At 73.3% G+C, this 107,435-nt stretch carries 102 protein-coding genes and 4 tRNA genes (1 of these 106 running past the window's edge); 56 read left to right on the forward strand and 50 right to left on the reverse strand.

Translation table 11 applies throughout. The annotated features are described in order from the left end of the window. Window positions 1-1,634: the 5' portion of an ABC transporter substrate-binding protein gene (locus tag AC2EAQ_RS12960; protein ID WP_484644557.1), read on the reverse strand. The gene continues 220 nt to the left of window position 1, outside the view; 1,634 of the gene's 1,854 nt are visible here — the first part of the coding sequence; it begins with the start codon at window positions 1,632-1,634; the stop codon falls past the left edge of the window. Then, window positions 1,631-3,457: an ABC transporter substrate-binding protein gene (locus AC2EAQ_RS12965; RefSeq protein ID WP_484644559.1), complete on the reverse strand. Its 1,827-nt coding sequence runs from the start codon at window positions 3,455-3,457 to the stop codon at window positions 1,631-1,633. Before AC2EAQ_RS12965 ends, AC2EAQ_RS12960 begins: the two co-directional genes overlap by 4 nt. Before the next feature lie 217 nt (window positions 3,458-3,674). Between AC2EAQ_RS12965 and AC2EAQ_RS12970 the strand changes: the two genes are divergently transcribed. The 7 genes from AC2EAQ_RS12970 to AC2EAQ_RS13000 all read left to right on the forward strand — a co-directional run bounded on the left by AC2EAQ_RS12970 (window position 3,675) and on the right by AC2EAQ_RS13000 (window position 12,453). Further along, the gene (locus AC2EAQ_RS12970; RefSeq protein WP_484644561.1) at window positions 3,675-4,613 is read left to right on the forward strand and encodes an ABC transporter permease; all 939 of its coding nucleotides are present in this window, start codon (window positions 3,675-3,677) and stop codon (window positions 4,611-4,613) included. Continuing rightward, on the forward strand, window positions 4,610-5,662 hold the full coding sequence (locus AC2EAQ_RS12975; RefSeq protein ID WP_484644563.1) for an ABC transporter permease: 1,053 nt from the start codon (window positions 4,610-4,612) through the stop codon (window positions 5,660-5,662). Before AC2EAQ_RS12970 ends, AC2EAQ_RS12975 begins: the two co-directional genes overlap by 4 nt. Window positions 5,663-5,795: 133 nt before the next feature. Beyond that, complete coding sequence (locus tag AC2EAQ_RS12980; protein ID WP_484644565.1) at window positions 5,796-7,478, forward strand: ABC transporter ATP-binding protein; 1,683 nt, start codon at window positions 5,796-5,798, stop codon at window positions 7,476-7,478. 188 nt (window positions 7,479-7,666) lie between these two features. Then, window positions 7,667-7,873, forward strand: coding sequence for a hypothetical protein (locus AC2EAQ_RS12985; protein WP_484644567.1), 207 nt, complete (start codon window positions 7,667-7,669; stop codon window positions 7,871-7,873). A 17-nt stretch (window positions 7,874-7,890) separates the two neighbouring features. Next, entirely contained in the window at window positions 7,891-8,070 is a 180-nt protein-coding gene (locus tag AC2EAQ_RS12990) for a hypothetical protein (protein ID WP_484644569.1), read from the forward strand. A gap of 220 nt (window positions 8,071-8,290) precedes the next feature. Further along, the gene (locus AC2EAQ_RS12995) at window positions 8,291-10,420 is read left to right on the forward strand and encodes a GGDEF domain-containing protein (protein ID WP_484644571.1); all 2,130 of its coding nucleotides are present in this window, start codon (window positions 8,291-8,293) and stop codon (window positions 10,418-10,420) included. Continuing rightward, on the forward strand, window positions 10,417-12,453 hold the full coding sequence (locus AC2EAQ_RS13000; RefSeq protein ID WP_484644573.1) for a diguanylate cyclase domain-containing protein: 2,037 nt from the start codon (window positions 10,417-10,419) through the stop codon (window positions 12,451-12,453). The genes AC2EAQ_RS12995 and AC2EAQ_RS13000 overlap by 4 nt, the downstream gene beginning before the upstream one ends. Before the next feature lie 30 nt (window positions 12,454-12,483). Here AC2EAQ_RS13000 and AC2EAQ_RS13005 read toward each other — a convergent pair whose 3' ends face one another. Beyond that, window positions 12,484-15,378 (reverse strand): PAS domain S-box protein, encoded by a 2,895-nt coding sequence (locus AC2EAQ_RS13005; RefSeq protein ID WP_484644575.1) that lies wholly within the window; start codon window positions 15,376-15,378, stop codon window positions 12,484-12,486. A 64-nt stretch (window positions 15,379-15,442) separates the two neighbouring features. Further along, window positions 15,443-16,525, reverse strand: a complete 1,083-nt coding sequence (gene rsgA, locus AC2EAQ_RS13010; protein ID WP_484644578.1) for a ribosome small subunit-dependent GTPase A — start codon at window positions 16,523-16,525, stop codon at window positions 15,443-15,445. A gap of 463 nt (window positions 16,526-16,988) precedes the next feature. Between rsgA and AC2EAQ_RS13015 the strand changes: the two genes are divergently transcribed. The 7 genes from AC2EAQ_RS13015 (at window position 16,989) to nagA (ending at window position 23,807) form a co-directional block, all read left to right on the forward strand. Further along, a complete protein-coding gene (locus AC2EAQ_RS13015; protein WP_484644582.1) occupies window positions 16,989-17,486 on the forward strand; it encodes a Cache 3/Cache 2 fusion domain-containing protein in 498 nt (165 codons plus the stop codon). Between the two features lie 61 nt (window positions 17,487-17,547). Continuing rightward, window positions 17,548-19,377, forward strand: coding sequence for a methyl-accepting chemotaxis protein (locus AC2EAQ_RS13020; protein WP_484644584.1), 1,830 nt, complete (start codon window positions 17,548-17,550; stop codon window positions 19,375-19,377). A 70-nt stretch (window positions 19,378-19,447) separates the two neighbouring features. Further along, on the forward strand, window positions 19,448-19,789 hold the full coding sequence (locus tag AC2EAQ_RS13025; protein ID WP_484644586.1) for a c-type cytochrome: 342 nt from the start codon (window positions 19,448-19,450) through the stop codon (window positions 19,787-19,789). Between the two features lie 58 nt (window positions 19,790-19,847). Beyond that, a complete protein-coding gene (murQ, locus tag AC2EAQ_RS13030) occupies window positions 19,848-20,753 on the forward strand; it encodes an N-acetylmuramic acid 6-phosphate etherase (RefSeq protein WP_484644588.1) in 906 nt (301 codons plus the stop codon). Further along, a complete protein-coding gene (locus AC2EAQ_RS13035; RefSeq protein WP_484644591.1) occupies window positions 20,750-21,670 on the forward strand; it encodes a S66 peptidase family protein in 921 nt (306 codons plus the stop codon). The genes murQ and AC2EAQ_RS13035 overlap by 4 nt, the downstream gene beginning before the upstream one ends. Next, a complete protein-coding gene (locus tag AC2EAQ_RS13040; RefSeq protein ID WP_484644593.1) occupies window positions 21,667-22,671 on the forward strand; it encodes a M14 family metallopeptidase in 1,005 nt (334 codons plus the stop codon). Before AC2EAQ_RS13035 ends, AC2EAQ_RS13040 begins: the two co-directional genes overlap by 4 nt. After that, on the forward strand, window positions 22,668-23,807 hold the full coding sequence (nagA, locus tag AC2EAQ_RS13045; RefSeq protein WP_484644595.1) for an N-acetylglucosamine-6-phosphate deacetylase: 1,140 nt from the start codon (window positions 22,668-22,670) through the stop codon (window positions 23,805-23,807). Before AC2EAQ_RS13040 ends, nagA begins: the two co-directional genes overlap by 4 nt. Here nagA and AC2EAQ_RS13050 read toward each other — a convergent pair. Then, window positions 23,804-24,079, reverse strand: a complete 276-nt coding sequence (locus AC2EAQ_RS13050) for a DUF167 domain-containing protein (protein ID WP_484644597.1) — start codon at window positions 24,077-24,079, stop codon at window positions 23,804-23,806. The genes nagA and AC2EAQ_RS13050 overlap by 4 nt on opposite strands. 81 nt (window positions 24,080-24,160) lie before the next feature. Here AC2EAQ_RS13050 and AC2EAQ_RS13055 point away from each other — a divergent pair, with 81 nt between their 5' ends. The 3 genes from AC2EAQ_RS13055 to AC2EAQ_RS13065 all read left to right on the forward strand — a co-directional run bounded on the left by AC2EAQ_RS13055 (window position 24,161) and on the right by AC2EAQ_RS13065 (window position 26,642). After that, window positions 24,161-24,916, forward strand: coding sequence for an oxygen-binding di-iron domain-containing protein (locus tag AC2EAQ_RS13055; RefSeq protein ID WP_484644601.1), 756 nt, complete (start codon window positions 24,161-24,163; stop codon window positions 24,914-24,916). 113 nt (window positions 24,917-25,029) lie between these two features. Further along, window positions 25,030-25,227 (forward strand): AtzG-like protein, encoded by a 198-nt coding sequence (locus tag AC2EAQ_RS13060; protein WP_484644605.1) that lies wholly within the window; start codon window positions 25,030-25,032, stop codon window positions 25,225-25,227. After that, on the forward strand, window positions 25,224-26,642 hold the full coding sequence (locus tag AC2EAQ_RS13065; protein ID WP_484644607.1) for an AtzE family amidohydrolase: 1,419 nt from the start codon (window positions 25,224-25,226) through the stop codon (window positions 26,640-26,642). The genes AC2EAQ_RS13060 and AC2EAQ_RS13065 overlap by 4 nt, the downstream gene beginning before the upstream one ends. A gap of 25 nt (window positions 26,643-26,667) precedes the next feature. On the opposite strand, the gene AC2EAQ_RS13070 is transcribed toward AC2EAQ_RS13065, so the two are convergent. Continuing rightward, window positions 26,668-26,743, reverse strand: a tRNA-Arg gene (locus tag AC2EAQ_RS13070). A gap of 132 nt (window positions 26,744-26,875) precedes the next feature. Between AC2EAQ_RS13070 and AC2EAQ_RS13075 the strand changes: the two genes are divergently transcribed. Further along, window positions 26,876-27,757 carry a c-type cytochrome gene (locus tag AC2EAQ_RS13075; RefSeq protein ID WP_484644609.1) on the forward strand — a complete coding sequence of 294 codons (882 nt, stop codon included), beginning with the start codon at window positions 26,876-26,878 and terminating at the stop codon, window positions 27,755-27,757. A gap of 43 nt (window positions 27,758-27,800) precedes the next feature. Here the strand turns inward: AC2EAQ_RS13075 and AC2EAQ_RS13080 are convergent, their stop codons facing one another. From AC2EAQ_RS13080 to AC2EAQ_RS13105, 6 genes are read right to left on the reverse strand one after another with little or no spacing between them, the layout of a single operon-like run. Beyond that, entirely contained in the window at window positions 27,801-28,346 is a 546-nt protein-coding gene (locus tag AC2EAQ_RS13080; protein ID WP_484644612.1) for a DUF2946 family protein, read from the reverse strand. Between the two features lie 15 nt (window positions 28,347-28,361). After that, window positions 28,362-29,351: a YheT family hydrolase gene (locus tag AC2EAQ_RS13085; RefSeq protein WP_484644614.1), complete on the reverse strand. Its 990-nt coding sequence runs from the start codon at window positions 29,349-29,351 to the stop codon at window positions 28,362-28,364. Further along, window positions 29,351-29,803: a YybH family protein gene (locus AC2EAQ_RS13090; protein WP_484644616.1), complete on the reverse strand. Its 453-nt coding sequence runs from the start codon at window positions 29,801-29,803 to the stop codon at window positions 29,351-29,353. Before AC2EAQ_RS13090 ends, AC2EAQ_RS13085 begins: the two co-directional genes overlap by 1 nt. A gap of 38 nt (window positions 29,804-29,841) precedes the next feature. Continuing rightward, window positions 29,842-31,743 (reverse strand): PAS domain-containing sensor histidine kinase, encoded by a 1,902-nt coding sequence (locus AC2EAQ_RS13095; RefSeq protein ID WP_484644619.1) that lies wholly within the window; start codon window positions 31,741-31,743, stop codon window positions 29,842-29,844. A 10-nt stretch (window positions 31,744-31,753) separates the two neighbouring features. Next, window positions 31,754-31,975 (reverse strand): zinc-finger domain-containing protein, encoded by a 222-nt coding sequence (locus AC2EAQ_RS13100; RefSeq protein ID WP_484644621.1) that lies wholly within the window; start codon window positions 31,973-31,975, stop codon window positions 31,754-31,756. Then, the gene (locus AC2EAQ_RS13105) at window positions 31,975-32,898 is read right to left on the reverse strand and encodes a branched-chain amino acid transaminase (protein ID WP_484644624.1); all 924 of its coding nucleotides are present in this window, start codon (window positions 32,896-32,898) and stop codon (window positions 31,975-31,977) included. Before AC2EAQ_RS13105 ends, AC2EAQ_RS13100 begins: the two co-directional genes overlap by 1 nt. Before the next feature lie 120 nt (window positions 32,899-33,018). On the opposite strand from AC2EAQ_RS13105, the gene AC2EAQ_RS13110 reads away from it, so the two are divergent. Then, window positions 33,019-33,423, forward strand: a complete 405-nt coding sequence (locus AC2EAQ_RS13110; RefSeq protein WP_484644628.1) for a PEP-CTERM sorting domain-containing protein — start codon at window positions 33,019-33,021, stop codon at window positions 33,421-33,423. Here the strand turns inward: AC2EAQ_RS13110 and AC2EAQ_RS13115 are convergent. The 5 genes from AC2EAQ_RS13115 to alr are packed head-to-tail and all read right to left on the reverse strand — an operon-like array spanning window position 33,398 to window position 37,509. Continuing rightward, entirely contained in the window at window positions 33,398-33,817 is a 420-nt protein-coding gene (locus AC2EAQ_RS13115; protein WP_484644630.1) for a hypothetical protein, read from the reverse strand. The genes AC2EAQ_RS13110 and AC2EAQ_RS13115 overlap by 26 nt on opposite strands. A gap of 3 nt (window positions 33,818-33,820) precedes the next feature. Next, window positions 33,821-35,182, reverse strand: coding sequence for a DNA repair protein RadA (gene radA / locus AC2EAQ_RS13120; protein ID WP_484644633.1), 1,362 nt, complete (start codon window positions 35,180-35,182; stop codon window positions 33,821-33,823). A gap of 37 nt (window positions 35,183-35,219) precedes the next feature. Continuing rightward, window positions 35,220-35,630, reverse strand: coding sequence for an alternative ribosome rescue aminoacyl-tRNA hydrolase ArfB (gene arfB / locus AC2EAQ_RS13125; protein WP_484644636.1), 411 nt, complete (start codon window positions 35,628-35,630; stop codon window positions 35,220-35,222). Continuing rightward, window positions 35,627-36,403, reverse strand: coding sequence for a hypothetical protein (locus tag AC2EAQ_RS13130; protein ID WP_484644638.1), 777 nt, complete (start codon window positions 36,401-36,403; stop codon window positions 35,627-35,629). The genes arfB and AC2EAQ_RS13130 overlap by 4 nt, the downstream gene beginning before the upstream one ends. Continuing rightward, the gene (gene alr, locus AC2EAQ_RS13135; RefSeq protein WP_484644640.1) at window positions 36,400-37,509 is read right to left on the reverse strand and encodes an alanine racemase; all 1,110 of its coding nucleotides are present in this window, start codon (window positions 37,507-37,509) and stop codon (window positions 36,400-36,402) included. The genes AC2EAQ_RS13130 and alr overlap by 4 nt, the downstream gene beginning before the upstream one ends. Before the next feature lie 107 nt (window positions 37,510-37,616). On the opposite strand from alr, the gene lplT reads away from it, so the two are divergent. Together lplT and AC2EAQ_RS13145 are read left to right on the forward strand one after the other, a co-directional pair. Next, on the forward strand, window positions 37,617-38,888 hold the full coding sequence (gene lplT, locus AC2EAQ_RS13140; RefSeq protein ID WP_484644642.1) for a lysophospholipid transporter LplT: 1,272 nt from the start codon (window positions 37,617-37,619) through the stop codon (window positions 38,886-38,888). Window positions 38,889-39,101: 213 nt separating this feature from the next. Beyond that, window positions 39,102-39,986: a DMT family transporter gene (locus AC2EAQ_RS13145; protein ID WP_484644645.1), complete on the forward strand. Its 885-nt coding sequence runs from the start codon at window positions 39,102-39,104 to the stop codon at window positions 39,984-39,986. 16 nt (window positions 39,987-40,002) lie between these two features. Here the strand turns inward: AC2EAQ_RS13145 and AC2EAQ_RS13150 are convergent, their stop codons facing one another. Next, complete coding sequence (locus AC2EAQ_RS13150; RefSeq protein WP_484644647.1) at window positions 40,003-40,905, reverse strand: response regulator; 903 nt, start codon at window positions 40,903-40,905, stop codon at window positions 40,003-40,005. 185 nt (window positions 40,906-41,090) lie between these two features. Here AC2EAQ_RS13150 and AC2EAQ_RS13155 point away from each other — a divergent pair, with 185 nt between their 5' ends. The 12 genes from AC2EAQ_RS13155 to AC2EAQ_RS13210 are packed head-to-tail and all read left to right on the forward strand — an operon-like array spanning window position 41,091 to window position 52,441. Then, complete coding sequence (locus AC2EAQ_RS13155; protein WP_484644648.1) at window positions 41,091-41,585, forward strand: glutathione peroxidase; 495 nt, start codon at window positions 41,091-41,093, stop codon at window positions 41,583-41,585. A 55-nt stretch (window positions 41,586-41,640) separates the two neighbouring features. Then, entirely contained in the window at window positions 41,641-42,831 is a 1,191-nt protein-coding gene (locus AC2EAQ_RS13160) for an amino acid aminotransferase (RefSeq protein ID WP_484644649.1), read from the forward strand. Window positions 42,832-42,880: 49 nt separating this feature from the next. Further along, window positions 42,881-43,855 (forward strand): ABC transporter permease, encoded by a 975-nt coding sequence (locus AC2EAQ_RS13165; RefSeq protein WP_484644651.1) that lies wholly within the window; start codon window positions 42,881-42,883, stop codon window positions 43,853-43,855. Beyond that, window positions 43,852-44,688, forward strand: coding sequence for an ABC transporter permease (locus AC2EAQ_RS13170; protein WP_484644653.1), 837 nt, complete (start codon window positions 43,852-43,854; stop codon window positions 44,686-44,688). Before AC2EAQ_RS13165 ends, AC2EAQ_RS13170 begins: the two co-directional genes overlap by 4 nt. Then, window positions 44,688-45,371, forward strand: a complete 684-nt coding sequence (locus AC2EAQ_RS13175; RefSeq protein ID WP_484644654.1) for a DsbA family oxidoreductase — start codon at window positions 44,688-44,690, stop codon at window positions 45,369-45,371. Before AC2EAQ_RS13170 ends, AC2EAQ_RS13175 begins: the two co-directional genes overlap by 1 nt. A 25-nt stretch (window positions 45,372-45,396) precedes the next feature. Further along, window positions 45,397-46,386, forward strand: a complete 990-nt coding sequence (locus tag AC2EAQ_RS13180; protein ID WP_484644655.1) for an ABC transporter ATP-binding protein — start codon at window positions 45,397-45,399, stop codon at window positions 46,384-46,386. Further along, complete coding sequence (locus AC2EAQ_RS13185; RefSeq protein ID WP_484644657.1) at window positions 46,383-47,192, forward strand: ATP-binding cassette domain-containing protein; 810 nt, start codon at window positions 46,383-46,385, stop codon at window positions 47,190-47,192. The genes AC2EAQ_RS13180 and AC2EAQ_RS13185 overlap by 4 nt, the downstream gene beginning before the upstream one ends. Before the next feature lie 36 nt (window positions 47,193-47,228). Next, on the forward strand, window positions 47,229-48,785 hold the full coding sequence (locus AC2EAQ_RS13190; RefSeq protein WP_484644659.1) for an ABC transporter substrate-binding protein: 1,557 nt from the start codon (window positions 47,229-47,231) through the stop codon (window positions 48,783-48,785). Between the two features lie 13 nt (window positions 48,786-48,798). Next, entirely contained in the window at window positions 48,799-49,284 is a 486-nt protein-coding gene (locus AC2EAQ_RS13195; RefSeq protein WP_484644662.1) for a nuclear transport factor 2 family protein, read from the forward strand. A gap of 16 nt (window positions 49,285-49,300) precedes the next feature. After that, window positions 49,301-50,683 (forward strand): amidase, encoded by a 1,383-nt coding sequence (locus tag AC2EAQ_RS13200; RefSeq protein ID WP_484644665.1) that lies wholly within the window; start codon window positions 49,301-49,303, stop codon window positions 50,681-50,683. Window positions 50,684-50,717: 34 nt separating this feature from the next. After that, the gene (locus AC2EAQ_RS13205) at window positions 50,718-52,082 is read left to right on the forward strand and encodes a tetratricopeptide repeat protein (protein WP_484644668.1); all 1,365 of its coding nucleotides are present in this window, start codon (window positions 50,718-50,720) and stop codon (window positions 52,080-52,082) included. Then, complete coding sequence (locus AC2EAQ_RS13210) at window positions 52,079-52,441, forward strand: DnaJ family domain-containing protein (protein ID WP_484644670.1); 363 nt, start codon at window positions 52,079-52,081, stop codon at window positions 52,439-52,441. Before AC2EAQ_RS13205 ends, AC2EAQ_RS13210 begins: the two co-directional genes overlap by 4 nt. A gap of 24 nt (window positions 52,442-52,465) precedes the next feature. Here AC2EAQ_RS13210 and AC2EAQ_RS13215 read toward each other — a convergent pair whose 3' ends face one another. Continuing rightward, on the reverse strand, window positions 52,466-53,113 hold the full coding sequence (locus AC2EAQ_RS13215) for a glutathione S-transferase family protein (RefSeq protein WP_484644675.1): 648 nt from the start codon (window positions 53,111-53,113) through the stop codon (window positions 52,466-52,468). Window positions 53,114-53,213: 100 nt separating this feature from the next. On the opposite strand from AC2EAQ_RS13215, the gene AC2EAQ_RS13220 reads away from it, so the two are divergent. After that, window positions 53,214-54,359, forward strand: coding sequence for a substrate-binding domain-containing protein (locus AC2EAQ_RS13220; protein ID WP_484644677.1), 1,146 nt, complete (start codon window positions 53,214-53,216; stop codon window positions 54,357-54,359). A gap of 15 nt (window positions 54,360-54,374) precedes the next feature. Here the strand turns inward: AC2EAQ_RS13220 and AC2EAQ_RS13225 are convergent, their stop codons facing one another. The 4 genes from AC2EAQ_RS13225 to glpK form a co-directional block, all read right to left on the reverse strand. Next, window positions 54,375-55,061 carry a helix-turn-helix transcriptional regulator gene (locus tag AC2EAQ_RS13225; protein WP_484644679.1) on the reverse strand — a complete coding sequence of 229 codons (687 nt, stop codon included), beginning with the start codon at window positions 55,059-55,061 and terminating at the stop codon, window positions 54,375-54,377. 68 nt (window positions 55,062-55,129) lie between these two features. Beyond that, window positions 55,130-55,636, reverse strand: coding sequence for a cupin domain-containing protein (locus tag AC2EAQ_RS13230; protein WP_484644682.1), 507 nt, complete (start codon window positions 55,634-55,636; stop codon window positions 55,130-55,132). A gap of 30 nt (window positions 55,637-55,666) precedes the next feature. Then, on the reverse strand, window positions 55,667-56,044 hold the full coding sequence (locus tag AC2EAQ_RS13235) for a VOC family protein (protein ID WP_484644686.1): 378 nt from the start codon (window positions 56,042-56,044) through the stop codon (window positions 55,667-55,669). Window positions 56,045-56,144: 100 nt separating this feature from the next. Next, the gene (gene glpK, locus AC2EAQ_RS13240) at window positions 56,145-57,629 is read right to left on the reverse strand and encodes a glycerol kinase GlpK (protein WP_484644689.1); all 1,485 of its coding nucleotides are present in this window, start codon (window positions 57,627-57,629) and stop codon (window positions 56,145-56,147) included. 93 nt (window positions 57,630-57,722) lie between these two features. Between glpK and AC2EAQ_RS13245 the strand changes: the two genes are divergently transcribed. Continuing rightward, window positions 57,723-58,697 (forward strand): DMT family transporter, encoded by a 975-nt coding sequence (locus AC2EAQ_RS13245; protein WP_484644693.1) that lies wholly within the window; start codon window positions 57,723-57,725, stop codon window positions 58,695-58,697. A 269-nt stretch (window positions 58,698-58,966) separates the two neighbouring features. Here the strand turns inward: AC2EAQ_RS13245 and glcF are convergent, their stop codons facing one another. From glcF to AC2EAQ_RS13275, 6 genes are all read right to left on the reverse strand, one after another. Continuing rightward, window positions 58,967-60,256: a glycolate oxidase subunit GlcF gene (gene glcF / locus AC2EAQ_RS13250; protein ID WP_484644696.1), complete on the reverse strand. Its 1,290-nt coding sequence runs from the start codon at window positions 60,254-60,256 to the stop codon at window positions 58,967-58,969. Window positions 60,257-60,268: 12 nt separating this feature from the next. After that, entirely contained in the window at window positions 60,269-61,387 is a 1,119-nt protein-coding gene (glcE, locus tag AC2EAQ_RS13255; RefSeq protein ID WP_484644700.1) for a glycolate oxidase subunit GlcE, read from the reverse strand. Window positions 61,388-61,391: 4 nt separating this feature from the next. Beyond that, entirely contained in the window at window positions 61,392-62,894 is a 1,503-nt protein-coding gene (locus AC2EAQ_RS13260; protein ID WP_484644705.1) for an FAD-linked oxidase C-terminal domain-containing protein, read from the reverse strand. Between the two features lie 115 nt (window positions 62,895-63,009). Next, entirely contained in the window at window positions 63,010-64,224 is a 1,215-nt protein-coding gene (locus AC2EAQ_RS13265; protein ID WP_484644709.1) for an FIST signal transduction protein, read from the reverse strand. A gap of 52 nt (window positions 64,225-64,276) precedes the next feature. After that, window positions 64,277-65,002 carry a PhaM family polyhydroxyalkanoate granule multifunctional regulatory protein gene (locus AC2EAQ_RS13270; protein ID WP_484644715.1) on the reverse strand — a complete coding sequence of 242 codons (726 nt, stop codon included), beginning with the start codon at window positions 65,000-65,002 and terminating at the stop codon, window positions 64,277-64,279. A 46-nt stretch (window positions 65,003-65,048) separates the two neighbouring features. Beyond that, on the reverse strand, window positions 65,049-66,038 hold the full coding sequence (locus tag AC2EAQ_RS13275) for a TraB/GumN family protein (RefSeq protein WP_484644718.1): 990 nt from the start codon (window positions 66,036-66,038) through the stop codon (window positions 65,049-65,051). A gap of 102 nt (window positions 66,039-66,140) precedes the next feature. Between AC2EAQ_RS13275 and AC2EAQ_RS13280 the strand changes: the two genes are divergently transcribed. Continuing rightward, complete coding sequence (locus AC2EAQ_RS13280) at window positions 66,141-66,554, forward strand: VOC family protein (RefSeq protein WP_484644721.1); 414 nt, start codon at window positions 66,141-66,143, stop codon at window positions 66,552-66,554. Window positions 66,555-66,559: 5 nt separating this feature from the next. On the opposite strand, the gene creC is transcribed toward AC2EAQ_RS13280, so the two are convergent. Both creC and creB read right to left on the reverse strand, forming a co-directional pair. After that, window positions 66,560-68,023, reverse strand: coding sequence for a two-component system sensor histidine kinase CreC (gene creC / locus AC2EAQ_RS13285; RefSeq protein ID WP_484644723.1), 1,464 nt, complete (start codon window positions 68,021-68,023; stop codon window positions 66,560-66,562). Further along, window positions 68,020-68,739, reverse strand: coding sequence for a two-component system response regulator CreB (gene creB, locus AC2EAQ_RS13290; protein WP_484644725.1), 720 nt, complete (start codon window positions 68,737-68,739; stop codon window positions 68,020-68,022). The genes creC and creB overlap by 4 nt, the downstream gene beginning before the upstream one ends. A gap of 21 nt (window positions 68,740-68,760) precedes the next feature. On the opposite strand from creB, the gene AC2EAQ_RS13295 reads away from it, so the two are divergent. The 3 genes from AC2EAQ_RS13295 to AC2EAQ_RS13305 all read left to right on the forward strand — a co-directional run bounded on the left by AC2EAQ_RS13295 (window position 68,761) and on the right by AC2EAQ_RS13305 (window position 73,007). Further along, the gene (locus AC2EAQ_RS13295) at window positions 68,761-69,549 is read left to right on the forward strand and encodes a hypothetical protein (protein WP_484644727.1); all 789 of its coding nucleotides are present in this window, start codon (window positions 68,761-68,763) and stop codon (window positions 69,547-69,549) included. A gap of 9 nt (window positions 69,550-69,558) precedes the next feature. Then, the gene (hemE, locus tag AC2EAQ_RS13300) at window positions 69,559-70,617 is read left to right on the forward strand and encodes a uroporphyrinogen decarboxylase (protein ID WP_484644729.1); all 1,059 of its coding nucleotides are present in this window, start codon (window positions 69,559-69,561) and stop codon (window positions 70,615-70,617) included. Window positions 70,618-70,946: 329 nt separating this feature from the next. Continuing rightward, complete coding sequence (locus tag AC2EAQ_RS13305) at window positions 70,947-73,007, forward strand: primosomal protein N' (protein ID WP_484644732.1); 2,061 nt, start codon at window positions 70,947-70,949, stop codon at window positions 73,005-73,007. Between the two features lie 27 nt (window positions 73,008-73,034). Here AC2EAQ_RS13305 and AC2EAQ_RS13310 read toward each other — a convergent pair whose 3' ends face one another. Continuing rightward, window positions 73,035-73,439: a hypothetical protein gene (locus AC2EAQ_RS13310; protein ID WP_484644734.1), complete on the reverse strand. Its 405-nt coding sequence runs from the start codon at window positions 73,437-73,439 to the stop codon at window positions 73,035-73,037. Window positions 73,440-73,557: 118 nt separating this feature from the next. After that, window positions 73,558-74,535 (reverse strand): AEC family transporter, encoded by a 978-nt coding sequence (locus AC2EAQ_RS13315; RefSeq protein ID WP_484644736.1) that lies wholly within the window; start codon window positions 74,533-74,535, stop codon window positions 73,558-73,560. Between the two features lie 86 nt (window positions 74,536-74,621). Here AC2EAQ_RS13315 and AC2EAQ_RS13320 point away from each other — a divergent pair, with 86 nt between their 5' ends. Next, on the forward strand, window positions 74,622-76,670 hold the full coding sequence (locus AC2EAQ_RS13320) for an ATP-dependent helicase (protein ID WP_484644738.1): 2,049 nt from the start codon (window positions 74,622-74,624) through the stop codon (window positions 76,668-76,670). Window positions 76,671-76,697: 27 nt separating this feature from the next. Here the strand turns inward: AC2EAQ_RS13320 and AC2EAQ_RS13325 are convergent, their stop codons facing one another. The 12 genes from AC2EAQ_RS13325 to AC2EAQ_RS13380 all read right to left on the reverse strand — a co-directional run bounded on the left by AC2EAQ_RS13325 (window position 76,698) and on the right by AC2EAQ_RS13380 (window position 91,578). After that, complete coding sequence (locus AC2EAQ_RS13325; RefSeq protein WP_484644740.1) at window positions 76,698-77,522, reverse strand: LytR/AlgR family response regulator transcription factor; 825 nt, start codon at window positions 77,520-77,522, stop codon at window positions 76,698-76,700. Continuing rightward, window positions 77,519-77,932, reverse strand: a complete 414-nt coding sequence (locus tag AC2EAQ_RS13330; RefSeq protein ID WP_484644742.1) for a hypothetical protein — start codon at window positions 77,930-77,932, stop codon at window positions 77,519-77,521. The genes AC2EAQ_RS13325 and AC2EAQ_RS13330 overlap by 4 nt, the downstream gene beginning before the upstream one ends. Further along, complete coding sequence (locus tag AC2EAQ_RS13335; RefSeq protein WP_484644744.1) at window positions 77,929-79,395, reverse strand: sensor histidine kinase; 1,467 nt, start codon at window positions 79,393-79,395, stop codon at window positions 77,929-77,931. The genes AC2EAQ_RS13330 and AC2EAQ_RS13335 overlap by 4 nt, the downstream gene beginning before the upstream one ends. A 224-nt stretch (window positions 79,396-79,619) precedes the next feature. Then, the gene (locus AC2EAQ_RS13340; protein WP_484644747.1) at window positions 79,620-79,811 is read right to left on the reverse strand and encodes a hypothetical protein; all 192 of its coding nucleotides are present in this window, start codon (window positions 79,809-79,811) and stop codon (window positions 79,620-79,622) included. 62 nt (window positions 79,812-79,873) lie between these two features. Next, window positions 79,874-80,803, reverse strand: a complete 930-nt coding sequence (locus AC2EAQ_RS13345; RefSeq protein WP_484644750.1) for an MBL fold metallo-hydrolase — start codon at window positions 80,801-80,803, stop codon at window positions 79,874-79,876. Beyond that, window positions 80,800-83,061, reverse strand: coding sequence for a TRAP transporter large permease (locus AC2EAQ_RS13350; RefSeq protein WP_484644754.1), 2,262 nt, complete (start codon window positions 83,059-83,061; stop codon window positions 80,800-80,802). Before AC2EAQ_RS13350 ends, AC2EAQ_RS13345 begins: the two co-directional genes overlap by 4 nt. After that, entirely contained in the window at window positions 83,058-83,648 is a 591-nt protein-coding gene (locus AC2EAQ_RS13355; protein WP_484644757.1) for a TRAP transporter small permease subunit, read from the reverse strand. The genes AC2EAQ_RS13350 and AC2EAQ_RS13355 overlap by 4 nt, the downstream gene beginning before the upstream one ends. Before the next feature lie 95 nt (window positions 83,649-83,743). Further along, window positions 83,744-84,871 carry a TRAP transporter substrate-binding protein gene (locus AC2EAQ_RS13360; protein WP_484644761.1) on the reverse strand — a complete coding sequence of 376 codons (1,128 nt, stop codon included), beginning with the start codon at window positions 84,869-84,871 and terminating at the stop codon, window positions 83,744-83,746. Window positions 84,872-85,008: 137 nt separating this feature from the next. Beyond that, window positions 85,009-85,635: a response regulator gene (locus tag AC2EAQ_RS13365; protein WP_484644766.1), complete on the reverse strand. Its 627-nt coding sequence runs from the start codon at window positions 85,633-85,635 to the stop codon at window positions 85,009-85,011. 11 nt (window positions 85,636-85,646) lie between these two features. Further along, a complete protein-coding gene (locus tag AC2EAQ_RS13370; protein WP_484644770.1) occupies window positions 85,647-87,005 on the reverse strand; it encodes a cache domain-containing protein in 1,359 nt (452 codons plus the stop codon). Further along, window positions 87,002-87,892 (reverse strand): NUDIX hydrolase, encoded by an 891-nt coding sequence (locus AC2EAQ_RS13375; RefSeq protein WP_484644774.1) that lies wholly within the window; start codon window positions 87,890-87,892, stop codon window positions 87,002-87,004. The genes AC2EAQ_RS13370 and AC2EAQ_RS13375 overlap by 4 nt, the downstream gene beginning before the upstream one ends. 113 nt (window positions 87,893-88,005) lie before the next feature. Next, on the reverse strand, window positions 88,006-91,578 hold the full coding sequence (locus AC2EAQ_RS13380; RefSeq protein WP_484644781.1) for an indolepyruvate ferredoxin oxidoreductase family protein: 3,573 nt from the start codon (window positions 91,576-91,578) through the stop codon (window positions 88,006-88,008). 129 nt (window positions 91,579-91,707) lie between these two features. Between AC2EAQ_RS13380 and AC2EAQ_RS13385 the strand changes: the two genes are divergently transcribed. Together AC2EAQ_RS13385 and AC2EAQ_RS13390 are read left to right on the forward strand one after the other, a co-directional pair. Further along, complete coding sequence (locus AC2EAQ_RS13385; protein ID WP_484644786.1) at window positions 91,708-92,265, forward strand: Lrp/AsnC family transcriptional regulator; 558 nt, start codon at window positions 91,708-91,710, stop codon at window positions 92,263-92,265. A gap of 82 nt (window positions 92,266-92,347) precedes the next feature. Next, window positions 92,348-93,211 carry an EamA family transporter gene (locus AC2EAQ_RS13390; protein ID WP_484644852.1) on the forward strand — a complete coding sequence of 288 codons (864 nt, stop codon included), beginning with the start codon at window positions 92,348-92,350 and terminating at the stop codon, window positions 93,209-93,211. A 35-nt stretch (window positions 93,212-93,246) separates the two neighbouring features. On the opposite strand, the gene mltA is transcribed toward AC2EAQ_RS13390, so the two are convergent. Further along, complete coding sequence (gene mltA, locus AC2EAQ_RS13395) at window positions 93,247-94,410, reverse strand: murein transglycosylase A (protein ID WP_484644789.1); 1,164 nt, start codon at window positions 94,408-94,410, stop codon at window positions 93,247-93,249. On the opposite strand from mltA, the gene AC2EAQ_RS13400 reads away from it, so the two are divergent. Beyond that, the gene (locus AC2EAQ_RS13400) at window positions 94,409-94,534 is read left to right on the forward strand and encodes a hypothetical protein (protein WP_484644792.1); all 126 of its coding nucleotides are present in this window, start codon (window positions 94,409-94,411) and stop codon (window positions 94,532-94,534) included. The genes mltA and AC2EAQ_RS13400 overlap by 2 nt on opposite strands. A gap of 15 nt (window positions 94,535-94,549) precedes the next feature. Here the strand turns inward: AC2EAQ_RS13400 and apaG are convergent, their stop codons facing one another. Further along, window positions 94,550-94,924 (reverse strand): Co2+/Mg2+ efflux facilitator ApaG/CorD, encoded by a 375-nt coding sequence (gene apaG / locus AC2EAQ_RS13405; RefSeq protein WP_484644795.1) that lies wholly within the window; start codon window positions 94,922-94,924, stop codon window positions 94,550-94,552. A 26-nt stretch (window positions 94,925-94,950) separates the two neighbouring features. On the opposite strand from apaG, the gene rpe reads away from it, so the two are divergent. Both rpe and gph read left to right on the forward strand, forming a co-directional pair. Then, on the forward strand, window positions 94,951-95,613 hold the full coding sequence (rpe, locus tag AC2EAQ_RS13410) for a ribulose-phosphate 3-epimerase (protein WP_484644799.1): 663 nt from the start codon (window positions 94,951-94,953) through the stop codon (window positions 95,611-95,613). 8 nt (window positions 95,614-95,621) lie between these two features. Continuing rightward, window positions 95,622-96,314 (forward strand): phosphoglycolate phosphatase, encoded by a 693-nt coding sequence (gph, locus tag AC2EAQ_RS13415; RefSeq protein ID WP_484644803.1) that lies wholly within the window; start codon window positions 95,622-95,624, stop codon window positions 96,312-96,314. 11 nt (window positions 96,315-96,325) lie between these two features. Here the strand turns inward: gph and AC2EAQ_RS13420 are convergent, their stop codons facing one another. Continuing rightward, entirely contained in the window at window positions 96,326-96,946 is a 621-nt protein-coding gene (locus AC2EAQ_RS13420; RefSeq protein WP_484644806.1) for a chalcone isomerase family protein, read from the reverse strand. A 356-nt stretch (window positions 96,947-97,302) separates the two neighbouring features. On the opposite strand from AC2EAQ_RS13420, the gene trpE reads away from it, so the two are divergent. Next, a complete protein-coding gene (trpE, locus tag AC2EAQ_RS13425; protein WP_484644811.1) occupies window positions 97,303-98,781 on the forward strand; it encodes an anthranilate synthase component I in 1,479 nt (492 codons plus the stop codon). Between the two features lie 14 nt (window positions 98,782-98,795). On the opposite strand, the gene AC2EAQ_RS13430 is transcribed toward trpE, so the two are convergent. Together AC2EAQ_RS13430 and AC2EAQ_RS13435 are read right to left on the reverse strand one after the other, a co-directional pair. Continuing rightward, window positions 98,796-99,518 carry a response regulator transcription factor gene (locus AC2EAQ_RS13430; RefSeq protein WP_484644814.1) on the reverse strand — a complete coding sequence of 241 codons (723 nt, stop codon included), beginning with the start codon at window positions 99,516-99,518 and terminating at the stop codon, window positions 98,796-98,798. Continuing rightward, entirely contained in the window at window positions 99,515-101,158 is a 1,644-nt protein-coding gene (locus tag AC2EAQ_RS13435) for a sensor histidine kinase (RefSeq protein WP_484644816.1), read from the reverse strand. The genes AC2EAQ_RS13430 and AC2EAQ_RS13435 overlap by 4 nt, the downstream gene beginning before the upstream one ends. Before the next feature lie 194 nt (window positions 101,159-101,352). Between AC2EAQ_RS13435 and AC2EAQ_RS13440 the strand changes: the two genes are divergently transcribed. From AC2EAQ_RS13440 to AC2EAQ_RS13485, 10 genes are all read left to right on the forward strand, one after another. Then, window positions 101,353-101,910: a metal-independent carbonic anhydrase family protein gene (locus tag AC2EAQ_RS13440; protein ID WP_484644818.1), complete on the forward strand. Its 558-nt coding sequence runs from the start codon at window positions 101,353-101,355 to the stop codon at window positions 101,908-101,910. 402 nt (window positions 101,911-102,312) lie between these two features. Continuing rightward, window positions 102,313-102,891 (forward strand): anthranilate synthase component II, encoded by a 579-nt coding sequence (locus AC2EAQ_RS13445; protein ID WP_484644823.1) that lies wholly within the window; start codon window positions 102,313-102,315, stop codon window positions 102,889-102,891. Beyond that, window positions 102,888-103,904, forward strand: a complete 1,017-nt coding sequence (ltaE, locus tag AC2EAQ_RS13450) for a low-specificity L-threonine aldolase (protein ID WP_484644827.1) — start codon at window positions 102,888-102,890, stop codon at window positions 103,902-103,904. Before AC2EAQ_RS13445 ends, ltaE begins: the two co-directional genes overlap by 4 nt. A 1-nt stretch (window position 103,905) precedes the next feature. After that, entirely contained in the window at window positions 103,906-104,940 is a 1,035-nt protein-coding gene (gene trpD, locus AC2EAQ_RS13455; RefSeq protein WP_484644831.1) for an anthranilate phosphoribosyltransferase, read from the forward strand. Continuing rightward, window positions 104,937-105,725 (forward strand): indole-3-glycerol phosphate synthase TrpC, encoded by a 789-nt coding sequence (trpC, locus tag AC2EAQ_RS13460; RefSeq protein ID WP_484644835.1) that lies wholly within the window; start codon window positions 104,937-104,939, stop codon window positions 105,723-105,725. Before trpD ends, trpC begins: the two co-directional genes overlap by 4 nt. Then, window positions 105,722-106,477, forward strand: coding sequence for a uracil-DNA glycosylase (locus AC2EAQ_RS13465; RefSeq protein WP_484644838.1), 756 nt, complete (start codon window positions 105,722-105,724; stop codon window positions 106,475-106,477). The genes trpC and AC2EAQ_RS13465 overlap by 4 nt, the downstream gene beginning before the upstream one ends. A gap of 15 nt (window positions 106,478-106,492) precedes the next feature. Then, a tRNA-Tyr gene (locus AC2EAQ_RS13470) sits at window positions 106,493-106,578 on the forward strand. A 41-nt stretch (window positions 106,579-106,619) separates the two neighbouring features. After that, window positions 106,620-106,693 (forward strand) — tRNA-Gly (locus AC2EAQ_RS13475). Between the two features lie 48 nt (window positions 106,694-106,741). Continuing rightward, window positions 106,742-106,816: transfer RNA gene (locus AC2EAQ_RS13480), tRNA-Thr, on the forward strand. A gap of 59 nt (window positions 106,817-106,875) precedes the next feature. Then, the coding region (locus tag AC2EAQ_RS13485; RefSeq protein WP_484644840.1) for a GTP-binding protein at window positions 106,876-107,435 on the forward strand (560 nt) is incomplete at its 3' end.

The following is a 107,435-nucleotide window of genomic DNA, read 5'->3' on the forward strand; positions in this document are numbered from 1 at the left end:
TACAGCGCGTCGAACTCGGGCAGCTTGAAGCGCGCGAGGTTCTGCCCGCCGACCTGCGGGCCGTGCATGCGCATGAACGCGCTGTGCCCGTCCAGGCCGGCGGCCGAGCTGGACAGCGACCACATCTGCAGCTTGCCGGCGCGGGCCGCCTTGAGCTGCTCGCCCCACTGGCCCACGTCGAACCGGGTCCGCAGGCCGACCGCGTCCATGTTCTTCTTCCACAGCGTGTCGAACTCGCGGCTGGTCTGGTCGGACTGCGTCGAGAAGGCGATCACCAGCGGCTTGCCGTCAGGCAGCTCGCGCCAGCCGTCGCCGTCGCGGTCGACGTAGCCGTACAGGTCGAGCAGCGCCTTGGCCCGGGCCGGGCTGTACTCGGAGCTCTCGCTCTTGAAGCGCGGGTCGTAGCCCGTGGTGCCGGGGCTCACGGGCGACTGCGCGGGAATCGCCAGGCCGCGCCGGAGGACACGGGTCTCGCGGTCGATGTCGTAGGCCAGCGAGATGGCACGGCGCAGCGCCACCTTCTCCGGCGTGTAGCCGCCGATCACCGGGTCTTCCATGTTGAACATGGTCAGGCCGGTGGCGGAGGTCACCACGCGCGCGGCCTGGATGCCGCGCTTGGCCAGGTTCGGCGCGAGCCTGCCGTTGGGCATCGCCTGCGGCACGAACTCGCCCGGCACCGCGCCGTTCAGGCCCGAGGTGCTGTCGATCTGCTCGCTGAGGAACGACAGCCAGTACGGCTGCGCCTCGGCGATGATCGACACGCGCACCTCGTCGACCATCGGCAGGCGCTGGCCCTTCAGGCGCGCGAGCAGGGCCTGCCCGGCGGCGTCGTCGGGCGCGGGCCGGGCGTCGTAGAGCACCTCGCGGTACTCGGGGTTGCGCTCCAGCACGATCAGCGAGCTGCGCCGCCACTGCTTCAGGCGGAACGGCCCGGTGCCCACCGGGTGCTCGTCGATCTTGTCGCCGTAGCGCTCGACCACCTCGCGCGCCTGCGCGCCCAGCAGGTCCGAGCTGGTGAGCGTCTCCACGAAGCGCGGGCGCGCCTGCTTGAGCGTGAAGCGGATCGTGTAGCGGTCGACTGCGCGCACGCCCTCGACCGGCGCGTCGTAGTCGAAGGGCTTCTTGCCGTCGAGCGCGGCCTGGCGCGCCTCGGCCAGGCCAACGATGCCCTGCGACTCGATCCAGCCCCACAGCGGGCTCTTGTTGGCCGGGTCGGCAATGCGCTGGAAGGGGTAGACGAAGTCCTGCGCCGTGACCTCGCGACGCACGCCCTTGAAGGCCGGATCGCTCTGGAAGTGGATGCCGGGGCGGATGCGGATGGTCCAGGTGCGGAAGTCGGGCGACGACTCGGGCAGGGCGGCGGCGATCAGCGGCCGGATCAGCGCCGGCCGCGCGAGGTGGTCGTAGTGGTACAGGCCCTCGAAGATGTGCGGCGTGACGGTGCGCGAATAGATGTCGCTGATCTTGACCGGGTCGAAGCCCGACTCGGCGCTGCGGAAGGCCACGTGCAGCACCTTGCGCGGCGCGTCGTTGGCCACCGCCCCCGGGGCGGTCAGCGCCAGCGCGAGCGCGAGTGCCGCACCGGCGGCCGCCGCCACGCGGGTCGCGAAGTTGCCGGCCTGGGTCGGTCTCATCGCGGGTCCGGCCGTTCGACGTCGACGTAGCGCCACCACTCGCGCATGAACGGGTGGCGCACGAAGCCCCTGACCTGCGCGTGCATCAGGTCCGTGGCGATGCGGTGGCTGGTGGCCTTGTAGGGCATGTAGGCCACCGACAGGGCCTTGGCCTCGCGCATCAGCGCCTCGCGCTCGGGCCCGTCGGGCATGTTGTCGATGCGCTCGTACAGCGCATTGAACGCCGGCAGGTCGAAGCGTGCATGGTTGGCCTGCCCCTTGTTGGGGCCGTAGAGCAGGTCCAGGAAGTAGGCGCCGTCGGGGCTGGTGCCGCTCCAGCCCACGCCCCACATCATCAGCTTGCCGGCGCGGCTGGCCTTGAGCTGCTCCGGCCACTTGGCGATCTTGAACTCGATCTTCACGCCGATCGCGTCCATCGCCTTCTTCCACAGCTCCTGCTGCTGGCGCGACTGCTGGTCGGGCTGCGCCGAGTACTCCAGCACCAGCGGGCTGCCGTCGGGCAGGTCGCGCCAGCCGTCGCCGTTGCGGTCGACGTAGCCGAACAGGTCGAGCAGGGCCTTGGCGCGGGCCGGGTCGTGGTCGCTCATCTCGCTCTTCCAGGCCGGCTCGTAGCCGGACAGCTGGGGGGCGATCAGGCTCTGCGCCGGCACGGCCTGGCCGCGGCGCAGCGTCTCGATCTCGCGCGTCACGTCGTAGGCCATCGCCAGCGCGCGGCGCAGCGCCACCTTGTCTGGCGTGTAGCCGCCCACCACCGGATGCTCCATGCCGAAGTAGGCCAGCGTCACGTCCACCAGCGGCACGCGGCCCATCTGGATGCCGCGCTTGGCCAGGTTGGGCGCGAGCCGGTTGTTCGGCGCGGCGATCGGCGCGAACTCGTTGGGCAGGCGCTCGAGCATGTCGTGCTCCTCGCCCAGGAAGGCCAGCCAGCGCGGCTGCTGTTCCTCGATGATGCTGACCTCGACGCGGTCGATCATCGGCAGGCGGCGCCCCGCCATGCGCTCGGCCACCGCGCGCGCCTGTGCGTCGCCCGCGGGCGCGGTCTCGTCGTAGCGCTGCTCGCGAAAGCCCGGGTTGCGCTCCAGCACGATCCTCGCGCTGCGCACCCACTGCTTCAGCATGAACGGGCCGGTACCCACCGGATGCTCCATCGCCTTGCCGGGATAGGCCTCCACCACCTCGCGCGCCACCGCGCCGGTGGTGTTGGGGTCGGCGAACAGGAAGGCGAAGCGCGGCGCCGGCTCGGCCAGCACCACCTCGAAGGTGTAGCGGTCCAGCGTGCGCAGGCCCGGCACCTCGGTGTCGTAGGGAAACGGCGTCTTGTCGGCGATGGCCTTGCGGCGCAGCTCGGACAGGCCCAGCAGCTTGGCGTTCTCGAACAGGAACAGGCTCGGGCTCTTGTATTGCGGGTCGTAGTAGCGCTTGATCGCGTAGACGTAGTCGGCCGCCACCAGCTCGCGCCGGGCGCCCTTGAACGCCGGGTCGTCGGCGAAGTAGATGCCCGGGCGGATGCGGAAGACGAAGCGGCGGAAGTCGCTGCTGATCTCGGGCATCGCGGCCGCGGTCTGCGGCTTGAGCCGGGCCGGCCGCGACAGGTAGTCGTAGGTCAGCGGCGACTCGAAGATGTTGGCCGTGACCGTGCGCGAGTACAGGTCGGTGATCTGCGCCGGGTCGAACCCGGTCTCCGCGACCGGGAACGCATAGCGAAGCACCTTGGCCTGGGCGGGTGCCGGGGCGCCGGACTTCGGCGGTGTGCTCTGGGCGAGCGCAAGGCTGGCAGCCAGCGCCAGGCTCGTGGCCAGCGCCAGCAACAGGGTGGGTTTCATGGCCCGGGGACAGCGTCGAAAGAGCGGCAGTCTAGCGGCGCGGGCGCCGCCCGGCCTGCGGTCTGACCCGCGGTTGCCGGGCGCTCCCCCGCGGGCCGGTGCCGCAGGAAGGGGTCCGGGGCGGGGGGGTCTCGGGGCAAACGCTGGCCCGGAGCTTGCACCGGCCGACCTACACTCGCGCCTCCCTCACGAGGGGCGACAAAGGAATCCCTGGACCATGGCGGCCTATCTGATACGGCGCCTGTGGCAAATGGTGCCGACACTGTTCGGCGTCGTGCTGCTGGTGTTCTTTCTCTTCAAGTACTTCGGCGGCGACCCCGCCGAGATCCTGGGCGGCCTGAACGCCACGCCGGAGCAGATCGCCGCCATCCGGCAGTCGCTCGGCCTGGACCAGCCGGTGTGGGTGCAGCTAGGGATCTACCTCAAGAGCATCGTCACCTTCGACTGGGGCAAGAGCTGGGCCACCAACGAGGCGGTGAGCAACCTGTTCGCCACCCGGCTGCCCGCCACGCTGACGGTCATGATCCCGATCCTGGTGCTGGACGTGCTGCTGGCGCTGCCGATCGCAATGTGGGTGGCCTACCGCCGCGGCTCGCTGTCCGACCGCACGATCATGGTCGTGACGACCGTGGCGCTGTCGATCAGCTTCCTCGTCTACATCATCGTCGGCCAGTACCTGTTCGGCTTCCAGCTCGGCTGGTTCCCGGTGCAGGGCTGGAGCGACAGCGTCTGGACCAACCTCGTCACCTACGCGCCGCTGCCGGTGCTGCTGGCGGTGATGGTGGGCCTGGCGCCGCAGACCCGCCTGTACCGCAGCTTCTTCCTCGACGAGCTGGGCCACGACTACGTGCGCACCGCGCGCGCCAAGGGCCTGACCGAGAACACGGTGCTGTTCCGGCATGTGCTGCGCAACGCGATGATCCCGATCCTCACCAACGTGGGCCTGCAGCTGCCGGGCATCTTCGTCGGCTCGTTCCTGATCGAGGTGTTCTTCTCGATCCCGGGTCTGGGGCGCGAGGTGCTGCTGGCGGTCAACCGCAGCGACTACCCCGTCATCCAGGCCGTCACCGTCTACCTGGCCTTCATCACGATGCTGATCAACCTCATCGTCGACCTGTGCTTCAAGCTGGTCGACCCGCGGGTGGTGCTCAAGTGAGCGCGGCCGTGCATCCCGGCGCGGCGGCCGCGCCCATCGAGCGCAGCGAGGGCGTCTGGCACGCCGCGTGGCGCCGCTTCCGTACCGACCGCGTGGGGCTTGCCGCCTCGGTGGTGGTGGTGCTGTTCCTGCTGCTGATCGCGCTGGCCGGTGCCGGCGTGGTGGCCAGCCAGTGGCAGAAGGAGGTGGGCGTGCCCAACGCCGCGCCGACCTTCATCGGCCCCAAGCCCCCCGAGGCCATCGGCGCGATCGAGGTGCCCAAGGGCCCCAACGTCGACCTGTCGGCGATCGACCCGCTGGCGCCGCGCTACAAGGAGTGGGACGAGCGCGCCGCCAAGTTCAAGACGGAGGACACGGTCAAGGCCGAGACGCTGCCGATGGGCGGCGACCGCTTCGGCCGCGACGTGCTGGCCAAGGCGATCAAGGGCACGCAGATCTCGGTCTTCGTCGGCGTGATGGCCGCGCTGGTGGCCACCGCCATCGGCACGCTGCTGGGCGCGCTGTCGGGCTACTTCGGCGGCAAGATCGGCGACTTCCTCGAATGGCTCTACAACGTGTTCGAGGCCATCCCCGGCATCCTGCTGATCTTCGCCTTCGCGGCGGTGTTCGGCCGCGGCATCTCCACCGTGGTGCTGATCCTGGGCCTGACCGGCTGGTCGGGCCTGTACCGGCAGGTGCGCTCCGAGTTCATCAAGCACCGCAGCCGCGACTACGTGCGCGCCGCCGAGGCCATCGGCGCCAGCGTCTGGAGCCGCATCTTCGTGCACATCCTGCCCAACATCAGCCACGTGGTGCTGGTGCGCATGAGCCTGCTGGTGGTGGGCTTCATCAAGGCCGAGGTGATCCTGTCCTACCTGGGCCTGGGCGTCGGCGTGGACGACGTGTCCTGGGGCACGATGCTGGCCGAGGCGCAGAGCGAGCTGATCCTCGGCCACTGGTGGCAGCTGGCTGCGGCCACGGCCTTCATGGCGGTGTTCGTCACGGCGTTCTCGCTGATGACGGACGCGCTGCGCGACGCGCTGGATCCGAAGCTGCGGGGGTTGGAGTGACCCCCCCCCGTTGCGGCTTCGCCGCTCCCCCCCGGGGGGGCGACGCCGGCGGACCGGCTGAGCCGGATCCGCGGCGTCTGCTGAGTGGGCACCCGGGGTCTGCGGTGCTGTGTCTTTCGTCTGAAGGTTGTCTATGTTGCTGAGCATCCAGGACCTGCGGGTGGCGTTCCGCATGGGCAAGGTGGGCGGGGTCGTCCAGCGGGCGGAAGCCGTGCGCGGGGTGTCGTTCGACATTGCCGAGAACCGCACCATGGCGCTGGTGGGCGAGTCGGGGTCGGGCAAGAGCGTCACCGCGATGTCGATCCTGAACCTGCTGCCCGACAACGCCGAGCGCAGCGGCCGCATCCTGTGGCAGGGCAAGGACCTGCTCCAGACCCCGCTGGCCGAGCTGCAGCACCTGCGCGGCAAGGACATCGCCTGCGTGTTCCAGGACCCGATGACCTCGCTGAACCCGGTGTTCACGGTCGGTGACCAGCTGTGCGAGCCGCTCGTCAAGCACCTGAAGCTGTCGCGCAAGGCGGCGCTCGAGCGCGCGGAGCAGGCGCTGGTGGAAGTGGGCATGCCCGAGCCGAAGCGCCGGCTGTCGGCCTATCCGCACGAGCTGTCCGGCGGCCAGCAGCAGCGCGTGATGATCGCCATGGCGCTGGCCTGCGAGCCCAAGCTGCTGATCGCCGACGAGCCGACCACCGCGCTGGACGTCACCATCCAGCGCCAGATCCTCGAGCTGATCGCCGAGATCCAGCGCAAGCACCGCATGAGCGTGCTGTTCATCAGCCACGACCTGGGCGTGGTCGGCGAGATCGCCGACGAGGTGCTGGTGATGCGCCACGGCGTCCTGCGCGAGCAGGGCCCGGTGGCCGAGATCTTCGCCCGCCCGAAGGACGCCTACACCCAGGCGCTGCTGGCCTGCCGGCCGAGCCTCGCGCACAACCCGGCGCGCCTGACCGTCATCGACGACCACATCGCCGGCCGCGCCGCGCGTGCCGAGGCCAAGCCCAAGGACCCGGCCGCGCCGGTCGTCATCGAGGTGAAGTCGCTGTCCAAGAGCTTCTGGATCAAGCAGGGCCTGTTCGGCCGGCGCGAGTTCAAGGCGGTGCAGAACGTGAACTTCCAGCTGCGCCGGGGTCACACGCTGGGCGTGGTGGGCGAGTCCGGCTCGGGCAAGACCACGATGGGCCTGACGCTGCTGCGCCTGCACGAGCCCAACTCGGGCCCGGTGCAGGGCGAGGTGCTGTTCGACGGGCGCAACCTGCTGGCGCTGTCCGACCGCGAGCGCCAGCCGATCCGGCGCCGCATCCAGGTGGTGTTCCAGAACCCGTACGCCAGCCTGAACCCGCGCTTCACCATCGGCCAGACCCTGGTCGAGCCGATGGCCATCCACGGCATCGGCGCCGACCTCGCCGCGCGCGAGGCGCGCGCCCGCTCGCTGCTGGACAAGGTCGGCATGCCGGCCAGCGCCTTCGGCAAGTACCCGCACGAGTTCTCCGGCGGCCAGCGCCAGCGCATCGCCATCGCACGCGCGCTGACGCTCGACCCCGAGGTGCTGGTGCTGGACGAGGCGGTGTCGGCGCTGGACGTGTCGGTGCAGGCGCAGGTGCTCAACCTGCTGAAGGACCTGCAGGACGAGCTCGGCCTGGCCTACGTGTTCATCAGCCATGACCTGGCGGTGGTGCGCTTCATCAGCGACGAGGTGCTGGTGATGAAGGACGGCGTGGTGGTGGAGCAGGCCGGCGCGGAGCAGATCCTCGCCGCGCCGCGCGAGGCCTACACGCAACGTCTGCTTGCAGCGGTGCCGCGGGGTTACCAGGCGGCCTGAGGGCCGCTGCCCAGCCGCGGCCGCGTTGTAACGCGAGGTTGGCCGACCGACGCGGCGTGCAGGCGCCGCGGCCGCGCGTCGTGACCGACTGCACACTGCGTGACCCCGCCGGCCATGGCATGGAATCTGCGTTCTCACGCGGGCCCGCGACACGTTCTCGTGTGTCGCGGCACGAGGAGAACAGCACCATGACCAAGCACGCTCTGTCCCGCCCGATGCCGCTGGCCCGCCTGCGCCCGGCCGGCGCCCGCACCCCCGGTGGCGCCTCGTCGCTGCTGCGCCTGTCGTCGGGCACGCGCCTGCCCTCCGGCGCCAGCGTCGACGACTGGATCGAGCGCGCCGCGCTGGCCCTGGCCGCCGACGAGCCGCTGCGTGCCGGCCGGCCGGCCGCCTGAGCCGCGAGGAGCCCGCCATGGTCCTTCAGTCCCGCCCCATCGCCAAGTCCGCCGTCGCCGCCATGGCCGCGGCGGCCGCCGTGGCCCAGGCCGCGCCGCAGCGGCCGTCCACGGCCAAGGCCGCGCCCGCCTCGGCGCGCGTGCTGCAGTCGGGTCACGCCCCGGCGCAGCTGTGCTTCTTCTTCAAGCGCGGCTGACGCCGCGCCCGATGTCGTTGCGTTTTCGGACCCGAGGTTGACGTCCAGAGGGGAGCGGGCGCGGCGCTGGTGAGGAGAGCGCTCCGGCGCCAAACCAACGTCCCGCTCCCCGACTTTTTTCCGGACGTGCCCTGCAGGCCCCGCCGCCCGCGCCGAACGCACCGCCCCGGGCCGTGAAGTCCTCACGCCGCCCGCCGCCCTTCCGGCCGATAGCTCCTTCATGAACCCCGAGGCCCGTCCCGCCGGCCGCGCCCTCCTGTCCGTGCTCCCGTCCGGACTCCGGTCCGCGTTCCTGGGCGCGTGCTGCGTCGCCGCCTTGCTGGCCGCGCCGGGCACGGCCCGGGCCGGGCATGAGCCGGCCGCTTCCGCCGTCGCTGCCGAGCCGTCCGCCCGGGCCGAGCTGGCGGCGCTGGTGCAGCGCTCGCGTGCCCAGCCGGAAGAGGTGCTGCCGCTGCTGGAGGCGCTGCGGCCGCGCCTGGCCGGCGATCCCGCCGCCGACGTGGAGGCCCTGCTCGTGATCGGCGGCCTGCAGGTGACGCTGCTGCGGCAGGCGGCGATGGAAGGCACGCTGGAGACGCTGCGCCGCCTCGGCGAGGCCGGCCCGGTGGCCACGCCGGCGATGCAATGGGCCCGCACCGCGGCCGACGCGGTGCGCGCGCAGTGGCTGCGCCGCCACGGGCCGGTGGGCCGGGCCGAGCGGCTGCTGGTCGACGCCCTGGCCCGCCAGCGCGAGGCGGACCTGCCACCGGCGCTGCGGCTGCGCTTCGTGATGCAGCACGCGTCGCTGCTCGATCAGGGCGGCAAGTCCGAGCCCGCGGTGCGCCGCTACCAGGAGGCCATCGCGCTGGCCGATGCGCTGCCGGCGCCCGACTGGATGCGCGCCGAGCTGCGCTCGTCGCTGGCGATGACCCTGCACGACGCCGGCGAGAGCGCCCGCGCGCGCGAGCTGATGGCCAGCGGCATGGCGCTGGCGCAGGCCTCGGGCGACCACCGCGCGCTGTCCGTGCTGCACAACAACCTGTCGATCCTGCTGGTGCAGGAGGAGCGCACCGCGATCTCGGCGCCCGAGCGCGATGCGATGCTGGCCGCGCTCGACCACGCGCGCCAGGCGGGCTCGCGCCGCGACGAGGTGCTGTCGATGGCCAACCTCGCCGACCTGTCGCTGCGCCAGGGCCACTACCGGCAGGCGATCGAGCATGCGCAGGCGGCACTGCCGCTGGCGCGGTCGCTGCACGACCCGACGTCCGAGTCGGTGGCGCTGGCCAACATCGGGCTGGCCAAGATCATGCTCGGGCACAAGGACGAGGGCCTGCGCCTGGTGCGCGCGTCGATGGAGATCGACGAGAAGAGCGGCGCCCTGGCCTCGCAGGTGTCGATGTACGACGAGCTCGGCCACTACCTGGAGCGCGCGGGTCACGCCGCCGAGGCCTATGCCGCCTTCCGCGAGCACCGCCGTCGATCGCAGGAGCTGTTCCAGCGCGACCAGCAGCGCAACCTCGCCGAGCTGCAGGAGGCCTTCGAGCACGAGCAGCGCCGGCGCGAGCTGGAGCTGCTGGAACGCGACGGCCGCTACCAGCGCTCGCAGCTGGTGGCACGCCAGCTCGAGCAGTGGCTCTGGGCGGGCGGTGCGCTGTTCGGCGCGCTGGTGGCGGCGCTGGGCGTGCTGCTGCTGCGCCGCCTGAGCGCGGGCAACCGGATGCTGGCGCACACCAATGCCCAGCTCGCGCAGCTGTCGCGCCGCGACGCGCTCACCGGCCTGGCCAACCGGCGCCACTTCCAGGCCGCGATGCGCGCCGGCCAGGGTCGCCTCGAAGGCACGCTGATGCTGATCGACGTGGACCACTTCAAGCAGATCAACGACCGCCACGGCCACGCCGCCGGCGACGCCGTGCTGGTGGAACTGGCGCGCCGCCTGCGCGCCGTGCTGCGCGAGGACGACCTCGTCGTGCGCTGGGGCGGCGAGGAGTTCCTCGTGCGCGTGGCCGGCGCCGACCCGCAGGAGGCCGAGGCGCTGGCGGCGCGGCTGCTGGCGTCGCTGGCCGACGAGCCGGTGGCCGTGGGCAGCGTCCGCGTGCCGGTCACCGCGTCGATCGGCTTCGCCTGCTTCCCGCTCGCTCCGGCGACCTGGAGCCCGCCGTGGGAGCTGGCGCTGGAACTGGTGGACACCGCGATGTACCTCGCCAAGGCCCACGGCCGGCACCGCGCCTACGGCGTGCGTCGCGCCGACGCCGCCGACGAGGCGGCACTGGCCGCGGTCGGCCGCGAACTCGAAGCCGCGTGGCGCGACGGCCGTGCCGAACTCGTCGGCATCGTGGGCCCGCCGCCGTGGCGCGAAAGGCGGGCCGCATGAGGGCGCTGCTTGCCGGCGTGGCCGGGGTCGCGCTGCTGTCGTGCGCGGTGGCCGTGGCGTCGCCGCGCACGACAGCGCCGCCTCCGGCGGCCGCGTCGCCGGCGCCGACGACTCCCGTCCAGCAGGCCGAGCACTGGCTGCGCGTGGGCTATGACCGGCCCGACCTCGCCCAGGCCGCGCTGCGCCGGGCCGACGCGTCGACGCCGCCGCGGGCCCGGCTGTGGCTGCGCACGCGCGCCTGGGTTGCGGCGCGCAGCGGCCACGGTGCCGAGTTCGAGCAGGCGCTGCAGGGCCTGCAGGCCCTGCCGGCCGCGCTGCAGCCGCTGGCCGCGGCCGACGCGCACCTGGCGCGTGCGCTGCAGGCCGAGCAGCGGGGCCCCTCGGTGCAGGCGGCCACCCATGCCCAGCTGGCCGCTGACGCCTACACCCGGCTGTGCCAGGCCGGTGACGAGGATGGCTGCGACCGGCATGGCGGCGTGACCGCGCTGCTGCTGCTGGCGCGGCTGGCTGCCGACGACGGCGACCTGGCCGAGGCCGGGGTGCGCGCCGGCGCCGCGCTGGCCCTGGCCGAAGCCGGCGCGGACCCGGGCCCGCTGGCCCGGTCGCTGGGCACGCTGGGCTGGCTGCAGGCGCTGCGCGGCGACGGCGACGCGTCGCGGCGCGACTTCGCCCGGGCCGAGCGGACGCTGCGCGGCGCCGGACGCCCCGACGTGCAGGCCCGCCTGTCGCTGCTGGCGGCGCGAGCGGCGGCGGCGCTGGACGACGCCGCCGCGCTCGACCGCGCCGTGCGCGACGCCCTGCAGCAAGCGCAGGCCGCGGCCTCGCCCCGGCTCGAGGCCCTGGCGCTGACCAACCTGTCGGACCTGATGCTGCGCCGCGGCCGGCCGGCCGACGCCCTGGCGGCGGTGCAGCGCGCGCTGCCCGCGGTGCGCCGCCACGACGACCGCCGCGTCGAGCGCACGCTGATGCACAACGGCGCGCTGGCGCTGATCGGGCTCGGCCGCGCCGCCGAGGCCCGTGTACAGGCCGAGCGCATGCTCGAGCTGTGGGCCAGCGAAGGCACGCTGGGCGAGCAGGCCGGGGCGCTGCGCGAGGTGGCCGACGCGCTGGCCGACGCCGGCCAGCCGCGCGCCGCACTCGACCTGTTCCACCGCGAGCGCGCCCTCAACGACCGCATCATGGCGGCGCAGCGCGAGGGCGCCGAGCGCAGCCTGCGCGTGCGCTACGACCGCGACAGCGACCAGCGGCGCATCGAGCTGGCCGCGCGCGACAACGCCATCGCCGCGTCCGAGCTGCACAACCAGGCGCTGACGCAGCGCCTGTGGGTGGTGGCCGCGGCGGTGGTGGCGGCAGCAGCCCTGCTGGTGGGCGTGCTGCTGCGGCGCGTGCAGGCCACGCAGCGCTCGCTCGAGCGCAGCCAGGCCCGGCTGCGCGAGCAAAGCGAGATCGACCCGCTCACCGGCAGCGCGAACCGGCGCTGCGGCCAGCAGCGGCTGGACGCGATGAGCAGCGGCGAGGGCGGCTTCCGTGGCGCGCTGCTGCTGGTGGACGTGGACCACTTCAAGCGCGTCAACGACGACCAGGGCCATGCCGCGGGCGACCAGGTGCTGGTCGAGGTGGCGCGACGGCTGCAGGCGGCGGTGCGCACCGGCGACCTGCTGGTGCGCTGGGGCGGCGAGGAGTTCCTCGTGGTGGCGCCCGACATCGCGGGCGCGGCGCTGGAGGACCTGGCGCTGCGCCTGCTGCGCGCCGTGGGCGAGTCCCCGGTGCGCCTGGCCGACGGCCGCTCGCTGCCGGTCACGGTGTCGGTCGGCCATGCGGCGTTCCCGTTGCCGCCGCGCGCCGAACCGATCGGCTGGGAGCGGGCGCTGAACCTGGCCGACATGGCGCTGTACACCGCCAAGAGCCAGGGCCGGCGGCGCGCCGTGGGCCTGCGCAGCGTGGCCGACGCCCCCGGCGCGCTGCAGCGCGCCGAGACCGACTTCGAGCGCGCCTGGTCCGAAGGGGCGGTGACGCTGTCGGTGCAGACCTAGGACGGCCCCGCGCGGCGTGTGGCCGGCCGCTCAGGTCGACGGCACGCTGCGGCGCGCGGCTGCCAGGGGCGCCAGCACCCGCAGCAGGTCGGTTTCGGACACCGGCTTGGCGAGGAACTCGGTCAGGCCCGCGGCGCGCGCTTCCTGCCGTTCCTGCTCGAGCACCGCGGCCGACAGCGCGATGAGCGGCAGCGCCGCCGTGGCCGGGTCCGCGCGCAGCTCGCGTGCCGCGGCCAGGCCGTCGCGCACCGGCATGTGCAGGTCCATCAGCACGGCGTCCGGGCGCGGCATCGCCTCGCGCGCCTGGCGCACCGCGGCCTCGCCGTTGTCGGCCTCGATCACCGCGGCGCCCAGGCGCTCGAGCAGCGCCCGCACGATCAGCATGTTGACCGGGTTGTCCTCGGCCACCAGCACCGTCAGCCCGTTCAGCGCGCGCGCCGACTCGTGCTGACGCGGCATCTGCAAAGGGGCACCTTCGGCGCGCACCAGCGGCAGCTCGACCCAGAAGCGGCTGCCGCGGCCCTGTTCGCTGGCCGCGCCGACGCGCCCGCCCATCAGCACCGCCAGCTCGCGGCAGATCGACAGGCCCAGGCCGGTACCGCCGAAGCGCCTCGTGGTCGAGCTGTCGGCCTGCGAGAACGGCTGGAACAGCCGGTCGCGCGCCGCCGCCTCGATGCCGATGCCGGTGTCGGTGACGGCGATGCGCACGAGGCCGTCGTCGCCCGGCTCGCAGGTCAGCTCGATGCGGCCGCGCGGGGTAAACTTGAGCGCGTTGTTCAGGTAGTTGGAGACGATCTGGCGCACCCGCCCCGGGTCGCCATGCACGTCGCGCGGCACGCCCGGCGCGATGCGGCAGTCCATCGTCAGGCCGCGCTCTCGGCCCAGCGGCGCGAAGGTGTGGAAGGCGCTCGTCACCAGCTCGTGCAGGTCGAAGCCGATGTGCTCCAGCACCACGTGCCCGGCCTCGATCTTGGACAGGTCCAGCACGTCGGACACCAGCCCGGCCAGCCCCTCGGCGGCCACCACCAGGTGCTGCAGGTAGTCCTGGCTGCGCCGCGCGTCGCGCTCGTCCTGCAGCAGCCGCGCCAGGCCCAGCACGCCGTTGAGCGGGGTGCGGATCTCGTGGCTCATCGTCGCCAGGAACGCGCTCTTGGCCAGGCTGGCCGCCTCGGCCTGCTGTTTGGCCAGCGCCAGCTCGGTCTCGGCGCGGCGGCGCTCGGTGATGTCCTCCAGGATCCAGATCGTGCCGCCTTCGCGCGGTTGCCGCGGGTCCACCGCGCGGCTGCGCACCCGCACCAGCACGCGGCGGCCGTCGGCATGCGGCACCTCGCGTTCGACGTCGAAGGTCTCGCCGCGCAGGTGCGCCGCGTCGGCCTGGTCGATGAACTGCTGGTAGCGGTCGGCGGCCGGGAAAAGCACGCGGCTGGACTGCCCCGCCAGCGAGCCTGCGGGGCGGCCGAGCATCAGCTCGAAGGTCGGGTTCACGCGCTCGAAGTGCCTGTCGCGCACCAGCGCGATGCCCACGCTGGCGTTGTCCAGGATCGCGTCGGCCTCGCGCCGCGCGCGCTCGGCCTCGGTCACGTCGCGGGCGCCGATCACCGCCACCGGCCGGCCGTCGCGCTCGAAGGCGGCCGCCGAGACCTGCACCTCGCGCTCGGCGCCGTCGGGGGTGAGCACCGTGGTGCGCCAGTCGCGCAGCGTGCCGCCGCCGGCCGCCAGCGCGGTGGCCATGCGCAGGTCTTCCTGCGGGTCCTTCCACAGGCCCAGCTCGCGTCCGCTGCGGCCGATCACCTCGTCGTGGCGGCGCCCGGCCAGCGCGACGAAGGCCGCGTTGGCCAGCAGCACCCGGCCGCTGGCGAGATCCACCACGCTGAGCGCGTCGGGGCTGACCCGGAACAGGCGGTCGGCGAGGTCGCGCTCCTGGGTCGTGGCGCGCGCCGCGGCCAGCTCGGCCGTCACGTCGCGGCTGATGCCCCACCAGCCGCCGTGCTTGCCCACCGCGTCCGTGATGGGCTCGCCGCTGGAGCGCATGTGCAGCAGCGTGCCGTCGGCGAAGCGCACGTTCCACTGCACGTCGCGGAACGGCTCGCGGCGGCGCAGCGTCTCGCGCAGCTCGTCGAGCGAGGGCTGCTCGGCCTGCGGTCCGCCCGGCAGGCCCAGCTTCATGAATTCGTCGCGCGCGCGGCCGGTGCGCACCTCGAACGAGTCGGACAGGTGGATCAGGCGCCCGCGGCTGTCCAGGCGCCAGGCCCAGTCGCTGCCGATGCGCAGCAGGTCCGCCAGCCGGCCCTGCTCGCTGCGCGCGGCGTGCAGCGCCTGGTTGAGCACCCGATGCATCACCAGCGCCACGGCCCAGCCGGCGCCGCCGACGAAGACCAGGCCGAAAGCGCGGCTTGGGCTGTCCAAGGCCGCGGCCGAGGCGCGGCCGAGCAGCAGGCCGCTGAACTCGCCGTAGGCCAGGGCCCCGAGCACGGCGGCATACAGCACGAGCAGTCCGGTGGCCACGCGCGGCCCGAGCACCGACCCGGACAACCCGATGAACAGCGCCAGCGCGATCACGGCCGGGCTGTGGATGCCCTGGCCGCTGAGCCACCCATGGACCAGCACGCCACACGACGTGGTGAGCAGCATGGTGCTCAGGCTGGCTGCGACGCGGTCGGCCCGGTGCAGCCACAGCGCGACGGCGCCGCCCGCGCACAGCATCGCCCCAAGCACCAGGCGCGCGCCCGTCAGGTCCTGCGGCACCGGCAGCATCGTCGCGTGCAGAAGGGTTCCCGCCACCAGCAGCGCGCCCAGGCCCAGGCCGAGCAGGCTGAAGGCCAGCGACGCCACCGGGCCCAACTGGTCCACCACCAGGCCGTCGGCCGGCCGCGCGCGCGGGTCGAGCGGCGACAGGGCCGGGGGCGGAGGCGGGCGGGGTGTCACGGCCCGCGCATCCTAGCGGCGCGCGCGGCGTCCGGCGCTCCCGGTCGACGCCCGAAGCCGGGGGCTAGACCTCCTTCTTCTGCCGCGCCCGCGCCCGGCCGGCCCGGCTGCGCACCTTCCAGCGCGCCACCATCGCCTGACGTTCGAGCGCGCTCATCGCGTCGCGCTCGGCCTCGCGCTGCAGCTTGTGGAAGTTCTTCAGCCGCGCCGCGGGCAGCGCGTCGCGCACCGCGCAACCGGGCTCGTCCTCGTGGCGGCAGTCGCGGAAGCGGCAGGCGCCGGCCAGGCTCGCGATGTCGTCGAAGGCCTGCACCACGTCGGCAGCGTCGGCGTCCAGGCGCAGCGTGCGCAGGCCCGGCGTGTCGATGAGGCAGGCGCCGCCGGGCAGCGGGTGCAGCGTGCGCACGGTGGTGGTGTGGCGCCCGCGCCCGTCGCCCTCGCGCGTGGCGCCGGTGGTCTGCAGCTCGCGGCCAGCCAGGGTGTTGGTCAGCGTGCTCTTGCCCGCGCCGCTGGAGCCCACCACCACCAGCGTCTGGCCGGCCCCGAGCCAGGGCGCCAGCGCCGTGGCGGCGGGCGCGGTGCGGCCGTCCACCGCCAGCACCGCCACGTCGGCCGGTGCCAGCGCCATGGCCTCGTGCAGGCGCGCGGCGCGCAGGTCGTCGTCCACGAGATCGGCCTTGGTCAGCACCACCACCGCACCCACGCGCGCCAGGCGCGTGAACGCGAGGTAGCGCTCGAGCCGGCGCGGGTTGAAGTCCGTGCCCAGGCCCATCACCACCAGCGCGGTGTCGACGTTGGCCACCAGCACCACGCGCGTGACCTTGTCGCGGCCGTCGTGCAGGCGGCGCGCGATCTGGCTGGCCGGCGGCACGCGCTCGTGCACCCACCACTCGGCCAGCGCATTGCGCCGCGCCAGCACCCAGTCGCCGACGGCCAGCGCGTCGTCGACGTCGGCCAGGCGGTGGTGCAGCGCGGCCAGCACGCGCGCGCGGTGGGTGGCCTGGCCGTCGTGCAGCAGCACGCTGTCGCGCTGCACCTCGGCCACGCGCATCGGCAGGTCGCCGTCGGCCAGCGGGGGAATCGATTGAAGCAGGCGCGGCGTCAGTCCGATCGACTGCAGTCGCGCGAAATGGATCGTGTCGAACATGGAGGTGTCCGTGACTTTCGCGAAAGGGTCGGGGCAGCCGCACCGCGCCGCAAGGCGCGGCGGGCGACGGGAGGGTTCACGAAGGCTCGTGGCCGCGACCAGGCTCGGTCACGGTCCCACGGACACGCCGGACGGCGTCGGGAAGCGCGCTTAGAGCAGGCGCGGGGCGCAGCGAGCCACGGGGCGGGCAGGGTCCTTGACGGTCATGGCGGCCTCCTGTGGCGAGTGGAACAAGGTCGAGGGCGCGACTGTGCCCGCACCAAATCGATGCGTCAACCACTCCGGCCGGGCAGTTTTCGCCACGAAGCCCGCTTCTCCGGCGATCTGCCGGCCCGTTTACCGTCTGTTCACCATTTAGTCCGGCGCGCCCGCGCCGAAAAATCCGAGGCATGCGCCCTCCATACCGGCCGGGCGTGGCAGCGCCTCCGGCGTTCGTCAGTCAACCCGTCGAAAGGACCCCGACATGAAGAAGTTCCCGCTCGCGCTGGCCGCTGCCGCGCTGATGGGCCTGGCCAATGGCGCCCAGGCCCAGGCCTACGACCCCAAGGCCACCATCGCCGACCTCGATGCGCGGCTGGCCAAGATCGGCGCGCCGCGCCTGGAGGGCAAGGACAAGGCCGGCGACAAGGAAGTGGCCGCCATCTACTACGGCGACCGCAAGATCAACAACAACTACGACGTGGTGGACGCGATCCGCAAGGCGCACAGCGCCACCGCCACGGTGTTCGTCAAGGACGGCGACGAGTTCGTGCGCGTGTCCACCAACGTGCTGACGCCCGAGGGCAAGCGCGGCGTGGGCACCCAGCTCGCGCGCAATGCCGCCTATGCCGCGGTGAGCAAGGGCCAGCAGTACTGCGGCCCGATCGACGTGCTCGGCACCGCGTTCGACGCCTGCTACAACCCGATCAAGGACGCCAAGGGCCAGATCATCGGCGTGACCTACATCGGCCACAAGAAGTAAGCCGGTCCGCCATTCCGCGGCCGCCTTCGTGGCGGCTGCGCCCTGATCGAAAGCGCTCCCCATGAAAACAATCCCTGGCATCGGGCGGCTTGTGTCCGCTCTCAGCACCCGCGCGCAGCTGTTCGGCGCGTTCGGCCTGATCCTGGCGCTGACGGCCATCGTCGGCGCGGTCGGGCTGGTCGGACTGCAGCGCGTCCATGTCGAGGCCCGGTCGCTGGCCGACAAGAGCCTGCCCGCAGTGAGCTTCCTGGCCGGCGCCCGCACCGCGGTGCTGGAGTCGCGCACCTTCGAGCAGAAGCACAGCCGCGCCACCGACAAGTCCTACCTGTCCGAGTACGAGGACAAGATGGCCGAGGCGGCCAAGGCCTTCCAGGCCTCGGTCGACGGCCTGGGCAAGCTGGCCGACGACGAGGATCGGCCGCGGCTGGAGAAGATGGCCAAGGCCTGGGGGGAGTACAAGGGCTGGCAGCAGAAGGTGGTGAAGTTCGGCCGCGAAGGCAGCCAGGCCGACGCCGCCGACGTCAGCGACGGCGCCGCCGCCACGGCCGGCGACGAGGTGCTGGCCGCGATCGACGTGCTGTGGAAGCACCTGCTCGAGGACGGCCAAGAGTCCGCCGCCCGCACCGAGACGATCTACACGCTGGCGATCAAGGCGCTGGCGGGGCTGGTGGCCCTGAGCCTGGGCTTCGGTTTCGTGATGGCGTGGCTGTACAGCCGGCGCCTGCTCGGCCAGCTCGGCGGCGAGCCCGCCCGCGCGGCCGACGTGGCGCGCGCCGTGGCCGCGGGCGACCTGAGCACGCCCATCGCGCTGCGCCCGGGCGACCGGACCAGCCTGATGGCGCAGCTGCACGCGATGCAGGAGAGCCTGGCCCGCGCCGTGAGCAGCGTGCGTGCCGGCTCCGAGAACGTGGCCACCGCCAGCGCCCAGATCGCCGACGGCAACCAGGACCTGTCGCGCCGCACCGAGCAGCAGGCTGCCGCGCTGCAGCAGACCGCTGCCACGATGGACGAGCTGGGCTCGACCGTGCGCAACAACGCCGACAACGCCCAGCAGGCCAACCAGCTCGCGCGCGGCGCGTCGCAGGTGGCGGTGCAGGGCGGCGAGGTGGTGGGCCAGGTCGTGCAGACCATGAAGGGCATCCAGGACGCGTCGCGCAAGATCGGCGACATCATCGGCACCATCGATGCGATCGCGTTCCAGACCAATATCCTCGCGCTCAACGCCGCGGTCGAGGCCGCGCGCGCCGGCGAGCAGGGCCGCGGCTTCGCCGTCGTGGCCGGCGAGGTGCGCAGCCTGGCGCAGCGCAGCGCCGAGGCCGCCAAGGAGATCAAGGGCCTGATCACGGCCAGCGTCGAGCGCGTGGAGACCGGCACCGCCCTGGTGGACCGCGCCGGCGTGACGATGGACGAGATCGTCAAGTCGATCCAGCGCGTGACCGACATCGTGGGCGAGATCAGCTCGGCCAGCAGCGAGCAGAGCAGCGGCGTGTCGCAGGTGGGCCAGGCCGTCGCCCAGATGGACCAGGCCACGCAGCAGAACGCCGCGCTGGTGGAGCAGAGTGCCGCCGCCGCCGAGAGCATGCGCAAGCAGGCCGGCGAGCTGCTGCAGGCCGTGGCCGTGTTCAAGCTGGCCCACGATGCGCACCGTGCCGTGGTGTCGGCCGCGCCCGCCCCGGTGGCACGTCCTGCGCCCGCGCCCGCGCCGGCCACGGCCGCCGCCGCGCCCGCCGCTGCGTCCCCGGGCAAGCCGGCGGTCGAGCGGCGCGGCCCCAACCGCGCCACCAACGTCACGCGCCCGGCCTTCGGCGAGGCGCGCGACAAGACGCCGGCCGCCAGCCCCCCGCCGCCCGACCTGGCCAAGGCCGGCAACGACGACTGGGAAAGCTTCTGACGCGGCTGCGCGGGCGCCGCCCTTGCGCCGGCGCAGGGCCGGTCGCCGGCCGCCGTGGTCAGATCGGCTCATGCCCCTGACCCGCGGGCCTTCGGGCCGGACTTGCCTGGCCGCCCTCGTGGCGGCCTTCGTCATGCTGGGCGGCAGCCTGCCGGCGCGAGCCGACGCCCAGCTCGCGGCCGACAAGGGCTGCCTCGGCTGCCACTCCAACCGCACGCCGAAGAAGAACGTGGCCACCTTCGCGCAGCTGGCCGAGCGCTATGCGCCGCTGAAGGCGCAGCCCGACGCCCTGCGCGACCGCGCCGAGAAGCTGCGCACGGGCGCCATCGCCGACCATGTCAACGCGCACGAGCGGCTGAGCGCCGAGGACTCGGCCCGCCTCGTGCAGTGGCTGGCCGACGGCGCGCCCTGAATCCCGGCCGCGGCATCCGGTCACGACCGGCGCGCGCGGTTTGCGGCAGGATGCGCCCATGCGTGACGAGCCGCCGACTCCCGGGACCGAGAACGCCGACGCGCGCCACCCGCGGCTGGACCGCTACGCCACGCCCGATCTCGTGGCGGCCTTCGTCGACGACCAGGCGCTGGCCGCCGCCGCCGTGCGCGCCGCGGTGCCCGACATCGCGCGCGCGGTGGACGCCGCGCTGCCGCGCCTGCGCGCCGGCGGGCGCCTGATCTACGTCGGCGCCGGCACCAGCGGGCGCCTGGGCGTGCTCGACGCGGTGGAGCTGGGCCCCACCTTCGGCTGGCCGGCCGAGCGCGCGCGCGCGCTGATGGCCGGCGGCGACCCGGCGATGTACGTGGCGGTGGAAGGCGCCGAGGACGACGCGTCGCAGGCCGCCGAGGACCTGCACCGCCTGGGCCCGGCCGAGCACGACGTGGTGATCTGCGTGGCCGCATCGGGCCGCACGCCCTACGTGCTGGGCGCGCTGCAGCATGCGCGGGCCTGCGGCGCACTGACCATCGGCATCGCCAGCAACCCCGGCTCGCCGCTGGCCGCCGCGGCCGAGGTGGGCATCACGCTGGACACGGGCGCCGAGGTGATCTCGGGCTCCACCCGGCTGAAGGCCGGCACGGCGCAGAAGATCGCGCTCAACACGCTGAGCAGCGCGCTGATGGTGCGGCTGCACAAGGTGTTCGGCAACCTGATGGTGGACCTGCGCGCGAGCAACGCCAAGCTGATCGCGCGCGCCGAGCGCCTGACCGTGCTGGCCACCGGCTGCACCCCCGAGCGCGCGCGCGACGTGCTCGCGCAGTGCGGCTGGCACGTCAAGACCGCCATCGTCGCGATCGACCGCGACGTGGACGTGGCGCAGGCCGCGCGGCTGCTCGACGCCGCCGACGGCGACACCTGGGCCGTGCTGTCGGCACCGCGATGAGCCTGCCGACGCAACGCCACCTGCGCGCGGGCGACCTCGTGGGCATCGTCGCGCCCTCGGGGCCGGCGGCGCCGGGCCAGGCCGACCGCGTGCCTGCGCTGCTGGCGCGCCACGGCCTGCGCGCGCGGCTGTTTCCCGGCTGCCACGCGACGCATCCGCACCACGACTTCCTGGCCGCGCCCGACGCGCAGCGCAGCGCCGACCTGCACGCCGCCTTCGCCGACGCCGAGGTGCAGGCGGTGTGGTGCCTGCGCGGCGGCCACGGCAGCCTGCGCCTGCTGCCCGCCATCGACCCCGACGTGCTGCGCGCGGCGGCGCACAAGCCCTTTCTCGGCTACAGCGACGCCACCGCGCTGCACGCGCTGCGCGACCGCGCCGGCCTGCCGGGCTGGCACGCGCCGATGCCCGCGTCGGACCTGCTCGACGACGCGGCGCGCGACGATGCCGACGCGCTGTTCGCCAGCCTGATGCAGCCGCTGCCGCGCGGCACGGTGCTGGCGCCCGCGCTCGCCGCCGACGCGTGGCGCGTGCCGGGCACCGCGCGTGGGCGCCTCGTCGGCGGCAACCTGTGCCTGCTGGCGGCGCTGCAGGGCACGCCGTGGGCGCCCGACCTGCGCGGCGCGCTGCTGTTCCTGGAGGACATCGACGAGCCGCCCTACCGCGTGGACCGGCTGCTGCTGCAGCTGCGCCTGGCCGGCGCGCTCGATGCGGCGGCGGGCTTCGTGGTGGGCCGCTTCAGCGGCGCGGCCGACGCAGGCCCCGTGCTGCGTGAGCACCTGCAGGCCACCGGCCGGCCGGTGCTGGCCGGCTGGCCCGCCGGCCACGGGCGGCCGAACCGCCCGCTGCCGCTGGGCGTGCAGGCCACGCTCGACGCGGCGGCCGGCACGCTGACGCTGGAGCAGGACGTGCTGCAATGACGTCTTCCACCGTGCCGACGACACCGATGCTTCAAGCCCACCACTACGCCGGCCTCGAACCCGGCCCGCGCCTGATCGTGCTCGGCGCCGTGCATGGCAACGAGACCTGCGGCACGCGCGCGATCGAGCGCGTGCGCGTCGAACTCGACGCCGGGCGCTGGCAGGTGCGGCGCGGCGCGCTGACCCTGGTGCCGGTGGCCAACCCGCTGGCCTATGCGCAGGGCACCCGCATGGGGCAGCGCAACCTCAACCGCCGCCTGCTGCCCAGCGCCGCGCCGCGCGAGTTCGAGGACCGCATCGCCAACCTGCTGTGCCCGTGGCTCGCGGCGCACGACGTGCTGCTCGACCTGCATTCCTTCCGCGGCCGCGGCGAGCCCTTCATCCTGCGCGGCCCGGCCGACAACGACGGCCCGCTGGAGCCTTTCGCGCACGCAGCGGCCGAGGCGCGCCTGGCCGCGCACCTGGGCCCGACGCGCGTCGTCGACGGCTGGATGACGGCCTACGCCGCCGGCGTGGCGCGGCGCCGCGCGCGCGGCGTGCCCGCCGGCGAGGGCGGCGAGGACGGCGACGCGAGCTACGGCATCGGCACCACCGAGTACATGCGCTCGCAGGGCGGCTACGGCGTCACGCTGGAATGCGGCAGCCACGACGACCCCGCCGCGCCGGACGTCGGCCACCGCGCCATCCACCAGGCGGTGGCGCTGCTCGGCCTGGCGCCGCTGCCGCTGGCGCCACCGGCGCGCCGCTTCGAGCGGCTGCAGCTGGCCACGGTGGTCGACCGCGACGACGCGCGCGACCGCTTCGTGCGCCCCTGGGCCAGCTTCGACGCGGTGGCCGCCGGCGAGCCGGTGGCCGAGCGCGCCGACGGCAGCGTCTGGCGCGCGCCGCGCGCCGGCCGCATCGTGTTCCCCGACGAATCGGCGCTGCCGGGGCACGAGTGGTTCTACTTCGCCGAGCCCAGCCCGCGGCCGCTGCACGCCGCGGGGCGCCAGCGCCCGTGAGCGCCGCGCGACGCGTCGTCGAAGGCCTCGTGGTCGCGCCCGGGGGCGTGCTGCGCGGCCGCATCGTGGTCGACGGCGAGCGGATCGCGGCGGTGGAGGGCACACCGCTGCCCGGCGACGCCTGGCGCGACGCCGCGCTGCCGCTGGTGCTGCCCGGATTCGTCGACCTGCATGTGCACGGCGGCGGCGGCGCCGACACGATGCAGGCCGCCGACGATCCGGCGGCGCTGGACGTGGTGGCGCGCACGCACCGGCGCCACGGCACCACCGCGCTGCTGGCCACCACGATGACCGCACCGTTGGCGCGCGTGCGCGCCGCGCTGGCCGGCATCGCGCCGGCCTGCCGCGCGCGCACGCCCGGGGCCGCGCGCGTGCTCGGCGTGCATCTGGAAGGCCCCTACATCAGCCCGGACCGGCTCGGCGCGCAGCCGCCGCAGGCCGTGCTGCCGTCGGCCGACGAGATCCTCGCGCTGCAGGCGATCGCGCCGCTGCGCGTGGTGACGCTGGCGCCGGAACTGCCCGGCGCGATGGAGGCGATCGTCGCGCTGGTGGCCGCGGGCATCCGGGTGCAGCTCGGCCACGGCAATGCCAGCTACGAGCAGGCCTGCGCCGCGCTGGCGCAGGGCGCGGCCGGCTTCACGCACCTGTTCAACGCGATGAGCGGGCTGCACCACCGCGCGCCGGGCATGGCTGGCGCGGCGCTGGCGCACGCCGAGCGCGCCGAGCTGATCCCCGACCTGCTGCACGTGCACCCGGGCGCGGTGCGTGCGGCGCTGCGCGCGATCCCCGGCCTGTACTGCGTCACCGACTCCACCGCCGCCGCGTCGATGCCTGACGGCGAGTACTGGCTCGGCGGCCAGCGCGTGCAGCGCTGCCTGGGCGCGGTGCGCCTGGCCGACGGCACGCTGGCCGGCAGCACGCTCACCATGGACGAGGCGCTGCGCAACCTCGTCGGCCCGCTGGCACTGCCGCTGCCCGACGCGGTGCGCCGCGTGTCCACCCATGCCGCGCAGCACCTCGGTCTCGCCGACCGCGGCGCCCTCGTGCCCGGCGCCTGGGCCGACCTCGTGGTGCTCGACACCGCGCTGCAACTGCACGATGTGATCTGCGAAGGCGAGTCCGGCGACCTGCGCTAGTCGTCCAACTCCACCCGCTTCAGGCGCGAACTGGCGCCCGTGCGGATCCGCACCTGCGCCCGGCGCAGGCCGAAATGGCCGGCCAGCGCGCGCACCACGGCGTCGTTGGCCGCACCGTCCACCGGCGGCGCGGTCACCTCCACCAGCCAGGTGCCGTCGGGCTGCTCGGTCACCGCGTTGCGCCGCGCGCCGGGCTTGACCTTGACGCCGATCACGCGCACCGCGGCACCTCCGCCCGGCGTGAACCATTGCACAGCGCGCGCGCGGCGCACGCGCCCGCCTTGCGCCGCCGCAAGCGTCCGCCGGCCGGGGCTCGACACACTGCGGCGCGACCATCACCCCGGAGTGCCGCCATGCCGCTGACCCTGTACGACGCCGACGGCCACCGCTGCCTGATGTTCAGCGACATGGGCGAGCGGCGCGACGCCGTGCAGGCCAACCAGTTCCTGATCGTCGACGACGGCACCGGGGCCGTGCTCGAGCCCGGCGGCAACCTCGCGTACAACGACCTGTTCGTCGGCATGACGAAGCATTTTGCGCCGCACAGGCTGTCGGCGATCCTCGCCTCGCACGCCGACCCGGACATCATCGCCGCGCTCGACCGCTGGATGACCGCCACCGAGGCGCCGGTCTACATCTCGAAGGTGTGGGAGCGCTTCATCCCCCACTTCTGCAAGCCGGGCAAGACCGAGGGCCGCGTCATCGGCATCCCCGACGCCGGCCTGCGCATCCGCGTCGGCCGCCACGACATCGTGGCGCTGCCGGCGCACTTCCTGCACGCCGAGGGCAACTTCCACTTCTGGGACCCGGCCAGCCGGATCCTGTTCACCGGCGACCTGGGCGTGTCCATCGGCGTGGACCCCACGCGCATCGCCACCGAGCTGGCGCCGATGCTGCCGGCGATGGAAGGCTTCCACCGCCGCTACATGGTCAGCCGCAAGATCCTGCGCCTGTGGGCCCGGATGGTGCGCCCGCTGCCCATCGAGATGATCGTGCCCCAGCACGGCGCGCCGCTGGCCGGTGCGGCGGTGGGCCAGTTCATCGACTGGGTCGAGCAGCTCGAGTGCGGCGTCGACCTGTTCGGCGAGCGCGACTACGCCCTGATCTGAGCGGCAGCGGCGCGCCGCGGGCCGCGGCGGCGGCCCGTCGCTGGCACGCGTCGTGCTCCGGTCCGGTGCATGGATTCCCTCGCACCAAACCGGCCCACTGACGCGGGGATGCCGTGGCTGCGCTGACCCCGGCCCAGGCCGAAGCCTGGCTCGACGCCGCGGCGGCGGCGCTGGACCTGCCGGTGGCGCCGGAGCACCGGCCCGGCGTGCTGCGCTACCTGGTGCTGGCGTCGGGCTTCGCCGCCGAACTGGAGGCGCTGCCGCTGTCGCCGCACGACGACAGCGCGGTCAACTTCGTGCCCGACCGATGAGTGCCGGCGCGCAGGTCGACGCCGCGGCGCTGCTCGCGCGCGACGCGGCCTCCGTGGCGTCGGCGGTGCGTGCCGGCAGCGTCGGCGTGGCCGCGCTGGTGCGTGCCAGCCTGGAACGCATCGCCGTCACTGACGGCCGCGTCAATGCCTTCACCGACGTGCTGGCCGAGCGCGCGCTGGCGCGCGCCGCCGCGCTGGACGCGCAGGGCGCGGCGCTGCGCCACCTGCCGCTGGCCGGCGTGCCCTTCGCGGTGAAGAACCTGTTCGACGTGCGCGGGCTGCGCACGCTGGCGGGCTCGAAGATCGAGCGCGACAGCGCCCCGGCCGCGCGCGACGCGCTGCTGGTGCAGCGCCTGGAGGCCGCGGGCGCGGTACTGGTGGGCGCGCTCAACATGGACGAGTACGCGTACGGCTTCACCACCGAGAACTCGCACGAGGGCCCGACGCGCAACCCGCACGACACGACGCGCATCGCCGGCGGCTCGTCCGGCGGCTCGGGCGCGGCGGTGGCCGCCGGCCAGGTGCCGCTGACGCTGGGCTCGGACACCAATGGCTCGATCCGCGTGCCGGCGTCGTTGTGCGGCGTGTTCGGCCTCAAGCCCACCTTCGGCCGGCTGCCGCGCACCGGCAGCTACCCGTTCGTCTCCAGCCTCGACCATCTCGGCCCGTTCGCCCGCTCGGCGGCGGACCTCGCCCTGGCCTACGACGCGATGCAGGGCCACGACGCCGGCGACCCGGGCTGCGTGCCGCGGCCGGCCGAGCCCGTGGCGCCGGCGCTGGACGCGGGTTCGCGCGGGCTGCGCGTGGCCGTGCTCGGCGGGCACTTCGAGCGCTGGGCCACGCCGGCGGCGCGGGCCGCGGTGCAGGCGGTGGCCGACGCGCTGGGCGCGCGCGAGCGCGTGGTGTTCGAGCATGCGGCGGTGGCGCGCGCGGCGGCGTTCCTGGTGACCAATGCCGAGGGCGGCGCGCTGCACCTGCCCGACCTGCGGCGCCGGGCGCACGACTTCGAACCGCTGTCGCGCGACCGCTTCATCGCCGGGGCGCTGCTGCCCGCGGCCTGGGTGGCGCGCGCGCAGCGGGCGCGCCGCGTCGCCGCGCTGGAAGCCGCGCGGCTGTTCGAGCACCACGACCTGCTGCTGGCGCCGGCCACGCCCTGCGCCGCCACGCCGATCGGCGCCGAGTGGCTCGAGCTGGACGGGCAGCGCCTGCCGTTGCGCGCCAGCATGGGCCTGCTGACGCAGCCGCTGTCGAGCATCGGGCTGCCCGTGTGCACCGTGCCGGTGTGGGGGGCCGACCCGGCACTGCCGATCGGCGTGCAGATCGTGGCCGCGCCCTGGCGCGAGGATCTCGTGCTGCGGGCGGCCTCCGCGCTGGAGGCCACGGGCGTGGTGCGGGCGCCGGTGGCGGCGCCGTGACACTGGCCGGACAACGCCCGGCCCATGGCGCGCCCGGCTGGAATCGAACCAGCGGCCCTTGGCTTCGGAGGCCAATACTCTATCCACTGAGCTACGGGCGCGAGGGGGCGATTCTAGCGGGCGGGCCGGGGTGGCCCCGGGGGGCGCGGGACCCCTCGCTATAATCCGACGCCCCACGCGTGCCCCGGCACGCTTCGTTTTTTCTGCCCCCGCGCACCCGACACGAGACGCCCATGAGCCAAGCTCACGACGACCACGACCTGCCGCACGAAGGCCCGATCAAGACGCCCAAGCAGCTCATCTGGGCCGTCACGCTGTCCTTCGTGGTGCCCATCATCGCGATCATCCTGCTCGTCAAGTTCGTCACGGCGGACAAGAAGCCCGCGGCCGGCAGCGACGGCCTGTCGGCCGAGGCGGTGGCGCAGCGCATCCAGCCGGTGGGCCGGGTGGAGATCAAGGACGCGTCCGACCCGTCGTCGCTGAAGACCGGCGAGCAGGTCTATGCCGCTCAGTGCGTGGCCTGCCATGCCAGCGGCGCGGCGGGCGCGCCCAAGCTCGGCGACGCCGCGGCCTGGGGCCCGCGCATCAAGACCGGCTACGAGGCGCTGCTGACCTCGGCCCTCAAGGGCAAGGGCAGCATGGGCGCGCAAGGCGGCGGCGACTTCAGCGACGTGGAGATCGGCCGCGCGGTGGTCTACCTCGCCAACCAGTCCGGCGCCAAGTTCGACGAACCCAAGCTGCCTGCGGCCGCAGGCGCGGCCGCTGCGGCGGCCCCGGCGGCGACCGCCGCCCCGGCGCCCGCGCCGGCTGCCGCTCCGGCGGCGCCTGCCGCGGCCGTGACCGCCGCGGCCCCGGCGGCAGCTGCCGCGCCGGCCGGCACCGCCCCGGCGCTGTACGGCCAGGCCTGCCTGGCCTGCCATGCGGCCGGCGTGGCCGGTGCGCCGAAGCTGGGCGACAAGGCCGCCTGGGCGCCGCGCCTGGCCGCCGGCGTCGACGGCCTGACCGCCAGCGTCATCAAGGGCAAGGGCGCGATGCCGCCCAAGGGCGGCGCGATGGCGGCGTCGGACGCCGACATCAAGGCCGTCGTCGCCTACATGGTGAGCACGGTCAAGTAGCCCCGGCCGCGGTCCTGACGAGCCGGCCCGCGGGCCGGCTTTTTCATGGGCGCGTCGTGCGTGCCGCGTGCGCCGCCGCGGGGCTGAGCACATGGCCGAAGCGCGCGGCCATGTCGGCGAAGCGGATCGGCTCGGGTTGCCACAGCCCGGCGTCCACCGCGCGCGCGGCGTCCACCATGTCCTGGCTGTGCACCAGGCCCAGGCCGATGTCGGTGTGCAGGAACAGCCGGTCGTGTTGGTCGATCCAGGCCGAGATCACTTGCGCGGGATGGCCGGCATGGCTGGCCACCGACAGGTCGTGCGGCGCGATGCGCCAGACGTGCGGCGCGGCTTCCAGCTCCACCCACACGCGCTGCGGCCCGTTCTGGAAGAACCAGGCGCCGTCGTCGGCGCGCGCGTAGTTGCGCCCGATGAAGGCGCGCAGCTTGTCGTGGTCGATGCGACTGCCCTTGACGCGCGGGAAGGGCCCTGCCGCCTGCACGCGGTCGTCGCGCATGTACCAGTCGCCGCGCGCGTCGAGCGCCAGCCAGCCGTGGCAGTCCGGCACGTGGGGCCACTTGCGCAGCGCGGCTTCGACGATCGGGTCCATGGCCGCGATGCTGGGCTAGCCGGCGGCGTGGCGCAACCAGCCGAGCACGGCGCGCGGCATCGTCTGCACGTGGCCCGGCGGCGCGCCGCCGGGAAAGCCCACGTGGCCGCCGTGCGCGGGCTGCCACAGCGTGACATGCGGCCCCACCTCGGCCTGCGACGGCAGGCTCCAGGCCGGCACGAACGGGTCGTTGCGCGCGTTGAGCACCAGCGCCGGGATGCGGATGCGGTGCAGGTGCGGCTTGGCCGACGCGCGCGCCCAGTAGTCCTCCGTGTCGCGGAAGCCGTGCAGCGGCGCGGTGAACAGGTTGTCGAACTCGTACAGGTCGCGCACGGCGCGCATGCGCTCGGCGTCGAACAGGCCGGGGTGGCGCTGCAGGCGTTCCAGCGCGCGTGGCTTCATCGTGGCCAGGAACATGCGGGTGTAGGTCAGGCGCGAGAAGCCTTGACCGATGGCCCGCCCGCCCGCGGCCAGGTCGATCGGCGAGCAGATGGCCGCCACCGCGGCGGCCGTGCGCGCGGCGCTGTCGCCGGCTTCCTGCGCCCAGCGCAGCAGCGCGTTGCCGCCGAGCGAGACGCCGGCCACGCGCAGCGGCGCCGCGGCGCGCTCGCGCAGCCGGCCGAGGATCCAGCCGATCTCCTCGTAGTCGCCGGAGTGGTAGGCCCGCGGCGCCAGGTTCAGCTCGCCCGAGCAGCCGCGGAAGTGCGGCACGGCGTAGTGCATCCCCGCGGCGGCGGCCTCGCGCGCGAAGCCCTCGGCGTACTGGCTGCGCGACGAGCCCTCCAGGCCGTGGAACAGCACCAGCCAGGGCGCGTCCGGTCGCGCCGCGCGCTGGAAGTCCACGTCGATGAAGTCGCCGTCGGGGGTGGTCCAGCGCTCGCGCTCGTACACCGGCGCGGGGCCGGAGAAGCGGCGCGACACCAGCGCCGGCCAGATCGTCTGCGCATGGCCGCCCGGCAGCCAGGCCGGCGCGCGGTAGCGCAGGGCGGGCGCGGGGCCCTGCATCAGTGCAGCGTGGACGGCGCCTCGGCGACCGCCTCCTGAGGCTCGCGCAGCGAGCCCGGGCTGCCGTGGTGCAGCACCAGGCGCCAGCCCAGCGCGGTCTTGAAGTACACGTTGGTGGCCAGCACCCAGGCCGTCTGGGGGCCCTCGGCGGTGGCGATGTCCACGCGCTCGATCACGTGGTGCACGGAGGCGCTGCCGGCCTCGACCCGCTGCACCTTGTGCGGCCGCACCGGGATCGCGCCGTTGGCGAAGATCGCCTCGAAGCTCGCGCGCACCGCGGCATGGCCGACGACGCGCGGCCCGCCGGGATGCACGCAGGCCACCTCGTCGTCGTCGGACCACAGCGCCATCAGGCGCTCGATGTCGCCGCTGGCCAGCGCCTCGTAGAACTGCGCCTCGACGTCGTCGGCCGAGGCCAGCAGGGCGGCGGTGCGGGCTTTGGCTTGCGACATGCGAGCGATTGTAGGGACGCGGCCCGCTGCCGCGCCGCTCAGGCCGCGGGCAGCAGCAGGCTGAACACGGAGCCTTCGCCCTCGCGGCTGCGCACATCGATGCGGCCGCCCATCGACAGCGCCAGCGAGCGCGACACCGCCAGACCGATGCCGGTGCCCTCGATCGTGCTGGCCTGGTGCGCGCCGCGCTGGAACGGCTCGAACAGCCGGCGCAGATGCTCGTCGGCGATGCCCACGCCGGTGTCGGTGACGTCCAGCCGCAGCAGCGGCCCCTCGATGCGTGCCGACAGCGTGACGCTGCCGCCCGGCCGGTTGTACTTGACCGCGTTGGACAGCAGGTTCAGCAGCACCTGCTTGAGCCGCGTGCGGTCGGCCTGCACGCGGTGCGTGGCGTCGAGGTGGCTGTGCACCCGCAGCCCGGCCGCGTCGGCCTGGGCCTGCACCAGCGCCAGGCTCTCCTGCTGTGCCGGCAGCAGCGCCACGGCCTCGATCTGCAGCGCGAGCTGACCGGACTCGATGCGGGTCAGGTCCAGCAGGTCGCCGATCATCGACAGCAGGTGCTCGCCGGCATCGCGGATCAGGCGCACGTGGCGCCGGTGCGGGTCGGCCAGCGCCGGCTCGCGCGCCATCTCCAGCAGCTGCGAGAAGCCGAGCACGGCGTTCAGCGGCGTGCGCAGCTCGTGGCTCATGCGCGACAGGAACTCGGTCTTGGCGCGGCTGGCGGCCTCGGCCGCGGCCTTGTCGCGCGACGCGGCCTCGAGCTCGCGCAGGTCCGTCACGTCGGCCATGTAGCCGAACCACGAGGTGGAGCCGTCGGGCTCGCGGCGCGGCGAGGACGTGCCGAGGATCCAGCGCACCTGGCCGTCGCGACGGCGCACCGGGAACTCGCTGCGCCACGGCGTGCCGTGTTCGGCCGACAGCGCGATCTGGGCCGACACGCGCTCGCGGTGGGCCGGGTCCACCAGCCGGAACAGCTGCGCCGCGTCGCCCGTGAGCGCGTCGTGCGGCACGCCGAACAGCGCCTCGCAGCGCTCGCTCACGTAGGGGAACCAGCCGCGCTCGCCGTCGGCGCTGAGCATGAACTGGTACAGCACGCCGGGCACGTTGCGCGCGATCAGCTCCAGGCGCTGCGTCGCCGACGAGGCGCTGGCCTCCAGCTTGCGCTGCAGCGTCACATCGGTCTGCGTGCCGAGCATGCGCCGCGGCGAACCGTCCACGGCGCGCTCGACGATGCGCCCGCGCTCGTGGATCCAGCGCCATGAGCCGTCGGCTGCCAGCGCGCGGTAGGTGTGCTCGTAGTGCGGGGTCTCGCCGCGTGCGTGGCGAAGGTAGGCGGCGTCGTTGGCGTCCAGGTCGTCGGGGTGGATCAGCCGGTTCCAGCTCGCCTGCGTCGGGCGGAAGGCGTCGGCCGCATAGCCGAGCATCGCGTAGCCCTCGTCGATGTCGGCCAGCTCGTCGGTGATCGGGTCCCACTCCCAGACGAAGGTGCCGGCGCCGCGCAGCGCGGCCTTGATCGTCTCGGCCTGGGCCCGCGCCGGGTGGTCGCTGCCGCGCCGCACCAGTGTCACCAGGGCCGCGGCGGTGGCGCACAGCGGCTCGAAGTCGTTGAGCCGGTCGCCCGGCGCGCCCTGCACGCACAGCACGCCCACGCGCTCGGCCAGGTGGTCCAGCGGCAGCCACCAGTGGCCGTCGGCCTCGAAGCCTGCCGTGGCGGTGGCGGCACGCGCCTGCGCCGCGGCGGTGGACGGCGGCGGCGGCGCCGACTCGAGCCAGGCGACGCTGCCGTCGTCGGCGCGCCAGCCCAGCGCCGCGGCGCGTCCGGCCGCCACCACGTGGCGGCGCAGCAGCACCAGCGACTTCAGCGAGTCGCCGCGCGAGGCCTGATGCAACAGCGCCCGATGCGCGAGCGCGGTCCAGTCGGGCGCGCTCGGTGCGTTCAAGGGCAGGGGGTCAGTGGCCGCTGCGCACTGCGCCGCCGGCCAGGCGGTAGTGCGTGCCGCAGTAGGGGCAGCGCGCCTCGCCGGTCGTGGCCACGTCCAGGAAGACGCGCGGATGGTTGCTCCACAGCGCCATCTTCGGGTTCGGGCAGAACACGACGCCGGGGCCGTGCAGGTCGGAGGCCTGCACGACGACGGTGTCGCGGGCGGCGGAGGTGGGGGTGTCGGTAGCCATCAGACGCGGTCCAGCCATTCGGCGTACTTGGGGTTGCGGCCGTTGACGATGTCGAAGAAGGCGGCCTGGATCTTCTCGGTGATCGGCCCGCGCGAGCCGCGGCCGATCTCCACGCGGTCGAGTTCGCGGATCGGCGTCACCTCGGCCGCGGTGCCGGTGAAGAAGGCCTCGTCGGCGATGTAGACCTCGTCGCGCGTGATGCGCTTTTCCACCAGCCTCAGGCCCAGGTCGGCGCAGATGTGGGTCACGGTGTTGCGCGTGATGCCGTTGAGCGCGCCGGCCGACAGGTCGGGCGTGTAGACCACCCCGCCCTTGATGACGAACAGGTTCTCGCCCGCGCCCTCGCTGACGAAGCCCGACGGGTCCAGCAGCAGGGCCTCGTCGTAGCCGTCGTCGGTGGCTTCCATGTTGGCCAGGATCGAGTTGGTGTAGTTCGACACCGCCTTGGCCTGCGTCATCGTGATGTTGACGTGGTGGCGCGTGTAGCTCGAGGTCTTGACGCGGATGCCGCGCTTGAGGCCTTCCTCGCCGAGGTAGGCGCCCCAGGACCAGGCCGCCACCATCAGGTGGATGGTGTTGCCCTTGGGCGAGACGCCCAGCCGCTCGGAGCCGATCCAGGTCAGCGGCCGGATGTAACAGCTTTCCAGACCGTTGGCCTTCACCACCGCGCGCTGCGCCGCCATCACCTCGTCGACGGTGAAGGGGATCTTCATGCGCAGGATCTTGGCGCTGTTGAACAGGCGTTCGGTGTGCTCGCGCAGCCGGAAGATCGCCGTGCCGCCCTGCGCGTTGTAAGCGCGCACTCCCTCGAAAGCGCCGCAGCCGTAATGCAGGGTGTGCGACAGGACATGGATCTTGGCGTCGCGCCAGTCGACGAGCTGGCCGTCCATCCAGATCTTTCCGTCGCGGTCGTGCATCGACATGGGTCACTCCAGGGCAGGGCAGGGAGGCTGAATTCTAGGGGCCGTGCAGGGCCGACCCCCGGTTCGCGGGGGGGTGCAACCCCACACACGTCTTGTCACAGGTTCAGAATCGTTTTCCCCATGAACACGACCCTCGCCCGCCTTGCTGCGGCCACCGCGCTGGCCTTGGTGCCCGGCTTCGCCGCGGCCCAGGTGACGGGGTCGTTCGACTGCATCGCCCGGGCCGAGGCGCCCTGCGCGCCGGGTGTGTCGTTCGCCGCCATCGCGGCCGCCGCCGCCGACCCGTCCGAGGGGCTGCCGGCGGTGGACCTGCTGCGCGCGCCCACCTTCGAGGCCGCGGGCGGCGGTGTGCCGCTGGCGCTGTCCACCGGCACCGCGCCGGCGCTGATGGCCATGCCGGCCGCCGCCGTGGCCGGTGCCGCCGAGGTGGCGCTGCCGTCGTCGGTGCCCGAGCCGAGCGCCTACGTCCTGATGCTCGCCGGCCTGGCTGCGCTGGGCTTCATGGCGCGTCGCCGCCGGGGCTGACCGCATCCGCGTCGGCGCGGCCTTCCGGCCGCAGCAGCTGCCACCGGCTGCAGCGGCCGTTGTCCAGCACCACCTCCACCGACACGTCGCCGGCATCGGTCCAGACGAAGGTCTCGGGCGCGTCGGCGGTCTTGCGGCCCAGGCTGCCGGCCAGCCGGATCACGTCGGCCAGCGGCATGCCGGCGCGCACCTTCGAGTGCAGCATCACGGCGCTGTTCACGTGCCCGATCGGCGCCTGCGCCGCCTGGCGCAGCAGCCGCACCGTGCGGCTGAACTGCAGCAGCAGCCAGAACGTGATGACGGTCAGCGCGAGCACGATGCCCTTCCAGCCGTAGCTCCACCATCCCGCCGCCAGCGCCGCCAGCGCCAGCAGCCATCCCACGCGCGCATCCATCGGCTACAGCCCCCTCACCACGTCCATCGCCTCGTCCACCCGGTCGACCGCATGCACGGTCAGCCCCTCGATCGGCCGCTTGGGGGCGTTGGCCTTGGGCACCAGCGCCACCGAGAAGCCGAGCTTGGCGGCTTCCTTCAGCCGCTCCTGCCCGCGCGGCGCGGGCCGCACCTCGCCGGCCAGCCCGACCTCGCCGAAGGCGAAGAAGCCGCGCGGCAACGGCCGGCCGCGCAGGCTGCCCTGGATGGCCAGCATCACCGCCAGGTCGGCCGCCGGCTCGCTGATGCGCACGCCGCCCACCGCGTTGACGAACACGTCCTGGTCCAGGCAGGCCACGCCTGCATGGCGGTGCAGCACCGCCAGCAGCATCGCCAGCCGGTCGCGGTCCAGGCCCACCGACAGGCGCCGCGGGCTCGGGCCGCCGCTGTCCACCAGGGCCTGCACCTCCACCAGCAGCGGTCGCGTGCCTTCCAGCGTGACCAGCACGCAGGCGCCGGGCACCGGCTCGCCATGGGTGGACAGGAAGATGGCGCTCGGGTTGCTCACGCCCTTGAGGCCACGCTCGGTCATCGCGAACACGCCGATCTCGTTGACCGCGCCGAAGCGGTTCTTGATGGCGCGCACGAGGCGGAAGCTCGAATGCGTGTCGCCCTCGAAGTACAGCACCGTGTCGACGATGTGCTCCAGCACGCGCGGGCCAGCCAGCGAACCTTCCTTGGTGACATGGCCCACCAGCACGATGGCGATGCCGCGCGCCTTGGCCGTGCGCGTGAGCTGCGCGGCGCACTCGCGCACCTGCGCCACCGAGCCCGGCGCGGAGGTGAGCTGGTCGGAGTAGAGCGTCTGGATCGAGTCGATGACGCAGAAGGCCGGCGCCTCGGCCTCCAGCGTGGCGAGGATCTTCTCGAGCTGGATCTCCGCCAGCACCCGCACCTTGGAGCCATCCAGGCCGAGGCGGCGCGCGCGCAGCGCGGTCTGGGCGCCGCTCTCCTCGCCGCTGACGTACAGCACCGGCATGCGCTGCGACAGCGCATCGGCCGCCTGCAGCAGCAGCGTGCTTTTGCCGATGCCGGGGTCGCCGCCGATCAGCACCACGCCACCGGGCACGATGCCGCCGCCGAGCACGCGGTCGAGCTCGTCCTGGCCCGTGGGCGTGCGCATCACGTCGCTGGCCTCGATCTCGGCCAGCGTGGCCACCGGCGCGCTTTTGGCCAGGGCCTGGAAGCGGTGCCGCGCGCCGCCCTGCGCCTCGGCCACACCCTCGACCAGCGTGTTCCACGCGCCGCAGCCCGGGCACTTGCCGAGCCATTTCGGGCTGGTGGTGCCGCACTCGCTGCAGGTGAACTCGGTCTTGTCGCGCGCCATGCGGGGCATTGTCGCTGGCGCCGCCGGGCCCGGCGGGTCAGTCGCCGGGACGGCCGCGCAGCGCCTTGACGCCCGAGCGGATCGCCTTGCCCTGCAGGCGGCGCTCCTTCGAGGCGCGCGTGGGCTTCGTGGCGCGGCGCACGCGCGGCGGCCGGGCCACCGACTGCACCAGCGCCTCCAGGCGCGCCAGCGCGTCGGCGCGGTTCATCTCCAGGCTGCGGTGCACCTGCGACTTGATCACCACCACGCCCTCGTCGGTGAGACGCGAGTCGCCCAGCGCCAACAGGCGCGCCTTCACGTCCTCGGGCAGCGACGAGGCGCGCACGTCGAAGCGCAGGTGCGCCGCGCTCGACACCTTGTTGACGTTCTGCCCGCCCGCGCCCTGCGCGCGCACCGCGGTGAAGCTCACTTCGGCCGGACGCACCAGGGGCGACCGCGACGCCGTCACCGCGGCGCTTCCGTGCGGATCTGCTGCAGGGCCTGCGGCAGGCTGCGCGCCGAGGGCATCCACAGGTCGATCGCCAGGCCGATCGCCACCAGGACCGCCAGGGCCACCGCGGCGGCGACGCGCGTGCGGGCCCAGGCCGCGGCCAGCCAGCCTTCGCGTCCCGCCTTGTAGGCCAGCGCTCCGGCCGCCGAAGCCAGCGCGATCTCCACCGCCACGGCCAGCAGCACCTCCACGCCAAACAGCCCGAACACCACGAAGCCCAGGGCGGTGCCGACGGCGACCGCCACGCCGACCACCACGGCCAGCGGCACCAGCACCAACGCCAGCTCGTCGGCTGCACCGAGCGCCTCGAGTGCGGGGCCGGCCGCGTCCGCGGCCGCCTCGGCGGCGGACGAGGGCAGCTCCGGCGCGTCGAACCCGCCACCACCGCCGCCACCCCCGAAGTCGCCGCCTTCGCCGGAGCGCATCGTCGGCGCCTCGTGCTTCGAGCCGCCGCCCCCGCCGCCGCCCAGGTCGCCCGGCGAGTCGCCTTCGTCTCGGGACAGCAGCCAGCGGGCCCAGAGATAGAGCAGCACCAGCAGGGTGGCATAGGCGGCACCGAAGGCCATCGCATAGCGCGCTGCCAGCGAGTCCACGCCGGCGTTCATCAGCAACCCTGACGTCGCCCAGGCGGTCGCCAGCGTCAGCAGGCCGATCAGCGTGCAATGCAGGCGCAGCCATCGACGCGAGATCAGGTCCGCGCGGACGGCCCGCGCGACGGCATGGTCCGTCATGTACCGACCGTGCGCACCGGCACCCGCGGCGCCAGCGCGCACATCAGCTCGTAGCCGAGCGTGCCCGCGGCCTGGGCCACTTCGTCGATCGCCAGCCGCGTGCCATGCGGGCCCTCGCCCCACAGCGTGACCTCGCTGCCCACGCCGGCCTGCGGCGCCACGCTCAGGTCCAGCGTCAGCATGTCCATGCTGACCCGGCCGACGGTGCGCGTGCGCAGGCCGTCCACCAGCACCGGCGTGCCGGTGGGCGCCAGGCGCGGGTAGCCGTCGGCATAGCCGCAGGCGGCGATGCCGATGCGCATCGGCGCGTCGGCGGTGAACGCGCTGCCGTAACCCACGCGGTCGCCGGCCGCCAGGTGCTGCACCGCGATCAGCCGCGTGCGCAGCGTCATCGTCGGGCGCAGCTGCCAGTGGGCGATGTCGTGCTGGGGGAAGTCCGGCGCGCTGCCGTAGACCATGATGCCCGGGCGCACCCAGTCGCCGGCCACGCGGGGCAGGCGGTGGCGCAGCGTGGCGGCGCTGTTGGCCAGGCTGCGCTCGCCGGGCAGGCCCGCCGTGGCGGTGTCGAACGCCGCCAGCGCGGCGTCGATGCCACGGCCGCTGGCCGGGTCGGCGTCGGCATCGGCGAAGTGGGTCATCAGCGAGATCTCGCCCACCTGCGGCAGCGCGTCCAGCCGCGCCCAGGCGGCACGGAAGGCCTCGGGCCGGAAGCCCAGGCGGTTCATGCCGCTGTTGAGCTTGAGGAACACGCGGTGCGGCAGCTGGGTCTTGTGCGCGGCCAGCCAGTCGATCTGCTCGCTGCAGTGCACCGTGTGCCACAGGTCCAGGCGCGAGCACAGCTCCAGGTCGCGCGGCTCGAACACGCCCTCGAGCAGCAGCACCGGGCCGCGCCAGCCCAGCGCGCGCACGCGCTCGGCCTCGGCCAGGTCGAGCAGCGCGAAGCCGTCGGCGCCGCGCAGGCCGTCGAAGGCGCGCTCGATGCCGTGGCCATAGGCGTTGGCCTTGACCACGGCCCAGACGCGGGCGTCCGGCGCGCAGTCGCGCACCCGTGCCAGGTTGTGCAGGAAGGCGTCGCTGTGGATCAGCGCTTCGATCGGGCGAGGCATCGTGCCATTTTGCCGTGCGGAGCCCGTGCTATAACCCGGCGCGCCTTGCTTGACCGGGGCGCCTGCCCGTTCCGGGCTGCACACGGAGACACGTCGTTGCGCCGCGCATGAAACGAGGCTTCTACACGATCATGTCGGCGCAGTTCTTCAGCTCGCTGGCCGACAACGCGTTGTTCGTGGCCGCCGTCGAGCTGCTGCGCACCAGTGGCGCCCCCGAGTGGCAGCGTGCCGCGCTGGTGCCGATGTTCGCCCTGTTCTACGTCGTGCTGGCGCCCTTCGTCGGCGCCTTCGCCGACGCGCTGCCCAAGGGCAAGGTGATGTTCGTGTCGAACAGCATCAAGGTCGTGGGCTGCCTGATGATGCTGTTCGGCACCCATCCGCTGGCCGCCTACGCGGTGGTGGGCCTGGGGGCGGCGGCCTACTCGCCGGCCAAGTACGGCATCCTCACCGAGCTGCTGCCGCCGTCGCAGCTGGTCAAGGCCAATGGCTGGATCGAGGGCCTGACCATCGCGTCGATCATCCTGGGCGTGCTGCTGGGCGGCCAGCTGATCGGCCCGCACATCGCGCCGATGCTGCTGGGCATCGACCTGCCGATGGTGGACACCGGCATCGACACCGGCCCCGAGGCGGCGATCGCGTCGATGGTGCTGCTGTACGTGGTTGCGGCGCTGTTCAACCTGTACATCCCGCGCACCGAGGCGGCGCTGCTGCCGATGGACCGACCGCTGGCGCTGGTGCGCGACTTCTCCCAGTGCAACGGCCGGCTGTGGGGCGACAAGCTGGGCCAGATCTCGCTGGCCACCACCACGCTGTTCTGGGGTGTGTCGGGCAACCTGCGCTACATCGTGCTGGCCTGGGCCGCGGCCGCGCTGGGCTACACCACCACCCAGGCGTCGAGCCTGGTGGGCGTGGTGGCGCTGGGCACCGCGGCCGGCGCCATCATCGCGTCGGTGTGGATGAAGCTCGACCGCGCCACCAGCGTGATCCCGCTGGGCATCGGCATGGGCCTGCTGGTCATCCTGATGAACGTCATCTCCGACGTGTGGGTGGCCGCGCCCTTCCTCATCCTGCTGGGGGCCATCGGCGGCTATCTCGTGGTGCCGATGAACGCGCTGCTGCAGCACCGCGGCCACAACCTCATGGGCGCCGGCCGCTCGATCGCGGTGCAGAACTTCAACGAGCAGGCCTGCATCCTGGGCCTCGGCGCGTTCTATGTGGCGCTGACCAAGTTCGGCATGTCGGCCTTCGGCGCGATCACCATCTTCGGCATCGTCGTGGCCGGCACGATGGAGATCATCCGCCGCTGGCATGCGCGCAACTGCGTGCAGCACCGGGACGAAGTCGAGCGCCTGCTCGCCATCGCGCGCTCGGATCATTGACGTGCCCCCACGCTCCCTGCGGTCGCTGCCCCCCGAGGGGGCGCGCGCGCCCTTCGGGCGGCCGGGCGGGCGCGTGATGGTGCCCCCACGCTCCCTGCGGTCGCAGCCCCCCGAGGGGGCGTGCGCGCCCTTCGGGCGGCCGGGCGGGCGCGCGATGGTGCCCCCACGTCGCCTGCGATCGCTGCCCCTCGAGGGGGCGCTGCTGGTGACGGTGTGACGGGGCGCGGGCAGGCGGTGGGGCCGGCGCTGGCGCTGGTCGTCAATGCCTTTGTCTGGGGCGTGAGCTGGTGGCCGTTCCGCCAGCTCGAGCAGGCGGGGCTGCATCCACTGGCGGCCACGGCCATGATCTACCTCGTGGCGGTGGTGGCGCTGGCGTGCTGGTGGCCGCGGGCCTGGCGCGAGGTGCTGGCGCATCCGGCGCTGTGGGTGCTGGTGGTGGCGTCGGGCACGACCAATGCCGCGTTCAACTGGGCCGTCACCATCGGCGACGTGGTGCGGGTGGTGCTGCTGTTCTACCTGATGCCGCTGTGGGCCGTGCTGCTGGCGCGGCTGCTGCTGCACGAGCGGCTGACCCGGTCGGCGCTGCTGCGCGTGGCGCTGGCGCTGGGCGGGGCGATGGTGATCCTGTGGCCCGAGGGCGGCGGCTGGCCCGTGCCGCGCACGCTGCCGGAATTCCTCGGCGTGCTCGGCGGCTTCGCCTTCGCGCTGAACAACGTGATGCTGCGCCGCGAGGCGGCGCGCTCCGAAGGTGCGCGTGCGATGGCGATGTTCTTCGGTGGCGCGCTGGTGGCTGCCGTGCTGGCCACCGTGCTGTCGATGCAGGGCCGCGTGCCCGGCCTGCCGGCGCCGGCCTTCGGCTGGATCGCCGGTGCGCTCGCCATGGGCGCGGCCTTCCTGGTGGCCAACCTGTCGCTGCAGTACGGCGCGGCGCGGCTGCCCGCCAATGCCACCGCGGTGATCATGCTGACCGAGGTGCTGTTCGCCAGCGTGTCGGCGCTGGCGCTTGGCGCCGGCACGCTCGACGCCCGGCTGGCCGCGGGCGGCGCGGCCATCGTCGGGGCCGCGCTGCTGGCGGCCCGGGAGCATCGGGCACCCTAGCGCAGGCCGGCGCGATTCAGGCGTCCGGTGCGCTGCTGCTGCCGCCGTCGCGGCGCTTGCGCAGGCTGCGCTTGGTGGGCAGGTCCGGCAGCAGGCCGAGCTGGCGCAGCTGGCGCCGCAGCAGTTCGTCTTCCAGCGGCTTGGCGAGGTAGGCGTCGCAGCCGGCGAAGGTGCCGCGCACGCGGTCGGTGGGGCTGTTGTGGGCCGACACCATCAGCACCTTGGGCGCGAGGCCGGTGCCGGGCGCGCGCGGCGCGGACTTGAGCTGCTGGCACAGCGCCAGGCCGTCCATCTCGGACGTCGGGCCCAGGTCCACGTCGAGGAACACCACGTCGAAGCGCTGCTGCGCCAGCAGCTGCAGCGCCTGCTTGCTGTTCGACGCCGTCTCGGTGCGCAGCCCGATGGTGTTGAGCTGGCGCTGCAGGAAGCGCAGCGCGATCTCGCTGTCGTCGACCACCAGCGCCGCGGTGGGCGGGGTGGTGTCGCCGGCGCGCCGCATCGGCCCGTCGAGGTCGCCCGGCGACGTGGTCGCCGGCCCTTCGTGGCCGGGTCGGTCGCCCGCGGGTGCTTCGCCGCTGCGGCGCAGGCCGACGGCCGCGTCGAGCTCGCGGAACACCTGCAGCGGGTCGATCGGCCGCATGGCCCAGGCCAGCGCGCCGTCGGGCGCCAGCGAGCCGATGAACACCGTGTCGGCCACGCGGTCGGCGCCGGCCACCTCGTCGATCGCGCCGGCATGGTCGGCGTCGGCGATCACGAAGTCGGCCTCGGGGAGGGTGGTCACCTGGGTGTAGGCAGGCTCGCGCGTGCCCGACAGGCGCAGGTAGGAAGCCAGGGCGTGGCGCTCGAACTCACCGAATCCGAGCAGCATCACGCGATAGGCCGCGGGGGCAGGCCCCGAGGTCAGGTCGCCGTCGTTCAAGGGAAAAGATCCAAGGGAAAACCCCGAGCCTGTGGGCCCGAGACGGGCCCGGATGTTCGGCGCCGGCCGCGGGAGTGTCAACGCGCAGGCACCCCTAGAAGGCGGGGTCCCGCGCCCAGGCGATAGGATCGCCCACCGTGCGCCGTGGTGCGGCGCGTCGCTCTGCACAACCTGGAGGTTCCGCCATGCCCGATCGCACCCTGTACGACTTCTCGTCCGTCTCGATCGCGGGGCGGCGTGCCGACTTCGCGGCCAAGCGCGGCAGCGTGTTCCTGATCGTCAACACCGCCAGCGCCTGCGGCTTCACGCCGCAGTTCAAGGGCCTGGAGAAGCTGTGGGACGACTACCGCGACCGCGGCCTGGTGGTGGTGGGCTTCCCGTGCAACCAGTTCGGTGCGCAGGACCCGGGCAGCAACGACGAGATCGCCTCGTTCTGCGAGATGAACTACGGCGTCAGCTTCCCGATGATGGCCAAGGTGGACGTCAACGGCACCAGCGCGGACCCGCTGTGGGCCTGGCTCAAGAGCTCGGCGCCGGGCGTGCTCGGCAGCGAGACGGTGAAGTGGAACTTCACCAAGTTCCTCGTCGGCCGCGACGGCAAGGTGATCCGCCGCTACGCGCCCAACGAGGAGCCCGACGCGATCCGGCGCGACATCGAGGCGGCGCTGGCCGCCCGCTGAGCCCGCACACCGAACCCCCACCGAACCGTCGTCCCCCGGGGGCGGCCTGCGATCCATGTTCGAACACCTCGAGCCCTACGCGGGCGACCCGATCCTCAGCCTGAACGAGGCCTTCCAGGCCGACCCGCGGCCGCACAAGGTCAACCTGTCGATCGGCATCTACTTCGACGACGACGGCCGCATCCCGGTGCTGGCCAGCGTGCGCGAGGCCGAGGCGCAGATGCTGGCCGCCGCGGCCACCAAGAGCTACCTGCCGATCGAGGGCGACGCCGCGATGCGCCGCGCGGTGCAGGCGCTGCTGTTCGGCGCCGACGCGCCCGCGCTGCGCGAGGGCCGCGTCGCGACGCTGCAGACCGTGGGCTCGTCGGGCGGGCTGAAGGTCGGCGCCGACTTCGTCCGCCGCTGGCTGCCGCAGGCCCAGGTGTGGGTCAGCGACCCCACCTGGGACAACCACCGCGCGATGTTCGAGGGCGCCGGCATCACGGTGAACACCTACCCGTACTACGACTCGGCCACCGGCGGCCTGCGCTTTGCCGCGATGTGCGAGGCACTCGCCGCGCTGCCGCGCGGCTCGGTGGTGCTGCTGCACGCCTGCTGCCACAACCCCACCGGCGTGGACCTGACGCGCGAGCAGTGGGACACGCTGGTGCCGCTGCTGGCCGGCCGCGGCCTGCTGCCCTACCTGGACCTGGCCTATCAGGGCTACGGCGACGGCATCGACGAGGACGCCTACGCGGTGCGCCGCCTGGCCGACGCGGGGCTCACCTTCGTCGTGGCGAACTCGTTTTCCAAGAGCATGAGCGTGTATGGCGAGCGCGCCGGCGCGCTGTCCTTCGTGTGCGGCAGCCGCGCCGAGGCCGACCTGGTGCTGGGCCAGCTCAAGGCCACCGTGCGCCGCAACTACTCGAGCCCGCCGATCCACGCCGCGGGCATCGTCGCGCGCGTGCTGTCCGACCCGGCGCTGCGCCGCCAGTGGGAGGGCGAGGTCGCCGTGATGCGCGATCGCATCGCCGCCATGCGTCGCAGCCTGCACGGCGTGCTGTCGGCGCGCCTGCCCGGGCGCGACTTCGGCTACTTCCTCACCCAGCGCGGCATGTTCAGCTACACCGGCCTGTCCGCGGCGCAGGTGGACCGCCTGCGCGACGAGCACGCGGTGTACCTGGTGCGCTCCGGGCGCATGTGCGTGGCCGGCCTGTCCACGCGCAACGTGCAGGCGGTGGCGGAGGCCTTCGCCGCGGTGAGCTGATGGCCGGCACCGGCGCCTCCGCCGCGTCCCGCGGGCCCGGCGCGCGCCGATGACCGGCTTCCTGCTGCGCCGGCTGGGCACCTTCGCGGCCACGCTGCTGGCGGCGTCGCTGATCGTCTTCGCGGTGCTCGAGCTGCTGCCGGGGCGTCCGGCCGAGGTGATGCTGGGCGACACCGCCACGCCCGAGGCGATCGCGGCGCTGGAGGCGCGGCTCGGGCTGGACCGCCCCGCGCCGCACCGCTATGCGGCCTGGGTCGGCGGTCTGCTGCGCGGCCACAGCGCCACCAGCTACGCCTACGACACGCCCACCTTCGAGCTGATCGCCGAGCGCCTCGTGGTCAGCCTGCCGCTGGCGCTGCTGGCGATGGCGCTCACGGTGGTGGTGGCGCTGGCAGCCGGCGTGTATGCCGCGGCGCACCACCGCCGCGCCGGCGACACCGGCGTGATGGTGCTGTCGCAGCTGGGCCTGGCGATCCCGAACTTCTGGCTCGCGATCCTGCTGATCCTGCTGTTCGCGGTGCACCTGCAGTGGGTCGGCGCGGGCGGCTTCCCGGGCTGGAGCGAGGACGACGGCGGCGGCCTGGGCGCCGGCCTCGCGGCACTGGTGCTGCCGGCGCTGTCGCTGGCCGCGGTGCAGGCGGCGATCCTGGCCCGGGTGACGCGCTCGTCGGTACTGGAGGCGCTGCGCGAGGACTGGGTGCGCACCGCGCGCGCCAAGGGCTTGTCGCGGCGCCAGGTGCTGTGGGGCCACGTGCTGCGCAACGCCATGGTGCCGGTGCTCACCATCATGGGCCTGCAGTTCGCCAACCTGATCACCGGCGCGATCATCGTGGAGAACGTGTTCGTGCTGCCCGGCATCGGACGCCTGGTGTTCCAGGCCATCGCCAACCGCGACCTGGTGCTGGTGCGCGACGTGGTGATGCTGCTGGCGGCGATCGTGGTGCTGGTCAACTTCGTGGTCGACGTGCTCTATGCCGTGGTCGACCCGCGCCTGCGCCGCGCCACCGGGGGGGCCGCGCCTTGAGCCCCGCAGCGCGCCGCGCGCTGCGCCACCCGAGCTTCGCCGCCGGCGCGCTGCTGGTGGCGCTGCTGCTCGGCGCGGCGCTGCTGTCGCTGCTGTGGAGCCCGTACCCGCCGGCCGAGATCGACATCGCCGGCAAGCTCGCGCCGCCGTCGGCCGCGCACTGGCTGGGCACCGACAGCCTCGGCCGCGACATCGCCTCGCAGCTGCTGGTGGGCAGCCAGAACTCGATCGCCGTGGGCGTGCTGGCGGTGGGCATCGGCCTCGTGGCCGGTGTGGCGCTGGGCTGCCTGGCCGCCGCCCGCGGCGGCTGGGTCGAGGAACTGGTCATGCGCGCGGCCGACTTCACCTTCGCGTTCCCGGCGCTGCTCACCGCGATCATGCTCACTGCGATCCACGGCCCGGGGCTGGTGACGAGCATCGCCGCCATCGGCATCTTCAACATTCCGGTGTTCGCGCGCCTGGCGCGCGCGTCGGCGCACGCGGTGTGGGCGCGCGACTACGTGCTGGCCGCGCGCGCCGCCGGCAAGGGCCCGTGGCGCATCACGCTCGACCATGTGCTGCCCAACATCGCCAACGTGCTGATCGTGCAGGCCACGATCCAGTTCGCGCTGGCCATCCTCGCCGAGGCGGCGCTGTCCTACCTGGGCCTGGGCACGCAGCCGCCGCAGCCGAGCTGGGGCCGCATGCTCAACGAGGCCCAGACCCTGCTGTTCCAGGCGCCGATGCTGGCCGTCTGGCCCGGCCTGGCCATCGCGCTGTCCGTGCTCGGGCTGAACCTGCTCGGCGACGGCCTGCGCGACCTGCTCGACCCCCGACTCGCGAGGCAACGCTGATGTCCACCGCCCCGGTTTCCCTGCGCATCGACTTCGTGTCCGACGTGGCCTGCCCCTGGTGCGCCGTCGGCCTCAATGCGCTCGAGCGCGCCATCGAGCGCATCGGGCCCGACATCGACGTGCGGATCCACATGCAGCCGTTCGAGCTGAACCCGACCATGCCGCCCGAGGGCGCCGACGCGAAGCAGTACCTGCAGGCCAAGTACGGCCTGTCCGACGAGCAGCTTGCCGCCAACCGCGAGCGCATCACCGCGCTCGGCGCCGCGGCGGGCTTCGCGTTCGGCCCGCGCGCGCACGTCTGGAACACCTTCGATGCGCACCGCATGCTGGCCTGGGCCGCGGCCGAGGGGCCGCCCGGCGCGCAGCGCGCGCTCAAGCACGAGCTGCTCAGGGCCTATCACGGCGAGGGCCGCAACCCGGGCGCGCGCGACGTGCTGCTGGACCTCGCCGCGCGCGTGGGCCTGCCGGCCGCCCGTGCCGCCGAGGTGGTCGACGGCGACGCCTTCGCGCTGGACGTGCGCGAGGCCGAGCGCTTCTGGCAGGACGCGGGCATCCAGTCGGTGCCGGCCACCGTGATCGAGCGGCGCCACCTCGTCTCCGGCGGCCACCCGAGCGAGACCTTCGAGAAGGTGCTGCGCCAGATGGCGGCCGGCGCGGCCTGGCAACAGGACGGCGCCGAATGAACGTCGGGCGTCGAGGGCGGGCGAGGTGACGGAAGCCGCGGCGCCGCTGCTGCAGGTGCGCGACCTCACGGTCACGCTGCCGACCGCGCACGGGCGCCAGGCGGCGCTGCGCGGCGTGAGCTTCGCGCTCGAGCGCGGCGCCACCCTCGGGCTGGTCGGCGAGTCCGGCTGTGGCAAGTCGCTCACCGCGCTGGCGCTGATGGGCCTGTTGCCCGAGCGGGCCGAGGTCGGCGGGTCCATCCGCCTGGCGGGCCAGGAGCTGACCGCACTCGATGACGCGGCCTACGGCCGCCTGCGCGGCGACCGCATCGGCATGGTGTTCCAGGAGCCGATGACCGCGTTGAACCCGGTGCACCGCATCGGCGACCAGATCGCCGAGCCGCTGCGCCTGCACCGCGGCCTGCCGCGCGACGCGGCGCGTGCCGAGGCGCTGCGCCTGCTGGAGCGGGTGCGCCTGCCGCGCGCGCGCGAGCGGCTCGACGCCTGGCCGCACGAGCTGTCGGGCGGCCAGCGCCAGCGCGTCGTGATCGCCATCGCGCTGGCCTGCGGGCCGGACCTGCTGCTGGCCGACGAGCCCACCACCGCGCTCGACGCCACGTTGCAGCGCGAGGTGCTGGACCTGCTGGACGAACTGCGCCGCGACAGCGGCATGGCGCTGCTGCTGATCAGCCACAACCTCGACGTGATGGCCGCCCACGTGGAGCGGCTGGCCGTGATGTACGGCGGCCGCATCGTCGAGCAGGGCCCCACGCGCGCGGTGTTCGAGCAGCGGGCTCACCCGTACACGCGCGGCCTGTTCGCGGCCCGGCCGCGCCTGGGCCTGGCGCGCGGCACGCGGCTGGCCACCATCCCCGGCCGCGTGCCGGCGCTGCACGAGATGCCGCCCGGCTGCGCCTTCGCCGACCGCTGCGCGCTGGCCGACGCCGACTGCCGCCGTGGCGCGCCCGCGCGGCAGGCCGTGGCGGCGGGCCACGACGTGCATTGCCTGCACTGGACCCGGGAGCTGCCGCCATGACCGCGCCGCTGCTGCAGGTGGACGGCCTGGGCAAGCGCTATGCGCTGCCCAGGCCGCATCCGCTGGCGCCGCGCGAGTCGGTGGACGCGCTGGCCGGCGTGAACTTCACCCTCGAGGCCGGCCGCACGCTCGGCGTGGTCGGCGAGTCGGGCTCGGGCAAGAGCACGCTGGCGCGGCTGGTGATGGCGCTGGAAGCGCCGACCGCCGGCACGGTGCGCCTCGACGGCCGCGACCTGCACGCGCTGGCGCCGGCCGCACTGCGGGAGGCGCGGCGCGACTTCCAGATGGTGTTCCAGGACCCGTACGGCTCGCTCGACCCGCGCCGCACCGTCTGGCGCACCGTGGCCGAGCCGCTGGAGGCGCTGGTGGACGTGAGCCGCGCCGAGCAGCGCGAGCGCGCCGCCGCCATGCTGGACGCGGTGGGCCTGAACCCCGCCGCCGACGGCGACAAGTACCCGCACGAGTTCTCCGGGGGCCAGCGCCAGCGCATCGCCATCGCCCGCGCCCTGGTCACGCAGCCGCGCCTGATCGTGGCCGACGAGCCGGTGTCGGCGCTGGACGTCAGCGTGCAGGCGCAGGTGCTCAACCTGATGCAGGACCTGCAGGAGCGCTTCGGCCTGGCCTACCTGTTCATCAGCCACGACCTGGCGGTGGTGGACCTCGTCTGCGACGACCTGCTGGTGCTGCAGCAGGGCCGCGTGGTCGAGCACGGTGCCACCGACGCGGTGCTGCGCGCCCCGGCCCAGGCCTATACCCGCAGCCTGCTCGATGCGGTGCCGCGGCCGCTGTGGCAGCATCCGCGCTGACGCCGCAGGCGTCGCCGACTCAATGGAGCCCGTGACATGACCCTTCTTCGTCGCACCCTGATCGTTGCCGCGGCCGCCGCCGGGGCCTTCGCCGCCGCGGGGGCGAAGGCCCAGGTGGCCGTCACCACCGCTGTCAACGCCTCCACCACCGCGCTGGCCGCCACCACGGCCGCGAGCGCCGGCAAGCGCGCCGTGACCCTGGCCATGGTGCTGGAGCCGCCCGGCATGGACCCGACCGTCGCGCCGGCCGCCGCGATCGGCGAGATCGTCCACTACAACGTGCTCGAAGGCCTCACCAAGATCAATGTCGACGGCACGGTGACGCCGCTGCTGGCCGAGAGCTGGACGATGGACCCGGACGGCAAGAGCTACACCTTCAAGCTGCGCCGCGGCGTCAAGTTCCACGACGGCGAGGCCTTCGACGCCAGCGACGTGAAGTTCAGCTTCGAGCGCGCCAAGGACGACAAGAGCACCAACAAGGCCAAGAAGGCGGTGTTCGACAACATCCGCCGCGTCGACACACCCGACGCGCACACGGTGATCCTGACGCTGGAAAACGCCGACCCGGCCTTCCTGTTCCGCATGGGCGAGAACACCGCCGTCATCCTGGACCCGAAGTCCGCCGCCGGCACCGCCACCCGGCCCGTGGGCACCGGCCCCTTCACCTTCGACGACTGGAAGAAGGGCAACTCGGTGACGCTGCGCAAGTGGCCGGGCTTCCGCGACGCGAAGTCGGTGAAGATCGAGCGCGCCACTTTCCGTTTCATCAACGACCCGGCGGCGCGCGTGGCCGCGCTGCTGGCCGGCGACATCGACGGCGTGCCCCGGCTGGACGCGCCGCAGGCCGTCAAGCAGCTGCAGGCCGACAAACGCTTCACCGTGTCCATCGGCAGCACGGCCGGCAAGGGCATCGTGGCGATCAACAACCGCAAGAAGCCCTTCGACGACGTGCGCGTGCGCCGCGCGATCATGCACGCCATCGACCGCAAGGCCTTCATCGACGGCGTGCTCGAGGGCCTGGGCACGCCGATCGGCAGCCACTTCGCGCCCACCGACGCCGGCTACGTGGACCTCACCGCGATGACGCCGCACGACCCGGACAAGGCGCGCGCGCTGCTGCGCGAGGCGGGCGTCACGACGCCGCTGAACGTGACGCTGACGCTGCCGCCGCCGCAGTACGCGCGCAAGGGCGGCGAGGTCATCGCCGCGCAGCTGGCCAAGGTGGGCATCGTGGCCAAGATCGAGAACGTCGAGTGGGCGCAGTGGCTCGGCGGCGCCTTCAAGGGCAACTTCGACCTGACCATCATCAACCACGTCGAGCCGCTGGACTTCATGCAGTACGCCAACACCGGCTACTACTGGGGCTACGACAGCAAGGCCTTCCGCGACCTGACCGCGAAGTACGCCGCCACCGCCAACGCGAAGGACCGCGCGAAGCTGTTCGCCGACATCCAGCGCCAGATCGCCACCGACCAGGTCAACGCCTTCGTGTTCAACCCGGCGCAGGTGGCGGTGGCCCGCAAGGGCCTGAAGGGCCTGTGGTCGAGCTCGCCGATCTTCGCCAACGACCTCGCCGCGGTGTCGTGGCAATGAACGGGGGCCGCCCATGAGCCGCGAGACCATCGAACGCTTCTACAAGGCCTTCGCCGAGCTGGACTCCAAGACCATGGCCGCTTGCTACGCGCAGGACGCCACGTTCGAGGACGAGGTGTTCAAGCTCAAGGGCCGCACGCACGTGGGCGGCATGTGGGCGATGCTGTGCAGCGCGGTCAAGCGCAGCGGGCGCACCGACTGGAAGCTCGAGGTGCGCGACATCACCGACAACAGCGCCCACTGGGAGCCGACCTACCGCTTCTCGGCCACTGGCAACATCGTGCACAACATCATCGACGCCGAGTTCGAGTTCGACGCCAACGGGCTGATCCGGCGCCACCGCGACCGCTTCAGCTTCTGGCGCTGGTCGCGCCAGGCGCTCGGCGCCGTGGGCTGGGCCTTCGGCTGGACCGGCTGGCTGCGGCGCAAGGTGCAGCGCACCGCGGTGCGCAACCTCGCCAAGCACATCGAGGCCTCGGCCGGCCGCTACACGACGTGAGCCGCGGCACGGCCCGATGAGCCTGCACGATCGCAGCGCCGTCGAGCTGCTGGCGCTGTACCGCCGCGGCGAGGCCTCGCCGCTGGAAGTTGCGCGCGACCTGATCGCGCACATCGAGCGCTGCGAACCGGTGCTGCACGCGCTGTGGGCCTTCGACGCCGAAGCGCTGCTGGCGCAGGCACGCGACAGCCAGGCGCGCTGGCAGCGCGGGCAGGCCCTGCCGCTGGACGGCGTACCGGTCACCATCAAGGAGAACATCGCCACGCGCGGCGTGCCAGTGCCACTGGGCTGCGCGGCCACCGAGCTGCGGCCGGCGCCGGTGGACGCACCACCGGCGGCGCGGCTGCGCGAGGCCGGCGCGCTGATCGTGGCCAAGACCACGATGCCCGACTACGGCATGCTGTCGTCGGGCCTGTCGAGCTTCCATGCGCTGGCGCGCAACCCGTGGAACCCGGCGCTCAACCCCGGCGGCAGCAGCGCCGGCGCCGCGGCCGCCTGTGCCGGCGGCTACGGCCCGCTGCACCTGGGCACCGACATCGGCGGCTCGATCCGCCTGCCGGCGGCGTGGTGCGGCATCGTCGGATTCAAGCCGAGCCTGGGCCGGGTGCCGATCGACCCGCCGTTTCCCGGCCGCGTGGCCGGCCCGATGACGCGCAGCGTGGCCGATGCCGCGCTGGCGATGCGCGTGCTGTCGCTGCCCGACGCGCGCGACGCGATGAGCCTGCCCTCGCAGCCGCTGCCCTGGGACGATCTCGACGCGGACCTGTGCGGCCTGCGCATCGGCCTGTGGCTCGACGCCGGCTGGGGCCTCGCCCCCGAGCCCGCCGTGCTGGACGCGGTCCACGCCGCGGCGCGCGCGTTCGAGTCCGCCGGCGCGGTGGTCGAGCCGCTGGCGCCCTTCACCACGCGCGCGATGATCGACGGGCTGGACCACTTCTGGCGCCAGCGCGCCTGGCTCGACATCGCGGCGCTGCCGGCACCGCGCCAGGAGCGCGTGCTGCCCTACATCCGGCGCTGGGCCGAGGGCGGGGCGCGGCTCACCGGCGAGCAGGTCTACCGCGGCTTCGCGCAGATGGCGGCGATCCGCGACGCCACCGTCGCCGCGACGCAGCGCTTCGACGCGGTGCTGTCGCCGGTGAGCCCGGTGGGCGCCTTCGCGGCCGAGTGGGCCAGCCCCCTGGACGACCCCGGGCGCCCGTTCGAGCACATCGCCTTCACGCTGCCGTTCAACATGAGCGAGCAGCCGGCCGTGGCGCTGAACGCCGGCTTCGACACGCAGGGCCTGCCGGTGGGCCTGCAGATCGCCACGCGTCGGCACGACGACGTCGGCGCGCTGCGCCTGGCCGCGGCCTGGGAGCGGCTGCGGCCGCCGCAGCGGCCGTATCCCGTGCCGGGTTGACCGGCAGGTTCGCCACCGCGGCTACATTCGCGCCATGGCCACGCTGGACACCCGCGGCAACCCGGTCGGCACCGACCGCGCGGCCGCGCGCGACGCACTCGAGTCCGCCACCTGGCGCCTGATGGCGTTCTACGACACGCCGCTGGCCGACCTGGACGCGGCGATCGAGGCCGACCCGCAGTGGTGCCTGCCGCACGCGGTGAAGGCCGGCTTCCTGCTGTCGCTGACCGAGCCGTCGCAGATGGCCGCGGCGCGGGCGCACCTCGACGCCGCGCTGGCCTGTGCCGAGGCGGGCGTGCCGCCGCGCGAGCGCGCCCACCTCGAGGCGCTGCAGCTCGTGGCCCAGGGGCGCTGGGGCGCGGCCTGCCGCCTCTGGGACCTGCTGCTGCTGGAGCATCCGCGCGACGCGCTGGCGCTGCAGTGGGCCCAGCTGTGGGACTTCTACCGCGGCGACGCCGTCGCGCTGCGCGCCCGGCCCGCGCGCGCGCTGCCCGACTGGGACGAGGACGATCCGCTGTATCCCCACGTGCTCGCGCTGTGGTCCTTCGGGCTGGAGGAATGCCACCGCTACGACGAGGCCGAGGAGGCCGGCCGCCGCGCGCTGGCGCTCGACGCGCGCTCGCCGTGGGCGGTGCACGCGGTGGCGCACGTGATGGAGATGCAGGGCCGCTTCGACGACGGCGCGGCCTGGCTGCGCCAGCACCAGCCGGCCTGGGCCGACGGCAACGGCTTCGAGGCGCACCTGTGGTGGCATGCGGCGCTGTTCCGCCTGGAGGGCATGGACGTGGCCGGCAGCCTGCGCGTGCTCGACGGCCACCTGTCGGGCGACGCGCTGCAGATCGGCCTGCAGCGCGTGGACGCGGCGTCGCTGCTGTGGCGGCTGCACCTGCTGGGCGCCGATGTCGCGGCGCGTGCCGCCGCGCTGTCCGCGCAGTGGTGCGACGCCGGCGCACACGAACCCGGCCACTACGCGTTCAACGACGTGCATGCGCTGCTGGCGCTGCTGTGCGCCGGCGAGGTCGGCCGCGCCGAGCATCAGCTCGCGCGCTGCGCCGAGCGCGCGATGGCCGGCGACGATGCGCGGCGCGACAACCACCTGATGTCGCGCGAGGTGGGCCTGCCGCTCGCGCGCGGCCTGCTGGCCTTCGCCAAGGGCGACTTCGACGGCGCCGCCGACCAGCTCTATGCCGCGCGCCCGCAGGCCTGGCGCCTGGGCGGCAGCCACGCGCAGCGCGACGTGATCGACCTCACCGCGCTGGCCGCCTGCGTGCGCGGCGGCCGCAAGTCGCTCGGCCGCGCGCTGCTCAACGAGCGCACGCTGGCCAAGCCGGTGTCGCCGCTCACGCGGCACTGGGCCGACGCCCTGGGCGCGTCGTGCGACCGGGGGGCGGTGCGATGAACGCCGAGGACAAGCGCGAGCAGCGCCTGAAGCTGCTGGACGATCACATCGGCGAACACCTGCGCGCCAGCGAGGCCACGGGCGAGCTGCGCGCCGCGCCCAGCTACGGCCGGCCGCTCGACCTGGGCGATGGCTACGACGAGACGCCGGCCGAGCTGCGCATGGGCATGAAGGTCCTCAAGGACGCCGGCGTGCTGCCGCCCGAGGTGCTGGCGCTGCGCGAGGCCGCCGAGCTGGAGGCGCAGCTGGCCGCCTGCACCGACCCGGAGCAGCGGATCGCGCTGCAGCGGCAGCTGTCCGACAAGCGCCAGGCGATCGCGCTGCGGCTGGAAAAGCTGGCCTCGAGCCGGACCTGGTAGCCCTGCGCTGCCCGGTGCGCGGCCTCAGACCAGCGGCGCGCCCAGCTGCTCGCGCGCGAACACGCGCTGCGTGGCCGGCCGCGCCAGCACGCGCTGCAGCCACGGGCCGACGTGCGGCAGCGTGCGCGCGGGCCGCGCCATGCCGCGCGTCCAGCGGCACAGCATCAGCGCATAGCAGTCGAGCGCGCTGAAGCGGTCGCCCAGCAGCCAGGGCCCGCCGTGCGACGCGAGCTGCGCGTCGATCTGGTCGACCAGCGCGGCGATGCGCGCCTCGGTGGCGGCCTTCACCTCGGCGGCGCCCGCGGCATTGCCCGGCGCCACGTAGCGGTCGGTGTAGAAGTAGATCGGCATCTGCGACTGCAGCGACGCCGACAGCCACACCAGCCACTTGTAGAACTGCGACCGCTCGGGCGTGCCGGGCGCGGGCGCGAGGCCGGCGGCGGGATGGCGCTCCACGAGGTGCAGCACGATCGCGGCGGTCTCGTACAGCACCTCGCCGTCGTCCACCAGCACCGGGATCAGGCCGTTCGGGTTGAGCTTCAGGTACGCGGGCGCCTTGTGCGCCTGGTTGGCCCGGTCGACCAGGCGCAGCTCGAAGGGCACGCCGATCTCCTCGAGCACGAGGTGCGGCGTCAGGCTGGCGTTGCCGGGAAAGTAGTGCAGTTCGATCATGGCGGCGGTGGCGCGCGGCGCGGCAGGGGCGATGAAGGCGCGACCATACCGCAGCGCGTGCCGCGGCCGCGCGCGCCGCGGCGGCGTTGTATCGTGCGCCATGGCCTCCGACCCGCCGCCGCGCCGCGGCGTCCACCTCGAGTACCGCTTCGCGCCCGGCGACACGCGCCAGCGCGGCGCCGACATCGCCAACCCGCTGGTGGACCTGCTGCGCACGCTGCGCGACACCGGCTCGATCAGCGCGGCGGCGCGCGCGCAGGGCAGCTCCTACCGTCACACCTGGGGCGCGCTCAAGCAGTGGGAGACCGCGCTCGGCGCGCCGCTGGTGGTGTGGGTCAAGGGCCAGAACGCGCGCCTGACGCCGCTGGCCGAGCGGCTGCTGTGGGCCGAGACGCGCGCGCGCACCCGGCTCACGCCGCACATCGAGGCACTGCGCAGCGAGCTCGAGCGCGTGCTCACGCTGGCCTTCGACGCCGCGCACGACGCGATCACCGTCTACGCCAGCCACGACCTGGCGCTGCCGCTGCTGCGCGACCGCGCCGACGCGCTGGGCCTGCACATCGACCTGCGCTTCGCCGGCAGCGCCGACGCCCTGCAGGCGCTGGCGCAGGGGCGCTGCGACGTGGCGGGCTTCCACGTGCCCGTGCTGCGCGGCGGCCGGCCGCCGCGCTTCGCGCGCCTGCTCAAGACCCTGCTCAAGCCGGGCCGCCACAAGCTGCTGGCCTGCCACCGCCGCAGCCAGGGCCTGCTGCTGGCCCCCGGCAACCCGCTCGCGGTGCAGGGCCTGGCCGACCTCGCGCGGCCGGGGCTGCGTTTCGTGAACCGCCAGCCCGGTTCCGGCACGCGGCTGCTGGTGGAGCACCTGCTGGCCGAGGCCGGCCTGGACGCGCAGCGCATCGGCGGCTTCCATGGCGCCAGCGAGGACACCCACGTGGCGGTGGCCGCCGCGGTGGCCAGCGGCGCGGCCGACGCCGGCGTGGGCATCGAGGCCGCGGCGCTGCAGTTCGGCCTGCACTTCGTGCCGCTGGCCGACGAGGACTACTACCTCGTGTGCCTGAAGGAGGCGCTTGACGGCGCCGCGGTGCAGCGCCTGCGCGGCCTGCTCGCGTCGCCGGCCTGGCGCGACGCGCTGCACACGCTGGCCGGCTGCGAGCCGCATGTGCATGCCGGCGACGTGCTGTCGCTGACGCGGGCACTGCCGTGGTGGCACTACCGCGCGCCGAAGGACGGCGCCGCGGGCCGCTGACGCGCGGCCCCGGCCTCAGCAGGCGCCGCCGGTTTCCAGGCGGAACAGGTCGGCCAGCGTGCGGCCGGGTTCGTCGCGGAAGGTGTCGTCCAGCGGTTCGAGCTGCTCGATGCGGTCGACGCGGAAATTGCGGAAGTCCTGCCGCGTCTCGCACCAGGCGGCCAGCGTCCACACCGCGCCCCAGTAGAAGCTGCCCAGCGGCCGCACCACGCGCTCGCTGGTGGCGTCCTTCAGGTCGCGGTAGCGCAGGCGCACCTTGCGCCGCGTCTCGGTGGCCACGCGCAGTGCCTCGAGCTGGCGCCGCAGCCGCGCGTCCACTTCGTACACGGGCGCATACACCGCCAGGCTCTCGGCCGCGGCGCGGGCGCTACCGGGCAGCACCGCCAGCACCTTGGACAGCGCATCGTCGGCGGCCTGCGCCAGCCCGGCGTCCAGCCGCGGCTGCGCCAGTCGCACGCAGGCCACCAGCGCCTTGGCCTCGTCGGTGGTGAACATCAGCGGCGGTAGGTCGAAGCCGGCGCGCATGCGGTAGCCCACGCCGGCCTCGCCCTCGATCGGCACGCCCTGCGCCTGCAGGTCGGCGATGTCGCGGTACACCGTGCGCACCGACACCTCCAGCCGGCCCGCCAGCCACTCGCCGGTGGCCAGGCGCCGCCCGCGGACGAGCTGCACGAGCTGGAACAGGCGGTCGGCACGGCGCATGGGTGCAGTGTGCGGCAGGACGCGCGCCGCGCCAGCCCCCGAAGAAGGCGGCGCGCGGCGCGGCCGGGCTATTCGCCCTGCCAGTAGTCCACCTGGTCGGCGTAGCGGCTCAGGTGCATCAGGCCGGTCTTGTCGTCGTCGCCGGCATAGGCGCCGACCTTGCCCGAGTCCGGGTACTCGCACACCTCGGGGTCGATCTGCGTGCTCACCGCCAGATAGCGCAGCGGCTCGCTGCCGGTATTGACGAGCTGGTGCGCGGTCTCGGGCCCGCCCGCAGGGCAGCCGATCAGGTCGCCGGCGCGCACCGGGTGGCGCGCCGCGCCCAGGCGCAGCTCGCCGCTGCCGGCCAGCACCAGGAACAGCTCGTCGTTGGCGCGATGGCTGTGGAAGGGATAGGCCGAGCGGCCGGGCGCCACCTGGGTGACGTTGCAGCCGATCTTCGTCAGGCCGAGCACCGGCCCGAGCGTGGCCCGGCTGGCGTCGAAGCGCTCGGCCGTGGGGCCGGTGGGGCGCCAGGCCTCGGGGCGCGGGATCAGCTCGACGCGGTCGAGCGCGACGATGGGGGTGGGGTTCATGCGGCTCTCCTGGTGGACGGGCGCGGTGGCTCAGGCCATCGCGTGCAGGCCGACGATGTTGCCTTCGGTGTCCTCGATGTGGGCGAAGAAGCCCATGCCCGGCGGCAGCGCCGTCTTCGGCGTGTGGACGCGGCCGCCGGCCCCGGCCACGCGCGACAGCGCGGCGTCGATCGACGCACCGGCATCGAGATAGACGCGCGTGCCGGCGCGGCTGGGCGCCACGCCTTCGGCGCCGACGTTGACGCAGCCCTGCACCGCGTTGTCGCCCTCGCTGGAGAAGAGGGCCATCTGCTCGGTGCCCATCGTCTCGCGCTGCATCGGCAGCCCGAGCACGGCCTCGTAGAAGCGCTGGGCGCGGTCGATGTCGGTGGCGGGGATCTCGAACCAGTTCAGGGCGTGGCGGGTCATGGCGGCTCCTCGTTGAAGCGCGGGTGAAGGGACGCGCATGGTGCACCGCCACTGCTGACAACGGCGTGTCAGCAAGTCGCGGCTTTCCGACGTCCTGGCGTCAGGCCGCGACCGCCTGTCGAACGGCCCGCTCCCAGCCCGCCATCAGCTCGGCCGCCCGCTCGCGCGGCATCGTCGGCAGGAAGCGCCGCTCCACCTGCCACTGCGCGGCCAGCTCGTCGAGGCTGCGGTAGGTGCCCACGGCCAGGCCCGCGAGGTAGGCCGCGCCGAGCGCGGTGGTCTCCACCACCTTGGGCCGTACCACGGGGATGCCCAGCAGGTCGGCCTGGAACTGCATCAGCAGGTCGTTGACGCAGGCGCCGCCGTCCACGCGCAGTTCGTCCACCGGCTGCGCGTCGCGCGCCATCGCCTGCAGCAGCGCCGCGCTCTGGAACGCGATGCTCTCCAGCGCCGCGCGCGCGATGTGCGCCACCGTGCTGCCGCGCGTCAGGCCGACGATGGCGCCGCGCGCGTCCGGGTTCCAGTAGGGCGCGCCCAGGCCGGTGAAGGCCGGCACGAACATCACGCCGCCGGCGTCGGGCACGCTCTGCGCCAGCGCCTGCACCTCGCCGCTGGCGGCGATGGCCTTGAGGCCGTCGCGCAGCCACTGCACCACCGCGCCGCCGATGAACACGCTGCCTTCGAGCGCGTACTCGGGCTGGGTGGTCGGCTGCGCCGCGGCGGTGGTGAGCAGGCCGTTGCGGCTCTGCCCGAAGTGATGGCCGGTGTGCATCAGCATGAAGCAGCCGGTGCCGTAGGTGTTCTTGGCCAGCCCGGCCTTGAAGCAGGCCTGGCCGAACAGCGCGGCCTGCTGATCGCCCGCGATGCCCGCGATCGGGATCGGCGCGCCGAACAGCGACGCGTCGGTCTCGCCGTACACGTGCGCCGACGGATGCACCTGCGGCAGCACGCTGTCCGGGATGTGCAGCGCCTTGAGCAGCTCGTGGTCCCAGGTGTTGTGGCGGATGTCGTAGAGCATCGTGCGCGAGGCGTTGCTCACGTCGGTGGCGTGCACGTGGCCGCCGGTCAGCTTCCACAGCAGCCAGGTGTCGATGGTGCCGAAGGCCAGCTCGCCCTGCGCGGCCTGCAGGTGCGCGCCGTTTACGTGGTCGAGCAGCCAGCGCAGCTTGGTGCCCGAGAAGTACGGGTCGATGCGCAGGCCGGTCGAGTGCTGCACCTGCGCTTCCAGCCCCTGCGCGCGAAGCTGCTCGCAGAACGCGGCGGTGCGGCGGTCCTGCCAGACGATGGCATTGGCCACCGGCTGGCCGGTGCGCCGGTTCCACAGCACCGTGGTCTCGCGCTGGTTGGTGATGCCGATGGCCGCGATGTCGGCGGCCTTGAGCTGCGCCTTGAACAGCGCCTCCAGCGCCACCGCCTGCTGCGTGGCCCAGATCTCGTTGGCGTCGTGCTCCACCCAGCCCGGCTGCGGGTAGATCTGCCGGAACTCTCGCTGCGCCATCGAAACGATGTGGCCGTCGCGGTGGAACACGATGGCGCGCGAGCTGGAAGTGCCCTGGTCGAGGGCGAGCAGATGGTCCTTGGCCATGTCGGGCGGTCTCCGGGAATCGTTCTGGGGTGCTGGCCGGGCACTCTGCCACAGCCGGCCCCGGCCCGATCAGCGGGTATCCTCGCCCGCCCCATGCCGCAACGCGCCGCCCTCGTCACCGGAACCCTCTACGCCCTGGCCGCCGGCCTGATGTGGGGGCTGGTGTTCGTGGCGCCGCTGCTGCTGCCCGAGTACCCGGCAGTGCTGCTGTCGATGGCGCGCTACCTCGCCTTCGGCCTGATCGCGCTGCCGCTGGCCTGGCTGGACTGGGGCCGCCTCGCGCAGCTGTCGCGCGCCGACTGGCTGGAAGCGCTGAAGCTGTCGCTGGTGGGCAACCTGCTGTACTACCTGTGCCTGGCCGCAGCGATCCAGCGCGCCGGCGGGCCGCTGCCCACGATGATCATCGGCACGCTGCCGGTGGTGATCGCCATCACCTCCAACCTGCGCGACCACCAGCGCGACGGCCGCCTGCCGTGGGCGCGGCTGGCGCCGTCGCTGGTGCTCATCGCCGCGGGCATCGGCTGCGTCAACCACGAGGAACTCGCGCACCTGCGCGCCGACCCCGACGCCGACCTCGGCCGCTACGCGATGGGCGCGCTGCTGGCGGTGGGCGCCGTGGTGTGCTGGACCTGGTACCCGATCCGCAATGCCGACTGGATGCGCGCCCACCCCGACCGCTCGCCCACCGCCTGGGCCACCGCGCAGGGGCTGGCCACGCTGCTGCCGGCGGCTGCGGGCTTCGCCGCCTTCTGGGCCTGGAACGCCGCCACCGGTCAGGCCTTCGCGATGCCCTTCGGGCCCGACCCGATGCGCTTCGTCGGGCTGATGCTCGCCATCGGCCTGCTGGCGTCGTGGCTGGGCACGCTGTGCTGGAACGCGGCCAGCCAGCGCCTGCCCACCGCGCTGACCGGCCAGCTGATCGTGTTCGAGACCCTGTCGGCGCTGGCCTATGCGCTGGCGCTGCGCGGCCAGTGGCCCGGCCCGCTGACGCTCGTCGGCGTGGCGCTGCTGGTGGCCGGCGTGCTGTGGGCGCTGCGCGTCAGGCCCGAGCACGCGCCGCGTGCGTGAATCCAGCCAACGGCTGACGTTTCGATACGCCGCTTGCCGGCGCACGCGCCGGGCACGCACCTTGTCACCGTTGCATCGGTAACCGCGCGCGCGCCCGTGCATCGGTCACGGCGCGGCATCGCGCCGGCGCGGACCATGCAGCCACGCCAAGAACAGGCTCAGGGAAACAGGACCATGTTCGACGATGCCGCTTCGATGATCCGCGTGCTGGCCGGCTGCGTGCTGGGAGGGTGCTTCGCCGTGGCCGTGATCCTGGGCGCGGCGGTCGGCTAGGGCGCCAGCGCGTCGTCCAGCACTTCCACCCAGTGCCGCACCGGCGTCGCCGTGCCGGACTGCAGGTGCTGGATGCAGCCGATGTTGGCCGACACGATCACCTGCGCGTCCAGCGGGGCCAGGTGCGACAGCTTGCGGTCGCGCAGCTGGGTGGACAGCTCGGGCTGCAGCACGCTGTAGGTGCCGGCCGAGCCGCAGCACAGGTGCGACTCGACCCCGGCCAGCGACACGTCGAAGCCCAGCTCGCGCAGGCCCGTCTCGACGCCGCCGCGCAGCTGCTGGCCGTGCTGCAGCGTGCACGGCGGGTGGAAGGCCAGGCGCTGCGGCGCGCGCGCGGCGGCCCTGGCCGCTGCACCTGACGCTGCCGACGCCGGCTTCGCCAGCCGCGGCTTGAGCGCGGTCACCAGCGCGGGCAGCAGCTCGGACAGGTCCCTGGTGAGCGCGGCGATGCGCGCGGCCTTGTCGGCGTAGTCGGGGTCGTGCGCGAGATGGCGCGCGTAGTCCTTGACGGTGACGCCGCAGCCCGACGCGTTCATCACGATGGCCTCCACCTTGCCGGCGGAGGTGAGCCCTTCCACCAGCGGCCACCACGCGTCGATGTTGCGTCGCATGTCGGCCAGGCTGCCGTCGTGGTCGTCCAGGTGCATGCGGATCGCGCCACAGCAGCCGGCGCCGTCGGCCACCAGGGTCTGGATGCCGGCGGCGTCGAGCACGCGCGCGGTGGCGGCGTTGATGTTGGGCATCATCGCCGGCTGCACGCAGCCCAGCAGCATGAGCACCTTGCGCGCATGCGCGCGCTGCGGCCATTGGTTGGCACGCGCCGGCCCGCGAGCGGGCACCTTGGCCTTCAGCGCCGCGGGCAGCAGCGGCCGCATCGCGCGGCCCAGCGCCATGGCGGGCGCGAAGGCAGCGGACGTGAGGCCCTCCTTGAGCAGCCAGCGCACGGCGCGCTCGGGCGCGGGGCGCTCGACCTTGTGGTCCACGAGGCGGCGGCCGATGTCCACCAGCGCGCCGTACTGCACGCCCGACGGGCAGGTGCTCTCGCAATTGCGGCAGGTCAGGCAGCGGTCCAGGTGCGACTGCGTGGCGCGCGTGGGCGTCTGGCCCTCGAGCACCTGCTTGATCAGGTAGATGCGCCCGCGCGGACCGTCCAGCTCGTCGCCGAGCAGCTGGTAGGTGGGACAGGTGGCGGTGCAGAAGCCGCAGTGCACGCACTTGCGCAGGATGGCTTCGGCGGCGGCGCCGTCGGGCGTGCCCTGGTACTCGGGGGCGAGGTCGGTCTGCATCGGGCGGGGGCTTCAGGCAGTGGGTGCAGCAGCAGGCGTGGGGGCGAACAGCCGCCCGCGGTCGAACACGCGGTCCGGGTCGAACGCGTCGGCCAGCGCGTGCTGGATGCGCGCCTGCACCGGGCCCAGGGGGTGGAAGGCGTCGCCGCGCCGCGCGGCCGGCGCGCGGAACAGCGTGGCATGGCCGCCGGCGCGTGCGGCCACGTCGCGCACCGTGGCCGCGCTGGCGGTGGTGCACCACCAGCGCTGCGCGCCGCCCCATTCGATGAGCTGCTCGCCGGGCAGCAGCAGCGGCTCGGCGGTGGCCGGCACGCCCAGGCGCCACAGCGCGGCGCCGGCGTCCTCGGCGCGGGCCGCGGCGGCGAAGAACTCGTCGCCGTGGTCGCGCAGGCCGCGCCAGAACGCGGCGGCCAGCGGCGCGTCGATGGCCTCGCCGCCCTGGCCCTCGAACAGGCGCTGCGCGGAGTCCACCGCGGCGCGGGCGCCGGCCAGGCGCACCACGAGCATGCCGCTCCACCACGCCGAGCCGGTGACCGGCAGCGGCTCACCGCCCCAGGCGTTCAGGCGCTTCAGCGCCTCGGCCTGCTCGCACTCGAAGCGCATCGTCACCGACGCCGGGGCCACCGGCAGCACCTTCAGCGACACCTCGCACACCACGCCCAGCACGCCCATCGACCCGGCGAGCGCGCGCGACACGTCGTAGCCGGCCACGTTCTTCATCACCTGCCCGCCGAACGACAGCAGCTCGCCGCGGCCGTTGAGCAGCGTGGCGCCGAGCACGTGGTCGCGCACGCCGCCGGCGCTGGCGCGCGCCGGGCCGGCCAGGCCCGCAGCCACCATGCCGCCCACGGTGCCGCGCGCCACGTAGCGCGGCGGCTCGAACGCGAGGTGCTGGCCTTTCTCGGCGAGCGCAGCCTCCAGGTCGTCCAGCAGCGTGCCGCCGCGCACCGTGACCACCAGCTCGCTCGGCTCGTAGCTGGAGATGCCGGCCAGCGGCTTCACGTCCAGCGGTTCGCCCGAGGCCGGGTTGCCGTAGAACGCCTTGGTGTCGCCGCCGACGATGCGCAGCCGGCCCCGGGCGGCGCGGGCGGTCTGGATCTGGTCGGCGAGGCGGGCGAGCGCGGCGTCCATCGCGTCAGAACCTCGGCAGCTCGGGGAAGGGCAGCAGGCCCTTCCTGACGTGCATCTTCCCGTACTCGGCGCAGCGGTGCAGCGTGGGCACCACCTTGCCCGGGTTGAGCGTGGCCTGCGGGTCGAACGCGTGCTTCACCGCTTCCATCTGCGTGCGCTCCTCGGGGCTGAACTGCACGCACATCGAGTTGAGCTTCTCCACGCCCACGCCGTGCTCGCCGGTGACGGTGCCGCCCATCTCGACGCTGGTCTCCAGGATGTCGGCGCCGAAGGCCTCGGCGCGGTGCAGCTGGTCGGGGTCGCTGGCGTCGAACAGGATCAGCGGGTGCAGGTTGCCGTCGCCGGCATGGAACACGTTGCAGCAGCGCAGGCCGTACTTCTTCTCCATCGCCTGGATCGCCACCAGGATGTCGGCCAGGCGCTTGCGCGGGATGGTCGAGTCCATGCACATGTAGTCGGGGCTGATGCGGCCCGACGCGGGGAACGCGTTCTTGCGCCCGCTCCAGAACTTCAGGCGCTGCGCCTCGTCCTTGCTGACTTCCATGCGCGACGCGCCGCAGCCCGACAGCACGCCGAGCATGCGGTCGATCTCCTCGGCCACCTCCTCGGGCGTGCCGTCGCTTTCGCACAGCAGGATCGCCTCGGCGTCGAGGTCGTAGCCGGCGTGGACGAAGTCCTCCACCGCGGCGGTCATCGGCTTGTCGAGCATCTCCAGGCCCGCGGGGATGATGCCCGCGGCAATGATCTGCGCCACCGCGTCGCCGGCCTTTCGCACGTCGTCGAAGCTGGCCATGATGCAGCGCGCCAGGCGCGGCTTGGGCACCAGGCGCACCGTCACCTCGATCGTCACCGCCAGCATGCCCTCGCTGCCGACGATGAGCGGCAGCAGGTCGAGCCCCGGCGCGTCGAGCGCGTCGCTGCCGAATTCCACCGGCTCGCCGGCCACCGTGAAGCCGCGCACCTTGAGCACGTTGTGCAGCGTCAGGCCGTACTTCAGGCAATGCACGCCGCCGGAGTTCTCGGCCACGTTGCCGCCGATCGTGCAGGCGATCTGCGACGACGGGTCCGGCGCGTAGTACAGCCCGAGCGGCACCGCCGCCTCGCTGATGGCCAGGTTGCGCACGCCGCACTGCACCACCGCCGTGCGCGACACCTTGTCCAGCTTCACGATGCGGTTGAACTTGGCCAGCGCCAGCGTCACGCCCAGGCGGTGCGGCATGGCGCCGCCGGACAGCCCGGTGCCCGCGCCGCGCGCCACCACCGGCACGCCGAGCGCATGGCAGGCCTTGAGCACCGCGGCCACCTGCGCCTCGGTCTCGGGCAGCGCCACCACCAGCGGCGACTCGCGGTAGGCGGTGAGGCCGTCGCATTCGTAGGGCAGCGTGTCCTCGTCGCGCCAGATCAGCGCGTGCGCGGGCAGCAGCGGCGTCAGCGCCGCCACCACCGCACGCTGGCGCTCGGCACGGTCCACGGCGGCGGCTTCGGCGGGCAGGGCGGGGGCGTTCATCGGCAGCCACTGTAGCGGCCCGGCCGGGGTGGCCCTACAGGGTTGACCGCTGCACGGTTTTGACCAGGGGTGAGGGAATCGGGCGCGGCGGGCGACGCGCTGGTCGGGCCTGGCCTCAGCCCTGCCGCGTGAACACCGTCAGCACGCCGGTGTAGCCGTACACCTGCTGGTGCCCGATCTCGCCGCCGGCGAAGAAGCCCACCAGCGGCACGTCGCCCAGGGCGTGGCGCACGATCTGCAGTTCGGCCGACGGGGCACCGAAGTGCGGGCCGCCGCGGCCGGCGCAGCTGACGTACACCGCGCCGGCGATGCGCGCGGTGGGGTCGGCCGGCGCGGCGGCCTCATCGGCGCCGCCGACGCCAGCGGTCGCGGGCTCGGGGGCCAGCTCGTCGCGGATCTCGGCGCAGATGCGGGTCAGGTCGCGCCGCGCCGCGGCCACGTCGCGCTGGCAGAAGGCGAGCGACATGCCCGTCTCAACCAGGTCGGCCACCGCCACGCCGTGGCGCGCCGGGTCGAGCCCGATCAGGTGGCGCACGCGCACGTCGTCTCCGAAGGCGCGGTGGCGCTGCGCGGCGGCGCCGCCGGACGGCGCGGCGGCCGACAGGCCCACCAGCGTGCCGCGCAGCGTGGCCATCGCGCGGCGCGAGTCGTCGAGCGTGAGGTCCAGGTCGGCCAGCAGGCATTCCAGCGCGGGGCGGCCGTCCAGCGCGGTGACCACGTTGCGCTCGCAGGCGGTGATGCGGCGCGTAGGCCCCACCGGCTGGCTGCCCTGCGTGACGCGCGAGACGATGCCCACGTCGCGCGTGAAGGCCACGCCCGACAGCCCGCCCTCGAACACGCCCTCGGCCACCTGGCAGCTGCGCGTGCGCGACGAGGCCACGCCGCCGAACAGGTAGCCGGTGGACGCGCGCCCGCCCAGCTCGGACAGCAGCTCGGGCAGGTCGTGGCTGTGGGCGTCGGCATGCACCAGCATCGTGGCCGGCGCGATGTTCGACAGCGGCCTCTTGCCGGAGAAGACCCGGAAGCGCCCCGCCGGCACGGTGAGCAGCATCAGCACCAGGCCGGGTTCGTCGAAGTACTCGACGCCGGACGCGCACACGCCCACGCCCACCGTGCCGGCCCAGGCCACGCCGGGCCATCGCGCATGCAGCGCGGCGTACAGCGCGTCGGCATGCGGCGCGTAGCGGTCGGTGAAGTAGACGAGGCCGAGCGCCGGCTCGCCAGCCCCGGCCCCGGCGCGCGCCTGCTGCGCGTCGAGCTGGGCGCCGGCCAGCGCGAGCGCACCGGCCCAGTCCGGGTGGGTGGCGTGGCCGACGTGGCAGCGGGTCATGGGCCGCAGTGTGCCCGCGGCGGGCGCGGCCTGCCGGCCGGCACGAGGGGAATCAGCGCGGGCGGCGGGTCTTTGCGGCGCGCGTGGCGGGGCGCTTGCCCCCACTGCCCGTGGCCGCTGCGGTCGCGGCCGAGGCCACCGACGCGGCGGTGCGGGCGCCCCCGGCCGCGGCCTTGGCCACGGCGCCGGCCACCTTGCCGGGCGCGGCGGCGGCCTTCTTCAGCGTCTGCTCGGCGGCGTCGAAGCTCTGCTTGACCATCGCGCCGGCCAGCTGCTTGGCTGCGTCGCCGGCGCTGTCGCGCATGGCGGTGGCCGCGAGCTGGGTGAACTGCTTGGTGAGCGCGCCCCACCATTGCATCGGGTCCACCGCGCCGGGCGGCACAGCGGCGTCCGCGGCCTTGCGCGTGCCGCGCGCCGCACGCGCCTTGGCGGTCGCAGGGGCCGCAGGGGCCGGCGCCGGGGCCGCGTCGGGCTCGCGCACCTTGAGCGAGTCGCGCAGCTGCGCCAGCGGCACGTTCATCGTCTTCAGCGTGGACAGCGTCATGCGCTGCACTTCCAGCGCCTGGATCGTGGCGCCGAGCATGCGCGCGTTCTGCTCGAGCCAGAACTGCACGGTGCGCAGCTCCTCGATGCGCTTTTCCAGCTCCTCGGGGTTGAGCGTGGGCGCGACCCACTGGCCGATGGAGGGCATCGCCGAGCCCGCGTTCTTCACCAGCCCCTGCAGGAAGTCGAAGCCGGGAACCAGTTTCGCGAACGGGACGCTGCTGTCGTCGGCCATGCACCTCTCCTCGTTGGGTTGCGGGCCATTGTGCCCACGGGGCCGGCTACTGCAAAGCCACCCGCTCTACCTGAAAACCCCGCGCCCGCAGCAGCGCGGGCAGGCCCTGCGGCCCCACCATGTGCAGCACGCCCACGCCGGCGAACACGCGGCGTCCTTCGCGGTGCAGCTTCTCGATGCCGTCGGCGAGGCCGCCGTTGCGGTCGTCGAGCAGGCGCTTCATCAGGCGGCGGTCGTCGTCGCCGACGACGCACTCGCACCAGCGCTCGTAGTTCGCCAGCTCGTCGAGGTCGCCGCGCTCCCAGGCCGCGGCCAGGCGCGCGACCGAGCGCCGCGTGGCGCCGGACTCGAGCTGTTCCACCATCTGCGCGACCATCGTGGCCGCCTCAGCGTCGGTGGCGGGCAGCAGCGCCGCCTTTTGCAACTCGGGGGTCTCCAGCGACACGATGCGCATCTGCGTGCTGCGGCCGAAGCCGGCCAGAGACGCCTCCTGCGCATAGCTGGCGTCGAGCCCGGCCCAGCGGGCTTCCAGCACGCTCAACGACACCGCGCGCATCACCGGGTGCATAGCGTCGAACAGGGGTCGGGCCTGGGCGGGCAGGCAGGCGGCTTCGAGCCGGCGCGCCAGGCGTTCGGCCACGGCTGCCGGCAGCGGCGCCGGCGGCGCCGACCCGGCGGGGGCGGGCGCCATCATGCGGGCCATCAGCTGCGGGTCGGTGATGTCGAGTTCCAGCGCCAGCGTGTCGCTGGCGCGCAGCGCGGCCGACACGCCCGGTCCCGGGATCGCCCAGTCGAGGTTGCCGACGTGGATCGTGCCGAAGAGGTAGGCGCTGCGGCCGTCGCGCGTCGCCTTCCACAGCGCACCGCGGTTGCGCGCGTTGCGCACCGCGGTCTGCAGCTGCTCGGGCGAGGGGGCCTGGGCCACCGGCGGGCAGGCCGCCGGCGCGGGTGCCGGCTTCGCGGCGGGGGCCTGGGCCGGTGCGGCGGCCGGCACGGCCAGCGCCAGCGCCAGCAGCAGGCTCGACAGTTTCGACATGGGGTCCGGTCCTTTCGCGTAAATGTGTGCCGTGGGGTGCGGGCTCGTGGCGGCGCCCGGCGGCCGCTACGATGCCGGCCGGCAGCCTAACCCGGAGTGAGCATGCGCGCGTTGTTCCATCTGGCCTACCACGTGCACGACCTGGACGCGGCGCGCGCGTTCTACGGCGGCGTGCTCGGCTGCCGCGAAGGCCGCAGCACCGCCACCTGGGTGGACTTCGACTTCTTCGGCCACCAGATCTCGCTGCACCTGGGCGCGCCGTTCGCCACCACCGACACCGGCCACGTCGGCGACCACCTCGTGCCGATGCCGCACCTGGGCCTGGTGCTGCAGGCCGACGACTGGCAGGCGCTGGCGGCGCGCCTGGTGGCGGCCGGCACCCGCTTCGTGATCGAGCCCCACCTGCGCTTTGCCGGCCAGCCCGGCGAGCAGTGGACGATGTTCTTCCGCGACCCGAGCGGCAATCCGATCGAGATCAAGGGCTTCGCGGACCTCGATCGCGTCTACGACCACTGATCCATTCAAGCTGCGTGCAAGGGCAGCGTGAGCGTGGCGATGGCGCCGCCATCGTCGGCGTTGCGCAGCGTGACGCGACCCTGGTGCAGCGCGGCGATCTCGCGCACGAAGGGCAGGCCCAGGCCGGTGCTCTTGCGCTGCGTGCCGGGGCGCGCCAGCGAATAGAACTTCTCGAACACCTTGTGGTCGGCGTAGTCGGGGATGCCGGGGCCGTGGTCGCGCACGCTCACCTGCGCCTGGCGCCCGGTGAGCTGCAGCGCCACCTCGATCGCGCCGCCGGGCGGGGAGAAGTCCAGCGCGTTGTCGAGCAGGTTGCCGACGGCGCGGCGCAGCAGCAATGGGTCGCCGTCCACGGTGGCGTCGGCGCCGCTGCCCGGCGCCAGCGACACCGTCAGGCCGCGCGGCGCGCCCGCGGCGGCCGCGCTGGCCACGCACTCGTCGAGCAGCGCGCGCAGCGCCACCGGCTCGGTGCGCTCCAGCGCGCGGCGCGACTCCAGCGCGGCCAGCTCCATCATGCGGTCCACCAGCTCCTGGATGCGCGCCGTCTCGCGCTCGATGTTGGCGACGAAGCGCTCGCGGTCGGCGGCCGGCATCTCGCGTTCGTGCAGCAGCTCGGCCGCGCCGCGGATCGCCGACAGCGGGCTCTTCAGCTCGTGCGTGAGCGTCTGCACGTAGTCGGCCACGTAGCTGCGGCCGGTGAGCGCGTCGCGCATCTCGTCGTAGGCGGCGCCCAGCGTGCCGAGTGCCCGACGGCCCAGGCGCGGCAGGCTGAAGCCGCGCTGCGCGCGCACGTAGCGCACGTAGTCGGCCAGCAGGCCGAAGGGCCGCACCAGCCACACCGACAGGATCGCCACCAACAGCGCCACCGCGGCCACCGACGTGGCGCCGATGATCATGGTCTTGCGCCGCGCCGCCTCGACGAACTGGCCGAAGCTCTGCGCCGGCTTGCCCACGCTGACCGCGCCGACGATCTGGCCGTCGCGGCGCAGCGGCGCGGCCACGTACATCACCGCCGTGGTGTTGTCGTCCACCAGGTCGGGCGTGGTGCGCGCGCCGTAGCGGCCCTCGAGCGCGCGCTTGATGTCGCGCCATTGCGAGTGGTCGGCGCCGACGGCGCGGCCGAGCGAGTCGAACACCACGCGGCCCTGCGCGTCCACCACGGTCATGCGCAGCTCGAAGCGCGTCTTGCGGAAGCCGAAGATGTCGGCGTCGAGCTGGCGTGCGTAGAGGTCGCGGAACAGCGGCTCGAGCACCGCCACGTCGATCACCGGCTCGGCCGGGGACACGGCGCGCTCGTCCCAGCGCTGCTCCACCTGCGCGGCCATCAGGTGCGCCACCTCCACCAGCGACTCCTCGGCCGACTCGCGGTAGCGCGGGTCGATGTCGGCGAGCAGGCGCCACATCAGCCAGCCCACGCCGATGGCATAGGCCAGCAGGATGGCCGCGAAGACGCGGTTGCGCTGGGTCATGCCGGCCGCGTCGGCGGCAGGTCCTCCGCCAGCGCATAGCCCACGCCGCGGTGGGTGCGGATGGGCTCCAGCGTCGGCGCCACCGCCTTGAGCTTGGCGCGCAGCGTCTTCACGTGCGCGTCCACCGTGCGGTCGAGGCTGGCGCTGTCGTCGTCCCACACCAGGTCGAGCAGGCGCTCGCGCGTGAACACGAAGCCGGGCCGGCCGATCAGCGTGCGCAGCAGGCCGTACTCGTAGCGCGACAGCTCCAGCGCCTGGCCGTAGTAGCGGATCGAGCGCCGGCCCTCGTCGTGGGCGAAGGCCGGCGCGGGCGCGATCGGCGCCGCCGCGACCGTCGCTGGCGCTGCGGCGCTGCGCCGCAGCACGGTGCGCACGCGCGCCACCAGCTCGCGCGGCGAGAACGGCTTGGTCACATAGTCGTCGGCGCCCAGCTCCAGGCCCACCACGCGGTCGATCTCGTCGGCGCGCGCGGTGAGGAACAGCACCGGCAGCGTGTCGTGTCGCGCACGCAGGCGCTTGAACACCTCGAAGCCGTTCAGGTCGGGCAGGCCCACGTCCAGGATCACCAGCGCCGCGTCGTCGCAGCCGGCCAGCGCGGCCTCGCCGGTGGCGCACCAGCGCGGCTCGAAGCCTTCGGTGCGCAGCGCGTACTGCAGCGTGTCGGCGATGCCGGGCTCGTCCTCGACGATCACGATCACGGGGCGCCGCGGCTGCATGGTGGCGGCGATGATAGGGCCATGATCGACGTCCGCACCGCCCTCGACGCCGCGGCCCGCCCCGCCCTTCGCGACACGCCGCGCGCGCCGCGCCGCGCCCTGGTGGCCGGTGGCGCCGGTCCGCTGGGCGCGGCGGTGCTGGCGTGGGTGCTGGCCTGCGGGCGCTTCGAGCGCGTCGGCGCGCTGGTGAACCGTGGGGTGCACACCGCGTTGCGCGGGTTCGCCGCGGTGGCGCACGACGACGCGGCGATGCGTGCCTTCGGCGCCGACACCGCGGTGGTGGTGTTCGAGCGGCCCGGCGCCGCCAACGGGCGCGAGGCGGCCTTCGTCCAGCCCGAGCCGCAGGCGCTGCCGGCGCTGGCCGCGAGCCTGCATGGGGCCGGCGTGCGCCGGCTCGTGGTGGCGGTGCCGCATGCCGCGTCGCTGCTGCCGATGGCGCTGCAGCAGGGACTGGCCTCGCTGGACGAGGCCCACGTGGCGGCCCGCGGGTTCGACCAGCTGGTGTTCATGCGCATGGCGCGCGATCAAGCCGACGGCGCCGCCGCCGGTCGCACCGCGCCGCAGCGGCTGGCCCACTGGATGCTGTCGCAGTTGCGCTGGATGGTCCCGCAGCGCGAGCAGCCGGTGCGCACCGACACGGTGGCCGCCGTGGCCGCGGCCACGGCCGCCGCGCTGGCCGATGCCGCGCCCGGCACGCGCGTGATGCCCGCGACGCTGCTGTGGCAGGCGGCCCAGGCGATGGCCGCCCGAGGCGGCGCCGACAGCGTGGTGCACGGCTGGCTCGGCCTGGCGCCCGACGGGCGCCTATGATGGCGCGCCATGCCGTACGCCGACCTCCGCAATGACACCTTCCTGCGCGCCTGCCGGCGCCAGGACACCGACTACACGCCGTTGTGGCTGATGCGCCAGGCCGGCCGATACCTCGCCGAGTACCGGGCCACGCGCGCGCGCGCCGGCAGCTTCATGGGGCTGGCCACCAACCCGGACTTCGCCACCGAGGTGACGCTGCAGCCGCTGGACCGCTATGCGCTCGACGCGGCGATCCTGTTCTCCGACATCCTGACCGTGCCCGACGCGATGGGGCTGGGCCTGTCCTTCGCCGAGGGCGAGGGGCCGCGCTTCGCGCACCCGATCCGCGACGAGGCGGCAGTGGCGGCGCTGACGGTGCCCGACATGGACCGCCTGCGCTACGTGTTCGACGCCGTCACCTCGATCCGCAAGGCGCTGGCCGGCCGGGTGCCGCTGATCGGCTTTTCCGGCAGCCCGTGGACGCTGGCCTGCTACATGGTCGAAGGCTCGGGCAGCGACGACTACCGGCTGGTGAAGTCGATGCTCTACGCGCGGCCCGACCTGCTGCACCGCATCCTCGACATCAATGCGCAGGCCGTGGCCGCGTACCTGAATGCGCAGATCGCGGCCGGCGCCCAGGCCGTGATGGTGTTCGACAGCTGGGGCGGCGTGCTGGCCGACGGCGCGTTCCAGGCCTTCAGCCTGGCCTACACGCGGCGCGTGGTCGAGCAGCTCGACCGCAGCGTGCCGGCGATCGTGTTCACCAAGGGCGGCGGTCCGTGGCTGGAAGCCATCGCCGGCTGCGGCGCCGACGTGGTCGGCCTGGACTGGACCTGCGGCCTGGCCGACGCCCGCCGCCGCACCGGCGACAAGGTGGCGCTGCAGGGCAATCTGGACCCGATGGTGCTGTTCGGCGGCGAGGCCGCCGTGCGTGCCGAGGCGCGGCGCGTGCTCGACGATTTCGGCGACGGCCCGGGCCATGTGTTCAACCTCGGCCATGGCATCTCGCAGCACACGCCGCCCGAGGCGGTGGCGGCCCTGGTCGACGAAGTCCATGCCCATTCCCGGGCCCGCCGGGCGCGTCGCTAGACCGTTGTTTCTGCACGCGGTAAGTGAGCACTCAGGGTGACTTATCCCCACTTGCGCGTGTGCGGTGCAGCAACCGCAAATGACGGCCACAAAGCCATCAGGGAATACCCTTTGTGTGGCTAAGTGCTTGATTCCATTGATTTTGTCAAGCTGCTTGCGGGCTGTGCAGGCCAACCCAGTTGTCGGTGGATCAAGGGCTTAGCGTCACTGCCGCCAGCTTCTTCACAAAGTTGTCCACAGCTTCGGTGGAAAGCTTCAAATGCCGTTTCGAATCATGGGCTTAGCGCGGTTCCTTGAAGCTTTGCCTCGAAAGCGGCGCTATCTCGGCCATGCCTGACCCCGGCACCCTGGGCGTCGTGGTCGACGCGCCCCAGCACGCCGGCATGGCCGCCGCGCTGGCCTATGCCAGCGAGCAGCCACTCGCGCCCGGCAGCCTGGTGCGCGTGCCCCTGGGGCGCCGCGTGGTGCCCGGCATCGTCTGGGACGGCCGCCCGGAAGCGCCGCCCGAGGGCACCGGTCTGCGCGCGGTGGCCGACGCGCTGACGGCGCTGCCGCCGCTGCCGGCGGCATGGCGGCGCCTGGTGGCGTTCGCGGCCGCGTACTACCAGCGCAGCCTGGGCGAGCTGGCGCTGTCGGTGCTGCCGCCGGAACTGCGCCGCCTCGACGCGACGCAGCTCGCGCGGCGCCTGGCCCGGCTGGACGCGCGGCTCAAGGCCGCCGCGCCGGCGCCGGCCGCCGAGGTCGCGCTGCCCGCGCTGACGCCGGACCAGGCCGCCGCGGTGGACGCGCTGGCCACCATGGCGCCCGGGCCGTGCCTGCTGCACGGCGTGACCGGCAGCGGCAAGACCGAGGTCTACCTGCGCGCGGCCGCGGCCACGCTGGCCGCCGGGCGCCAGGTGCTGCTGCTGGTGCCCGAGATCAACCTCACGCCGCAGCTCGAGGCGCGGCTGGCCGAGCGCTTCGCGGGGCGCCGGCTCGTCACGCTGCACAGCGCGCTGACGCCGGCCCAGCGGCTGAAGCACTGGCTCGCCGCGCACCTGGGCCATGCCGACCTGGTGCTGGGCACGCGGCTGGCGGTGTTCGCGTCGCTGCCGCGCCTGGGGCTGATCGTCGTCGACGAGGAACACGACCCGTCGTTCAAGCAGCAGGAAGGCGCGCGCTACTCGGCGCGCGACCTCGCGGTGTACCGGGCGCGCCTCGAGGGCGTGACCGTGGTGCTGGGCTCGGCCACGCCGTCGATCGAGACCTGGCAGCGCGCCGAGCAGGGCGCCTACCGGCGCCTCGCGCTGCCGCAGCGCGTGGGCGGCGGCGCGCTGCCGCGCGTGCGCCTGGTGGACATGCAGGCCCAGCCGAAGCCGGCCGGCGGCGCGCAGGACACGTCGATCTCGGCGCCGCTGCTGGCGGCGTTGCGCCAGCGCCTGGAACGCGGCGAGCAGAGCCTGCTGCTGCTCAACCGGCGCGGCTATGCGCCGGTGCTGCACTGCGGCGCCTGCGGCTGGAAGAGCGGCTGCCCGCACTGCAGCGCCTGGCGCGTGTTCCACAAGGCCGACCGCACGCTGCGCTGCCACCACTGCGGCTTCACCGAGCGCGTGCCGCGCGCCTGCCCGGACTGCGGCAACCTCGACATCCATCCGGTGGGCCGCGGCACCGAGCGGCTGGAGGAGCAGCTCGCGGCGCTGCTGCCCGGCGCACGCATCGCGCGCATCGACGCCGACTCGACGCGCCTGAAGGGCTCGCTCGAAGCCCAGCTCGGCGCGGTGCATGCCGGCGAGGTGGACGTGCTGGTGGGCACGCAGATGGTGGCCAAGGGCCATGACTTCCGGCGCATGACGCTGGTGGCGGCGGTCAACCCGGACGGCGCGCTGTTCTCCAGCGACTTCCGCGCCGGCGAGCGGCTGTTCTCGCTGCTGATGCAGGCCGCGGGCCGCGCCGGCCGCGACGCGGCGCAGGGCGACGCGAGCGAGATGTGGGTGCAGACCTGGCACCCGGCGCATCCGCTGTTCGCGGCGTTGGCGCGGCACGACTTCGCCGCCTTCGCGGCCAGCCAGATCGAGGAGCGGCGCGGCGCCGGCCTGCCGCCTTTTGCCAGCCTCGCGCTGCTGCGCGCCGAGGCGAAGGACGGCGCCGCGGCGACGGCGTTCCTGCGCGCAGCCGCTGCGCAGGCCGCCGCGCTGCCCGAGGCGGCCGACGTGATGATCTACCCGCCCGTGCCGCCGCCGATCGCGCGCGTGGCCGGCGTCGAGCGCATGCAGATGCTGGTGGAGTCGGCCTCGCGCGCGTCGCTGCAGCGCCTGCTGGCGGCCTGGGTGCCGGGCCTTTCGGCCCTGGGAAAGGACAAGGCCCACCGCGTGCTGCGGTGGGCCGTGGACGTGGACCCGCTGGCGATCTGAGCCGGCGCGCGGGCGCGCGCCGCGGCGTCAGTCGTCCTTCTTGCCGTGGCCGTGGCCGCGGCCCTTGCCTTCCTTGGGCGGGCGCTTGCCGGGGTGCTCGCGGTAGTACTCGTCCTGCACCCACTGTTCCTTCACGAAGTACACCTGACGGCCGCAGGCACCATAGTGCTTGCAGTGCTTGCGCCAGTTCTTCGCGTGGCCCGGCGGCACGTAGAGGTACATCGGCGGCTCGGCCACCACCACGGCAGGGCGCGTGATGATCACCGGCTGCGGATACAGCACCGGCGGCGGCGGGCGCGAGCCGATCTCGATGCGGCCGTAGACGCCCGGCTCGCGGATGGTGATGCCCACGCCGACGTCGACGACGGCCAGCGCGGGGCTCATGGCGGCGGCGGACAGCGTCGCCGCGAGGATCTTGTGCAGGGTGTTCATGGGTTCGGGCCCTCCGATGAGGTGACAACGGCAGTGTGACGGCCGGCGTTGACGCCGGCGCACCGCCTCGGGGCGGCGACGTGCACTCCTGCACCGGCGCGCGGGTTGCGCATCGGCCTCAGGCGCTGCCGGAGATCCGGAACGCCATCGCCAGCGCCGAGAAGGTGACGAAGGCCGCCGCCGTCGAGCTGAGGATGATGCGCGCGATGCGGCCATTGTCCGCGCCGTAGCGCTCGGCCAGCAACGAAACGTTGCTGGCGCTGGGCAGTGCGGCGGCCAGCGTCAGCACCACGGCCTCGAAGGTGCCGATCGGCGCGCCGAGCTGCCGCGCCACCGCGGCCAGCACGAACACCAGCAGCGGGTGGGCGACGAGCTTGATCGCCGCCACCGGCAGGTAGAGCGCCGCCGGCGTTCGCGTGTGCGCATGCTGGCCCGCGCGCCACAGCACTGCGCCGATGGTGAACAGGGCCACCGGGCTGGCCGCGTCGGCGAGCATGTTGACGATGCCGGCCACCGGCCCGCCGGCGCCGAGCCATTGCCAGCCCATCACCGAACACAGCGCGCCGGCCGCGATCGCCCAGGGCAGCGGGTTGGACAGCGCCCCCCGCAGCGCACTGCCGAGCGCGGCGCGCGCGCCGGCGCCCTTGGCCTCGTGCGCCTGGGCCAGCGCGATACACAGCGACGTGGTGACGAACAGGTCGGTCAGCATGGCGCAGATCACCGGGCCGGCCGCGGCCTGGCCGAGCAGCGCGGTCAGCAGCGGCACGCCCATGAAGCCGGTGTTGGGGAACGCCGCGACCAGCGCACCGAAGGAGGCGTCCTTGAGCTGCACGCGGTCGGACAGCGTGACGGCCAGCGTGAACGCGACGATGCCCAGCGACGCCAGCAGCGAGACCAGCAGCACCGCCGGGTTGAGCAGCTGGCCGATCGGCGTGTTCATGCCGAAGCGGAACAGCATCGCCGGCAGCGCGAAGTACAGGACGAAGGCGTTGAGGCCGGGGATGGCCGATTCCGGCAGCACGCGCCGCTGCGCGGCCAGGTAGCCCATCAGCACCAGGGCGAAGAAGGGCAGCGTGACGTTCAGGATCGGCATCATGGCGGCGCGAGAGTATCGCCGCAGGCCTGTCGCGGAACCGCCGCTGCGCGCTGGCTATGATCCGCCGCCCCGCAGTTCCGCCCCCGATGTCCGACACGCTCAACACGCGCCAGCTCGAAGCGGTGCACCACCTCTCGTCGCCCTGCCTCGTGCTCGCGGGCGCCGGCTCCGGCAAGACGCGCGTGATCACGCACAAGATCGCGCGGCTGCTGCAGGCCGGGCTCGACCCGGCGAGCATCGCGGCCATCACCTTCACCAACAAGGCCGCGGCCGAGATGCGCGAACGCGCCAAGGCGCTGGTGGGCCCGCGCGCGGCCAAGCCGCTGGTGGTGAGCACGTTCCACTCGCTGGGCGTGCGCATGCTGCGCACCGACGGCGAGCGCGTGGGTCTGAAGCCCAGCTTCTCGATCCTCGACAGCGACGACGTGCTGGGCATCCTGCGCGACGCCGGCGGCACCACCGACGCGGCGCTGGCGCGGCGCTGGCAGTGGACGATCAGCCTGTGGAAGAACCAGGGCCTGGACGCCGACGCCGCCGAGCGCAGTGCCGCAAGCGACGACGAGCGCGTGGCCGCGCGCGTGATGCGGCGCTACGAGGAGCGCCTCGCGGCCTACCAGGCGGTGGACTTCGACGACCTGATCGGCCTGCCGCTCAAGCTGCTGACGCGCGACGACGAGGCGCGCGCGAAGTGGAGCGCCACCTTCGCCCACGTGCTGGTGGACGAGGTGCAGGACACCAATGCCGTGCAGTACGACCTGCTCAAGGCGCTGGTCGGCGCGGACGGCCTGTTCACCGCCGTGGGCGACGACGACCAGAGCATCTATGGCTGGCGCGGCGCGACGATCGAGAACCTGCGCCGCCTGCCGCAGGACTACCCGGGCCTGCGCGTCATCGCGCTGGAGCAGAACTACCGCTCCACCGGCGCGATCCTCGCCGCGGCCAACGCGGTGATCGCCGCCAACCCCAAGATCTTCGAGAAGAAGCTGTGGAGCGAGTTCGGCGACGGCGAGCCGGTGCGCGTGCTGGAGTGCGACGGCGAGGAGCACGAGGCCGAGCGCGCGGTGGCCGCGATCCAGGCGCGCCGCGCCGAGGGCGGGGCGGTGGCGCTGAAGGACTTCGCGGTGCTCTACCGCGCCAACCACCAGGCCCGCGTGTTCGAGCAGAAGCTGCGCGCGGCGCAGATCCCGTACAAGGTGTCGGGCGGGCAGAGCTTCTTCGACCGCGCCGAGATCAAGGACCTGTGCGCCTGGCTGCGCCTGATCGTCAACAACGACGACGACCCGGCCTTCCTGCGCGCGGTGACCACGCCCAAGCGCGGCATCGGCCACCAGACGCTGGGCGCGCTGGGTGAGTTCGCGTCGCGCTGGAAGGTCAGCCTGTTCGAGGCGCTGTTCGCCGAGTCGCTGGCCACCGCGCTGCCGGCCAAGGCGCGCGCCGGGCTGCACGAGTTCGGCCGCACGATCAACGACCTCGAGCACCGCGCGCGCCAGGCGATGGGCGCGGACGCCGCGCGCACGCTGCTGCTGGGCTGGCTCAAGGAGATCGGCTACGAGCAGCACCTCTACGACGGCGAGGACAGCGAAAAGCTCGCCGCCGCGCGCTGGACCAACGTGCTCGACTTCGTCGAGTGGATCGCGCTGCGCTGTGGCGGACAGCCCGAGGACCGCGCGCTGGCCGCCGGCGAGATCGCCGACGAGGCGAAGAGCGTGCTCGACGTGGCGCAGACGATCTCCATCATCGCCAGCCTGGCCGAGCGCGGCGACGAGCAGGACGTGGTGACGCTGTCCACGCTGCACGCCGCCAAGGGGCTGGAGTGGCCGCACGTGTTCCTGGCCGGCATCAACGAGGGCCTGCTGCCTTTCAAGAGCGAGGCCGAGGACATGACGCCGCAGCGGCTGGAGGAGGAGCGGCGCCTGATGTACGTGGGCATCACGCGCGCGCGCACGTCGCTGGCGGTGAGCACGCTGCGCCGCCGCAAGCGCGGCCGCGAGACGGTGGCCGGCATGCCCAGCCGCTTCATCGCCGAGATGAAGCTCGACGAGCGCAAGGCCAAGGAGGACCCGCGCGAGAAGCTGCGCCGCCTGCGCGCGGAACTGGCCGCCAGGGGCGCACCCGCGCCCGCCGCCGGTGACTGAACCCGGCCCCCGGCGGGCCCGGCGACGCTACATGCCCTTGAACAGGCCCAGGTAGCTGCGACTGACCTCGAGCTGCTCCTTGTGGCCCTTCACGGCCACGATCTGGCGCCCGCGGAAGTCGCGCGTGACGCCGGCGATGGCCTTCACGTTGACCAGGGTGGAGCGGTGGATCTGCCAGAACAGCTTCGGGTCGAGCTCGTCCACCAGTTCCTTGATCGGCTTGCGGATCAGCGCTTCCAGGGTGGCGGTCTGCACCCGCGTGTACTTCTCGTCGCTGATGAAGAACAGCACGTCCTCGACCGGGATCATCTGGATCGCCTGGCCGACGCTGGCCTGGATCCACTGCAGGTACTGCGGCGTGCCCGACGGGTTCATGCGGGCGCTGAGCTGGTGCAGCAGCTGCTGCAGCGGCTGCGCGGGCGCCGCGCCGGAGGGCGCCGCATCGCCCGACTCGCGCGCGGCCAGGCGCTGCTGGAGCCGGCCCACGGTGACCGCGAGCCGCTCGCGCTCGGCCGGCTTGAGCACGTAGTCGGCCACGCCCTGCTCGAAGGCTTCCACCGCGTACTGGTCGTAGGCGGTGATGAAGACGATCTCGGGCAGCAGCTCGTCGGCATCGACGTCCATCTGGGCGATCTGCCTGGCCGCTTCCACACCGGTGAGGCCCGGCATGCGGATGTCGAGGAAGACGATGTCGGGCCGGTGCTCGGCCACCAGCGTCACCGCCTCCTGGCCGTTCTTCGCTTCGGCGACGATCTGCAGCTCGGGCCAGGCCTCGGCGAGGCGGGCGCGCAGCTGTTCGCGCATCAGGCGCTCGTCGTCGGCGAGCACCGCGCGGGGCGGGGTCGAGGTCATGCGCCCATTGTCGTCCCGTTCGCGGGTGCCGGAGCGCGCCGCGAGCGCCGCCACAGCCACCACGCCAGCAGGATCACGGGCGACATCGCCACGGCCAGCGCGAGCACGCCCAGGATCAGGCCGAACGCACCCGCCAGCAGCGGCAGCACCACCGACAGCACGATCACCAGCGGCACCACCACCACCACCACGGCGGCGGCCACCAGCAGCCCGATCGACGCCAGGATCCAGTGGCCCACGGTGGCCGGCTGCAGCTGGTCGAGCTCGAAGCGCTCGCCGTCGAGCAGGATCACCGAGCCCTGCGGCAGCAGCTCGGGCAGGCCCCACACGATGAAGGCGCCCAGGGCGAGCGCGACGACGACGACGGCCGCCAGGACGAACCAGGCCAGGCGGGTGAAGAAGGTCTTCATGCGGCGGCTCCCGGGGTGACGGTGCGGTAGGGCACGGCAATGGACACCACCGTGCCGCTGGGCTGGTTCTCGGCCACGGTCACCGACGCGGTGCCGCCGTACAGCAGCTGCAGCCGCTCGCGGATGTTGGCCAGGCCCACGCCGGTGCCGGCGGTGGCGGCCTTGCCGAAGCCCAGCCCGGTGTCGGCCACCACCACCTGCAGCTTGCCGTGCACGATCTCGGCGCGGATGGTCAGCTCGCCGCCCTCGGCCTTGGGCTCCAGGCCGTGCTTGATGGCGTTTTCCACCAGGCTCTGGATCATCATCGGCGGGAACTCGGCCGACAGCAGGCCGTCGGGCACCTCGATGCGCACCTGCAGGCGCTCTTCCATGCGCACCTTCAGGATCTCCAGGTAGGGGCGGATCATCGCCATCTCGCGTCCGAGGTCGCGCGGCGCGCCATGGTTGGCCTCGCGCATGGTGGGCATCGACGCGCGCAGCAGGGCGATCAGGTTGCGCTGCATCTGGCTGGCACGCGGCGGGTCGGTCTCGATCAGGTGGTCGATCGAGGCCAGCGTGTTGAACAGGAAGTGCGGCTCGACCTGGGCCTGCATCGCGGCCATGCGCGCCTCGACCACCTGGCGCTTGAGCTGCTCGCTCTCGGCCACCTCGGTGGCCTGCGCCGCCTCGGCCTGGGCCGTGAGCTGGCGCTTGTAGGTGATCTTCAGGATCACCGAGCAGAAGATCCACAGCAGCGCCAAGTTGGGAAGCACTTCGCCCAGGCTGGTGCGGGTGATGGTGGTGCGCAGGCTGGTGTCGCCGCCGCTGGCCAGTTCCTCGATCGCACGCTCGGCGTCGCGCTTGGCCTCCTCGGCGTCGTGCCGCGCCTGCTCGGCGTCGCGGCGCGCGTCCTCGAGCGCCTCGCGGATGCTGTTGCGCGCCTCTTCCACCGCGCGCCGGACCTCCTCGCTGGTGGCGCCGGGCACCACGATCTGGATGCCCTTTTCGGCCGCGTCGCGCGCCGCCCGCTCGGCCTCGTCGGCCGCCCGCGCCGCGGAGGCGGCGGCTTCGGCGGCCGAGGCGGCAGCGGGTGCCGTGCGCGGCGTGATGCGCACGCCGTGCGAGCCGATGGAGATCTCCACGGACTCTTCGCCCCCAGGGCGGGGCTTCTGGATCTGGATCACGGGCGGATTGCGCTCCCCCGGCGCCTTGGGCGCTGCGGGCGGCTGCGGCGGCGCCGGGGGCTGGACGGCGACCTTGCGGGGCAGCGTCTTCACCTCCTCGGAGATGGTCCAGGTGAAGGGCGGGATGTCCTTCAGGATCGCCGTCACGATCAGCAGCAGCACCGACAGCAGGAAGAACCGCTTCCAGGAGATCGAGACCAGCCAGGTGGCATAGGCGTGGAAGGCGCGCACGACCGGCGCGAAGCGCTCGCCCCAGGTGGGCCTGGGCGTTGCCGCAGTGGAGTGGGAGGGGGTCGACATGGGGTTCGCTCGGAAGATGGCGGCACTGTAGCCACCACGGCCCGGGGCGCGGGGGGGCCGCGCGACCCGGTGCGGCGCCTGACGGACAGGCTGCACCGATGGCCGACGAACCGGAGCGAAGGGATCCCGGGGGAAACCCCGGTGGGCAGGGGCGCCGACGATTCAGGCGCGGGGGTCGGGGCGGCGCACGGGGGGGCCTTTCTGGAACATCGGTGGGACCGTGGTCATGCGAGCAGGCTGCTGGCGGCTGCCAGCGCCACCACGGCCAGCGCGGCGGCCAGCGCCAGCCGCCATAGCAGGGCGCCTTCGTCGGCCGACGGAACGTCGCGCCGCGGGGGGGTCGACCAGGCGCGCCGCTCGGCGCTGCGGTCGTCGGGCTCGATGACGTTGTCGGGGATCATGGGGGGCTCGCTCACGGGTGGGCCCCACTGTCGGCCACCCTCCCGGCAGCGTCATTCCCCCCGAAGAGGGAGCCGGCTCAGGCGTCGTGCACCATTTCGGCGCGGCGGCGCAGGGCGCCGGAGGCCACCAGTTCGTCCACCAGCCGCAGGCCCCAGGCGCCCAGGCCGGCGTCGGGCCCGCCCAGCCGCTCCCAGATGCGCTGCACCAGGGGCGTGGCCTCCCACCAGGCCCGCAGCGCCGGCAAGGCCTGAGCCTGCTCCTCGAGCAGGTGGTACTTGAGCAGCACCTTGGCGCCGTGGCGCAGGTGCCGCGCCGGGTCGGCCCGCCAGCCGGCCAGGCGGCTGTGCGCCCGGGCCAGGGCGTCGTCCACGTCCGAGAACGGCGCGCCGTGGCCCGGGATCACCAGGCGCGGCGCCAGACGCGCGATCTCGTCGAGCACCGCGGCCACGTCGTCGAAGGCCTGCTCGCCGTCGAGTTCGGGGAACACCACGCCGAAGCCGTTGCCCCACAGCGCGTCGGCCGAGACCAGCACGCCGTCGTGCGCGTCGAACAGCACCAGCGAGTGCGGGTCATGCCCCGGCGCGCCGATCGCGGTCCAGGTGCGCCGGCCCACGGTGAACGACTCGCCGGGCCGCAGCACCGCGTCGTGCGCGAAGCGCTCGATGCGCTGGCCGGTGGCGCGGTAGGACAGCGCGTCCTCGTCCCAGCGCGCCACGGCGTCCGCCTCGCCGGGCGGGATCACGATGCCGGCGCCGAACTCGCGCGCCAGCGCGGCATTGCCGCCGCAGTGGTCCGAATGCAGGTGGGTGTTGACCACGCGGGCCAGCCGCGCCCCCGGTGCGAGGGCGTGGCGCACCAGGGCCACCGTCTGCGCCGCGTGCAGGCAGTGGCTGGCGTCCACCAGCACGGCCGGCTCGCCCGGCCCGCCGTGCAGCAGCACGTTGTTCGACGACAGCCACCCGCGCTCGAAGACCGCGAGGCCCTCGGGCACGGCCAGATGCGTCACTTGTAGAGCACCTGCGGCAGCCACATGCCGATGGCCGGGAACTGGTACAGCAGCACGATGGCGATCACCTGGATGCCCATGAACGGCAGCATGCCCGCGAAGATCTGGTTCAGCGTGACATGCGGCGGGCTCACGCCCTTGAGGTAGAAGGCCGCCATCGCCACCGGCGGCGACAGGAACGCGGTCTGCAGGTTCAGCGCCACCAGCAGGCCGAAGAACAGCGGATCGACGCCGAAGTTGTCCAGCAGCGGGATGAAGATCGGCATGAAGATCACGATGATCTCGGTCCACTCAAGCGGCCAGCCGAGGATGAAGATGATCACCTGCGACAGGATCAGGAACTCGGTCTTGGTGAGGTTCATCGACATGACCCACTTCTCGACCAGCTCCTGCCCGCCCAGCAGCGCGAAGGCCGCCGAGAAGATCGCGCTGCCGACGAACAGCCAGCACACCATGGCGCTGGTCTTGGCCGTCAGCAGCACCGACTCCTTGACCTCGGTCTTCAGGTTGGCCTGCAGGTAGGCCGCCAGCGCCCACAGGCCCACGCCGATGGCGCCCGCGGTGCCCAGCAGCATCGGCACCGGCTGCGCGACGAAGCCCTCGCGGTTGAGGATGAACCAGCCGATCGACACCAGCGCCGGCAGCCACAGCACGAACCACAGCCCGAACACCTTGCGCCGTCGTTGCGCGTCGATGCCGCCGCGGCCTCCGAGCACGGCGTACACCGCCGCCAGCAGGTAGCCGCCGAAGGCGCCCACCGCCGCCGCCTCGGTGGGCGTGGCCAGGCCCATGACGATCGAGCCGAGCACGGCCAGGATCAGCACCACCAGCGGGAAGAAGCTGCCCAGCAGCATCTTGAAGATCTCCAGCCGCTGGAAGCTGAGCAGGGCGTAGAAGCCCACCAGGGCCAGGGCGCCGACGCCCACGCCGATCCAGTAGCCGCGGGTGGCCGGCGTGCGCTCGGCCGCGGCGGCGGGGCTGGTCGCGGTCGACGCCTCGGCGCCGGCGGGCGGCTCCCTGACGCCTTCGGCGGCCGCCGCAGGCTCCTTCACGCCCTCGGCACTGGAGGGGGGCTCCTTCACGTCCGAGGCGCCAGGGGGTTCCTTGACGCCTTCGGCGCCAGGGGGCTCCTTCACGTCCGAAGCGCCCGGCGGCTCCTTCACGTCGCCGGCACCGGGGGGCTCCTTGACGCCGCCCTCGTCGGACGGCTCCTTCAGGCCGCCCTCGCTGCCGGGTTCCTGCAGGCCGCCTTCGGCCGTCGGGGTGGCTTCGCCCTGGGACTGCAGCATCTCGGCCGTCGGCGCAGCGTCCACCTCGGCGGGGCGGGTGTTCAGGTGCCAGGACATGAGCGCGACGAAGCCGAACGCCAGCAGCGGCAGCAGCGCCACGCCGAACTGGCGCCGCACGTCGGCCGCGGGCGCACCGGCCACGCGGCCCGACAGGCCCTTGAACAGCGCCGGCAGCGCGAAGTTCGACACCGACGTCGACAGCGCCTGCATCGTCGGCGGCAGCGGCACGAAGCGCTGCTCGGCCGACAGCGGCGGCATCAGGTTGGGCTTGATCTTGGCCAGCACGATCACGTAGACCACATACAGGCCGGCGAGCATCAGGCCGGGGAAGAACGCGCCGGCGTACAGCTGCACCACCGACACGCCGGCGGTGGCGCCGTAGACGATCAGCATCACCGACGGCGGGATCAGGATGCCCAGGCAGCCGCCGGCGGTGATGGCGCCGGCCGAGACCCTGACGTCGTAGCCGCCCTTGAGCATCTGCGGCAGCGCCAGCAGGCCCATCAGCGTGACCACCGCGCCGACGATGCCGGTGGCGGTGGCGAACACGGCGCACGTGAACAGCGTGGCCACCGCCAGCGAGCCCGGCACGCGCGCCAGCGCCAGGTGCAGGCTGCGGAACAGCTTGTCGATCAGGTTCGCGCGCTCGACCAGGTAGCCCATGAACACGAACAGCGGGATCGAGATGAGCACGTCGTTGCCCATCACCTTGAACGCCGACTGCACCATCAGCGTGAGCGTCTTGCCCGAGTCGCGGCCGTAGGCGAGCCACGTGAAGATCATGCCCATGCCCATCAGCGTGAACGCGGTGGGAAAGCCGAGCATGATCGCCACGACCACCAGCGCCAGCATCATCAGGCCGAGGTGGCCGGTGGTGATGGTGGGCGCCATCAGCAGCATCACCGCCGTGCCGGCGATGATCAGCGCCATCAGGGTGAAGCCGAACCAGAGTTCCTTGCGGATCTTCATTTGGTCGGCTCCAGCTTGACGTCGTCGGCGTGCACCATCTCCTTGAGCTTCTCGACGTCGACCTCCTCGACGTCGCGCTCGCGCGAGGGCCACTCGCCGTCACGGATGCACTGGATGCAGCGCACGATCTCGACGATGCCCTGCAGCAGCAGCATGCCGCCGGCCAGGGGGATCGCGAACTTGAACGGGTACAGCGGCAGCGGCGTGGCCGAGAACGTGCTCTCGCGGATGGCCAGCGATTCCTGGGCGTAGGTCCAGCCGGCCCAGGTGAGCGCCACGATGCCGGGCAGGAAGAACAGGATGTAGAGGATCAGGTCGAGCGTGGCCTGCGTGCGGGGCATGAAGAAACCGTAGAGCACGTCGCCGCGCACGTGGCCGTTCTTGGCCAGCGTGTAGGCGCCGGCCATCATGAACAGGGTGCCGTACAGCATGATCTGGGCGTCCAGCGCCCAGTCGTGCGGGTTGTTCAGCACGTAGCGCGAGAAGACCTCCCATGAGATCAGGCAGGTCAGCAAGACGATGAGCCAGGCAAACGCCTGGCCCAGCCAGGTCGACGCGCGGTCGACGGCGAGCAGCAGGTTCTTCATGGGGGTCCTGGGGAAGCGGCTGCCGCGGCGCGGTGACGGCCGCGGCAGCGCTCCCGGTCATGGGCAGCGGCGGCGCCGCTGCCGGGGTGGCTCGATCAGGCCTTCTTCGCGGGGGCGCGGAAGTAGCGGTTCCACGCCATCTTGAAGTCGACCGTGTAGTCGTTCTGCCACTGGCCCGCGCGCTCGGCGAAGACCTTCTGGCTGTCGAGCACCTTCTTGAACAGCGGGTTCGCGGTGGCCTTCTCGGCGATCACCTTGTCCCACGCATCGAGCTGTGCGCGCAGCACGGCGTCGGGCGTCTTGTAGAAGTTGATCTTGGCCTTCTTCAGCTCGATGTAGTCCTTCGAGTTGCGGTCGATGGCCTTCCAGCTCATGTCGGCCGAGGCGGCCTGCACGGCGTAGTCGATCACCGACTTCAGCTCGGCGGGCAGCGCGTCGTACTTGCCCTTGTTGAACAGGATCTCGAACTGCTCGCCGCTCTGGTGGAAGCTCTGCAGCATGCAGTTCTTGACCACGTCGGGGAAGCCGAGCAGGCGGTCGGACGAGGCGTTGTTGAACTCGGCCGCGTCGATCAGGCCGCGGTCCAGCGCCGGCACGATCTCGCCGCCGGGCAGCGGGTTGACGGCGGTGCCCAGCTCCTTGAACACGTCGACCGCCAGGCCCACGGTGCGGAACTTCAGGCCCTTCATGTCGGCCACCTTGGCCACCGGCTTCTTGAACCAGCCCAGCGGCTGCGTGGGCATCGGGCCGTACAGGAAGGACACCACGTCCATCGACAGCGACTTGTAGATCTCGTCGAGCAGCGCCTTGCCGCCGCCGTAGTTGTGCCAGGCCAGGACCATGTTCGGGTCCATGCCGTAGGCCGGGCCGGAACCCCACAGCGCCAGCGCCGTGTTCTTGCCGTAGTGGTAGGCCACCACGCCATGGCCGCCGTCGAGCGTGCCCTTGTTCACCGCGTCGAGCAACTGGAACGCCGGCACCACCGCGCCGGAAGGCAGCACCTCGATCTTCAGGCGGTTGCCCGCCATGTCGTTGACCTTCTTGGCGAAGTCGTTGGCGTACTCGTGGAAGATGTCCTTGGTCGGCCAGGTGCTCTGGAAGCGCAGCGTCGCGGTCTGGGCGCGGCTGATGGCCGGTGCGGCCAGGGCGCCGGTGGCGACGGCGGCGGTGGAGGCCGCCTTGAGGAACTTGCGGCGGCGGGGTGCGTTGTCGGCGAGGCTCATGGGGTCTCCTGAGTAGTGCGGGTAATGCGACGCCGTAGCGTTCGGCGCCATCAAGCAATGTGGCAGGCTGGCCGGTGCGGGGCATCGGGATTTGCGCCTGCGTGTGGACACGGAGGCGACCCCGATCGCGCCAAGGGTTAACCCCTGGGCTTGCGTCGTTCGACCGCGTAGCGCACCAGCGCGGCCGGGCTGCCGAGGTCGAGCTTGCGGCGCAGGTTGGTGCGGTGCGTCTCCACGGTGCGCACGCCCATCGCCAGGCGCTCGCCGATCTCGCGGCTGGACAGGCCCTCGGCGATCAGCGCCAGCACCTCGCGCTCGCGCGGGGTCAGCGCGTCGCCGCCCTCGGCCGCGATGCCCGCCGACAGGTGCCGCCCGCCCGCCATCACGGTGCGGATGGCCTGCACGATTTCGTCGGCCGGCCGGTCCTTGAGCACGTAGCCGCGGGCGCCGGCCTCGATGGCCTCGCGCACGTACTCGGCGTTGTCGTACATGGACAGCACCAGCACCTTCAGCGCCGGCATCTCGCGCACCAGCTGGCGCGTCGCCTCGATGCCGTTGACGCCCTTCATGCCCACGTCCATCAGCACCAGGTCCGGCGTGGCGCGGCGCGCGGCGTCCAGCGCCTGGGCCGCGTCGTCGGCCTCGGCCACCACGGTCAGGCCCGGCACCGCTTCCAGGCGCACGCGCAGGCCGTCGCGCACCAGCGGATGGTCGTCCACCAGCATCAGGCGCACGGGTCCGGGGGTCGGGGGGGTGTCGTCCATGGGCTCGGGGATCAGGCCAGCGCGGCGTCGCGGAAGGTGGCGCGCAGCACCGTGCCCTGGGCGCCCGACTCGAGCGCGAAATGGCCGCCGAGCGACTCGATGCGCTCGCGCATGTGCGTCAGGCCGAGACCCGCGCGCGGCGAGCGCTGCACCGCCTGGGTGTCGAAGCCGCGGCCGTCGTCGGCGATCTCCAGGCGCAGGGCTCCGTCGCCGCGCCGCAGGCTCAGCCGCACCTGCGATGCGCCGGCATGGCTTTCCACGTTGCCCAGCGCCTCCTGGGCGACGCGGAACAACGCCGTGGCCACGGCCTCCGGCACCTCGCCGGCGTCGCTGCACTCCGCCGTCACGGCCACGCCGCTGCGCTGCTGCCATTCGCCGGCCAGGTGCTCCAGCGCGCGCGCCAGGCCGAGGTGGTCCAGCAGCGCCGGCCGCAGGTCGTGCGAGATGCGGCGCACCTCGCCCAGCACCTCGCGCAGCCGCTCCACGCCGCCTTCGAGCGTGGCCGTCACCGCCGGGCTGGCCTGCGCCTGCCGGGCCTGGTCGAGCGCCGACTCGAACACGAACTTCACCGACACCAGCCACTGGCTCACGCCGTCGTGCAGCTCGCGCGCGACGCGGGCGCGCTCGTCCTCCTGCGACATGACGATCTGGCGCGCCATCGCGCGCAGCCGGGCGTCGGCCTTGCGCTGCTCGTTCAGGTTCACCGCCAGGGCCAGCGCCACCACCGCCAGCGTGGTCAGCAGCGTGATCGCGCCGATGCGCGACAGCGTGTCCACCACGGCGTCGGAGGTGGCCTCGGCAATGCGGCGCCGCGCGCGCTCGGGCTCGTCGACGTAGGTGCCGGTGCCGATCATCCATTCCCATCCGGCGATCGGCTCCACGTAGCCGAGCTTGGCCTCGGTCTGGCCGGTGCTCGGTCGCGACCACTCGTACTCGACGTAGCCGCCGCCGGAGCGCGCCTGGTCGAGCAGCTTGCGGATCGGGTAGCCGCCGTGCCGGTCGCGCAGGTCGAGCAGGTTGCGGCCCTGCAGCTGCGGCTGGCGCGGATAGAGCAGGTTGGTGCCGTCGAACGCGTAGACGAAGAAGTAGCCGTCGTGGCCGAACTCCAGCCGCTTCAGGATCGCCAGCGCCTGCTGCTGCGCGGGCGGGTCGGGCATGCCGTCGCGCACGAGGTGCACGATCGAGCTGCGCGCCAGGTTCACATAGCTCTGCAGCTCGGCCTTGCGCGCGGCCAGCAGCACCGGCTCCACCGCGGCCAGGTGCAGGCCGGCCAGCACCTGCGCGCGCTGCGCCACCACCCAGGCCACCGCCGCGCTGGCCAGCACCAGCGGCAGCAGCGCGATCAGCACCAGGGCCCAGCGCAGCCTCATCGCGGTACGTGTCGCAGCGGCGCGATGGCGGCGGCCAGCGCCGGGGCCTCGGCGGCGCCGGCCAGGCCGTGGCGCAGCGCGAAGTCCAGCGTCACCAGCGCGGCGTCGACCGTCATCTCGCCGGCCGCCGCCAGGTCCAGCGCCTCGGCCACCGGCCGCAGCGCCAGCTCCGCCACCTCGCCGTCCTGGTTCACCGGCACCACCCCCGGCGCGAGCTGCAGGTCGAACGTGTGAAGGTGCTCGTGCATGAAGCCCTCGGCGATGTCGCAGGCCAGCGCGATCACGCTGCCGGGCACCGCGCGGCGCACCGTGGCCGCGTCGAGGCCGGCCTCCTCGTGGCCTTCGCGCACCAGCGTCTCGAACGGGCTCTGGCCGTGCGGCACGCCGCCACCGATGAGGTTGTCGAGCTTGCCGGGGTCGGTGGCCTTGGTCCAGGCGCGGCGCGCCACCCACAGGTGCGCCGGGCGGCCGTCCGGGCCCGCAACCCAGCCGTTGCAGTGCGCGCCGAAGGTCAGCGTGCCCCAGAAGCGCGACGACGCGCGCTCGATCAGCGCCAGCGGCGGCTGCCCGGGCGCGGCCACGATGGCGTAGGTCTCGTCGCGCCACGCGCGCACCAGGCCGTCGGCGCGCAGCGCGGCGTTCACCTGCGCCAGCGCCGCGTCGCGCGCACCGGGCGCGGCATGCAGGTGCAGGCCCGTCGCGTCGCGGGCGAACCACTGCGGCCAGCGCGAGAGCGCGTCGAGGTGGGCGTCGGCCACCGAGCCGACGCGGGTGCCGTCGATCAGGAACGCGGTGCGCGGCACGAGGCGCCGGCGGCCGTCGGCCAGCGCCGGCCATCGGCCGGGCATCGGGTCGGAGGCGTGCGAAGCGTGGGGCGCGGCGGACATGGCCGCGATGCTGCCATGAAGCCGGCGCCGCCCGGCCCCGGGGTCACGCCCGGCGCGGGCCCGGGCGCCGCCGGGCCCTCATCCGCGAGGCCCGGCCTGCTGCCGGGCCGTGGTCAGGCCGCCCGCGCCGTGGTCGCGTCCGCCTGGCGCCACTGCGCCATCAGCGCGTCCCAGCGCTGCCGCGCCGCTGCGAGGTGGCGCGCCTTCACGTGGCCGTAGCCGCGGATGTCCTCGGGAATCGACGCGATCTCCACCGCCTGCGCGAGACGGGCGGCGTCCAGCCGCGCCAGCAGCTCGTCGACCGTGGCGCGGTACTGGCCGATCAGCTCGCGCTCGGTGCGGCGCTCCTCGGTGCGGCCGAAGGGGTCGAGCGCGCTGCCGCGCAGGCCCTTGAGCCGTGCCAGCAGCGCGAACGCGCTGCGCATCCAGGGACCGAAGGGCCGCTTGACCAGCTCGCCCTGCGCATTGCGGCGCGCGAAGGCCGGCGGCGCCAGGTGGTGCACCAGCCGGTAGTCGCCTTCGAACATCGACGCCACCTTGGCCGTGAAGGCCGGGTCGGTGTGCAGGCGCGCCACCTCGTACTCGTCCTTGTAGGCCATCAGCTTGAACAGGTAGCGCGCCACCGTCTCGGCCAGGCGGGTGCTGCCCAGCGGCGCCTCGGCCGCGCGCACGCGGTCGACGAAGGCGCGGTACTGCGCCGCATACGCCGCGTCCTGGTAGCCGGTGAGGAACTCGACGCGCCGCGCCACCATCTCGTCGAGCGAGGGCTTGCGCACGAACTCGATCACCTGCGCCGCCTGGTAGATCGCCTGCACCGACGCGAGGTCGTGCGCGCAGCGCCGGCCCCATTCGAAGGCGGCCTTGTTGTTGTCCACCTGCACGCCGTTGAGTTCCATCGCGCGCATCAGCGACGCATGGGTCAGCGGGATGCGGCCCTTCTGCCACGCGTAGCCCAGCAGCAGCGGGTTGGTGTAGATCGAGTCGCCCAGCAGCTGCAGCGCGGCCTGCTCGGCGTCGAAGGCGCCCACCAGGGCCTCGCCCACGCTGCCCTTGATCGCGGACTCGCACTGCGACGCCGGGAACTGCCAGTCGGCATTGCGCACGAAGGCGGCCGTGGGCGTGGCGTGCGTGTTCAGCGCCACGAAGGTGCGGCCGGACTGCATCGCCGACAGCGTGGCCTTGCTGGCGCCGACGATGGAGTCGCAGGCGATCACGAGGTCGGCCTTGGCGGTGTCGACCTTGGTGGTGAAGATGGCCTCCGGCCGGTTGGCGATCTGCACGTGGCTCCAGGTGGCGCCGCCCTTCTGGGCCAGCCCGCCGGCGTCCTGCGTCACGACGCCGCGGCCTTCCATGTGCGCGGCCATGCCCAGGATCTGGCCGATGGTGATGACGCCCGTGCCGCCGACGCCGCCCACCACGATGCCCCAGGCCTGCTCGGCCACCGGCAGGGTCGGCTCGGGCAGCGCCGGCAGGCCGGCCAGGCTGCCCTTGGTCTCCTTCTTCGGCTTCCTCAGCTGCCCGCCCTCGACGGTGACGAAGCTCGGGCAGAAGCCCTTCACGCAGGAGTAGTCCTTGTTGCAGGTGCTCTGGTTGATGCGGCGCTTGCGCCCGAACTCGGTGGCCACCGGCTCGACCGACAGGCAGTTGCTCTGCACGCCGCAGTCGCCGCAGCCCTCGCACACCAGCTCGTTGATGACCACGCGCTTGTCGGGCTCGGCCATGGTGCCGCGCTTGCGCCGGCGCCGCTTCTCGGTGGCGCAGGTCTGGTCGTAGAGGATCACCGTGGTGCCGGCGATCTCGCGGAACTGGCGCTGGATCGCGTCGAGCTCGTCGCGATGGTGCACCGTGACCCCGGGCGACAGCGCGACGCCCTCGTACTTCTCGGGCTGGTCGCTGACGATGACGAGCTTGCGCACGCCCTCGGAGACGAGGCTGGCCATGATCTGCAGCACCGAGTGGCCCTCGGGACGCTCGCCCACGCGCTGGCCGCCGGTCATCGCCACGGCGTCGTTGTAGAGCACCTTGTAGGTGATGTTCACGCCCGCGGCGATGCTCTGCCGGATGGCCAGGATGCCGCTGTGGAAGTAGGTGCCGTCGCCGAGGTTGGCGAAGATGTGGCGGTCGGTCGTGAACGGCGACTGGCCGACCCAGGACACGCCCTCGCCGCCCATCTGCGAGAAGGTGTCGGTGCTTCGGTCCATCCACACCGCCATGTAGTGGCAGCCGATGCCGGCCACGGCACGGCTGCCCTCGGGCACACGGGTGCTGGTGTTGTGCGGGCAGCCGGAGCAGAACCACGGCGCGCGTTCGCCGGTGCCGGTCTTCATCGCGGCCAGCTCGCGCTCGCGCGACTCGATCACCGCGATGCGCGCGTTCATGCGCGCGGCGATCTCGCTGCCCGCGGGCGCCAGGCCCAGCTTCATCAGCCGCTTGGCGATCGCCTTGGCGATGATCGCCGGCGTCAGGTCGGCCTTGGCGCGCAGCAGCCACATGTCGCTCGGGTTGGCCCGGCTCCACTCGCCGCCGGTGGCGTCGCCCTCGGGCTCGTCGAACTTGCCCAGCACGTTGGGCCGCACGTCGGGGCGCCAGTTGTACAGCTCCTCCTTGAGCTGGTACTCGATGACCTGGCGCTTCTCCTCGACGACGAGGATCTCCTGCAGGCCCTGCGCGAAGTCGCGCGTGATGGTGGCTTCCAGCGGCCACACCACGTTGACCTTGTGCAGCCGGATGCCCACCGCGCGGCAGGTCGCGTCGTCCAGGCCGAGATCGGCCAGCGCCTGGCGCGTGTCGTTGTAGGCCTTGCCGCTGGCGATGATGCCGAAGCGGTCGTTCGGGCCCTCGATCACGTTGTGGTTCAGGCGGTTGGCGCGCACGTAGGCCAGCGCCGCGTACCACTTGTAGTCCATCAGCCGCGCTTCCTGCTCCAGCGGCGCGTCGGGCCAGCGGATGTGCAGGCCGCCCGGCGGCATCTCGAAGTCCTGCGGCAGCACGATGCGCACGCGGTCGGGGTCCACCGAGACCGACGACGACGACTCCACCACCTCCTGGATCGTCTTCATGCCGGTCCACAGGCCCGAGTAGCGCGACAGCGCGAAGGCGTGCAGGCCCATGTCGAGGATGCCCTGCACGTCGGACGGGAAGAAGGTCGGGAAGCCCGCGGCCTTGAAGACATGGTCGCTCTGGTGCGGCGCAGTGGAGCTCTTGGCCACGTGGTCGTCGGCGGCGATGGCGATCACGCCGCCGTGGCGCGCGGTGCCGGCCATGTTGGCGTGCTTGAACACGTCCACGCTGCGGTCCACGCCCGGGCCCTTGCCGTACCAGATGCCGAACACGCCGTCGTACTTCTTCGACTGCGGATGCAGGTCGAGCTGCTGCGTGCCCCACACCGCGGTGGCGCCCAGCTCCTCGTTGACGCCGGGCTGGAACACGATGTGCTGCGCCTCGAGGTGCTTCTTCGCCGCCCACAGCGCCTGGTCGTAGCCGCCGAGCGGGCTGCCGCGGTAGCCGGAGATGAAGCCCGCGGTGTTCAGGCCGGCGGCCACGTCGCGCGCGCGCTGCAGCATCGGCAGCCGCACCAGCGCCTGCACGCCGCTCATGAAGGCGCGGCCCCGGTCCAGCGTGTACTTGTCGTCCAGCGTCGCGCTTTCCAGCGCCTTGCGGACCGACTCGGGCAGGGGTGCGTTCATGCGCGGCTCCAGGGCACTCGGAAGATCGCGGGAGTGTAGGAGCCTTGCCGCGGCAAGTGGTTTCCTTCTTTGCCGTTGCGGCGGGTGTTCTGGCAAGATTCTTTCTCTGGATCAGCGAACCAAGAACCAATGCCGCTCAGAAGCACCAAGTCAGGGAAGACCCGGGTCGCGCCGGAAGTCGAGCCCGAACCCCATCCCGCCGGCCTGGACCGCTACGACGTGGCGATCCTGGCCGCGCTGCAGGCCGACGCGCGCCTGTCCAACGCCGACCTCGCGGCGCGCATCGGGCTGTCGGCCGCGCCGACCTGGCGCCGCGTGCGCTGGCTCGAGCAGCAGGGCTACATCACCGGCTACCGCGCAGTGCTCGACCGGCGGCGCATCGGCCTGGGCGTGTTCGCGTTCGTGCGCGTGGACGCCGAGCGCAACACCGGCAGCGCCACCAAGGCGCTGGAAGAGGCCATCCGCCGCCTGCCCGAGGTGACGGCCTGCCACTACATCAGCGGTGCCGGCACGTTCGAGCTGCAGGTCATGGCCACCGACCTCGACGCGTTCTCGCGCTTTGCCACCGACACGCTGCTGAACCTGCCCAACGTGAAGGACATCCACACCAGTTTCTCGCTCGGCGAGGTGAAGGCGGGCGGCGCCCTGCCGCTGGCGCACCTGACGGCGCCCGCGGGCGGCCGCTGAAGCCGCACGTGCCGCTGGCGGGCCGCGGCCCAGGCGCGTCCCGCACCGGCCCCCGTACAGTGCAGTCATGAGTCCTGCATCGCTGCCGCTGCGGCCCGCCCTGCTCGCGCTGGCCGTCGTGGCCGTCTGGGGCACCAACTTCGTGGTCATCAAGTCGGCGCTGGCCACGCTGCCGCCGCTGCTGCTGGCCACGCTGCGCTTCGCGCTGGCGTTCCTGCCCGCGGCGCTGTTCGTGGCCCGGCCGGCGGTGCCCTGGCGCACGCTCGCGGCCTACGGCGTGCTGATCGGCGCGGGCCAGTTCGGCCTGCTGTTCCTGGCGATGCGCAGCGACATCACGCCCGGACTGGCGTCGCTGGTGATCCAGACCCAGGTGTTCTTCACCATCGCCTTCGCGCTGGCGCTGGGGCGCGAGACGCTGCGCCCGGTGCAGGGCGCGGCGCTGCTGCTGGGCGCCGCCGGGCTGGCCGTGATCGCGTGGCATGGCGACGCCGCCGCCACCCCGGCGGGGCTGGCGATGGTGCTGCTGGGCGCGCTGGCCTGGGCCGCCGGCAACATGGTGTCGCAGCGGGCGGGCCAGGTGCCGATCCTGGGCTTCATGGTCTGGTCGAGCCTGTTCGCGGTGCCGCCGCTGCTGGCGCTGTCGCTGTGGTTCGAAGGGCCCGCCGCGATCGCCACCGGCATCGGGCGCGCGGGCTGGGGCACCTGGGCCGCGGTGCTGTGGCAGGCGGCCGGCAACACGCTGTTCGGCTACGGCGCCTGGGCCTGGCTGCTGGCGCGCTACCCGGCGGCGACGGTGTCGCCGATGGCGCTGCTGGTGCCGGTGTTCGGCATGGGCGCGTCGGCGCTGGTGCTGGGCGAGCCGCTGCCGGGCTGGAAGCTGCTGGCCGCCGCGCTGGTGATCGGCGGCCTGGCGCTGAACCTGCTGTGGCCGCGCCGGGCGCGCTGACGAACCCGGCTCCGGCGGCCATCAGCGGCGCCGCATCAACGCGGCCACAGTGCCCACATCCGCAGCGTCTGCTTCATGCGGCCGGCCTGCGCCTCGGCGCGATCGCCCCAGCCCCAGAAGTAGTCGGCGCGCACCGCGCCGATGATCGCGCTGCCGGTGTCCTGCGCCATCACCAGCCGGCGCAGCGGCGTGGACGACAGCGGCTCGGTGGTGTCGAGCCACAGCGGCGTGCCCAGCGGCACGCTGGCGGGGTCGACCGCGATCGAGCGCTCGGGCACCAGCGGCACGCCCTGCGATCCGCGCGGCCCGAGCGACGGGTCGGGCAGCGGCTCCTCTCGGAAGAACACCACGCGCGGGTTGGCGGCCAGCATCTGCGGCACGCGCTGCGGATTGCGGCGCGCCCAGTCGCGGATGGCGGGCCATGAGGCCTCGCCGGCGCGCAGCTCGCCCTGGTCGATGAGCCAGCGGCCCACCGACACGTAGCCGTGGTCGTTGTGGCCGGCGTAGGCCAGGCGCACCACCTGCACCCGGCCGTCGGGTTCGGTGACGCGCACGCGCCCGGACCCCTGCACCTGCAGCAGCAGCACGTCGAGCGGGTCGGCCACGTAGGCGATCTCGCGCCCGCGCAGCGCCGCCTGGGCCGCGGGCAGGGTGTCGATCTGGGCCCGCGTGAACCAGGGGCGGCGCTGGGCCAGGTCCGCCGGCGGCGCATGCAGCGGCACGCGGGCCGCCCCGCGCGGCACGCGGCTGGCCTCGATCAGCGGCTCGAAGTAGCCGGTGGCCAGGCCGTCGCCGGACGCGGCCGGGTCCAGCGGCATCACGCGGTAGGGCGCGAGGCGCTGTTCGATCCAGGCCCGCGCCGCGGCGTCGTCGGCGGGCGGGGCGCGCAGCGCGTCGGCGCACACGCGCTGCCAGGCGCGCGCCATCTCGGGCGACAGCCGCTCGCAGGAACGGCGCAGCGCCACCCAGGCCTCGAGCGGCCGGTCGGCGCCCCAGCCGGGCAGGTCCTGCCACGCCGCGGGCAGCCAGCGCGAGCCGGCGCGCACGATCGGGGTGGCGGCCGGCAGGGTCGGCGTGGGCGCGGGGCGCACCTCCACCGGCACGTCGCTGCGCGGGTCGGACGCGAGCAGCCCGCATCCGGCCAGGGCCGCTGCGCCGAGCAGCGCGGCGGCGACGCGGGCGCGGTAGGCTAGGCGCATGTGGCTGATCCTGCTCGAGGCGCTGGGGGCGCTGTTGATCCTGGTGTTCATCGTGTGGTGGACCATGTTCTCCGGCCGGCGCCGCGGCGAGCGACGCGACGACGATGAGGGCCCGGACGCCTGAGACGCCCGCCTGCCGTCAGTGCAGCTGCTCGGGGCGCGCGAGCATGAACTCCGGCACCGGGGCGTCGAACGGGTGGGCGTCCTCGGTCATGCAGAAGTAGGTTCCGCGCATCGTGCCCTGGGGCGTGGCGATGCGCGTCCAGCTCGTGTACTCGAAGCGCTCGCCGGGCTTGAGCAGCGGCTGGTGGCCGACCACGGCCAGCCCGCGCACCTCCTCCACGTGCCCCATGGCGTCGGTGACCGTCCAGTGGCGCGCCACGAGCTGGGCCGTGATGTCGCCACTGTTGACGATGGTGACCGTGTAGGCGAACGCGAAGACGCCCGCCGCAGGTTGCGATTGCTCGTCCAGGTACGAAACCTTGACGCTGCAGCTCAGTTCGGGGCGCGACATGGGCGCGGATTCTAGAATTCGCGCCGATGAGCACCTTCCGCATTGCCCCTTCGATCCTGTCGGCCGACTTCGCGCGCCTGGGCGAGGAGGTGCGAAACGTCGTCGCCGCCGGCGCCGACTGGATCCACTTCGACGTGATGGACAACCATTACGTGCCCAACCTGACCTTCGGCCCGATGGTGTGCGAGGCGCTGCGCAAGCACACCACCGCGCCGATCGACGTGCACCTGATGGTGCAGCCGGTGGACGCGCTGGCGCAGGCCTTCTGCCGCGCCGGGGCGGACCTCGTCAGCTTCCACCCCGACGCCAGCACGCATGTCGACCGCACGTTGCAGCTGATCCGCGCCGAGGGCAAGCGCTGCGGCCTGGTGTTCAACCCGGCCGAGCCGCTGGACGTTCTGGAGTGGACGATCGACCAGCTCGACCTCGTGCTGATCATGAGCGTGAACCCCGGCTTCGGCGGGCAGAGCTTCATCGAGGGCGCGCTGAGCAAGATCGAGCGCGTGCGCAGGCTGATCGACGCCAGCGGCCGCGACATCCGGCTCGAGGTCGACGGCGGCATCAAGGTGGACAACATCCGCCGCGTCGCCGACGCGGGCGCCGACACTTTCGTGGCCGGCAGCGCGATCTTCGGCAAGCCCGACTACGCGGCGGTGATCGCCGCGATGCGCGCCGAGCTGGCGCGCTGAACCTGCCGGTGGCCCTGCCCCCTGCCCCTGCGGGCGGCCCGATCGAGGCCGCCATCGTCGACCTCGACGGCACCCTGGTGGACACGCTGGGCGACTTCGTCGCCGTGCTGGCGGTGACGCTGGCGGAGCTGGGGCTGCCCGGCGTGTCGCGCGACTTCGTCGAGCGCACGGTCGGCAAGGGCTCCGAGCACCTGATCCGCAGCGTGCTGCGCGAGGTGGGGGGCGACGCCGCCCTGTACGAGCCGGCGTGGGCGCTGTACCAGCGGCACTACCTGGCGCTCAATGGCCGCCATGCCGACGTGTACCCCGGCGCCGCCGAGGGCCTGCAACGCCTGCGCGACGCCGGCTGGCGCCTGGCCTGCGTGACCAACAAGCCGCTGGCCTTCGCCCGGCCGCTGCTGGAATCCAAGGGCCTGCTGCCGTACTTCGCGCAGGTCTTCGGCGGCGACAGCTTCGAGCGCCGCAAGCCCGACCCGCTGCCGCTGCTGCGCACCTGCGACGCCCTGCGCAGCGCGCCGGCGCGCACGCTGATGGTGGGCGACTCGGCCAACGACGCGCTGGCGGCGCGCGCGGCCGGCTGCCCGGTGGTGCTGGTGCGCTACGGCTACAACCACGGCGAGCCGGTCGACCGCGTCGATGCCGACGCCTTCGTCGACCGCATCGACGAGCTCCCCGGCCCCTGGGCGCGGGCCGGCCGCTGACGCGCGGCGCCTCAGCCCTTGGGCTGTCCCAGCAGGGCGTCCTTGAGCTGCCAGTCGGCCGGGTTCGGGCCGAGCCAGATCTTCATCAGCGCGGTGAAGAACTCCGGCTCGCGGATCGGCTCGTGCGAGGCCCTGCCGTTGATCAGCACCACGGTGCCCACGCCGGGCGTGAAGTCGACCGAGAAGTTGTCGCCGGCCACCAGCCGCTTCTTGGCGGCGAACAGCTCGGCCATCTTCAGCGTGCCGGGAATCGCCTTGCCGAACTCCTCGCGCGTGGCGTTCTTCTGCATGCCGTCGGTGAACAGCTTGCCCAGTTCGTTGGCATCGATGTCGCGCAGCATCTGGATGTGCATGCGCTTGGCGCCGGGCGTGGTGTAGACCGCCTCGGGCGTGCCGGCTCGCGTGGTCAGGTACAGGCCGGCGGTGTAGACCTTGAACACGGCCTTGTAGCGGATGCCGGCGCCATTGAGCACCAGCGGCGCGTTGCCGACGCTGGCCGACGGGCCGTAGGTCACGCCGGCCAGCTCGATCGGCTGCGGCGCGCCGGCGCGGGCCGGGCTCTGGGCCAGGGCGGCGCCGGCGGTGGTGAGGGCGGCGGCCAGGACGGCGGCACGGAAGAAATGAGAGCGCATGCGGACTCCAGCGGCGCCTCGTGGGCGCGTCGTGTCGGATGGGGTTCGGCGCGGCCCTGCGGGGGCCTTGCCGTCGCGAGGTCGGCACTCTGGCGTGCCGCGCGCGGCGTGTCCAGCCATGTATTTCACGCTGCGCCCGGCTGATACACTGCCCCGCGAACCATGAGCATCACTTCCCGCCACCCGCTCGAGTCCAGGCCGCACGCCCGTGCCGGCCGGGGAGCGTGGCCCTGGCGTCGCGCGGCCTGACACCCCACCCGCGCCCGCCGGCGCCGTCCCCCCGGGACCGCCGGCCCTGCTGACCCGACGCCGAGAGCCGCCACACCCCGGGCCCGACGTACCGCAAGGACACCGAAGTGATCACCGAACTCGAATTCAAGAGCCTGGCTTCGCAAGGCTTCAACCGCATCGCGCTCATCAGCGAGGCCTTCGCCGACCTGGAGACGCCGCTGTCGCTTTACCTCAAGCTGGTGGGCCACCAGCCGCACGGCTTCCTGCTCGAGTCCGTCGTCGGCGGCGAGCGCTTCGGCCGCTACTCGTTCATCGGCCTGCCCGCCCGCACGCTGCTGCGCGCCACCGGCAACGTGACCGAGGTGGTGACCGAAGGCCGGGTGGTCGAGCGCCACGAAGGCAATCCGCTGCAGTTCATCGAGCAGTACCAGCTGCGGCTCAACCCGGCCGTCAACAGCGGCCTGCCGCGCTTCTGCGGCGGGCTGGCCGGCTACTTCGGCTACGACACCGTGCGCTGCATCGAGCCGCGGCTGGCCGCCACCATCAAGCCCGGCGGGCTGGACACGCCCGACATCCTGCTGCTGCTGACCGAGGAGGTGGCGGTGATCGACAACCTGTCGGGCCGCCTGTACCTCATCGTGTGGGCCGACCCGGCACGCGCCGACGCCTACTTCCAGGCCCGGCGCCGCCTGGGCGAGCTGGTGGACAAGCTGCGCTACAGCGTCACCGCGCCGCCGGTGCGCCGCGGCCCGTCGCATCCGGTGGAGCGCGACTTCGCCAAGGCCGACCTGCTGCGCGCGTTCGACCGGGCCAAGGAGTACATCGCTGCCGGCGACTGCATGCAGGTGGTGATCGGGCAGCGCATGCGCAAGCGCTACACCGAGAGCCCGCTGTCGCTGTACCGCGCGCTGCGCTCGCTCAACCCGAGCCCTTACATGTACTTCTACGACATGGGCGACTTCCAGATCGTCGGCGCGTCGCCGGAGATCCTGGTGCGCGAGGAGCGGCTGCCCGACGCGTCGCGCAAGGTCACCATCCGCCCGCTGGCGGGCACACGCCCGCGCGGCGCCACGCCCGAGGCCGACGCGGCGCTGGAGGCCGAGCTGCGCGCCGACGAGAAGGAGCGCGCCGAGCACCTGATGCTGATCGACCTGGCGCGCAACGACATCGGCCGCATCGCGCGCACCGGCAGCGTCAAGGTGACCGAGGCCTTCGCGATCGAGCGCTACTCGCATGTGATGCACATCGTCAGCAACGTCGAGGGCGTGCTGCGTCCCGAGGTGGGCCAGCTCGACGTGCTGCGCGCCACCTTCCCGGCCGGCACGCTGAGCGGCGCGCCCAAGGTGCGCGCGATGGAGATCATCGACGAGCTGGAGCCCGTGCAGCGCGGCATCTACGGCGGCGCCTGCGGCTACGTCAGCTTCGCCGGCGACATGGACGTGGCCATCGCCATCCGCACCGGCATCGTCAAGGACCAGACGCTGTACGTGCAGGCGGCCGCTGGCGTGGTGGCCGACTCGGTGCCCGAGAAGGAGTGGGCCGAGACCGAGCAGAAGGCGCGCGCGCTGTTCCGCGCCGCGGAGCTGGTCGAAGAAGGGTTCTGACGCCCCGGCAGGCCTTACGGGGCTGACGGGCCCGGCGGCGCTTCCAGCCGATACCCCAGCCCGCGTGCCGTGTGGATCAGCGGCGGCAGGCCGTCGACGTCGATGCGCGCGCGCAGGCGCCGGATGTAGACGTCGACGATGTTGGTCAGCGGGTCCTGGCTGGTGCCCCACACGTTGGCCAGGATGCGTTCGCGGCTGAACAGGCGGCCGGGCGCGCTCATCAGCAGCTCCAGCAGCGCCAGCTCGCGGGCGGTCAGCTGCAGCGGCCGGCCGCCGCGGCTGGCCTGCATGCGCTCGCGGTCCAGCTCGAGGTCGGCCACCACGAGGCGGCTGACCTGACGGGGGCGCTGCTCGCGGCCGCGGCGGGCCAGCGCCTCGAGCCGGGCTAGCAGTTCCTCGAACTCGAACGGCTTGCAGAGGTAGTCGTCGGCGCCCAGGCGCAGCCCGGTCACGCGGTCTTCCAGCGAGCCCTGGGCGGTGAGCATCAGGATCGGCAGCGCCACCTGCGACGCGCGCAGGCTCTGGCAGACCTCGAGCCCGCTCAGGCCCGGCAGCATCAGGTCGAGCACGACCACCGTGGGCGCGTCGTCCGGCCTGGCCTGCCGCGCGACGTCCTGCGCCATGGCCAGGCCCGTGGGGCCGTCGGCGGCCCGCTGCACATGGTGGCCCTCGGCCCGCAGGCCCCGGCCCAGGAAGCCGGCGATGCGGTCGTCGTCCTCCACGATCAGGATGTTCATGCAGCCCCCGTGGCCGGCTGCATCGCTGCCGGCCCTGCGCCCGAGTCCAGCGTCGGCAGCGTCAGGCGCGCGACGGTGCCCCGCTGCGGCTGGCTGGCCAGCTCGATCGACCCGCCATGCGCCCGGGCCAGCGACTGCGCGATGGGCAGGCCCAGCCCGCTGCCGTCGGGCCGCTGGCGCCGCGCGCCCTGGCCACGGAAGTGGCGCTCGAAGACCTGGGGCAGCTCGTGCTGCGCAATGCCGATGCCGTGGTCCTGCACCTCCACGCAGCAGCTGCGGGCCTGGCCCGCCGCCGCGGCGCCGGGCTGCAACGACAGCCGCACCTCGCCGCCCGCGTGCGAGTAGCGCACGGCGTTGTCCAGCAGGATCAGCAGCAGCTGGCGCAGCCGCTGGGCGTCGCCCAGCACCATGCATCGGCCGGGCGGCGGTTCGTCGGCGTGGAGCGCCACGCCCCGCGCGGCCGCCAGGGCCTGGGCCTGCAGCAGCGCTTCGCGCACCGGGCCCGCCAGGTCCAGCGGCCTCTTCACGAGGGACAGCGAGTCGATGTCGCTGCGCGCCATGGCCAGCAGGTCGTCGATGACGCCGGCCAGCTGCCCGGCGGTGTCGACGATGCGCCGCAGCGCGGCCTTGTACTCCTCGGTCGGTCGGTCGGCGCCGCGCAGCGTGATCTCGGCCTCGCCGCGGATGGCCGTTGTGGGCGTGCGCAGTTCATGGCTGATGTCGGCGAAGAGCTGGCGCCGCCGCGTGTCGGCGTCGCGCAGCGCGTCCAGGGCCTCGCGCAGCTCGGCGGTGCGCGCGGCCACCTGGTCCTCCAGCTGCTGGCGCTGCTGGGTCTCGCGGGCACGGTGCACCTCGAGCTCGGCGGCCAGCGTGTTCATGCTGCGCGCTGCGGCCGAGAACTCGTCGGTGCCGTCGAGCGGGATGCGATGGGTGAGCACGCCCTGCTGCAGGGCCAGGGCGCCGGCACTCAGGTGGTCGAGCGGCCGCCGCAGCGCCCGCGCGAAGTACACCGCCGCGGCGGCGGCCAGCAGCGCCAACGTCAACGCCATCGCCAGCCAGAAGCCGCGCATCCAGGCCAGCGTGGCGTCGGCCGCGGCGCGCTCGCGTTCCACCGCGGCCGCTTCGCGCTGCAGGCTGTCCGCGATGAGCTGGCGCACGTCGCGGCCCTGCGAGCGGTCGAACACGGCCGTCAGGGCCTGCCAGGCCTGCTGCGCGTCGGCGCCGGCGGCCAGGGGCTGCGCGGCGTTCACCGCGAGCTCCAGGTCGGACACGCTGGTGGCGAGCACGGCCATGGCGTCCTGCCGCCGCAGGTGCTCGGCCCGCGTGGCCGCACTGTCGTCGAGCTCGATCGCCGCCGCGGACAGTTCCTGCAGCCGTTCGAGCGTGCGGCGCATGTCGCGCTGGAGCGCCTCGCGCACCTCGGGGTCGGCACCCGCGCCCTGCTGGCGCTGCGCCACCCAGGTGCGAAGCCGCTGCTTGGTGGCCGACAGCTCGACGAACGCGGTGCGGATGTCGCTGGCCACGCGGCCGCGCTCCACCTGCCGCTCGGCCACGCGCAGGGCCGCCGCGGCACCCAGCCCTTCGAGGACGGCCACGGTGGCGAGCAGGGCCAGCGACAGGGTGAGTCGGCGACGGAACATGCGTCGATTGTGTCGCGCCGCCTGCCCGTGCCGGCGCGCTTCATCTGGCGTTCATGAACGGTTCAGCCGGCGCTCATGGCGGGTTCAGCGGCGGTCCATCCGCACCGCGTGCAATGCAGGTCGTGCCGGGAACGAGACAGGACGATGCCGGCCGGCCCCTCAACGCAGCTCGCTGCAACCTCTGGAGTCCCCCGATGAAAACCGTTCTTGCCCTCGCCGCCTTCACCCTGGCCGGCGCCGCGCTGCCCGCCTTCGCCAAGGGCGTGGTCGTCAACCAGGCCATCACCGAGGCCGAAGTGCTGGCCGCCCAGCAGGGCTGGTGCAAGGCCCTGGTGGACATCTCCACCACCGGTGCCAGGAGCGGCCAGCCGGCCGCCAAGGCGCTGGCCGAGAAGGTGATCGACAGCGCCTACGGCTACCAGATGGGCGCCGTGCTGTTCAAGCCCACGCTCACCGTCAACCCGCAGACCTTCCGCACCACCCGCGCCGGCGCGCTGGCCTACTTTGTGGGCGGCGATACGGCCTTCCCGAAGGACACCGGCTTCGCGCTCAAGGGCTGGACCAAGTGCGACGTGGACAACGCGGCCATGTTCATCGCCGGCGACAGCGCCACCACGATGGGCAAGGTCAACATCACCGGCAAGGACGGCAAGGTGACCACGGTCGACAAGACCTGGAAGTTCGTCAAGGACGACGCCGGCAAGCTGCGCATCGTGGTGCACCACTCGTCGCTGGAATACAGCGGTCAGTGATGAACCGGGGTCGGCGCGTCGCCGCCGGCCCCGTCCGAAGGGAGACCCGGCTCCCAAGAGGCATCGAACGCCTCGCCGGGACCGTGGAAGCCGCGCGGGCCCCGCGCCGGCTTGACCCGTCGCGGCGGACCCACGGGGACGCCTTGGGCCGAGGGCCTCGCGCTCAAGCGAGGCGTTCGAGCGGCCATAATGCGCCCATGTCTGCGATCCGTCCGATCACCGCAGCGCGTTCCGGTTGGCGTTGGCGCAAGCCAGCCGCCTGACCACTCCTTGGCGCCCCTGGCTGGCGCCTTCCGTCCCCACCCCTACGGCGCGCCGAGGCCGCCGAATGCGGGCCGCGGAGCGGCTACCGGATCAGGATGCACCCCGGAGCATCCAGTCGAATCGAAGGGATAGACGCACATGCTGCTGATGATCGACAACTACGACAGCTTCACCTTCAACCTGGTGCAGTACTTCGGCGAGTTGGGCGAGGACGTCCGCACGGTTCGCAACGACGAGATCGACGTCGCCGGCATGGCGGCCCTGAAGCCGCAGCGCATCGTGTTCTCGCCCGGGCCGTGCACGCCGGCCGAGGCGGGCGTGTGCGTCGAGGCGATCCGGCACTTCGCGGGCAAGGTGCCGCTGCTGGGCGTGTGCCTGGGGCACCAGGCGATGGGCGCCGCGCTGGGCGGGCGCATCGTGCGCGCGGGCGTGCCGATGCACGGCAAGACCAGCCGCATCCGCCACGACGGCCAGGGCGTGTTCGCCACGCTGCCGCAGGACTTCACCGTGGTGCGCTACCACTCGCTGGTGATCGAGCGCGACACGATGCCGGCCGACCTGGTGGTCACGGCCACGTCGGAGGACGGCGAGATCATGGGCGTGCGCCACCGCGGCCTGCCGCTCGAGGGCGTGCAGTTCCACCCCGAGTCGATCCTGTCCGAGCATGGCCATGCCATGCTGCGCAACTTCCTCGACGCCTACCCCGCCGCCGCATGAAGCCGATCGACCTGCGCAGCGACACCGTCACCCGCCCCACCGCGGCGATGTGGGACGCGATGCGCGCCGCCCCGCTGGGCGACGACGTGTTCGGCGACGATCCCACCGTCAACGCGCTGCAGGCGCGCATCGCGGCCGAGCTCGGCTTCGAGGCGGCCCTGTTCATGCCCACCGGCACGCAGAGCAACCTGTGCGGGCTGATGAGCCACTGCGGCCGCGGCGACGAGTACATCGTCGGCCAGATGGCGCACACCTACCGCTGGGAGGCCGGCGGCGCCGCGGTGCTCGGCAGCATCCAGCCCCAGCCGCTGGCCCAGCGCGCCGACGGCACGATGGACCTGGCCGAGATCGAGTCCGCCATCAAGCCCGACGACGCGCACTTCGCGCGCACGCGGCTGCTGGCGCTGGAGAACACCTGGGGCGGCCAGGTGCTGCTGCCGGCCTACGTGGAGGCGGCCACGGCGCTGGCGCGGCGGCGCGGGCTGGCCACGCACCTGGACGGCGCGCGCCTGTTCAATGCCGCGGTGGCCTCGGGCGTGCCGGCGCGCGAGATCGCGCGCCCCTTCGACAGCGTGTCGGTGTGCTTCAGCAAGGGGCTGGGCACGCCGGCGGGGTCGGCCCTGTGCGGCAGCCGCGAGTTCATCGCGCGCGCGGCGCGCTGGCGCAAGATGACCGGCGGCGCGATGCGCCAGGCCGGCGTGCTGGCGGCGGCGGCGCTGCACGCGCTGGACCATCACGTGCAGCGCCTGGCCGACGACCATGCCCACGCGCGCCTTCTAGCCGAGGGCCTTCGGGGCCTGCCGGGCGTGAGCGTGGTCGACCCGCACACCAACATCGTGTTCATCGACCTTGCGCCCGACAAGCCGGCCGACATCGTGGCGCGGCTGCGCCAGCGCGGGGTGCTGGCCACCGGCCTGTACCGCCTGCGGCTGGTGACCCACCTCGACGTGAACCGCGACGACATCGACCGCGCCATCCCCGTGCTGCGCGACGTGCTGACCCAGGAGAGCTGACATGCCGATCACCGACACCGAGGCGCTGACCCGCGCCATCGAGCACCGCGAGATCTTCCACGACGAGATGCTGGCGCTGATGCGCCGCATCATGGGCGGCGAGATGTCCGCGCCGATGATGGCCGCGCTGCTGATCGGCCTGCGCGTCAAGAAGGAGACCATCGGCGAGATCACCGCAGCGGCGCAGGTGATGCGCGAGTTCTCCACCAAGGTGGAGGTGGCCGACCGCACGCACCTCGTGGACATCGTCGGCACGGGCGGCGACGGCTCGCACACGTTCAACATCTCCACCTGCTCGATGTTCGTCGCCGCCGCCTGCGGCGCGCGCGTGTCCAAGCACGGCAACCGCGGCGTGTCCAGCAAGTCCGGCAGCGCCGACGTGCTGGAGGCGATGGGCGTGCCGCTGACGCTGTCGCCGCAGGCCGTGGCGCGCTCGATCGAGGAGACCGGCATCGGCTTCATGTTCGCGCCCAACCACCACCCGGCGATGAAGAACGTGGCGCCGGTGCGGCGCGAGCTGGGCGTGCGCACCATCTTCAACATCCTCGGCCCGCTGACCAACCCGGCGGGCGCGCCGCACATCCTGATGGGCGTGTTCCACCCCGACCTGGTCGGCATCCAGGTGCGGGCGCTGCAGCGCCTGGGCGCGGAGCACGCGGTGGTGGTGTACGGCCGCGACGGCATGGACGAGGTGTCGCTCGGCGCCGCCACGATGGTGGGCGAGTTCAAGGACGGCGCGATCCGCGAGTACGAGATCCACCCGGAGGACTTCGGCCTGACGATGGCGTCCAACCGCACGCTCAAGGTGGAGACGCCGGCGCAGTCGCTGGCCCTGGTGCGCTCGGTGCTCGACGACGAGCCCGGCCCGGCACGCGACATCGTGCTGCTCAACGCCGGCGTGGCGCTGTACGCCGCCGACATCGCGCCGACCATGGCCGAAGGCATCGAGCGCGCGCGCGAGGCGGTGTCCAGCGGCAAGGCCGCGGCCCGCATGGCGCAGTTCGTCGAGACCGCGCAGCGCCTGGCCAAGGCATGAGCGACATCCTCGACCGGATCGTCGCGGTCAAGCGCGAGGAGATCGTGGCGGCCCGTGCGGCGCGCAGCGAGGCGTCGCTGCGCGAGCAGGCGCAGGCCCGGCGCGACGTGCGCGGCTTCGAGCGCGCGCTGCGCGCGCGCCTGGCCGTCGGCGCGCCGGCGGTGATCGCCGAGGTGAAGAAGGCCAGCCCGAGCAAGGGCGTGCTGCGCGAGCACTTCGTGCCGGCTGAGATCGCCGCCAGCTATGAGCGCGGCGGGGCCGCCTGCCTGTCCGTGCTGACCGACGAGCGCTTCTTCCAGGGCAGCGCCGCCTACCTGCAGGCCGCGCGCGCCGCCTGCGGCCTGCCGGTGCTGCGCAAGGACTTCATCGTCGACCCGTACCAGGTGGTCGAGGCGCGCGCGATGGGCGCCGACTGCATCCTGCTGATCGTGGCCTGCCTCGACGACGCGCAGCTGGCCGATCTGGAGGCCCAGGCGATGTCGCTCGGCATGGACGTGCTGGTGGAAGTGCACGACGGCGCCGAACTCGACCGCGCGCTGCGGTTGCGCACGCCGCTGGTGGGCATCAACAACCGCAACCTGCGCACCTTCGAGGTGTCGCTGGACACCACGCTCGGCCTGCTGCCGCGCGTGCCCGCCGATCGCCTGCTGGTCACCGAGTCGGGCATCCTGGCGGCGGGCGACGTGCAGCGCATGCGCTCCGCGGGGGTCCACGCCTTCCTGGTGGGCGAGGCCTTCATGCGTGCGCCCGACCCGGGCGCCGCGCTGGCCGACCTGTTCCGGTGAACCGGCTCGTCGAGCCGATCGGCCGCGTGCTCGATCGGGCGCCGGCGGCCTGGGCGGACGTCGTGCGGGCCTGGCGCCGCGGCCCGGCCGGGCCGCGGCTGGAGGCCTTCATCGGCGCCCGCCAGCAGGCCGGGGCCCTGATCTATCCCGGGGCCGTGCTGCAGGCACTGGAACTGACCCCGCCCGAGGCGGTGCGGGTGGTCATCGTCGGCCAGGACCCTTATCACCGCCCCGGCCAGGCCGAGGGGCTGGCGTTCTCGGTGCCCGTGGGCGAGAAAGTGCCGCCAAGCCTGCGCAACATCCTCCAGGAAGTCCGGCGCGACCTGGGGCCGGCGCCGCCCGGGCACGGGCACCTGGGCGCCTGGGCGCGCCAGGGGGTGCTGCTGATCAACACCTGCCTGACCGTCGAGGACGGGTGCCCCGGCGCCCACGCCGGCCACGGCTGGGAAGTGCTTACTGACAGCCTGATCGAGGCTGTCGCTGGGTCCGGAGGTCCCAAGGCGTTCCTCCTGTGGGGGGCGCACGCGCAGGCCAAGGCCCCGCTGGCCCGGGCTTCGGGCCGCCACGAGGTGTGGTGCGCCAACCACCCGTCGCCGCTGTCGGCCCGGCGCGGGCCGGTGCCCTTCGTCGGCTGCGGGCACTTCGGGGCGGTCAACCGCTGGCTGCAGGCCCGGGGAGAGCCGCCGGTGGACTGGTCTTTGGGCCCTGCGGATGCCGTGGAGCACCCGGAACCGGGCGCCACCGTGCTATAGTCCCCGGTTCGCCGCGGAGGGGTGCCCGAGTGGCTAAAGGGGGCAGACTGTAAATCTGTTGGCTTACGCCTACGCTGGTTCGAATCCAGCCTCCTCCACCAGGCGAAACAAATTCGAAGGAAGACGGTGATCGGCTCCTCAGGCGGGAGTAGTTCAATGGCAGAACCTTAGCCTTCCAAGCTAATGACGCGGGTTCGATTCCCGTCTCCCGCTCCAGGTCGCTACGGGCCTGGGTTCCTCCAAGGAGTCCAGGCCCGTGTCGATGCCCATGTGGCTCAGTGGTAGAGCACTCCCTTGGTAAGGGAGAGGTCGCGCGTTCGATCCGCGCCATGGGCACCATCGAAACGTTTTCGGTTCTACGGATAACACCTCACTTCTGACGCAGCAGGAGCGCACAAATGGCAAAAGGCAAGTTCGAACGCACGAAGCCGCACGTGAACGTGGGCACGATTGGTCACGTGGACCATGGCAAGACGACGCTGACGGCGGCGATCACGTCGGTGCTGGCGGCGAAGTTTGGTGGCGAGGCCAAGGCGTACGACCAGATTGACGCGGCGCCGGAGGAGAAGGCGCGGGGCATCACGATCAACACGGCGCACGTGGAGTACGAGACGGCGAATCGTCACTACGCGCACGTGGACTGCCCTGGGCACGCTGACTATGTGAAGAACATGATCACGGGTGCGGCGCAGATGGACGGCGCGATCCTGGTGGTGTCGGCGGCTGACGGCCCGATGCCGCAGACGCGAGAGCACATCCTGCTGGCGCGGCAGGTGGGCGTGCCCTACATCATCGTGTTCATGAACAAGTGCGACATGGTGGACGACGCCGAGCTGCTGGAGCTCGTCGAGATGGAAGTGCGCGAGCTGCTGAGCAAGTACGACTTCCCGGGCGATGACACGCCGATCGTGAAGGGTTCGGCCAAGCTGGCGATGGAAGGCGACAAGGGCGAGCTGGG

Source organism: Aquabacterium sp. T101 (assembly GCF_057219775.1).

Excerpts from the sequence above, each read along its gene's own strand:
- trpC (WP_484644835.1), top strand. The coding sequence starts at position 104,937 with ATGAGCGACATCCTCGACCGGATCGTCGCGGTCAAGCGCGAGGAGATC.
- AC2EAQ_RS13160 (WP_484644649.1), top strand. The coding sequence starts at position 41,641 with ATGTTCGAACACCTCGAGCCCTACGCGGGCGACCCGATCCTCAGCCTG.
- murQ (WP_484644588.1), top strand. The coding sequence starts at position 19,848 with ATGCGTGACGAGCCGCCGACTCCCGGGACCGAGAACGCCGACGCGCGC.
- AC2EAQ_RS13025 (WP_484644586.1), top strand. The coding sequence starts at position 19,448 with ATGCCCCTGACCCGCGGGCCTTCGGGCCGGACTTGCCTGGCCGCCCTC.
- AC2EAQ_RS13220 (WP_484644677.1), top strand. The coding sequence starts at position 53,214 with ATGGCCTCCGACCCGCCGCCGCGCCGCGGCGTCCACCTCGAGTACCGC.
- AC2EAQ_RS13155 (WP_484644648.1), top strand. The coding sequence starts at position 41,091 with ATGCCCGATCGCACCCTGTACGACTTCTCGTCCGTCTCGATCGCGGGG.
- AC2EAQ_RS13330 (WP_484644742.1), bottom strand. The coding sequence starts at position 77,932 with ATGAAGACCTTCTTCACCCGCCTGGCCTGGTTCGTCCTGGCGGCCGTC.
- AC2EAQ_RS13320 (WP_484644738.1), top strand. The coding sequence starts at position 74,622 with ATGTCCGACACGCTCAACACGCGCCAGCTCGAAGCGGTGCACCACCTC.
- AC2EAQ_RS13040 (WP_484644593.1), top strand. The coding sequence starts at position 21,667 with ATGACGTCTTCCACCGTGCCGACGACACCGATGCTTCAAGCCCACCAC.
- rpe (WP_484644799.1), top strand. The coding sequence starts at position 94,951 with ATGAGCACCTTCCGCATTGCCCCTTCGATCCTGTCGGCCGACTTCGCG.
- AC2EAQ_RS13205 (WP_484644668.1), top strand. The coding sequence starts at position 50,718 with ATGGCCACGCTGGACACCCGCGGCAACCCGGTCGGCACCGACCGCGCG.
- creC (WP_484644723.1), bottom strand. The coding sequence starts at position 68,023 with ATGACCCAGCGCAACCGCGTCTTCGCGGCCATCCTGCTGGCCTATGCC.
- AC2EAQ_RS13225 (WP_484644679.1), bottom strand. The coding sequence starts at position 55,061 with ATGCGCCGTGCCGACCGCCTGTTCCAGCTCGTGCAGCTCGTCCGCGGG.
- glpK (WP_484644689.1), bottom strand. The coding sequence starts at position 57,629 with ATGGCCAAGGACCATCTGCTCGCCCTCGACCAGGGCACTTCCAGCTCG.
- AC2EAQ_RS13350 (WP_484644754.1), bottom strand. The coding sequence starts at position 83,061 with ATGAAGATCCGCAAGGAACTCTGGTTCGGCTTCACCCTGATGGCGCTG.
- AC2EAQ_RS13015 (WP_484644582.1), top strand. The coding sequence starts at position 16,989 with ATGAAGAAGTTCCCGCTCGCGCTGGCCGCTGCCGCGCTGATGGGCCTG.
- AC2EAQ_RS13165 (WP_484644651.1), top strand. The coding sequence starts at position 42,881 with ATGACCGGCTTCCTGCTGCGCCGGCTGGGCACCTTCGCGGCCACGCTG.
- glcF (WP_484644696.1), bottom strand. The coding sequence starts at position 60,256 with ATGCAGACCGACCTCGCCCCCGAGTACCAGGGCACGCCCGACGGCGCC.
- AC2EAQ_RS12970 (WP_484644561.1), top strand. The coding sequence starts at position 3,675 with ATGGCGGCCTATCTGATACGGCGCCTGTGGCAAATGGTGCCGACACTG.
- AC2EAQ_RS12965 (WP_484644559.1), bottom strand. The coding sequence starts at position 3,457 with ATGAAACCCACCCTGTTGCTGGCGCTGGCCACGAGCCTGGCGCTGGCT.
- AC2EAQ_RS13235 (WP_484644686.1), bottom strand. The coding sequence starts at position 56,044 with ATGACCCGCCACGCCCTGAACTGGTTCGAGATCCCCGCCACCGACATC.
- AC2EAQ_RS13105 (WP_484644624.1), bottom strand. The coding sequence starts at position 32,898 with ATGTCGATGCACGACCGCGACGGAAAGATCTGGATGGACGGCCAGCTC.
- AC2EAQ_RS13335 (WP_484644744.1), bottom strand. The coding sequence starts at position 79,395 with ATGTCGACCCCCTCCCACTCCACTGCGGCAACGCCCAGGCCCACCTGG.
- AC2EAQ_RS13365 (WP_484644766.1), bottom strand. The coding sequence starts at position 85,635 with ATGGACGACACCCCCCCGACCCCCGGACCCGTGCGCCTGATGCTGGTG.
- AC2EAQ_RS13355 (WP_484644757.1), bottom strand. The coding sequence starts at position 83,648 with ATGAAGAACCTGCTGCTCGCCGTCGACCGCGCGTCGACCTGGCTGGGC.
- apaG (WP_484644795.1), bottom strand. The coding sequence starts at position 94,924 with ATGTCGCGCCCCGAACTGAGCTGCAGCGTCAAGGTTTCGTACCTGGAC.
- AC2EAQ_RS13035 (WP_484644591.1), top strand. The coding sequence starts at position 20,750 with ATGAGCCTGCCGACGCAACGCCACCTGCGCGCGGGCGACCTCGTGGGC.
- AC2EAQ_RS12985 (WP_484644567.1), top strand. The coding sequence starts at position 7,667 with ATGACCAAGCACGCTCTGTCCCGCCCGATGCCGCTGGCCCGCCTGCGC.
- AC2EAQ_RS13020 (WP_484644584.1), top strand. The coding sequence starts at position 17,548 with ATGAAAACAATCCCTGGCATCGGGCGGCTTGTGTCCGCTCTCAGCACC.
- AC2EAQ_RS13185 (WP_484644657.1), top strand. The coding sequence starts at position 46,383 with ATGACCGCGCCGCTGCTGCAGGTGGACGGCCTGGGCAAGCGCTATGCG.
- AC2EAQ_RS13200 (WP_484644665.1), top strand. The coding sequence starts at position 49,301 with ATGAGCCTGCACGATCGCAGCGCCGTCGAGCTGCTGGCGCTGTACCGC.
- AC2EAQ_RS13370 (WP_484644770.1), bottom strand. The coding sequence starts at position 87,005 with ATGAGGCTGCGCTGGGCCCTGGTGCTGATCGCGCTGCTGCCGCTGGTG.
- AC2EAQ_RS13090 (WP_484644616.1), bottom strand. The coding sequence starts at position 29,803 with ATGTCGCAAGCCAAAGCCCGCACCGCCGCCCTGCTGGCCTCGGCCGAC.
- AC2EAQ_RS13360 (WP_484644761.1), bottom strand. The coding sequence starts at position 84,871 with ATGAGCCTCGCCGACAACGCACCCCGCCGCCGCAAGTTCCTCAAGGCG.
- AC2EAQ_RS13305 (WP_484644732.1), top strand. The coding sequence starts at position 70,947 with ATGCCTGACCCCGGCACCCTGGGCGTCGTGGTCGACGCGCCCCAGCAC.
- AC2EAQ_RS13075 (WP_484644609.1), top strand. The coding sequence starts at position 26,876 with ATGAGCCAAGCTCACGACGACCACGACCTGCCGCACGAAGGCCCGATC.
- radA (WP_484644633.1), bottom strand. The coding sequence starts at position 35,182 with ATGGCGCGCGACAAGACCGAGTTCACCTGCAGCGAGTGCGGCACCACC.
- AC2EAQ_RS13215 (WP_484644675.1), bottom strand. The coding sequence starts at position 53,113 with ATGATCGAACTGCACTACTTTCCCGGCAACGCCAGCCTGACGCCGCAC.
- AC2EAQ_RS13110 (WP_484644628.1), top strand. The coding sequence starts at position 33,019 with ATGAACACGACCCTCGCCCGCCTTGCTGCGGCCACCGCGCTGGCCTTG.
- AC2EAQ_RS13195 (WP_484644662.1), top strand. The coding sequence starts at position 48,799 with ATGAGCCGCGAGACCATCGAACGCTTCTACAAGGCCTTCGCCGAGCTG.
- AC2EAQ_RS13385 (WP_484644786.1), top strand. The coding sequence starts at position 91,708 with ATGCCGCTCAGAAGCACCAAGTCAGGGAAGACCCGGGTCGCGCCGGAA.
- AC2EAQ_RS13210 (WP_484644670.1), top strand. The coding sequence starts at position 52,079 with ATGAACGCCGAGGACAAGCGCGAGCAGCGCCTGAAGCTGCTGGACGAT.
- AC2EAQ_RS13325 (WP_484644740.1), bottom strand. The coding sequence starts at position 77,522 with ATGACCTCGACCCCGCCCCGCGCGGTGCTCGCCGACGACGAGCGCCTG.
- lplT (WP_484644642.1), top strand. The coding sequence starts at position 37,617 with ATGAAACGAGGCTTCTACACGATCATGTCGGCGCAGTTCTTCAGCTCG.
- AC2EAQ_RS13380 (WP_484644781.1), bottom strand. The coding sequence starts at position 91,578 with ATGAACGCACCCCTGCCCGAGTCGGTCCGCAAGGCGCTGGAAAGCGCG.
- AC2EAQ_RS13280 (WP_484644721.1), top strand. The coding sequence starts at position 66,141 with ATGCGCGCGTTGTTCCATCTGGCCTACCACGTGCACGACCTGGACGCG.
- AC2EAQ_RS13190 (WP_484644659.1), top strand. The coding sequence starts at position 47,229 with ATGACCCTTCTTCGTCGCACCCTGATCGTTGCCGCGGCCGCCGCCGGG.
- AC2EAQ_RS13260 (WP_484644705.1), bottom strand. The coding sequence starts at position 62,894 with ATGAACGCCCCCGCCCTGCCCGCCGAAGCCGCCGCCGTGGACCGTGCC.
- mltA (WP_484644789.1), bottom strand. The coding sequence starts at position 94,410 with ATGCGCCTAGCCTACCGCGCCCGCGTCGCCGCCGCGCTGCTCGGCGCA.
- AC2EAQ_RS13310 (WP_484644734.1), bottom strand. The coding sequence starts at position 73,439 with ATGAACACCCTGCACAAGATCCTCGCGGCGACGCTGTCCGCCGCCGCC.
- AC2EAQ_RS13055 (WP_484644601.1), top strand. The coding sequence starts at position 24,161 with ATGCCGCTGACCCTGTACGACGCCGACGGCCACCGCTGCCTGATGTTC.
- AC2EAQ_RS13115 (WP_484644630.1), bottom strand. The coding sequence starts at position 33,817 with ATGGATGCGCGCGTGGGATGGCTGCTGGCGCTGGCGGCGCTGGCGGCG.
- AC2EAQ_RS13435 (WP_484644816.1), bottom strand. The coding sequence starts at position 101,158 with ATGTTCCGTCGCCGACTCACCCTGTCGCTGGCCCTGCTCGCCACCGTG.
- alr (WP_484644640.1), bottom strand. The coding sequence starts at position 37,509 with ATGCCTCGCCCGATCGAAGCGCTGATCCACAGCGACGCCTTCCTGCAC.
- AC2EAQ_RS13270 (WP_484644715.1), bottom strand. The coding sequence starts at position 65,002 with ATGGCCGACGACAGCAGCGTCCCGTTCGCGAAACTGGTTCCCGGCTTC.
- AC2EAQ_RS13440 (WP_484644818.1), top strand. The coding sequence starts at position 101,353 with ATGAAAACCGTTCTTGCCCTCGCCGCCTTCACCCTGGCCGGCGCCGCG.
- AC2EAQ_RS12980 (WP_484644565.1), top strand. The coding sequence starts at position 5,796 with ATGTTGCTGAGCATCCAGGACCTGCGGGTGGCGTTCCGCATGGGCAAG.
- AC2EAQ_RS13265 (WP_484644709.1), bottom strand. The coding sequence starts at position 64,224 with ATGACCCGCTGCCACGTCGGCCACGCCACCCACCCGGACTGGGCCGGT.
- hemE (WP_484644729.1), top strand. The coding sequence starts at position 69,559 with ATGCCGTACGCCGACCTCCGCAATGACACCTTCCTGCGCGCCTGCCGG.
- AC2EAQ_RS13445 (WP_484644823.1), top strand. The coding sequence starts at position 102,313 with ATGCTGCTGATGATCGACAACTACGACAGCTTCACCTTCAACCTGGTG.
- AC2EAQ_RS13420 (WP_484644806.1), bottom strand. The coding sequence starts at position 96,946 with ATGCGCTCTCATTTCTTCCGTGCCGCCGTCCTGGCCGCCGCCCTCACC.
- AC2EAQ_RS13230 (WP_484644682.1), bottom strand. The coding sequence starts at position 55,636 with ATGAACCCCACCCCCATCGTCGCGCTCGACCGCGTCGAGCTGATCCCG.
- glcE (WP_484644700.1), bottom strand. The coding sequence starts at position 61,387 with ATGGACGCCGCGCTCGCCCGCCTCGCCGACCAGATCCAGACCGCCCGC.
- AC2EAQ_RS13080 (WP_484644612.1), bottom strand. The coding sequence starts at position 28,346 with ATGGACCCGATCGTCGAAGCCGCGCTGCGCAAGTGGCCCCACGTGCCG.
- creB (WP_484644725.1), bottom strand. The coding sequence starts at position 68,739 with ATGCAGCCGCGGCGCCCCGTGATCGTGATCGTCGAGGACGAGCCCGGC.
- AC2EAQ_RS13315 (WP_484644736.1), bottom strand. The coding sequence starts at position 74,535 with ATGATGCCGATCCTGAACGTCACGCTGCCCTTCTTCGCCCTGGTGCTG.
- AC2EAQ_RS13175 (WP_484644654.1), top strand. The coding sequence starts at position 44,688 with ATGTCCACCGCCCCGGTTTCCCTGCGCATCGACTTCGTGTCCGACGTG.
- AC2EAQ_RS13275 (WP_484644718.1), bottom strand. The coding sequence starts at position 66,038 with ATGTCGAAACTGTCGAGCCTGCTGCTGGCGCTGGCGCTGGCCGTGCCG.
- trpD (WP_484644831.1), top strand. The coding sequence starts at position 103,906 with ATGCCGATCACCGACACCGAGGCGCTGACCCGCGCCATCGAGCACCGC.
- rsgA (WP_484644578.1), bottom strand. The coding sequence starts at position 16,525 with ATGTTCGACACGATCCATTTCGCGCGACTGCAGTCGATCGGACTGACG.
- AC2EAQ_RS13295 (WP_484644727.1), top strand. The coding sequence starts at position 68,761 with ATGATCGACGTCCGCACCGCCCTCGACGCCGCGGCCCGCCCCGCCCTT.
- AC2EAQ_RS13375 (WP_484644774.1), bottom strand. The coding sequence starts at position 87,892 with ATGTCCGCCGCGCCCCACGCTTCGCACGCCTCCGACCCGATGCCCGGC.
- AC2EAQ_RS13100 (WP_484644621.1), bottom strand. The coding sequence starts at position 31,975 with ATGGCTACCGACACCCCCACCTCCGCCGCCCGCGACACCGTCGTCGTG.
- AC2EAQ_RS13085 (WP_484644614.1), bottom strand. The coding sequence starts at position 29,351 with ATGCAGGGCCCCGCGCCCGCCCTGCGCTACCGCGCGCCGGCCTGGCTG.
- AC2EAQ_RS13400 (WP_484644792.1), top strand. The coding sequence starts at position 94,409 with ATGTGGCTGATCCTGCTCGAGGCGCTGGGGGCGCTGTTGATCCTGGTG.
- AC2EAQ_RS13000 (WP_484644573.1), top strand. The coding sequence starts at position 10,417 with ATGAGGGCGCTGCTTGCCGGCGTGGCCGGGGTCGCGCTGCTGTCGTGC.
- ltaE (WP_484644827.1), top strand. The coding sequence starts at position 102,888 with ATGAAGCCGATCGACCTGCGCAGCGACACCGTCACCCGCCCCACCGCG.
- AC2EAQ_RS13430 (WP_484644814.1), bottom strand. The coding sequence starts at position 99,518 with ATGAACATCCTGATCGTGGAGGACGACGACCGCATCGCCGGCTTCCTG.
- AC2EAQ_RS12995 (WP_484644571.1), top strand. The coding sequence starts at position 8,291 with ATGAACCCCGAGGCCCGTCCCGCCGGCCGCGCCCTCCTGTCCGTGCTC.
- AC2EAQ_RS12990 (WP_484644569.1), top strand. The coding sequence starts at position 7,891 with ATGGTCCTTCAGTCCCGCCCCATCGCCAAGTCCGCCGTCGCCGCCATG.
- AC2EAQ_RS13130 (WP_484644638.1), bottom strand. The coding sequence starts at position 36,403 with ATGACGGACCATGCCGTCGCGCGGGCCGTCCGCGCGGACCTGATCTCG.
- AC2EAQ_RS13065 (WP_484644607.1), top strand. The coding sequence starts at position 25,224 with ATGAGTGCCGGCGCGCAGGTCGACGCCGCGGCGCTGCTCGCGCGCGAC.
- AC2EAQ_RS13245 (WP_484644693.1), top strand. The coding sequence starts at position 57,723 with ATGCCGCAACGCGCCGCCCTCGTCACCGGAACCCTCTACGCCCTGGCC.